98 protein-coding genes, 1 tRNA gene and 3 pseudogenes (2 of these 102 only partly in view) are annotated in these 112,058 nt (G+C 72.1%); 42 read left to right on the top strand and 60 right to left on the bottom strand.

What is annotated here, in order from left to right; all coding sequences use genetic code 11:
- A protein-coding gene (locus ACH427_RS10770) for a helix-turn-helix transcriptional regulator (RefSeq protein WP_398869072.1) crosses the window boundary here: on the bottom strand, nt 1–121 show its 5' end (the start). The gene continues 752 nt to the left of window position 1, outside the view; 121 of the gene's 873 nt are visible here — the first part of the coding sequence; the start codon lies at nt 119–121; its stop codon lies off the left edge, out of view.
- A gap of 205 nt (nt 122–326) precedes the next feature.
- Between ACH427_RS10770 and ACH427_RS10775 the strand changes: the two genes are divergently transcribed.
- Nucleotides 327–1,178, top strand: coding sequence for an oxidoreductase (locus ACH427_RS10775; protein WP_398869073.1), 852 nt, complete (start codon nt 327–329; stop codon nt 1,176–1,178).
- 74 nt (nt 1,179–1,252) lie between these two features.
- Here the strand turns inward: ACH427_RS10775 and ACH427_RS10780 are convergent, their stop codons facing one another.
- The 4 genes from ACH427_RS10780 to ACH427_RS10795 form a co-directional block, all read right to left on the bottom strand.
- Nucleotides 1,253–2,077: an arylamine N-acetyltransferase gene (locus ACH427_RS10780; protein ID WP_398869074.1), complete on the bottom strand. Its 825-nt coding sequence runs from the start codon at nt 2,075–2,077 to the stop codon at nt 1,253–1,255.
- 31 nt (nt 2,078–2,108) lie between these two features.
- Nucleotides 2,109–2,549, bottom strand: coding sequence for a MarR family transcriptional regulator (locus ACH427_RS10785; RefSeq protein WP_398869075.1), 441 nt, complete (start codon nt 2,547–2,549; stop codon nt 2,109–2,111).
- A gap of 171 nt (nt 2,550–2,720) precedes the next feature.
- Complete coding sequence (locus tag ACH427_RS10790; protein WP_398869076.1) at nt 2,721–2,954, bottom strand: hypothetical protein; 234 nt, start codon at nt 2,952–2,954, stop codon at nt 2,721–2,723.
- A 112-nt stretch (nt 2,955–3,066) separates the two neighbouring features.
- A complete protein-coding gene (locus ACH427_RS10795; protein ID WP_398869077.1) occupies nt 3,067–4,536 on the bottom strand; it encodes a CehA/McbA family metallohydrolase in 1,470 nt (489 codons plus the stop codon).
- Nucleotides 4,537–4,820: 284 nt separating this feature from the next.
- Between ACH427_RS10795 and ACH427_RS10800 the strand changes: the two genes are divergently transcribed.
- From ACH427_RS10800 to ACH427_RS10815, 4 genes are all read left to right on the top strand, one after another.
- Nucleotides 4,821–5,678, top strand: a complete 858-nt coding sequence (locus tag ACH427_RS10800; protein ID WP_398869078.1) for an LLM class F420-dependent oxidoreductase — start codon at nt 4,821–4,823, stop codon at nt 5,676–5,678.
- Nucleotides 5,679–5,986: 308 nt separating this feature from the next.
- Entirely contained in the window at nt 5,987–8,581 is a 2,595-nt protein-coding gene (locus ACH427_RS10805; protein ID WP_398869079.1) for a bifunctional FO biosynthesis protein CofGH, read from the top strand.
- An 83-nt stretch (nt 8,582–8,664) separates the two neighbouring features.
- Nucleotides 8,665–9,741 carry a hypothetical protein gene (locus tag ACH427_RS10810; protein WP_398869080.1) on the top strand — a complete coding sequence of 359 codons (1,077 nt, stop codon included), beginning with the start codon at nt 8,665–8,667 and terminating at the stop codon, nt 9,739–9,741.
- Nucleotides 9,742–9,827: 86 nt separating this feature from the next.
- Nucleotides 9,828–10,946, top strand: a complete 1,119-nt coding sequence (locus tag ACH427_RS10815; RefSeq protein ID WP_398869081.1) for an ADP-ribosylglycohydrolase family protein — start codon at nt 9,828–9,830, stop codon at nt 10,944–10,946.
- A gap of 516 nt (nt 10,947–11,462) precedes the next feature.
- On the opposite strand, the gene ACH427_RS10820 is transcribed toward ACH427_RS10815, so the two are convergent.
- The 3 genes from ACH427_RS10820 to ACH427_RS10830 form a co-directional block, all read right to left on the bottom strand.
- Nucleotides 11,463–11,657, bottom strand: coding sequence for a DUF397 domain-containing protein (locus tag ACH427_RS10820; RefSeq protein WP_398869082.1), 195 nt, complete (start codon nt 11,655–11,657; stop codon nt 11,463–11,465).
- Nucleotides 11,658–11,857: 200 nt separating this feature from the next.
- On the bottom strand, nt 11,858–12,718 hold the full coding sequence (locus tag ACH427_RS10825) for a helix-turn-helix domain-containing protein (RefSeq protein WP_398869187.1): 861 nt from the start codon (nt 12,716–12,718) through the stop codon (nt 11,858–11,860).
- A 429-nt stretch (nt 12,719–13,147) separates the two neighbouring features.
- Nucleotides 13,148–13,924, bottom strand: a complete 777-nt coding sequence (locus ACH427_RS10830) for a GPP34 family phosphoprotein (RefSeq protein WP_398869083.1) — start codon at nt 13,922–13,924, stop codon at nt 13,148–13,150.
- A 242-nt stretch (nt 13,925–14,166) separates the two neighbouring features.
- Here ACH427_RS10830 and ACH427_RS10835 point away from each other — a divergent pair, with 242 nt between their 5' ends.
- Nucleotides 14,167–16,671, top strand: a complete 2,505-nt coding sequence (locus ACH427_RS10835; protein ID WP_398869084.1) for a serine hydrolase — start codon at nt 14,167–14,169, stop codon at nt 16,669–16,671.
- Between the two features lie 202 nt (nt 16,672–16,873).
- A complete protein-coding gene (locus ACH427_RS10840) occupies nt 16,874–18,736 on the top strand; it encodes an MFS transporter (RefSeq protein ID WP_398869085.1) in 1,863 nt (620 codons plus the stop codon).
- A 224-nt stretch (nt 18,737–18,960) separates the two neighbouring features.
- Here the strand turns inward: ACH427_RS10840 and ACH427_RS10845 are convergent, their stop codons facing one another.
- From ACH427_RS10845 to ACH427_RS10860, 4 genes are read right to left on the bottom strand one after another with little or no spacing between them, the layout of a single operon-like run.
- Nucleotides 18,961–21,273 (bottom strand): ABC transporter substrate-binding protein, encoded by a 2,313-nt coding sequence (locus ACH427_RS10845; protein WP_398869086.1) that lies wholly within the window; start codon nt 21,271–21,273, stop codon nt 18,961–18,963.
- The gene (locus ACH427_RS10850) at nt 21,228–22,703 is read right to left on the bottom strand and encodes a VWA domain-containing protein (RefSeq protein WP_398869087.1); all 1,476 of its coding nucleotides are present in this window, start codon (nt 22,701–22,703) and stop codon (nt 21,228–21,230) included. Before ACH427_RS10850 ends, ACH427_RS10845 begins: the two co-directional genes overlap by 46 nt.
- 14 nt (nt 22,704–22,717) lie before the next feature.
- Nucleotides 22,718–25,018 (bottom strand): tetratricopeptide repeat protein, encoded by a 2,301-nt coding sequence (locus ACH427_RS10855; RefSeq protein WP_398869088.1) that lies wholly within the window; start codon nt 25,016–25,018, stop codon nt 22,718–22,720.
- Nucleotides 25,015–26,814, bottom strand: a complete 1,800-nt coding sequence (locus ACH427_RS10860; protein ID WP_398869089.1) for a trypsin-like serine peptidase — start codon at nt 26,812–26,814, stop codon at nt 25,015–25,017. Before ACH427_RS10860 ends, ACH427_RS10855 begins: the two co-directional genes overlap by 4 nt.
- Nucleotides 26,815–27,159: 345 nt before the next feature.
- Between ACH427_RS10860 and ACH427_RS10865 the strand changes: the two genes are divergently transcribed.
- Nucleotides 27,160–27,771 (top strand): hypothetical protein, encoded by a 612-nt coding sequence (locus tag ACH427_RS10865; protein WP_398869090.1) that lies wholly within the window; start codon nt 27,160–27,162, stop codon nt 27,769–27,771.
- Nucleotides 27,772–28,484: 713 nt separating this feature from the next.
- On the top strand, nt 28,485–29,195 hold the full coding sequence (locus ACH427_RS10870; protein WP_398869091.1) for a class F sortase: 711 nt from the start codon (nt 28,485–28,487) through the stop codon (nt 29,193–29,195).
- Here ACH427_RS10870 and ACH427_RS10875 read toward each other — a convergent pair.
- Nucleotides 29,113–29,634 carry a MarR family winged helix-turn-helix transcriptional regulator gene (locus ACH427_RS10875; protein WP_398869092.1) on the bottom strand — a complete coding sequence of 174 codons (522 nt, stop codon included), beginning with the start codon at nt 29,632–29,634 and terminating at the stop codon, nt 29,113–29,115. The two genes, ACH427_RS10870 and ACH427_RS10875, sit on opposite strands and share 83 nt — an antisense overlap.
- 70 nt (nt 29,635–29,704) lie before the next feature.
- On the opposite strand from ACH427_RS10875, the gene ACH427_RS10880 reads away from it, so the two are divergent.
- Nucleotides 29,705–30,805 carry a hypothetical protein gene (locus tag ACH427_RS10880; RefSeq protein ID WP_398869093.1) on the top strand — a complete coding sequence of 367 codons (1,101 nt, stop codon included), beginning with the start codon at nt 29,705–29,707 and terminating at the stop codon, nt 30,803–30,805.
- Nucleotides 30,806–31,468: 663 nt separating this feature from the next.
- Here the strand turns inward: ACH427_RS10880 and recQ are convergent.
- Together recQ and ACH427_RS10890 are read right to left on the bottom strand one after the other, a co-directional pair.
- On the bottom strand, nt 31,469–33,346 hold the full coding sequence (gene recQ / locus ACH427_RS10885; RefSeq protein ID WP_398869094.1) for a DNA helicase RecQ: 1,878 nt from the start codon (nt 33,344–33,346) through the stop codon (nt 31,469–31,471).
- Nucleotides 33,347–33,714: 368 nt separating this feature from the next.
- Nucleotides 33,715–35,784, bottom strand: coding sequence for a restriction endonuclease (locus ACH427_RS10890; protein WP_398869095.1), 2,070 nt, complete (start codon nt 35,782–35,784; stop codon nt 33,715–33,717).
- Nucleotides 35,785–35,975: 191 nt separating this feature from the next.
- On the opposite strand from ACH427_RS10890, the gene ACH427_RS10895 reads away from it, so the two are divergent.
- A complete protein-coding gene (locus ACH427_RS10895; protein WP_398869096.1) occupies nt 35,976–36,437 on the top strand; it encodes a hypothetical protein in 462 nt (153 codons plus the stop codon).
- 12 nt (nt 36,438–36,449) lie between these two features.
- On the opposite strand, the gene ACH427_RS10900 is transcribed toward ACH427_RS10895, so the two are convergent.
- Both ACH427_RS10900 and ACH427_RS10905 read right to left on the bottom strand, forming a co-directional pair.
- Nucleotides 36,450–36,707, bottom strand: coding sequence for a hypothetical protein (locus tag ACH427_RS10900; protein ID WP_398869097.1), 258 nt, complete (start codon nt 36,705–36,707; stop codon nt 36,450–36,452).
- A gap of 43 nt (nt 36,708–36,750) precedes the next feature.
- Nucleotides 36,751–36,945: a hypothetical protein gene (locus ACH427_RS10905; protein ID WP_398869098.1), complete on the bottom strand. Its 195-nt coding sequence runs from the start codon at nt 36,943–36,945 to the stop codon at nt 36,751–36,753.
- A gap of 2,096 nt (nt 36,946–39,041) precedes the next feature.
- Between ACH427_RS10905 and metG the strand changes: the two genes are divergently transcribed.
- Nucleotides 39,042–40,658, top strand: a complete 1,617-nt coding sequence (gene metG, locus ACH427_RS10910; RefSeq protein WP_398869188.1) for a methionine--tRNA ligase — start codon at nt 39,042–39,044, stop codon at nt 40,656–40,658.
- A 94-nt stretch (nt 40,659–40,752) separates the two neighbouring features.
- On the opposite strand, the gene ACH427_RS10915 is transcribed toward metG, so the two are convergent.
- Nucleotides 40,753–41,772 (bottom strand): ParB N-terminal domain-containing protein, encoded by a 1,020-nt coding sequence (locus tag ACH427_RS10915; protein WP_398869099.1) that lies wholly within the window; start codon nt 41,770–41,772, stop codon nt 40,753–40,755.
- An 805-nt stretch (nt 41,773–42,577) separates the two neighbouring features.
- On the opposite strand from ACH427_RS10915, the gene ACH427_RS10920 reads away from it, so the two are divergent.
- Nucleotides 42,578–43,570 carry a LuxR C-terminal-related transcriptional regulator gene (locus tag ACH427_RS10920; RefSeq protein WP_398869100.1) on the top strand — a complete coding sequence of 331 codons (993 nt, stop codon included), beginning with the start codon at nt 42,578–42,580 and terminating at the stop codon, nt 43,568–43,570.
- A gap of 80 nt (nt 43,571–43,650) precedes the next feature.
- On the opposite strand, the gene ACH427_RS10925 is transcribed toward ACH427_RS10920, so the two are convergent.
- Together ACH427_RS10925 and ACH427_RS10930 are read right to left on the bottom strand one after the other, a co-directional pair.
- Nucleotides 43,651–44,169 carry an ATP-binding protein gene (locus ACH427_RS10925; protein ID WP_398869101.1) on the bottom strand — a complete coding sequence of 173 codons (519 nt, stop codon included), beginning with the start codon at nt 44,167–44,169 and terminating at the stop codon, nt 43,651–43,653.
- Between the two features lie 300 nt (nt 44,170–44,469).
- Nucleotides 44,470–44,953: pseudogene (locus ACH427_RS10930) on the bottom strand (DUF5753 domain-containing protein); the annotation flags it as partial.
- A 24-nt stretch (nt 44,954–44,977) separates the two neighbouring features.
- Between ACH427_RS10930 and ACH427_RS10935 the strand changes: the two are divergent.
- A pseudogene (locus tag ACH427_RS10935) lies at nt 44,978–45,151 on the top strand (site-specific integrase); the annotation flags it as partial.
- 320 nt (nt 45,152–45,471) lie between these two features.
- Here ACH427_RS10935 and ACH427_RS10940 read toward each other — a convergent pair.
- The 10 genes from ACH427_RS10940 to ACH427_RS10985 all read right to left on the bottom strand — a co-directional run bounded on the left by ACH427_RS10940 (nt 45,472) and on the right by ACH427_RS10985 (nt 52,766).
- A tRNA-Arg gene (locus ACH427_RS10940) sits at nt 45,472–45,547 on the bottom strand.
- A 101-nt stretch (nt 45,548–45,648) separates the two neighbouring features.
- The gene (locus ACH427_RS10945; RefSeq protein WP_398869102.1) at nt 45,649–46,830 is read right to left on the bottom strand and encodes a 3-hydroxybenzoate 6-monooxygenase; all 1,182 of its coding nucleotides are present in this window, start codon (nt 46,828–46,830) and stop codon (nt 45,649–45,651) included.
- A 52-nt stretch (nt 46,831–46,882) separates the two neighbouring features.
- Nucleotides 46,883–48,184, bottom strand: a complete 1,302-nt coding sequence (gene aroA / locus ACH427_RS10950; protein WP_398869103.1) for a 3-phosphoshikimate 1-carboxyvinyltransferase — start codon at nt 48,182–48,184, stop codon at nt 46,883–46,885.
- On the bottom strand, nt 48,181–49,302 hold the full coding sequence (gene tal, locus ACH427_RS10955) for a transaldolase (RefSeq protein ID WP_398869104.1): 1,122 nt from the start codon (nt 49,300–49,302) through the stop codon (nt 48,181–48,183). Before tal ends, aroA begins: the two co-directional genes overlap by 4 nt.
- On the bottom strand, nt 49,299–49,502 hold the full coding sequence (locus ACH427_RS10960; RefSeq protein ID WP_398869105.1) for a hypothetical protein: 204 nt from the start codon (nt 49,500–49,502) through the stop codon (nt 49,299–49,301). The genes tal and ACH427_RS10960 overlap by 4 nt, the downstream gene beginning before the upstream one ends.
- Before the next feature lie 138 nt (nt 49,503–49,640).
- Nucleotides 49,641–50,087, bottom strand: coding sequence for a type II 3-dehydroquinate dehydratase (gene aroQ / locus ACH427_RS10965; RefSeq protein ID WP_398869106.1), 447 nt, complete (start codon nt 50,085–50,087; stop codon nt 49,641–49,643).
- Entirely contained in the window at nt 50,084–50,320 is a 237-nt protein-coding gene (locus ACH427_RS10970) for a helix-turn-helix transcriptional regulator (protein WP_398869107.1), read from the bottom strand. Before ACH427_RS10970 ends, aroQ begins: the two co-directional genes overlap by 4 nt.
- Before the next feature lie 119 nt (nt 50,321–50,439).
- Complete coding sequence (locus ACH427_RS10975; RefSeq protein ID WP_398869108.1) at nt 50,440–51,396, bottom strand: amidohydrolase family protein; 957 nt, start codon at nt 51,394–51,396, stop codon at nt 50,440–50,442.
- A 40-nt stretch (nt 51,397–51,436) separates the two neighbouring features.
- Nucleotides 51,437–52,291 (bottom strand): arylamine N-acetyltransferase, encoded by an 855-nt coding sequence (locus tag ACH427_RS10980; protein WP_398869109.1) that lies wholly within the window; start codon nt 52,289–52,291, stop codon nt 51,437–51,439.
- A complete protein-coding gene (locus tag ACH427_RS10985; protein ID WP_398869110.1) occupies nt 52,284–52,766 on the bottom strand; it encodes a cupin domain-containing protein in 483 nt (160 codons plus the stop codon). The genes ACH427_RS10980 and ACH427_RS10985 overlap by 8 nt, the downstream gene beginning before the upstream one ends.
- Before the next feature lie 192 nt (nt 52,767–52,958).
- Between ACH427_RS10985 and ACH427_RS10990 the strand changes: the two genes are divergently transcribed.
- Nucleotides 52,959–53,720 carry an SDR family NAD(P)-dependent oxidoreductase gene (locus ACH427_RS10990; protein ID WP_398869111.1) on the top strand — a complete coding sequence of 254 codons (762 nt, stop codon included), beginning with the start codon at nt 52,959–52,961 and terminating at the stop codon, nt 53,718–53,720.
- 87 nt (nt 53,721–53,807) lie between these two features.
- Here ACH427_RS10990 and ACH427_RS10995 read toward each other — a convergent pair whose 3' ends face one another.
- Nucleotides 53,808–55,016, bottom strand: coding sequence for a Cmx/CmrA family chloramphenicol efflux MFS transporter (locus ACH427_RS10995; RefSeq protein ID WP_398869189.1), 1,209 nt, complete (start codon nt 55,014–55,016; stop codon nt 53,808–53,810).
- Nucleotides 55,017–55,176: 160 nt separating this feature from the next.
- A complete protein-coding gene (locus ACH427_RS11000; RefSeq protein WP_398869112.1) occupies nt 55,177–56,337 on the bottom strand; it encodes a helix-turn-helix domain-containing protein in 1,161 nt (386 codons plus the stop codon).
- Between the two features lie 147 nt (nt 56,338–56,484).
- Between ACH427_RS11000 and ACH427_RS11005 the strand changes: the two genes are divergently transcribed.
- Together ACH427_RS11005 and ACH427_RS11010 are read left to right on the top strand one after the other, a co-directional pair.
- On the top strand, nt 56,485–57,447 hold the full coding sequence (locus ACH427_RS11005; protein WP_398869113.1) for an alpha/beta hydrolase: 963 nt from the start codon (nt 56,485–56,487) through the stop codon (nt 57,445–57,447).
- Between the two features lie 77 nt (nt 57,448–57,524).
- Nucleotides 57,525–58,109, top strand: a complete 585-nt coding sequence (locus tag ACH427_RS11010) for a TetR/AcrR family transcriptional regulator (RefSeq protein ID WP_398869114.1) — start codon at nt 57,525–57,527, stop codon at nt 58,107–58,109.
- A 69-nt stretch (nt 58,110–58,178) separates the two neighbouring features.
- Here the strand turns inward: ACH427_RS11010 and ACH427_RS11015 are convergent, their stop codons facing one another.
- From ACH427_RS11015 to ACH427_RS11035, 5 genes are read right to left on the bottom strand one after another with little or no spacing between them, the layout of a single operon-like run.
- Nucleotides 58,179–58,514 carry a hypothetical protein gene (locus tag ACH427_RS11015; protein ID WP_398869115.1) on the bottom strand — a complete coding sequence of 112 codons (336 nt, stop codon included), beginning with the start codon at nt 58,512–58,514 and terminating at the stop codon, nt 58,179–58,181.
- Nucleotides 58,484–60,385 (bottom strand): anthranilate synthase family protein, encoded by a 1,902-nt coding sequence (locus ACH427_RS11020; RefSeq protein WP_398869116.1) that lies wholly within the window; start codon nt 60,383–60,385, stop codon nt 58,484–58,486. Before ACH427_RS11020 ends, ACH427_RS11015 begins: the two co-directional genes overlap by 31 nt.
- Nucleotides 60,386–60,402: 17 nt before the next feature.
- The gene (locus ACH427_RS11025; RefSeq protein WP_398869117.1) at nt 60,403–61,059 is read right to left on the bottom strand and encodes an isochorismatase family protein; all 657 of its coding nucleotides are present in this window, start codon (nt 61,057–61,059) and stop codon (nt 60,403–60,405) included.
- A gap of 34 nt (nt 61,060–61,093) precedes the next feature.
- On the bottom strand, nt 61,094–61,864 hold the full coding sequence (locus tag ACH427_RS11030; protein ID WP_398869118.1) for a 2,3-dihydro-2,3-dihydroxybenzoate dehydrogenase: 771 nt from the start codon (nt 61,862–61,864) through the stop codon (nt 61,094–61,096).
- Between the two features lie 52 nt (nt 61,865–61,916).
- Complete coding sequence (locus ACH427_RS11035) at nt 61,917–63,077, bottom strand: 3-deoxy-7-phosphoheptulonate synthase (RefSeq protein ID WP_398869190.1); 1,161 nt, start codon at nt 63,075–63,077, stop codon at nt 61,917–61,919.
- Nucleotides 63,078–63,663: 586 nt separating this feature from the next.
- Here ACH427_RS11035 and ACH427_RS11040 point away from each other — a divergent pair.
- The gene (locus ACH427_RS11040) at nt 63,664–64,623 is read left to right on the top strand and encodes a transaldolase family protein (RefSeq protein ID WP_398869119.1); all 960 of its coding nucleotides are present in this window, start codon (nt 63,664–63,666) and stop codon (nt 64,621–64,623) included.
- On the opposite strand, the gene pabB is transcribed toward ACH427_RS11040, so the two are convergent.
- Both pabB and ACH427_RS11050 read right to left on the bottom strand, forming a co-directional pair.
- Complete coding sequence (gene pabB, locus ACH427_RS11045; protein WP_398869121.1) at nt 64,524–66,701, bottom strand: aminodeoxychorismate synthase component I; 2,178 nt, start codon at nt 66,699–66,701, stop codon at nt 64,524–64,526. The two genes, ACH427_RS11040 and pabB, sit on opposite strands and share 100 nt — an antisense overlap.
- Nucleotides 66,689–67,432: a methyltransferase domain-containing protein gene (locus ACH427_RS11050; RefSeq protein WP_398869122.1), complete on the bottom strand. Its 744-nt coding sequence runs from the start codon at nt 67,430–67,432 to the stop codon at nt 66,689–66,691. The genes pabB and ACH427_RS11050 overlap by 13 nt, the downstream gene beginning before the upstream one ends.
- Nucleotides 67,433–67,711: 279 nt before the next feature.
- Here ACH427_RS11050 and ACH427_RS11055 point away from each other — a divergent pair, with 279 nt between their 5' ends.
- Nucleotides 67,712–69,661, top strand: coding sequence for a helix-turn-helix domain-containing protein (locus ACH427_RS11055; protein WP_398869123.1), 1,950 nt, complete (start codon nt 67,712–67,714; stop codon nt 69,659–69,661).
- Between the two features lie 606 nt (nt 69,662–70,267).
- Here ACH427_RS11055 and ACH427_RS11060 read toward each other — a convergent pair.
- From ACH427_RS11060 to ACH427_RS11070, 3 genes are all read right to left on the bottom strand, one after another.
- The gene (locus tag ACH427_RS11060) at nt 70,268–71,494 is read right to left on the bottom strand and encodes an IS701 family transposase (protein WP_398869124.1); all 1,227 of its coding nucleotides are present in this window, start codon (nt 71,492–71,494) and stop codon (nt 70,268–70,270) included.
- Nucleotides 71,495–71,624: 130 nt separating this feature from the next.
- Nucleotides 71,625–71,951, bottom strand: coding sequence for a hypothetical protein (locus ACH427_RS11065; protein WP_398869125.1), 327 nt, complete (start codon nt 71,949–71,951; stop codon nt 71,625–71,627).
- A 2-nt stretch (nt 71,952–71,953) separates the two neighbouring features.
- The gene (locus ACH427_RS11070; protein WP_398869126.1) at nt 71,954–72,103 is read right to left on the bottom strand and encodes a hypothetical protein; all 150 of its coding nucleotides are present in this window, start codon (nt 72,101–72,103) and stop codon (nt 71,954–71,956) included.
- Nucleotides 72,104–72,216: 113 nt separating this feature from the next.
- On the opposite strand from ACH427_RS11070, the gene ACH427_RS11075 reads away from it, so the two are divergent.
- Nucleotides 72,217–72,840: a TetR family transcriptional regulator gene (locus tag ACH427_RS11075; protein ID WP_398869127.1), complete on the top strand. Its 624-nt coding sequence runs from the start codon at nt 72,217–72,219 to the stop codon at nt 72,838–72,840.
- A gap of 4 nt (nt 72,841–72,844) precedes the next feature.
- Here ACH427_RS11075 and ACH427_RS11080 read toward each other — a convergent pair whose 3' ends face one another.
- Nucleotides 72,845–74,119 (bottom strand): M6 family metalloprotease domain-containing protein, encoded by a 1,275-nt coding sequence (locus tag ACH427_RS11080; RefSeq protein ID WP_398869128.1) that lies wholly within the window; start codon nt 74,117–74,119, stop codon nt 72,845–72,847.
- A gap of 275 nt (nt 74,120–74,394) precedes the next feature.
- On the opposite strand from ACH427_RS11080, the gene ACH427_RS11085 reads away from it, so the two are divergent.
- A complete protein-coding gene (locus ACH427_RS11085) occupies nt 74,395–75,033 on the top strand; it encodes a TetR/AcrR family transcriptional regulator (RefSeq protein WP_398869129.1) in 639 nt (212 codons plus the stop codon).
- A gap of 84 nt (nt 75,034–75,117) precedes the next feature.
- Nucleotides 75,118–76,632 carry an MFS transporter gene (locus ACH427_RS11090; protein ID WP_398869130.1) on the top strand — a complete coding sequence of 505 codons (1,515 nt, stop codon included), beginning with the start codon at nt 75,118–75,120 and terminating at the stop codon, nt 76,630–76,632.
- A 67-nt stretch (nt 76,633–76,699) separates the two neighbouring features.
- On the opposite strand, the gene ACH427_RS11095 is transcribed toward ACH427_RS11090, so the two are convergent.
- Nucleotides 76,700–77,224, bottom strand: a complete 525-nt coding sequence (locus ACH427_RS11095; RefSeq protein ID WP_398869131.1) for a MarR family winged helix-turn-helix transcriptional regulator — start codon at nt 77,222–77,224, stop codon at nt 76,700–76,702.
- Nucleotides 77,225–77,340: 116 nt separating this feature from the next.
- Here ACH427_RS11095 and ACH427_RS11100 point away from each other — a divergent pair, with 116 nt between their 5' ends.
- Entirely contained in the window at nt 77,341–78,123 is a 783-nt protein-coding gene (locus tag ACH427_RS11100; protein ID WP_398869132.1) for a dioxygenase, read from the top strand.
- A 19-nt stretch (nt 78,124–78,142) separates the two neighbouring features.
- Here the strand turns inward: ACH427_RS11100 and ACH427_RS11105 are convergent, their stop codons facing one another.
- Nucleotides 78,143–78,580, bottom strand: coding sequence for a hypothetical protein (locus ACH427_RS11105; RefSeq protein WP_398869133.1), 438 nt, complete (start codon nt 78,578–78,580; stop codon nt 78,143–78,145).
- Nucleotides 78,581–79,087: 507 nt separating this feature from the next.
- On the opposite strand from ACH427_RS11105, the gene ACH427_RS11110 reads away from it, so the two are divergent.
- Nucleotides 79,088–80,095, top strand: coding sequence for an RNA polymerase sigma factor RpoD/SigA (locus ACH427_RS11110; RefSeq protein WP_398869134.1), 1,008 nt, complete (start codon nt 79,088–79,090; stop codon nt 80,093–80,095).
- Nucleotides 80,096–80,743: 648 nt separating this feature from the next.
- Here ACH427_RS11110 and ACH427_RS11115 read toward each other — a convergent pair.
- Nucleotides 80,744–81,706 carry a helix-turn-helix transcriptional regulator gene (locus ACH427_RS11115; RefSeq protein WP_398869135.1) on the bottom strand — a complete coding sequence of 321 codons (963 nt, stop codon included), beginning with the start codon at nt 81,704–81,706 and terminating at the stop codon, nt 80,744–80,746.
- A 96-nt stretch (nt 81,707–81,802) separates the two neighbouring features.
- Here ACH427_RS11115 and ACH427_RS11120 point away from each other — a divergent pair, with 96 nt between their 5' ends.
- Nucleotides 81,803–83,284: an MFS transporter gene (locus ACH427_RS11120; protein WP_398869136.1), complete on the top strand. Its 1,482-nt coding sequence runs from the start codon at nt 81,803–81,805 to the stop codon at nt 83,282–83,284.
- Between the two features lie 76 nt (nt 83,285–83,360).
- Here ACH427_RS11120 and ACH427_RS11125 read toward each other — a convergent pair whose 3' ends face one another.
- Nucleotides 83,361–83,675: a DUF1259 domain-containing protein gene (locus ACH427_RS11125; RefSeq protein WP_398869137.1), complete on the bottom strand. Its 315-nt coding sequence runs from the start codon at nt 83,673–83,675 to the stop codon at nt 83,361–83,363.
- 365 nt (nt 83,676–84,040) lie between these two features.
- Between ACH427_RS11125 and ACH427_RS11130 the strand changes: the two genes are divergently transcribed.
- From ACH427_RS11130 to ACH427_RS11140, 3 genes are read left to right on the top strand one after another with little or no spacing between them, the layout of a single operon-like run.
- Nucleotides 84,041–84,802, top strand: coding sequence for a DeoR/GlpR family DNA-binding transcription regulator (locus ACH427_RS11130; RefSeq protein WP_398869138.1), 762 nt, complete (start codon nt 84,041–84,043; stop codon nt 84,800–84,802).
- Entirely contained in the window at nt 84,799–85,749 is a 951-nt protein-coding gene (pfkB, locus tag ACH427_RS11135) for a 1-phosphofructokinase (RefSeq protein WP_398869139.1), read from the top strand. The genes ACH427_RS11130 and pfkB overlap by 4 nt, the downstream gene beginning before the upstream one ends.
- Before the next feature lie 36 nt (nt 85,750–85,785).
- A complete protein-coding gene (locus tag ACH427_RS11140; RefSeq protein WP_398869140.1) occupies nt 85,786–87,750 on the top strand; it encodes a fructose-specific PTS transporter subunit EIIC in 1,965 nt (654 codons plus the stop codon).
- On the opposite strand, the gene ACH427_RS11145 is transcribed toward ACH427_RS11140, so the two are convergent.
- From ACH427_RS11145 to ACH427_RS11165, 5 genes are all read right to left on the bottom strand, one after another.
- Nucleotides 87,745–88,122 (bottom strand): hypothetical protein, encoded by a 378-nt coding sequence (locus ACH427_RS11145; protein WP_398869141.1) that lies wholly within the window; start codon nt 88,120–88,122, stop codon nt 87,745–87,747. The two genes, ACH427_RS11140 and ACH427_RS11145, sit on opposite strands and share 6 nt — an antisense overlap.
- Nucleotides 88,123–88,548: 426 nt before the next feature.
- Nucleotides 88,549–89,715, bottom strand: a complete 1,167-nt coding sequence (locus ACH427_RS11150; protein ID WP_398869191.1) for a protein-L-isoaspartate O-methyltransferase — start codon at nt 89,713–89,715, stop codon at nt 88,549–88,551.
- On the bottom strand, nt 89,715–89,864 hold the full coding sequence (locus ACH427_RS11155) for a hypothetical protein (protein WP_398869142.1): 150 nt from the start codon (nt 89,862–89,864) through the stop codon (nt 89,715–89,717). The genes ACH427_RS11150 and ACH427_RS11155 overlap by 1 nt, the downstream gene beginning before the upstream one ends.
- A gap of 88 nt (nt 89,865–89,952) precedes the next feature.
- Nucleotides 89,953–90,147: a hypothetical protein gene (locus ACH427_RS11160; RefSeq protein WP_398869143.1), complete on the bottom strand. Its 195-nt coding sequence runs from the start codon at nt 90,145–90,147 to the stop codon at nt 89,953–89,955.
- 404 nt (nt 90,148–90,551) lie between these two features.
- Complete coding sequence (locus ACH427_RS11165; RefSeq protein WP_398869144.1) at nt 90,552–90,809, bottom strand: hypothetical protein; 258 nt, start codon at nt 90,807–90,809, stop codon at nt 90,552–90,554.
- A gap of 281 nt (nt 90,810–91,090) precedes the next feature.
- Between ACH427_RS11165 and ACH427_RS11170 the strand changes: the two genes are divergently transcribed.
- From ACH427_RS11170 to ACH427_RS11200, 7 genes and pseudogenes are all read left to right on the top strand, one after another.
- Nucleotides 91,091–91,936, top strand: coding sequence for a DUF5753 domain-containing protein (locus ACH427_RS11170; protein ID WP_398869145.1), 846 nt, complete (start codon nt 91,091–91,093; stop codon nt 91,934–91,936).
- Entirely contained in the window at nt 91,933–92,148 is a 216-nt protein-coding gene (locus tag ACH427_RS11175; protein ID WP_398869146.1) for a DUF397 domain-containing protein, read from the top strand. Before ACH427_RS11170 ends, ACH427_RS11175 begins: the two co-directional genes overlap by 4 nt.
- 8 nt (nt 92,149–92,156) lie before the next feature.
- Nucleotides 92,157–92,335 (top strand): annotated as a pseudogene (locus tag ACH427_RS11180) (NUDIX hydrolase); the annotation flags it as partial.
- A 133-nt stretch (nt 92,336–92,468) separates the two neighbouring features.
- Nucleotides 92,469–93,362 carry a hypothetical protein gene (locus ACH427_RS11185; protein WP_398869147.1) on the top strand — a complete coding sequence of 298 codons (894 nt, stop codon included), beginning with the start codon at nt 92,469–92,471 and terminating at the stop codon, nt 93,360–93,362.
- 111 nt (nt 93,363–93,473) lie between these two features.
- Complete coding sequence (locus ACH427_RS11190; protein ID WP_398869148.1) at nt 93,474–93,902, top strand: GntR family transcriptional regulator; 429 nt, start codon at nt 93,474–93,476, stop codon at nt 93,900–93,902.
- Nucleotides 93,899–94,855 carry an ATP-binding cassette domain-containing protein gene (locus ACH427_RS11195; RefSeq protein ID WP_398869149.1) on the top strand — a complete coding sequence of 319 codons (957 nt, stop codon included), beginning with the start codon at nt 93,899–93,901 and terminating at the stop codon, nt 94,853–94,855. The genes ACH427_RS11190 and ACH427_RS11195 overlap by 4 nt, the downstream gene beginning before the upstream one ends.
- Nucleotides 94,852–95,820 (top strand): transporter, encoded by a 969-nt coding sequence (locus tag ACH427_RS11200; RefSeq protein ID WP_398869150.1) that lies wholly within the window; start codon nt 94,852–94,854, stop codon nt 95,818–95,820. The genes ACH427_RS11195 and ACH427_RS11200 overlap by 4 nt, the downstream gene beginning before the upstream one ends.
- A 90-nt stretch (nt 95,821–95,910) precedes the next feature.
- Here the strand turns inward: ACH427_RS11200 and ACH427_RS11205 are convergent, their stop codons facing one another.
- Both ACH427_RS11205 and ACH427_RS11210 read right to left on the bottom strand, forming a co-directional pair.
- On the bottom strand, nt 95,911–97,044 hold the full coding sequence (locus ACH427_RS11205; protein ID WP_398869151.1) for a P1 family peptidase: 1,134 nt from the start codon (nt 97,042–97,044) through the stop codon (nt 95,911–95,913).
- A 12-nt stretch (nt 97,045–97,056) separates the two neighbouring features.
- Nucleotides 97,057–98,235, bottom strand: a complete 1,179-nt coding sequence (locus ACH427_RS11210; RefSeq protein WP_398869152.1) for a low temperature requirement protein A — start codon at nt 98,233–98,235, stop codon at nt 97,057–97,059.
- Between the two features lie 424 nt (nt 98,236–98,659).
- Between ACH427_RS11210 and ACH427_RS11215 the strand changes: the two genes are divergently transcribed.
- Nucleotides 98,660–98,857, top strand: coding sequence for a hypothetical protein (locus ACH427_RS11215; RefSeq protein WP_398869154.1), 198 nt, complete (start codon nt 98,660–98,662; stop codon nt 98,855–98,857).
- Nucleotides 98,858–98,879: 22 nt separating this feature from the next.
- On the opposite strand, the gene mscL is transcribed toward ACH427_RS11215, so the two are convergent.
- The 5 genes from mscL to ACH427_RS11240 form a co-directional block, all read right to left on the bottom strand.
- On the bottom strand, nt 98,880–99,353 hold the full coding sequence (gene mscL / locus ACH427_RS11220) for a large conductance mechanosensitive channel protein MscL (RefSeq protein WP_398869155.1): 474 nt from the start codon (nt 99,351–99,353) through the stop codon (nt 98,880–98,882).
- Nucleotides 99,354–100,322: 969 nt separating this feature from the next.
- A complete protein-coding gene (locus tag ACH427_RS11225; RefSeq protein ID WP_398869156.1) occupies nt 100,323–101,171 on the bottom strand; it encodes an S-methyl-5'-thioadenosine phosphorylase in 849 nt (282 codons plus the stop codon).
- Nucleotides 101,172–101,260: 89 nt separating this feature from the next.
- On the bottom strand, nt 101,261–101,596 hold the full coding sequence (locus ACH427_RS11230; protein WP_398869157.1) for an FmdB family zinc ribbon protein: 336 nt from the start codon (nt 101,594–101,596) through the stop codon (nt 101,261–101,263).
- A 66-nt stretch (nt 101,597–101,662) separates the two neighbouring features.
- Nucleotides 101,663–102,940: an MFS transporter gene (locus ACH427_RS11235; protein WP_398869158.1), complete on the bottom strand. Its 1,278-nt coding sequence runs from the start codon at nt 102,938–102,940 to the stop codon at nt 101,663–101,665.
- A 204-nt stretch (nt 102,941–103,144) separates the two neighbouring features.
- The gene (locus ACH427_RS11240) at nt 103,145–104,644 is read right to left on the bottom strand and encodes a potassium/proton antiporter (RefSeq protein ID WP_398869193.1); all 1,500 of its coding nucleotides are present in this window, start codon (nt 104,642–104,644) and stop codon (nt 103,145–103,147) included.
- Between the two features lie 224 nt (nt 104,645–104,868).
- Here ACH427_RS11240 and ACH427_RS11245 point away from each other — a divergent pair, with 224 nt between their 5' ends.
- Entirely contained in the window at nt 104,869–107,778 is a 2,910-nt protein-coding gene (locus tag ACH427_RS11245) for a penicillin acylase family protein (protein ID WP_398869159.1), read from the top strand.
- A gap of 70 nt (nt 107,779–107,848) precedes the next feature.
- On the opposite strand, the gene ACH427_RS11250 is transcribed toward ACH427_RS11245, so the two are convergent.
- A complete protein-coding gene (locus ACH427_RS11250) occupies nt 107,849–108,457 on the bottom strand; it encodes a 5-formyltetrahydrofolate cyclo-ligase (protein ID WP_398869160.1) in 609 nt (202 codons plus the stop codon).
- A 63-nt stretch (nt 108,458–108,520) separates the two neighbouring features.
- Between ACH427_RS11250 and galU the strand changes: the two genes are divergently transcribed.
- From galU to ACH427_RS11275, 5 genes are all read left to right on the top strand, one after another.
- Complete coding sequence (galU, locus tag ACH427_RS11255; RefSeq protein ID WP_398869161.1) at nt 108,521–109,423, top strand: UTP--glucose-1-phosphate uridylyltransferase GalU; 903 nt, start codon at nt 108,521–108,523, stop codon at nt 109,421–109,423.
- A gap of 4 nt (nt 109,424–109,427) precedes the next feature.
- Complete coding sequence (glp, locus tag ACH427_RS11260) at nt 109,428–110,765, top strand: gephyrin-like molybdotransferase Glp (protein ID WP_398869162.1); 1,338 nt, start codon at nt 109,428–109,430, stop codon at nt 110,763–110,765.
- 73 nt (nt 110,766–110,838) lie between these two features.
- The gene (gene moaC / locus ACH427_RS11265) at nt 110,839–111,360 is read left to right on the top strand and encodes a cyclic pyranopterin monophosphate synthase MoaC (protein ID WP_398869163.1); all 522 of its coding nucleotides are present in this window, start codon (nt 110,839–110,841) and stop codon (nt 111,358–111,360) included.
- Nucleotides 111,357–111,926 (top strand): molybdenum cofactor biosynthesis protein B, encoded by a 570-nt coding sequence (locus ACH427_RS11270; protein WP_398869164.1) that lies wholly within the window; start codon nt 111,357–111,359, stop codon nt 111,924–111,926. Before moaC ends, ACH427_RS11270 begins: the two co-directional genes overlap by 4 nt.
- A protein-coding gene (locus ACH427_RS11275) for a GNAT family N-acetyltransferase (RefSeq protein ID WP_398869165.1) crosses the window boundary here: on the top strand, nt 111,923–112,058 show its start. The gene runs 485 nt beyond the window's last position; only the first 136 of its 621 coding nucleotides appear in the window; its start codon is at nt 111,923–111,925; its stop codon lies beyond the right edge, outside the window. The genes ACH427_RS11270 and ACH427_RS11275 overlap by 4 nt, the downstream gene beginning before the upstream one ends.

A 112,058-nucleotide genomic window follows, 5' to 3' on the forward strand; every position in this document is an offset into this window, starting at 1 on the left:
CTTCGCGGCGCAGTCCCGGCACCCGCCGGGAGCCGCCGTCGTCGGGCAGGCCCGCCTGGCGCGGGGTGATCCGTGCCCGCCGGGAGCGGAGGAACTCACCGAGTGCTGTGTTGCGGTCCATGCCGTTCACGATAGGGCCAAAGATCGCCCCGACGCCCGGCGAAGGGGGGACTGGCAGTCCCCCGGTCCGGCTGTCCCCAGGGCGAAGCGGACCCCCTTGAAGCCGGTCGGCGGCCGATTCCGGTGCTGAAGTGGAACGCGTCGAGCCCGGCCGGGGCCCAACCGCCCCGGCCGGCCTCCGTTCGCACCGTACGAAGGGAACTCCTGTGTCGGACACCAAGACATTTCTGATCACCGGCGTCAGCACCGGCCTGGGCCGCGCGTTCGCGTGCGGCGCGCTGGCCGCGGGCCACCGGGTGGTGGGCACGGTGCGCACGCCCGCCGACGCACGGGTCTTCGAGGCGCTCGCCGGCGACGCGCACGCCCGCGTCCTGGACGTGACCGACCATGACGCGGTGGGCACGGTCGTGGCGGAGGCCGAGCGCGACCTGGGCCCGGTCGACGTCCTCGTCGCCAATGCCGGCTACGGCCATGAGGGCCTCTTCGAGGAGTCGTCGATGGACGACCTCCGCCGCCAGTTCGAGGTGAACGTCTATGGAACCGTGGCGGTGATCAAGGCCGTGCTGCCGCACATGCGGAAGCGCCGTTCGGGCCACATCATCGGCGTCACCTCGATGGGCGGGCTGACCACCATGCCGGGCCTCAGCTTCTACCACGGCAGCAAGTTCGCGCTGGAGGGCATACTCGAGACGCTCGGCAAGGAGGTCGCCGCCCTCGGCGTCCATGTCACCGCCCTGGAGCCGGGCAGTTTCCGCACCGACTGGTCCGGCCGCTCGATGGTCCGCGCGCCCCGCGCGATCGCCGACTACGACGAGCTGTTCGAGCCGCTGCGCGCCCGGCGCATCCAGGGCAGGGGGCAGCAGCCGGGCGACCCGGACAAGGCCGCGGCCGCCGTGCTGCGGATCGTGGCGGCCGAGCAGCCGCCGGCGCGCCTGCTGCTCGGCACCGACGCGCTCCGGTACGTCCAGGCCGGACGCGACGCCTTCGAGCGCGACATGCTGGCATGGGCCGAACTGTCGGCCTCCACCGACTTCGACGACGTCAGCCGGTCCGCCTGACGCCACGCGCCGTCGGGCCCCGGCGCGGGGCCTCGGCGGCGGCCGTCGTCACCAGGGTCCGAACCGACCGCGCATCAGCCCAGCTTGCGCAGCAACAGCCCCGCGTCCACCGCCGGCAGCTCGATCCCGAAGACGTCCGCCAGCACCTTCGGCACCTCGCGCGGCTCCAGTTCCCGCCTCTCCGGGCGGGCGCCGGGCCTCGTCGTGGTCAGGGTGAGGTTGTCGAGCATGTGCAGGCGGTCCGGATGGAGGCGCTGTGCCACGAGGCGGTTGCTGAAAGGGGATTGCGGGCTGCTCGCGCCGTAGTGGTTCGTCACCCGGAAGTCGGCCGGATACTGCGGGTCGAGCGTGAACGTGTGCCGGACCAGCCAGCCGTCGCCCTCGCTCGCCGGCTGGTAGAGCGCCCACCCGTCGGCGCCGGGCGTGACCTCCTCGCGGCGCAGCCGGTACGCCCATACGCCGTCCGTCGTGTCCGTCGCGTCGGTCAGTTCGATGGGCTCCAGCGGGCTCGCCCCGAAGCCGATGTCACTGAGCCAGCGCTTGCCTTCCAGTTCCACGATCACCATGGCGTGCGTCGCGGGCCTGATGGTGGTCGCGCCCAGCTGGACCCGGCCCTGGACCGCGAAGAAGCGGAATCCGAGGCGCTCCAGGGCCGCCGCGTAGAGGGTGACGTGCTCGAAGCACGTACCGCCGAGCGGGCTGCCGATCAGCCTGGCCTGGACCGACGCGAGGTCGAGCGGACGGCGCTTGCGCAGCACCGCCTCGACGTTCTCCCAGCGCACCGAGAGGATGTGCGCCCGGTGCAGCGCGCGCAGCGTCGCCAGGGTGGGGGAGCGGTCCCCGTCGTGGCCGAGGCGGGCCAGATAGGCGTCGAGGTCGAGTGCGTCGCCGTTCCACATGCGGAGGGTCTCCCTAGGTCATCGCGTCGTCCTAATGGTGCCAAGCCTTGCCGCCCACGTTGTGGATCATTCGCTGGAGGACCTTGAGGGCGCTGACGTACTCCTCGTCCGTGATGCCGTCGTGGGTGCGCTCATGCGCGTCCTTCTGCCAGGCCGTGCACAGGGCCAGGACCCTTTCGCCCTCGCCGGTCAGGGTGATGCGGTTCTCCGCGCCGAGCGTGATCAGCCCCCGGTCGAGCAGGCCGTCGATCTCGGCGTCGAGGTCGTCGCCCGGCATGACGTAGTGGAGCAGCACGGACGTGGCCTCCTCGCGGGTCTGTCCATTCCGGTTGAGCACCCACCACTGCGGCTGCGATATCCCGTACTGCGCGAGCCCGCCCCGGATGTTCCCCACCACGGCCCGCCCGGCGGCGGTGGCCCAGTAGCCGATCGGCTGGTTGACCAGCTCGGCGTCGCTGTGCGAGTACTCCATGGTCCTGCCCTCACCATCTGTCGATCTTGGCTGGTGAGAAAGAACGTAGAACCTGGATCAAACTTGAGGTCAAGCGCCGGCTGTCGGAAGGCATCAGCGCGGATCACGCGAGAGACCCGGCACCCCGCGAAGGGGCGCCGGGTCTCGTCGCTTCCGGACAGGGCAATACAGCTAGCTCCGCACGCAGCTCGCCGCCGTGTGGAGGAAGGCCGGCCCGTCGAGGCCGGCGTCGCACGCGTGCGGGAGGCCGCTGAGGACCTGGAGGTTCTGGCCCGAGACCATCCCGCTCGCGCCCCAGTCGCGGGCGGGGGAGCCGTCGTGGGCGGCAGCGGCACCTGCGCTCCCGAGCAGCGCCCCGGCGGTCAGGACACCAGCGATGACAGGCTTACGGATGTGAGCACGCATGGAACGCCTTCTTCTCGTCGACGGGTGAGCCACAGGCGGCTCGGCCCATCTTCGGGGGCGCGGGGCGCTCCGGCCGGGGCAACGCCCCGTAAGGGTCCCCCTGCTAGCCGCATCACTCGTGGCCCAGGAAGACGGGGTTCGTCATCGCCGCCATGTCCCCCGACGCGTGCCGGACCTCGGCCCGCGCGTACGCCGCGTACGACGGCGTCGTCCGCCACTCGACGCGGCCGTCGGGCGGGACGGGCGCGGTGAAGAGCTGCCCCTGGTCCGTCACGAAGCTCGCCGTGCAGCCCGGGGCGCCGGTCACCTCCAGCCGCACCACGACCGGCGAACCGGCGTCCACGCGCAGCCGTTCGCCGATGCCCGCGTGCGCGCCCCGGTCGCCCGTCGCCGTGAACGACAGCTTCACCGCCGAGGATTCCGCGATCCAGCTGCGGCCGGAGCGGATGGCCTCCTGGAGCGCGGGGCGGGAGAGGTCGTCGGCGAGCACGACCGTCTGCGGCAGGCCGACGACCTGAGGCTCGCGGTGGGCGTCGCTGTTGCCCATGGCGGGCAGCCAGGGTCCGCCCTGGCGCACGGAGGCGACGAGCGTGTTGTCCCACTCGGCGATCGCGATCTCGTCGTCCGGGGTGAACGGGCCGTTCCACACCTCCACCGCGTCGGCGTCGGCGAAGCCGAACTTCCAGCCGCAGCCGACGCACGTCGCGTGCGGATGGGCGGGGACGACCAGGCCGCCCGCCCGGCGGATGGCACGCGCGAAGCGGCCGAAGGCGTGGTCCCGGGCGCGGTAGCGCCAGTCGAGGAAGACGCCGGGGTCGGTGCCGAGGGCCACCACGTGGCCGTTGCGCGTGGTGATCTCCTCGCCGGTGAGGATCAGCAGGTCGTCACCCCACAGCCCCTCCCACGCGCCGTGCGCGGACGTCGTGTTGTGCTCGGTCGTCGTGATCCAGTCCAGCCCGGCGGCGCGCGCCGCGGCCGCGATCTCGGCGGGGGTGCGCTTGCCGTCGGAGTGGACGCTGTGCAGGTGGTTGTCCCCGCGGTACCACGCACGCCCCCGCCCCTTCGCCCGCTGCGGCGGGTGCACCGGGGCTGGCGTACGGCCCGCCGGGCCGTAGCGGAGGGTCACCGTGACCTCGTACGCCAGGCCCTGTGGCGCGACCGTGTAGGGCCCGAGGACCACATGCCAGGTCCCGGCCCGCACGGGACCCGCGAGATAGCCGGGCGTCGCCCGCTCGGCGCTGATCGCGAACTCCGTACGCGCCCCGCCCGACCAGCCCCGGAAGCCGCGCCCGCCCAGCTCCGTGCCGCGCTCGTCGAAGACGCCGATGTCACAGGCGTTGCCCTGGGTGCCGGACGGGACGGCCGGCCGGTCGTAGGTGTAGGACACGGCCAGCTCCCGGACGCCGTCCGGCACCTCCACCGGGAGGTAGACGTAGTCCGGCGCACCGGTCGGCAGCCGGCCGGTGACCTTGCGGGACTCCTCGCCGCCGGTCCGCGCGTCGGCGTGGGCGAACGTCACGCCTTCGAGCGTGAGCGCGCCCGCGGCGCCCGCGGTGATCCTCAGCAGTTCACGTCTGCGCATCTGTGCCTCCGGCTGGAAGGGAGGGCCGCCAGGGACACCGTTGTACGCCCGGGTGGCGCGCGGGGGAACGGGCGCGGGCGGGTGGATTGCGGTCCGCGGACGGTCCCGGGCGGGCTCGTCGGGCCCCGGGAGGGCCGTACGGGTAAGGCGGGATTACGACAGTCGCATGGCGCGACCGCCCGGTCGGCCCCCCTGACGCTCCGTTGGGCATACGGTGACAGCCGGAACCCGGGGGTGACCCACGTCACCCCGCGCCAGCCACAGCCCCGACGGAGGTGCCCCGGATGCGGATTGCCACCACGGTCTTTCTCACCGACGAGACGATCAGCCCCGTCCGGCTCGCGCGCGAGCTGGAACAGCGCGGCTTCGACGGGCTCTACCTCCCCGAACACACGCACATCCCCGTCAGCCGCGACACCCCCGCGCCGATGGGCGGCCCGCTGCCGCGCGAGTACGGCCGCGCGCTCGACCCGATCGTGGCGCTCGGCCAGGCGGCGGCGGTCACCGAGCGGATCACGCTCGGCACGGGCGTGGCGCTCGTCGCCCAGCACGACCCGGTCCACCTCGCGAAGCAGGCCGCCACCCTCGACCACGTCAGCGGCGGCCGCTTCACGCTCGGCATCGGCTTCGGCTGGAACGTGGAGGAGGCCGCCGACCACGGCGTGCCCTGGGCGCGGCGGCGCGAGCTGGTCCGCGACCGGATGGCGCTGATGCGGGCCCTGTGGGCGGACGAACCGACCGCGTACGAGGGAGAGTTCGGCTCCGTACGCGCGAGCTGGGCCCACCCCAAGCCGGTGCGCCCGCCGCGCGCCCGGAAGGGCGGTGAGCCGCTGGTCGGCCCCCGGATCCTCATCGGCGGCGCGGCCGGCCCGAAGCTTTTCGCGCACATCGCGGAGTACGCGGACGGCTGGCTGCCGGTGGGCGGCAGCGGCCTGCGGGACGCGATCCCGCAGCTGCGGGCGGCGTGGGAGGAGGCCGGGCGGCTGGGCGAGCCGGAGGTCGTGCCGTACGCGGTGCGGCCGTCGGCGGGGAAGCTTTCGCATTTCGCGGAGTTGGGGTTGCGGGAGGTCGTGGTGGGGCTGCCGTCGGCGGGGGAGGGGGAGGTGCTTCGGGCGCTGGACGCGCATGCGGATTTTCTGTGACCGGTCGCTTTTCCCCAGCCCCGCCCCTTCCCGAAACCGGGGAGACCCCGGACCCCAGCGGCCTGCGGCCGCGTCCTCAAACGCCGGACGGGCTGGAAATCCAGCCCGTCCGGCGTTTGAGGACAACGCGGCGAAGCCGTGTTGCTGGGGGTCTGGGGGATCACCCCCAGTTTCGGGAAGGGGCGGGGCTGGGGAAAAAGCCCGCCGCAGGCGCCCAGCGGCGGAGCCGTACCCGCGGACACAGACCCCGTGGGGGTTACTGACGGTGCCCCAGAGCCGCCCGCGACCCCGTCGCATAGGCTCGGACAATGACTTCCCGTGCCCACGAAAACTCGCAGGCAGGACCCACCGCCAACGCCATGCGGCGGGCGCTCAGGCGCGCACGCGACGGGGTGGCGCTGGACGTGAGCGAGGCCGCCGTGCTGTTGCAGGCACGCGGCGCGGATCTCGACGACCTGTGCGCGTCCGCCGCGCGCGTGCGCGACGCCGGGCTGGAAGCCGCCGGGCGGCCCGGTGTCATCACGTACTCCAAGAGCGTCTTCATCCCGCTCACCCGCCTGTGCCGCGACAAGTGCCACTACTGCACCTTCGCCACCGTGCCGGGCAAGCTGCGCCGCGCGGGCCACGGGATGTTCATGTCGCCCGACGAGGTGCTGGCCATCGCCCGGCGCGGCGCCGAGCTCGGCTGCAAGGAAGCGCTGATCACCCTCGGGGACAAGCCCGAGGACCGCTGGCCCGAGGCACGCGAGTGGCTGGAGGCCGAGGGGTACGACGACACCATCGCGTACGTCCGCGCCATGGCGATCCGCATCCTGGAGGAGACCGGGCTGCTGCCCCACCTCAACCCGGGCGTCATGACCTGGACGGACTTCCAGCGGCTCAAGCCGGTCTCCCCCTCGATGGGGATGATGCTGGAGACCACGGCCGAGCGGCTGTGGAGCGAGCCCGGCGGCCCGCACTACGGCTCGCCCGACAAGGAACCGGCCGTCCGGCTGCGCGTCCTGGAGGACGCCGGACGCAGCTCCGTGCCCTTCACCAGCGGGCTGCTGCTGGGCATCGGGGAGACGCCTGAGGAGCGCGCGGAGTCGCTGTTCGCGCTGCGCCGCGTCTCCCGCGCCTACCACGGCATCCAGGAACTCATCATGCAGAACTTCCGCGCCAAGCCGGACACGGCGATGCGCGGCATGCCGGACGCGGAGCTGGACGACCTGGTCGCCACCGTCGCCGTCGCCCGGCACATCATGGGCCCGACCGCCTGCCTCCAGGCGCCGCCCAACCTCGTGGACGACGAATACGCGCGGCTCATCGGCGCGGGCATCGACGACTGGGGCGGCGTCTCGCCGCTCACCCCCGACCACGTCAACCCCGAGCGCCCCTGGCCGCAGATCGAGGAGCTGGCCGAGCGCTCGGCCGCCGCGGGCTTCGAACTGAAGGAACGTCTCGCCGTCTACCCCGAGTTCGTGCGGCGCGGCGAGCCCTGGCTGGACCCCCGGCTGCTGCCGCACGTCCGCGCGCTCGCCGACCCGGAGACGGGCCTGGCCCGCGAGGACGCCGTGGTGGAGGGCCACCCCTGGCAGGAGCCGGAGGACGTCTTCGTCGCCGCGGGCCGTACGGACCTGCACCGCGCCATCGACCAGGAGGGCCGGACCGGCGACCGGCGCGAGGACTTCGACGAGGTGTACGGCGACTGGGAGGCGCTGCGCGAGGCCGCCGCCCCCGGCATGGTGCCCTCCCGCATCGACGGCGACGTGCGCGCCGCCCTGTCCCGGGCCGCCGACGACCCCACCAAGCTCACGGACTCCGAGGCGCTCGCCCTGCTGCACGCCGACGGCCCCGCCCTCGACGCGCTGTGCCGCATCGCCGACGAACTGCGCCGGGCGACGGTCGGTGACGACGTCACGTACATCGTCACGCGCAACATCAACTTCACCAACGTCTGCTACACCGGCTGCCGTTTCTGCGCGTTCGCCCAGCGCCGCACGGACGCCGACGCCTACACCCTGTCCCTGTCGCAGGTCGCCGACCGGGCCCAGCAGGCGTGGGACGTGGGCGCGGTCGAGGTCTGCATGCAGGGCGGCATCCACCCGGACCTGCCGGGCACGGCCTACTTCGACATCGCGCGCGCGGTGAAGGAGCGCGTCCCCGGCATGCACGTCCACGCCTTCTCGCCGATGGAGGTCGTCAACGGCGCGACGCGCACGGGCATGTCCGTCCGCGAGTGGCTGACCGCCGCCAAGGAGGCCGGGCTCGACACCATCCCCGGCACGGCCGCCGAGATCCTCGACGACGAGGTCCGCTGGGTCCTCACCAAGGGCAAGCTGCCCACCGCGACGTGGATCGACGTCGTGAGGACGGCACACGAGGTGGGCATCCGGTCCTCGTCCACGATGATGTACGGGCATGTGGACCAGCCCCGGCACTGGCTCGGCCACTTCCGGACGCTCGCGCGCATCCAGCAGGAGACGGGCGGATTCACGGAGTTCGTGACCCTGCCCTTCATCCACACCAACGCCCCCGTCTACCTCGCGGGCATCGCCCGCCCCGGCCCGACGATGCGCGACAACCGGGCGGTCACGGCGATGGCCCGGGTGCTGCTGCACCCGCACATCACCAACATCCAGACGAGCTGGGTCAAACTGGGTGCCGACGGCGCGGCGGAGATGCTGCGCTCCGGGGCGAACGACCTGGGCGGCACGCTGATGGAGGAGACCATCTCCCGCATGGCGGGCTCTTCTTACGGTTCGTACCGCTCTGTCCAGGACCTGGTCGCGATAGCGGAGGCGGCGGGCCGCCCGGCACGCGCGCGCACGACGCTCTACGGCGAGGTGCCGCGGGAACGGCTGGCGGCGGCGGCGACGTCGGACGGCCACCTGCCGGAATTGCTGCCGGTTCTGGAGGATTAGGGCACCGCGCCCTGTCGCGAACGTTGCTGATCTGTTGATTCGCCTCAATGGATCAGCGACGTCCGCTGCATAAAGTTACGCGCATGTCCTGGCCTCAGAATCCCCAGCAGCCCCACCAATCTCAGCGGTACCCGGAGGCCACGGCCGTCGATCAGCCCGCCGTGGCGCCGCCGCCCGGCGGCGGGCTGCACGCGCAGCCGACCGTCTTCGCGCAGCCGGCCGTGCCCCCGCCGCCTCGACCGGGCACGCAGCCGCCCCCGCCGCCCGGGACGCAGCCGCCGCCTCCGCCGGGCATGCGGCCGCCGTCCCCGTACGGCATGCAGCCGCCCCCGCCCGCGCCCGCGCCGCAGGGGAAGAGCAATAAGACCCTGCTCGCCGTCGTCGGCGGCGTCGTGACGCTGGCCGTCGTCGGCGGTGGCGCGTTCTTCCTGCTGAAGGACGACAAGAAGAGCGACGAGGCCAAGAAGGACGACAAGGGGCGGAGCGTCATCGCCCCCGACCCGGGCGCCAAGAAGGGCGAGAAGCCCACGGGCGGCGACAGCCCGGCCCCCTCGGGCGCGCAGCCGATGGTCGCCGGCTGGCAGACGCAGACCGCCAGGGAGTACCGCTTCCGGTACGACGTGCCGGGCAAGGACGCGCAGTGGAACCTCCTGCCGCGGGACACCATGACGTCGTACGTCGACGCGTCCGGCAAGCCGGAGATCACGATGCGCGACGTGGCCCACTTCCGCGAGGGCGGCTGCTCCTCCAGCGCCAACCCCAAGGCACTCGGCGAGGCGGGCAAGGGCCAGCTCGCCACGGTCGGCACCATGGGCGGCGACCCGTCGCTGAGCATCCAGGAGAACGCCCGGAACTGGGCGGGTAACTGGGGCTTCTTCGCCTACGGCGGCAAGACGAACAAGCCGAGGATCGAGGTGTCCGAGGCCAAGCCGTGGAAGCGCAACGGCATCGACGGCTGGACGGCGACGGCCAGGGTGACCGTGACCAACCGCCCGAGCACCTGCGTTCCGGCCACCGCGATCTCCAAGAGCATCGTGGAGAAGCTGCCGGACGGGAAGTTCCACAGCTGGGTCATCTACGCGGACCAGGGCGTGCCCGACGCGCTTCCGGAGGCCGAGATCGACAAGATCATGGCCACGGTCCGGCCCGCCAAGGGCTGAAGGCCCCGGCGAGGGGCTCGATTAGAGTGCTGTAGCCGCTCCGGGCACCGACCGGACGGGACGAAGCGACGCCAGGAGGCCAGGACGTGACCACGACCGCCGGCGCGACCCCCGCGCTGTGGAGCCGAGCGGAGCAGCAGGACTTCCGCGCCCGGGTGCGCGGCTGCCTGCTCGGCGGGGCGATCGGCGACGCGCTCGGCGCGGGCATCGAGTTCGACTCGCTCGACGCGATCCGCGCCACCCACGGGCCGGAGGGCGTCACCGACTACGTGCCCGCGTACGGGCGGCGCGGGGCGATCACCGACGACACCCAGATGACGCTCTTCACCGTGGACGGGCTGATACGGGCCCACGTGCGGCGGGACACGGGGGCCTGGCACCCGCCCACCGACGTGCACCGCGCCCACCTCCGCTGGGCCGCCACCCAGCGGGCCTGGGGCCCCGACGAGCGCGAGCCGGACGCCGGGTGGCTGGCGCGCGAGGAGTGGCTGTACGCGCGGCGGGCGCCCGGCAACGCGTGCCTGTCCGGCCTCGCCGACACCACCATGGGCACCTTGGAGGCACCCAAGAACCCCGGCTCCAAGGGGTGCGGCGCGGTGATGCGCTCCGCGCCGTTCGGGCTGCTGGTGGGCTGGGAGCCGGAGCTCGTCTTCCAGCTCGCGGCCGAGTGCGCCGTGCAGACGCACGGCCACCCGTCGGGGTATCTGGCGTCGGGTGCCTTCGCTGTCATCGTGCACGGCGCGGCGCGCGGCGACGGCCTGGACGGCGCGGTCCAGCGGGCGCTGGCCGTCCTGGCCACCCACCCCGGCCACGAGGAGACCAGCGGCGCCCTCCAGCAGGCACTCGGCGCGGTGCGGCAGGGGATGCCGTCGCCCGAGCGGGTCGCCTCCCTGGGCGAGGGCTGGGTGGCGGAGGAGGCGCTGGCCATCGGCGTCTACTGCGCGCTGGTCGCGGAGGACGTACGCCACGGCCTCCTGCTCGCCGTCAACCACGGCGGGGACTCCGACTCCACGGGCTCCCTGTGCGGCAATCTCCTCGGTGCTCTGCACGGCGAGACGGCTCTGCCGGCGCCTTGGGTGGCGGAGTTGGAGGGGCGCGCGACGATCCTTGAACTGGCGGACGACTTCGCGATGGAGCTGACGCAGGGGGCGAGCTTGCACGGTCCGGCGGAGTCGTCCGCTTGGCTGGGGCGGTATCCGCGGTAGGGGTGGCGGGGGCTGGGGCGCGTGCCCCGGGCCCCGGTCGCGGGTGGTGGGCGCCTGCGGCGGGCTTCTTCCCCTACCCGCCCCTTCCCGAACTGGGGCGTGTGCCCCAGCCCCCCGGCTGACCCGCCGTTGCCGCCTGCGGCGGGAGCGCCCTGCGGCCGCGTCCTCAAACGCCGGACGGGCCGGATTGTGCGGACCGTAGTCGGCACAACAGCCCGTTGGGGGCACCTCCCAGCGGTAGCTGGGGGAGATTGAGGACAACGCGCGAAGCGTGTTGCGGGGTCTGGGGCGCAGCCCCCCACGCGGCGGAGCCGCATATCACATGCAGCCGGGAAGGGGCGGGGCTGGGGAGAAAGCCCGCCGCAGGCGCCGGCCGGGCCGCACCCGACAGCCGCACCGCCGCAGGCGAACCCCCGAACGCGAAGAACCCGCCCCCAGAAACGGCCGAGCCCCCTCAGCCGCAAGGATGAGAGGGCTCCGCACGGGACTGCGAAGAGAATCGGATCGGCCGAAGGATCAGGCGGCAGAGGTGACGGTCGCCACGAACGCGGACCAAGCGTCCGGCCCGAAGGTCAGCGCCGCACGCTGCGGCTCCTTGGAGTCACGAACCGCGATGGTCCGGGGGAGGGGGGAGGCGACCTCCACGCAGTCGCCGTTGGCCAGCGAGTACGAAGACTTACGCCACGTGGTGTTTCCCTGCTGGATCGCCATGATTGCTCCCATGCCTTGGGTGAGTCGCTGTCGATATCGCCCGGGTGGAAGGCCGGTGGTCCGACCGCTTTCCCGGACGCCGACGACGGTACGCGCCAACATCAGCTGATGAATGGCCCATTCACTCGACCGGATGGCATATCCCGGGAGCCTCTTCCCTCAAACAGGATGTGCGGTGTACCGTGCGGCCCTTTCGAGCCTCAGCCCGCCGCCCACTCCTCGCCGACCCGCTCGATGAACTGCCGTGAGTTCTCGGCGTTGAGTGCCTGCATCCGCAAATGCTCATACATCACGCTGTAGGTCTGGACATCATTCGGCTTCTCCAGATACAGGTCGCTGGTGATGCCCTCCAGATAGACGGTGCTGGCGTCCTGCGGGTCGTTGAATTCGAGGATGCAGAACTTGCCGTACATCCCCGGGTGCGCGCCCACGTCGTACGGCAGCACCTGCACGGTGATGTGGGGCTGCATGCTGAACTCGACCAGTTTGCGCATCTGTTCCTGCATGATGGCGCGGCTGCCCACGATCCGGCGCAGCGCCGACTCGTCGATGACGGCCCACAGCCGCAGCGGGTTGTCGGGGTCGGTGATGCGCTCCTGGCGTCGCATGCGGACCTGCACACGGCGCTCGATGTCGGCCGCCGTGGCCTCAGGCCAGGAGCCTTCCGTCACCGCGCTCGCGTAGTTGGGGGTCTGCAACAGGCCCGGCACCAGCGACGCCTCGTACACCCGCAGCGAGGCGGCGTCGGTCTCCAGGCCGATGTAGACGCTGTAGGGGATGTCGCCGAAGGCGTGCCACCAGCCTTGCTGGCGCGACTCCTTCGCCATCTGCATCAGCGAATCGACGATGCGGTGGTCCTCGACCCCGTACACCCCGCACAGGTCGCGGACGTCACGCTGGCTGATGCTCCGTCGGCCGTTCTCCAGCCTGCTGATCTTCGACTGCGAGACAAGTAGCCGCTCGGCCACTTCCTCGGCGGTCATGCCCTTGAGTTCGCGGAGCTTGCGCAGCTCCTGCCCCAAGCGGCGTCGCCTAACGGTGGGATTGACACTGGACGCCACGGGACGCACCTCCGGCTCCGTCATGCTCTGTCTCCTGACCTCGCAGCCTGCCACCACTGGCCCGGGCGGCGCTGGAAAACGGCCTACACAGGGTCCACCGGCGGTGACCCGCGGCAAGGGCCCGTGACGTGCGGCGGCGCGGCGGGGCGGCAGACGCGTGCGCGGGGCGGCGGACCGTGCCGCCGTCCCGGGCGACAGGCCCACCACCCCGCGCGGTTCCGCGGCTCCCGGACCGGGCCGAAGGACTGCGGTGCGGCCGGTGGAGCTGGTGGAGCTGAGGGTGTGTCACATACGTGCCGGAAAACTGCCGAAGCTGTACTGCGCGTCGTGCTGGGGGTGTTACCGGGGCCGCCGGCGGTGCCGGCCGCGGCATCGCCGCGATGCCGGACTGCCTGGCGGCTTAACGATTCACCGGCTGGGGGACCGGCTTCAGGAAGCGCCCGCGCGGGCCATCACGCCCGCCCCGTGCGCCACCTGCTGAGCGGAGGCCCCGGAGGGCTCCACCGCGGCCCGGACGGACGTCGAGCGGCGTCCTGAGCCGTTGCCGCCGCCGGCCGTGGCCGGCTGTCGCCGTGGCTGTGCGGCGACGCCGTTCTGCACGTCCATGACGGCGTGGGCCACGAGCCCGCCCATCGGGTCGTGCCTGATCAGGTCCCGGAGCCGGGAGCGGGACGACCGCCCCTCGTTACCGGGGTAGAGATGCTTGCCCAGACCCACCGCGTGGGCCAGCGCGGCCAGCGCCGCGGTCCGCGGGTCCGGCGGCACGCCGGTGCGGATCGCGCTGTCCAGCCGGGCCCTGATCTCCCGGCTGATGGCCGTGTCCGTGGCCTGATAACGGGTCGTCGGCAGCACCCCGCACATCTGGCCCGCCACGGCATGCACCATGCCGCACCGCTCCAGGTGCGTGAGATACGTCTGACGCAGCCCCAGCCGGGGCCCGCCGATCCAGTGGACGGCGCGGACCGGGCTGCCGCGGCGACGCAGCAGCTCCAGTGCGGAGTCCAGGGTCGGATCTCCTGTCGGCCGTGGCATCACCACGGCGATACGATCCCCGTCTGGGGCTATCCGTCCGGCCAGAGCCAGCTCGACGAGCTGTGCCCCGGCGAGACCGAGGTCGAGCGACTGCGGCTGCGCCGTGGTACCCGTGGCCGGGTCCAGGGCGAGCAGCAGAAGCTCCTCCGGAATTGTTCTGCGGCTCCTGCCCATCCATGCCTCCCCGCGTGGATGAGTGACAGGGTGACCCCTCTCACATTGGTCTGTCGAGAGCGCGTGGTGGCTTCGGGTGGGAACCGGTAGGTATGTCGTCTCGTCTAGCACGTCGGTGAGGCCAGTCGAAGCCCTTTGACGGTGCGGTTGCGCGGTGGCGAGGCGGCGACGAAGGACACTGGTAAGCGTTGTGAAGGTCCGGGGCGGGGCAGTCGCGCCCCGTGACGGCGTGTATGGCGTGTATGGCGTGGGAATTCGAGGAGGCATCGGTGGCGGGCGAGTCCCCCGACAAGTCGGAGCAGCGGAAGTCGTCGGGGGAGACGACTGAAGGTGGGCGCGACCCGCGGATGGGGGTTTTCCGGGAATCGGAAACCTCCGCCGCGTCCGACGCGCGGCCTTCGAAGTCCGAGGAATCCCCCGGGCGGGCGGCCGCGGATTCCGACGAAAAGCCGCCCGTTTCGCCGGGCGAGGACCCGGGCAAGGCGGCCGTGCGCGGCGGTGACGCGCGCCTGAAGGCCGCCGTCGCGGCGTGGGTGGCCGACGCGGCCGAGACGGACGACGACGCCGGCGCGGACGAGCCCGCGGACGACGACAAGAAGCCCGAGCCCGCCGCCGACCGCGGCACCGCTGTCTTCGGCACCCTGCGCCCGAAGGCCGACGCCGACAAGTCCGCCGGTGACGAGGCCGCCGAGGCCGACGCCGGCAAGCCCGCGAACGGCTCGGGGAAGCCCGCCGACCGCGCCACGGCCGTCTTCGGCACGGTGCGTCCGAAGGGCGCCGGCGACAAGGCTGATGGCGACAAGACCGACGCCGGCAAGCCCGCGAACGGGAACGGCGCCGGTAAGCCCGCCGCCGACCACGCCACCGCCGTCTTCGGCACCCTGCGCCCGAAGGCGGACGGCGAGCAGGCCGACGCCGACAAGCCCGCCGCCGCTTCCGGCAAGTCCGGCGACGGCGCTCAGAAGCCCCGCTGGGTCCGGGCGACCGACACCGAGGACAAGCCCGAGGCCGCCGGCAAGCCCGCGGCCGACCAGGCCACCGCCGTCTTCGGCGCGGTGCGCCCGAAGGCGAAGGACGGCGCGGAGAAGGCCGGCACCGAGAAGGACGGTTCCGCGAAGGCCGAGGGCGACAAGCCCGCCGCCGACCGGCCCACCGCCGTCTTCGGCGCGGTCAAGGCCGCTCCCGCCAAGCGCGGCTCCGACGACCAGCCCACCGCGCTGATGAAGGCGCCGAAGGCGCCCGCGGCCGAGTCGGACTCCGAGCGCACCAGCCAGTTCGTGCCGCTGAAGTCTCTGGACGGCGCGCCCGCGAAATCCGCCGGGAAGCCGGCCATACCCGTCACGGTCACCCCGCCCCCCGCCCCGCCGAAGGCGAATCCGAAGGCGCCGGCGAAGCCGCAGGAGCCGGCCGGCCCGAAGCCCGGGGCGGACGCCCCGCCCGCGCAGCCCGCCGCGCCGCTGGACCTGCTCGCGCAGCTGACGAACACGCCGCCGCCGGAGCCCACCCCGGTCCGCAGCACGCTGCGCCGCGTGAAGATCTACACGCCGATCGTGGCGCTGCTGGCGATCATCTTCTGCGTCGTGCAGGCGTTCCGCCCGCTGCCCGCCCCGAAGCTGACGACGGACTCCGCGAAGGCCACGTACACCTTCCAGGGCCAGAAGTTCGCCATGCCGTGGCCCGACCAGGGCCAGGCCGCGGCCAAGGTCGCCGGGGTCGGCAGCCTGGGCACGTACGGCGACGAGACGCCCACGCCGACCGCGAGCGTCGCCAAGGTGATGACCGCGTACGTGATCCTCAAGGGTCACCCGCTCAAGAAGGGCGACAAGGGTCCCGACATCCCGGTCGACGCGCAGGCCGAGCAGGACTCGCACGCCAAGGACGAGTCCCTGGTGACCCTGAAGCAGGGCGAGAAGGTCTCGGAGTACGACCTGCTCCAGATGCTGCTCATCCCCTCGGGCAACAACGCGGCCCGCCTGCTGGCCCGCTGGGACGCCCAGTCCAAGGAGGCGTTCGTCGCGAAGATGAACGACGCGGCGAAGTCGCTGGGCATGACCAACACGACCTACACCGACCCCAGCGGCCTGGACGAGACGACCAAGAGCACGGCCGTCGACCAGCTGAAGCTGGCCGAGGAGGTCATGAAGGACGACGTCTTCCGGGAGATCGTGGCCAAGCCCAACACCAACGTCGCCGGTGGCCAGCACCTGAACAACAACAACGACGAGCTGCTGATCAAGCCGGGCGGCCTCGGCATCAAGACGGGTTCCTCCACCCCGGCCGGCGGCACGCTGATGTGGGCCGCCAAGCGGACCATCAACGGCAAGGAGAACCTGATCCTCGGCGTCACGATGGCCCAGCACTTCAAGGGCGGTCCCGACGTCAACGCCGAGATGAGCCTGAAGCTGGTCAAGAAGGTCAGCTACAAGATGATCGAGGACGTGCAGAACGCGCTGACCTCGGCGAAGCTCGTCAGCAAGGGCGATGTCGTGGGCTACGTCGACGACGGCCTGGGCGGGAAGACCCCGGTCGTCGCCACCCGCGACCTCACCGGTGTCGGCTGGCCCGGCATGACCGCGAAGCTCGTCGTCGGCAAGGGCGACAAGCCCGTGCCGCACTCCGCGAAGGCGGGCACCGAGGTCGGCGAGCTGACCGTGGGCAGCGGCCCGAACGCGGTGAAGGTGCCGGTGGCCCTCCAGAAGCCGCTGGCCGAGCCCGGCTTCGGCGCGAAGCTGACGCGCCTCGGCTGAGTCGCCGGGCAGAGGGAACGCGAGGCTCCTGGTCCGTACGAGTGCGTACGGACCAGGAGCCCTTTCTCGGTGAAGGCCGCTTCGGCCCGGCGTGCTAGCGTCGCGAGGGTTTGAGTACGGCCGGAACGCCGTGCCGCTACCCGTGGCAACCGGGACAGCGTGAAGATGGGGGAAGACCTCGGGGGAGACGGGGAGAGCAGCAGTGACCACCGTGGGGCCGACGCGCGCCGGGAAACCGGAGGAGCCGTCCGGCAAGAAGGACACCCCCTCCCGGATACGGGTACCCGACCGCCCGCCGCAGGGCGGCGGGAGCGTGCGGGAGCGCCTGCTGCACGCCGCCCGCACCCTCGCCGCGCGGCCGGTGCTCACCACGCTCCTCGTGGCCGCGCTGCTGCACGTGCTGTGGATCCTGGTGTTCGCCAACAGCGGCGGGGACCTGGCCGCCCAGGACGCCTGGGCGGAGTTCGCGCTCCAGCACCCGTCGTCGGCGTACAACCTCTCCTGGTACGGCGGGATGCACCCCGTCTCGTACAGCGCGATCTCGCCGTATCTGATGGCCCAGCTCGGCGTCCGGCCCACCATGATGATCGCGGGCACGGTGTCCGCCGGGCTGATCGCCCTGCTGCTGGTGCGCAGCCGCGCCGTGCGGCGGCCCCTGTGGCCCGCGCTCTACGGCGCGCTCGCGCTGACCGGCAACGCGATCTCCGGGCGGGTGACGTTCGGGCTCGGCATGATGTTCGGGCTGGCGGCCGTGGCCGCGATCTTCGCGTGGCCCGCGCGGTGGCGCGACGAGGGCCGGTACAAGTGGGGGCGGGCCGCGCTCGCCGGGGCGGCGGCCGCGCTGGCCACCGCGGGGAGCCCGGTCGCCGGTCTCTTCGTGGGCATCGTGGCGGCCGCGCTGTGGCTCGGCAAGCGCCGTCCCGCGGCGTACGCGCTGGGGCTGCCGCCGGTCGCGGTGGTCGCCCTGTCGGCCTGGCTGTTCCCCTTCTCCGGCCAGCAGCCGATGTTCTTTCCCTCGGCGATCCTGCCGCTGCTCAGCGGGATCTTCGGGGTCGTCTTCGTGCCCAGGCGGTGGCGCACGGTGCGGATGGTGTCGGCGCTCTACGTCCTCGGTGTGCTGCTGGTCTGGCTGATCCCGTCGCAGATCGGCACGAACATCTCCCGGCTCGGCATGGTCTTCGGCGGGGTCGTGCTCGTCGCCGTCCTCACGGAGCGAAAGGTTCCGCCGCGGGCGGAGCTGCTGCGCTCGGCCCGGGGCTGGACGGCGCTCGTCCTCGCCGTGCTCACCTGCACGATCTGGCAGGCCACCAGCGCGATCGGCGACATCATGCACACCACGCCCGCCGCCTCCTGGGCGCGGGAGCTCGCGCCCCTGGTCGACCGGCTGCACAAGCTGGACGCCGACCGCGGGCGCGTCGAGGTCGTGCCCGCCCGCAGCCACCGCGAGGCGTCGGCCCTCGCGCCGTACGTCAACCTGGCCCGCGGCTGGAACCGGCAGGCGGACCGCGAGCGCAACCCGCTCTTCTACGAGCCCGACCTGCTCAACCCCTCCAGCTACCGCGCCTGGCTCGACCGCTGGGCCGTGCACTACGTCGTGCTGCCCACCGGCGAGCCCGACGACGCCGCCAAGGCGGAGGCCAAGCTCGTCGTCAAGGGCCAGCCGTACCTGCGGCAGGTGTGGTCCGACGACAACTGGCGGGTCTACGCGGTCGACGCGCCGACCCCGCTCGCCGACCCGCCGGCCGTCGTGGACCGCGTCGAGGCCAACGAGGTCACGATCACCGTGAAGTCCGCGGGCCCGGTGCTCATCCGGATCCCGTACTCCCCGTGGCTGAGCGTCGTCGACAAGGACGGCAAGGCCGTCCAGCCGCCGAAGCCGGGGCCGCACGGGGAGCCGGCGGTCAATGTGAACGGGTGCCTGGTGAAGCAGGTGCAGGAGCCGCGGGAGGGGGAGCCCGAGGATGACTGGACGATGCTTTACGCTCCGCGGGCCGGCACGTATCGGATCGCCTCGCCTTACAAACTGCCTCGCGGTACGGGTTGCCCAGAGAACTTGGCGCACTGACCCGTCGGCGGCGGGGCGCTTTTTCTTCCCCAGCCCCGCCCCTTCCCGAAACTGGGGGCAAGCCCCCAGACCCCCGCAACACGCTTCGCGCGTTGTCCTCAAACGCCGGACGGGCTGGAAATCCAGCCCGTCCGGCGTTTGAGGACGCGGCCGCAGGCCGCTGGGGTCCGGGGTCTCCCCGGTTTCGGGAAGGGGCGGGGCTGGGGAAGAAGCTGCCCGCAGGGCTACGTCGTGCCGCACACATGCCCCCCGCGCATCGGGATCCCTCCGCGCACCTTCTCCAAGTCCCGCAGGACTTCGCCGAGCTTCGACGGCCCCGGCGCGCTCAGGTAGTCGAGAACCCCGTGCTGGAAGGCGAACCGCATCCGCGGCGGCATCGAGTCGGACGCGTCGAGGCACAGCGCGCCCGCGCCACGGAGCTCGCGGTCGATGTGGGCGTTCAGCGGCTCGTCGGCGGGGACGGGCACCGGGGGGCGGTTCTTGAAGAAGGGGAAGAAGGGACGGAAGGGGTTGCCCGGGCGGTCCTTGTCCGGTTCGGACCAGACCCGCTGGGCCTCCCGCGTGGTCAGGAAGCGCAGGAGGTCCCGCGCCTGTGGGCTGTCGTGGAAGAGCGCCGCGTAGTCCGCCGAGACCTCGCGCGCGGTGGAGTGCGGGTCCGCGCCGGGCAGCACCCGCGGGCTGGGGACGAAGTCGGGGTGCCGGTCCTTCGGATAGCCGCTGCGGATGAACGTGCCCTGGTGTTCCAGCACGCACGCGCCGGGGCCGGAGGAGTGGAAGAGCCCCTGGGTGTAGTCCTCGGCGAGGGCCGTCCGCGCCGGGCCCGCGGTGAAGACGGAGCCGAAGGTTCCCCAGGCCCTGGCCATGACGTCGGAGTCCCAGGAGAGCTCGCCGTTCGCCAGCTGTTCGTAGACCCGCGTGCCGCTCTGCTGGAGGAGGATGTCCTCGATCCAGTCGGTGCCCGGCCAGCCGGAGGTGTCGTCGCCGCCCATGCCCGCGCACCAGTGGGCGCCGTCGGCGGCGAGGGCGGTGAGGTCCCGGGGCGGGGCGGCGGCGTCGTACCACGCGATGCTCTTCAGGTCGGCCTTGACCGGTACGGCGTAGACCCGGCCGCCGGCCCGGGAGGTCCACTGCGGGCCGTACGCGTCCAGGGTGCTCTTCGGCAGGACGCCGTCGAGGGGCGTGAGCGCGTCGCGCGCGGCGTAGTCGGCGGCCTCGCCGCGGCTGGGCAGGATGGCGATGTCGGGCGGGTCGCCGGTGCGTTCCTGGGAGAGCAGCAGCTCGCGCTGGGCGGTGGTGCCCTGATAGCTGACGCTGACGGCGTGGTGCGTGCGCTCGGCGAAGGCCCTGAGGACCTTCTCGAAGCGCTGCTGCTCCAGGCCGGACCAGGAGGCGAGCACCGTCACCCGGGCCGGGTGCTCGCCCTGCCGGTCGCCGTAGGCCACGGCCCCGATCGCCAGCAGCCAGAAGGCGAGCAGGGCGGCGGTGACCGGCTGCCCGCGGTCCCGCGCGCCCAGCAGCACGCTCATCGGGCTCTCGGCGTGCCGGGCGGGGACCGGGTGCCGGAAGCGGTATTCGTCGATGCGCGGCTGGAGCCCGATCAGGACCAGCGCGGCGATCAGCACGCCCGCGAGCACCACGTAGCCCGTGAGCGCCGCCCGCCACTGGGTGCTCCGCAGGGCGTCTTCGACCTGGTGGAGGGTCTTTGCGCCTGTTCCGCCGTGCGTCCGGTCGTGCTCGATGCGCGCGGCCGCCGTGTGCAGCCGGCCCTGGATCTGGACGGCGAAGACGGCCAGCGTCAGCGCGAGGGCGGTCAGCAGCGCCGTGCCCGCGGCCAGGGCCGGGTTGACGCGGCGGCGGAACCGGCGGCGCAGCGTGCGCTGGGTGTCGGCCAGCAGCCAGCCCAGCCCCGCGCACAGGGCGAGGGCCACGGTCCAGGCCAGGGTCAGCAGCCAGCCGAACGACACCTGCCGGTTCAGCACGTCGAGCTGTTCCCGCTGGACCTCTTCGAGGCGGTCCACGATGCCGCCGCCGGGGCGCGTCAGCGTGGAGTGGGCGCTCGCCAGGTACGCGTCGCGCAGCGCCGCGTCGGTGCCGCTGCGGACGGCCTGCTCGATGAGATAGCCGTACGAGGAGACGAGGCCGGAGGCTGTGCGCAGGGTCTGCCGGCCGTCGTCGCCCGCGACGGTGTCGATGGTCGCCTTCTCCAGCGCCTGGTTGGCGGCGTTGAGCTGGGCCCGGTACTCCTCGCCCGCCCCTTCGACGGGACCGGCCGGGCCGGTCAGGCCGGCCTTCGCGGCGGTGAACGACGCCTTAAGCGAGGTCTCGGCGGCCGCGATCTCCACGATGGCCGGGGTCGTCCGGCCGTTCACCGCGGGGGAGTTGCGGCTGACGCCGTAGTACGCGGTCAGCAGGGCCGCGCAGGCGATCAGGGTGCCGGCGAGGAGGGCGGCCAGGCGCCGTATGAGGTACGGGCGGGTGCCGGAGGCGCCGTTCATGCCGTCGGGCCCGCGGGCGGAGGGGAGAAGCGGTGCCCGCACTCCGCGCAGACGTTGGCCCCGGCCGCCGAGCGGCGGGTGCACCGCGGGCACACCAGGTCCGGGGCTGCCGCCGGGGGCGGTGGCTGCTGGGTCTCCTCGGTCCACTGGGTGCTGTGGTCGGCGGTCACCCAGGCCGCGTTGAGGTCGCCGGTCGACAGGCCGGGCCGCACCCGGACCTCGCCGCGTGCGGCGTCGGTGACGGTCACCAGGCGCCGTAGTCTGCGCAGCGTCTTCTCGTCACCCAGCTCGTGCGCCAGGCGCACCGCCCGCCCCCACGCGGCCTCCGCCGCGTCCGGCTCGCCGCGTTCGTACGCCTCGCACCCGGCGACCACGGACCGGCCCAGCTCCGCGTGCCCGTCGTAGTGCGCGACGCGGGGGTGGACGCGGGTCGACAGGGCGCGGTCGTCGGTCCATACGACCTTCAGCTGGCAGGGGGCCGGCAGCGCGACGGGCGCGGGAGCCGTGTCGGTGCCCGGCGTCACCAACGTGACCAGGGCGAGCTGGAGTTCCTCGCCCGCCGGGTCGCCGTCCGGGTCGGCCGTGACGCACAGGTGGAAATCGCGGGACTCGTCGCCCCACGCCCCGGTCGGGAACTCCCATGTGCGCCCGTCCGTCCGCACGCCCTCGGCGGTGAGGTCGAGCTCGGTGGGGAAGACCTGCTTGACGAAGCGGAGTTCGCTGCCGTCGCGCAGGCTGACCCGGATCCGTACGTCCGGCAGTGCCTTGGCCATGGCGCTGGTCATCATCGTGCGGAACTCCGCCTCCAGGTCGGAGTCGTTCTCGACCGCGTCGGCCACCCCGTGCAGCCGGGCGGCGATCTCGCGGAGCTCGGTGGCCGCCCACGCCTCGCCGATGCCCCGCGCGTCGCACCGGAACCGGCCCGCGCACGCGGACAGGACGCGCTCCAGCTCGCCCGGCCGGTCGTGCTCGTTGCGCCCGTCGGTCAGCAGCAGGGCGTGCCGGATGGGGGTGTCCTCAGCGGCGAGCAGGCCGTGCGCGCAGTCCAGCCAGCTGGCGATCGCGGTGCCCCCGGCGGCCACCAGACCGGCCGCCACATGCGCGGCGTCGGCCCGCGAGTCGGGTCCGGCGACCGCCATCCGCCCGGTGCCCGGATAGACGACACGGGCCTGCGCGGTGCCCTCGACGAGCGCGAACCGGGTGCCGTCGCGCAGCACGCCGACGGCCGCGGCCGCCGCCCGCCGGGCCGCCGCGATCTTCGTGCTCGGCGAGTTCATCGACCCCGAGCAGTCGATGACGATGACCTCGGCGGACTCGGCCCGCCGGGCGAGCGGGCGCGTGCCCGCGGCCTCGACGGTGAGGATCGCGTGGGCCGGTACGGTGCCGGAGTCGGCCGGCAGATAGCAGTTCTGGCCGATCAGCGCGCTCAGCGCGGGCCCGCCCGGTCCGGCGGCACCGCTTGCTCGGTTCATCGGGCTCCCCCTGGTCAGACGCGGGTCGTCGGGCGGACGCGGTTGGCCAGGTCGACCAGGACGCCGAGGCCGTCCGGGGTGCGGGCCTGCTGGGCGAGGCCGCGCAGCTTCTGTTCGAGCCGGGTGCGGAGGGTGAACTCCTCGTCGTCCGTGCCGAAGAGCGTGCCGCCGTGCCGCTCGGCGGCGGGTGCCCCGTCCGCCCGGATCCGGTCCAGCGCCACGTCGAGCAGCTCGGCCTCCAGCCGGTCGCGGGCCGGGCCCGTGGCATGGCCCTCGTCGAGATAGAGGCGCGGCAGCCGCACCAGCGCCTCCCTGAGGTCGGCCGGCTCCGGAAGCCGCCGCGCGCCGTCGGAGCACAGCCGCCCGCCGAGGATCCGGACGCACGCCGTACGCGCCGCGTCGTGGTGCCGGGAGACCTCCGGCACGCCGCCCAGCACCTCCACGGCGCCCCTGCGGTCACCGGCGGCGAGCCGCAGCCGCGCGAGGCCGAACGCGGCGCTGCCCTGCGACCGGTTGCGCTGCCACACCGCCTGGTAGTAGCGCTCGGCGGCGGGCGCGTCACCACGGTGCTCCGCGCAGTAGCCCAGCGCCAGCTTCGGCGCGTACTCACCCGGCAGGTCGGCGTAGACCCGCTCGAACTCACCCTCCGCGCGCGCCGGTTCGCCCCGCGAGAGGTGCAACAGGCCCTGGTGCCAGCTCAGTCGCCAGTCGTAGGGCGCCGGGGCGCCCACCGCCGAGCGGGCCGCCGCCAGCCGCTCCGCCGCCGCCTCCGGCTCGCCCAGCTCCAGATGGGCCCGGCACTGCCGCAGCGGGATCTCCACCGAGCTGCGGTCCGACGCGTACAGCTGCTGGATCAGCCGGCGCGGCCCGCTGGCCGTCGGCTGACCGAGCAGCGCGGCGCCCGGGTCCGCCGGGTCCGGATAGGGCACCGGCAGGACCAGCGGCACCCGGTCCGGCGCGGGCAGCCCGTGGCCGAGGACCGGCCGCCGCGGCCCGCTCAGCCAGCGCTCCAGGGGCGGCACGCGTCCCAGCGACGCGTCCAGCAGGGCGGCCGTCGGCGCGAACAGCGTGGACGGCTCGGGGTGTTCGCGCCCGGTGCGCAGCGCGCGGATCTCCCGCAGCACCCCGCGCAGCTGCTCCGCCATCTCGCGGGCGGAGGCGTAGCGGGCGCGCGGGTCCTCGGCGGTGGCGCGGGCGATGGCGCGTTCGTAGGACTCGCCGCCCAGGCCCGCCGGGCGGTCGGCGGGGGACGCCTCGTCGGACAGCGCCCGCAGTGTCATCCCCACGCTGAAGAGGTCCGAGCGCGGCGAGAGCCCCGCCGCCCGGTGGTGCGCGACCTCGGGCGCGATGAAGCCGCGCGCGCCCAGGATCGTGCCGTCCTGGTCCCCGATCCGGCGGACCGCGCCCAGGTCGATGAGCTTGACCCGGTCCTCGTGGTGCATGACGTTGTTGGGCTTGAGGTCGCAGTAGAGCAGGCCCTCGCGGTGGAGGTGGCCGAGCGCGTCGAGGATGCGGCAGCCGTACGCGAGGACGTGCTCGAAGACGCGCGGCCCGCCGAACGGGCCTTCACCGCGCCCGATCCGGTCCTTGACCTGCGACAGCTGCATGCCGCCGACGAACTCCATGACGATGTAGCCGGTGCGCCCGTCGTCGTCGGCGGTGCCCCGGGCCGGGTGGGTCACGTAGTTGATGATGCGGACGATGCCGGGGTGGTCGAGGCGGGTGAGCGAGCGCCGCTCCTCGCCCGCGAGGTGGAGGGCGACGGGGTCCCCGGTGTGGATGAGGCCCTTGAGGGCGACGGGGTGGTTCTCCAGCCGGGTGTCGTGGGCGAGATAGACCCAGCCCAGGCCGCCGTTGGCGAGGCAGCCGACGACGCGGTACTGCTCTCCCACGAGGTCGCCCGCGGCGAGGCGCGGGGTGAAGTCGAAGGGGTGCCCGCAGTGGGAGCAGTAGCCGGTGGCGAGGGCGGGCTGGCCCGCGTGCGGGCGGCCGACGACTGCCGTGCAGCCTTCGTAGCCGCACGTCTTGCCGCCGAGCGGCACCTGGGGATCGGGCACGACGAGCGCCTCGGGGGAGGGTGTGCGCACGAACGGCAGGTCGAGCAGGCCGTCGCCCGCGGGCTCCACGCTGAAGAGCCGGTCGGCGGCGATCCGCCGCCGGGTGCCCGCGGTGGGCGGGCTCTCCATGGGCGGGCGCTGTGCCGGAGGGCGTATCCGCCGCCCGGTCACCCGGCAGAAGCCCGTGCCGTCGGCGGAGCAGCCCTCGCAGCCGGGGCGGTCGCAGTCGGGCGGCCGGGCTCCCCCTGTCACGGTCACGGCCGCTCGCCCCCTCGCGGGCGGTGGGTGTGCCGCCGTACGGCCTCCGCGAAGCCCTCCACCGCCTCCTCGGCCTCGGTGAGCTCGCAGGGCGCCTGGTAGAGGAGGTTGTGGGCCGTGCGGTAGAGCGGGGCCGCCGCCTGCTCCTCCTCCAGGCTGCGGGCGGCGAGCAGCGCGAAGAACGCCTCCAGCCGGCCGCGCAGTTCGTCGCGGCGCGCGATCGCCGCCTCGGCCCGGCCGATCGCCTCCTCGACCCGCAGCAGCCCCGACTCCACCGCGCTCTCGAACGCCGCGAGCTTCGGCAGGAACCGTCTGCTGCCCAGCTCGGGGTCGTGGCGCAGCCCCGTCAGGTCCAGCCGCAGCCCGGCCGCCTCGCGCGGCGGGCGACGCACGGGCGCGATCAGGGCGGCCCTGTCGTACGCGGTGCGTTCGCGGCGGGCGATGTGCTCGATGCGGTCGCGCACCCGGTCGAGCCGCGCGGCGATCTCGTCCTTGCTCGGGTCGGCCATCCTCAGCGCCAGCTCCAGGCTCTGCGAGTCGGGGTTGCGGAAAACGAGCAACAGGCGGGCACCACGGGCGGCCAGCAGGTCGGTGAACTCGACGAGCGCGACGGGGTCGGCCGCGTAGTCCACTCCTTCCGCGACGATCGTCAGCGGCACGGCACGGATGTCGCCGAACCGCCCCACCACGGAGTCGCCGTTCCCGGTCCGCAGCCCGAGCCGGTCGGCGACCCGCTCGGCGAACTGCGCGACGGTCTCCCCGGACACGTCGAGCGCGAGGTCGACACTGCCGACGGGCGGCGCGGTGTCGTCGAGCGCCCGGGTGACGACGTGCCCGTTGGTACCACCGCCCGGCCGCCCGGGGGAGCGGGGCGCGGGGACACGCGGGTCCCTCGCGGCGCGCGCGGGGACCGGCGGGGGCGGGTCGGCCACCACCTCGCGGTCGGCCAGGGCGACCGCCCGGCTCAGCGTCGCGGCGCGGGCCGTCTCGCCCTTCTTGATGACGATCGCCTCGACGTCGCGCATGCCCTCCGCGGCGCGGAACCAGCGGGCCAGCCAGCGCGCGAACTCCCGGTCGCGGGGCGCCCCCGAGGGCACCGGCGGCAGCGAGTTGCCGGGCCGGCCGGTCACGTGGTCGCCGATGAGCGGGAGATACCGCACGACGGTCTCGATGGGGATCATGTACGACAGGTGCAGCTTGCCGTCCGGCGCGGCCGAACTCCGGTCGTCGTAGCGGCTGACGACCATGCCCAGCACCCGGTGCGTCTCCGCGTCGGTGACGGCCGCGCCGCTGAACCCGGGCCGCACCGTCTCCTCCGGCGTGGCCGGGAAGAGCTGCACCCACTCCCCGCGCGGCCCGCTCGGACCCGCGATCGTGGCCCGGAACCACACCCCGTCGGCCAGCCCCCTCGTCCGCGGGAAGCCGCACATCCGCACGGCCCGGCCGGGCGACGGCGCCACGCGGTGCAGCGGCGCCGCGTGCCGGGCGTCCTGCGGCTCGGCCAGCCGGAGCAGCGCCACGTCACCGCGTGAGTCCGCCAGCTCCGGCACCCAGCACCGCTCGGCGACCCGCGCCCGCACGGCCGGCGCCCCGGCCACCCCGACGAGCTCCGCGACCACCTCGGCGGTGGGCTCCGGCCCGCCGTCCCAGGGAATGACATGGGCACAGGTCAGAACCGTGTCGGCGCTGACCAGGATGCCCGCGCCCAGCATCTCGCCGCCGGGCGTGGAAATACGGACCCGCCAAGTCTCCTCGAACGTATGGCCGTTGACGGGGACCTCGGTCTCCTCCCCCATGGGCGCAGAGCATACGCGCGACCCGGCGCGAAGTGACCCCTCGTGACCCAGGGGTCACCGTTCTGTGTGGTCCCGGTCCGGACCCGCGCCCGCGCGCTCCGGTGGGCGGGCGGCGAGGTTCACCCGTTTGCCAGGCCCCGGGGAGGTTGCTCCGGTAGTCGTACGGTCACCCCCGGTGACCTGCCGTTACGCCTTCCGGGCGGCTCGCCGGAGATGGCCGATCTGATGTGACGTCAAGGTGCGGCGGGCCCGGAACGCGGTTTCGCTCGGCTCATAGGAGCGCGGAAATCCTTAACGCTTCGGTGGCACATCGGTGTGCCGCGTCCGCGTTCTCGGAGGACAGGCATGCGTACTGCACGAATGCTCACCGGGGCCGCTCTGACCATGACGGCCCTCGGGCTGGCGGGCGCCCCCGCGCTCGCCGCGGACTTCGGGAAACTCGAGGTCAGCCCCAGCCCCGCCCAGCCCGGTACCGTGATCACGGTGAACACCACCGCCTGCGGCCCCGACGGCTCGGGCACGGGCGACGCCAGCGCGGTCGGCGGCCCGGCTTCCTTCGCCCTCAAATCGGGTGCCCACGACGCCGTCGTGGGCCAGTTCACGGTCCCTGCCAAGGCGAAGTCCGGCACGTACGGCATCGGCGTCAAGTGCCGCAACGGCAAGGAGGCCACGGGTGACTTGATGGTCGGCGGTGCGGGTGCGGGTGCCGTTGGCGGCGGTGGCGGTGGTGGTGGTGCGGGCAGTGCTCCCAGCATGCGGGCGGGTGCGAGCGCGAGCGCGAGTACGGGCGCGGGCATGATGGCCACGAAGCCGCCCAAGGGTGGTGTGAAGACCGGTGTCGGCTCCACGAGTGAGAACTCGGGCCTGACGGAGATCATGGCGGGGGCGGCGGTGCTGGCGACGGCGGCGGTGGGTGGTACGTGGTTCTTGCGGCGGCGTGGGGGTGGGCGGATCTGAGGCGTGGGGTGGCCTTGCGGGCTCGCCGTTGCCTTGCGGGCTCGCCGTTGTCTGGTGCGGGCCGGTTCGCCGCCTGCGGCGGGAGCGCCCTGCGGGCGCGGCCTCAAGCGCCGGCCGGGCTGGTTTGTGGTGGGTGCCGGGGATGGGTCTTCCGGGCTGAGGACCTGGAACGCGGTGCGGGCACCGTGCTTTGTATTGAGTGCCGTGACGACGCACCGCGTTCCAGAACCCCACCCTCCAGCCCCACCCCCTCCCACCGGAGGGCACGTGCGGGATGTGTCCGCTTCGGGGTTCGCATTCAGCCCGTCCGGCGTTTGAGGACAACGCGCGAAGCGTGTTGCGGGGTCTGGGGCGGCAGCCCCAGTTTCGGGAAGGGGCGGGGCTGGGGAAACGGCGCCGCAGGCCAATGGACCCGCAGTTGGGGTCGGGGGTGTGCCCCAGTAATCGGCCCGCACTCACAACCCCGGTGAAGGCGACGCGCAGCGGAGGCGCCGCAGGCCAACGGCCCCGCAGTTGGGGTCGGGGGCGTGCCCCAGTAATCGGCCCGCACCCACAACCCCGGTAAAAGCAACGCGCAGCGGAGGCTCCGAATGGGCGAGACGCGGAAGACCCGCCACGCCCGCACCCGCACCGCCCGTGCCACCCGAGCCCACGAAGCCCGCGCGGCAAGCGCGAGCACACCCCGTAGGCCCCATGAACCGCAGAGCCCCGCCGTGGAAGCCCGCCGCAAGGCGGTCGTCGCCACCGTGATCGCCATCGCCCTCTGCCTCGGGAGCTGGCTGATCCGGCACGGCGCGGACGCCCAGGGGCCGCCCCCGCAGCCGTCCGCCGCCCAGGCGTTCGCGCCGTACCGCCCCGGCGCGCCCGTACCCCGCATGGGCCCCAGCGTGCCGCCGCTGCCGCCCTCGCCGCCGACGCGGGTCCGGATCCCGGACATCCAGGTGGACGCCCCGACGTGGCCCCTGTCCCTGCTGCCGGACGGCAGTCTCGCCAGCCCGCCGGAGGACGACCGCGACCTCGCCGGCTGGTACGCGGGCGGCACCACGCCCGGGGCGCCCGGCACGGCGATCGTCGCCGGGCACGTCGACACGGCCGCCGGCCCCGCCGTCTTCTACAGCCTGGGCGCCCTGAAGAAGGGGCAGGCCGTGGAGATCGCCCGCGCCGACGGCCGCACCGCGGTCTTCACGATCGACGCGATCGAGGTGTACAGCAACGACGACTTCCCGTCCGAGAAGGTCTACGGGCCTTCCGCGCGGGCCGAGTTGCGGCTGATCACCTGTGGCGGCGGCTTCGACACGGACGCCCACGCGTATCTGGGCAACGTCGTCGTCTACGCGCACCTCACTTCGGTGCGGGAGCCCTTCCCGCGCGCCCGGCCGGCCGGTCCCGCACCTCTCGCGCCCATGCGGTCAGTCCTGCGATGAAGCCCGCGCGGTCGCGCGGCGACAGGCTGTCGAGCGCGCGCAGCAGCGGCTGGGAACGGGTGGCGATGAACGCCTCGACCACGGGCAGGCGGTGCTCCGCGATGGCGACCAGCGTGCGGCGCCGGTTCGCGGGGTCCTCGCGGCGCTCGACCAGACCGGCCCGGTCGAGCGCGCCCACCAGCTCACTGGTGGTCGACAGGGACAGCCGCAGCCGCTGCGCCAGCTCGCTCACGGCCAGCGGCTGTTCGGCGATCAGCTGCGGCAGTACGGCGCCGTGCCGCGCGGTGAGGTTGTGGGTCTCGAAGACCGTGCGCAGCTCGTCGGGCATCTCGGCGGTGGCCTGGCGGATATAGGGCGCCAGCAGGGGGACCAGGCCGATGGCCTCGGTCTCCTCCGGGGTGGGGAGCCGGTGTTTCCCGGGTTCTGCGGCGTGGGGCATACTGCGATTGTAGATGCTTCGTAAATCCAAACCATTCGGGAATCCGAACTTCTGGACAGGGGGCTCCACCATGCCGTCCATCGGCTACCAGGACGCGGTCAACGACGCGCTGGAACGCATGCACGACCTCGGTTACGAACGTGGGGCCCAGGGCGACCTCGCCAACCACGGCCCCATGGGCGCGGAGGCACTCGCCGTGCTCGGCCACGGCGACGAGGTCGCCGCGTGGGTCGAGGGTTACCGCACCGTCATGCCCCACCACGAGGTGCCCGCCCCGCGCTTCGCGCTCGACCCGGCCGACCCCGCCTCCTGGCGCCCGGCCCTCGGGGACTTCTCCCGCGCCGGTGACTGGGAGGTCCTCTTCGCCCGCGAACTCGCCGCCGCCCCCTGGCGCGAGGTGCTCACCCGCTGGTGGCCCCGGCTGCTGCCCGGACTGCTCGCGGGTCTCACCCACGGCGTGATCCGCACCGCCCACGCCGTACGCTCCCTGGCCGCCGCCCCGCGGCCCACCCCGGGCCAGCTCACCGAGCTGGCCCGGGGCCTGGCCTACTGGGCGGCGCGCTTCGCCCACCTGCCCGGCGAGGTCCGGATGCGCGGTACGCGGGACCTCGCGGCGGCCGTGGCCGCCCTGCCCCGCACCCCGCACACCGGCGACTTCGTCCCGGGCGTCGCCGCGCGGCGGCTGGCCGTCGTGGACACCTTCCCCGGCTACGCCGAGGCCCTCGACGCACTCGCCCCCGCGCACACGCAGTGGCTGCTCAGCGAGATGACCACCGAGTTCGCCGGGGTCTACCTGGCCCATCCGGAGCTCCCGGAGGTCCCCCTCGTGCACGGCGTCACCGCACCCGCCGCCGTACGCCTCGTACTGCCCCACCTGCCCGACGAGCTCCACGAGCCCTCACTCGCCGCCCTCTGGCACGTCCACACCGCGCTGCTGCTCGCGTTCACGGGCGACCGCGGCGGCGAGGCGACCGTGGCCCGGGACGCGGCGGTGGCGGATGTCCCGCCCTTCGACGAACTCATCGCCCGGGCGGTGGCGCACGGCGACGAACACGTCCTCAAATTCACGGAGGCGTGCGCGAGGGAGTTCGCGCTGCGGCCGGATGGGCGGTTCGGGGCTGCGACGCTTGCGGCGCAGCGGCGCATTTCCCCTCGGGGGGTGGCGGGGTAGGGGGTTCTGTCCGGGGCGCCCCCGGACCCCTGGTAGGTGCGTGCCCCAGACCCCCGCTGCGGGTTACGTTGCCGCCTGCGGCGGGAGCGGCCTGCGGCCGCGTCCTCAAACGCCGGACAGGCTGGTTTGTTCCCCAGCCCCGCCCCTTCCCGGCTGCACCTGATATGCGGCTCCGCCGCGTGGGGGGCTGCGCCCCAGACCCCGCAACACGCTTCGCGCGTTGTCCTCAAACGCCGGACGGGCTGAAAAGAAAAGACGGGCGCCCCTGACGAGCCGAAAGGGAAGACCGGCGCACCCCACAACCGAATGTTGCCCTCCGGTGGGAGGGGGTGGGGCTGGAGGGTGGGGTTCTGGAACGCGGTGCGACATCACGGCACTCAATACGCATGACCCGCACCGCACCGCGTTCCAGGTCCCCAGCCCGGAAGACCCACCCCCGGCACCCACCACAAACCCAGCCCGGCCGGCGCTTGAGGCCACCCCACCGCAACCACAACACACCCGCACCAGACAACAGCGAGCCCGGCAGGGCGCCCCCGCCGCAGGCGGCGAACCGACCCGCACCAGACAACGGCGAACCCGCAAGGCAACGCCGAGCCCGCAAGGCCACCCCACCGCAAGGCGCAGCCCCCGCACCCGGAAGATCGGCGGAGTAGCCCCGACCTACTCCGCCGCCCGCAAAGACGCCAGCAGGTCCAGGATCGGCTGACCGTACTTCGCCAGCTTGCCCTCGCCCACCCCGCTGATTCCCGAAAGCTCCTCCAGCGACGTGGGCGAAGCCGTCGCGATCTGCCGCAGCGTCGCGTCGTGGAAGATCACATACGCGGGAACGCCCTGCTCACGGGCGGTGGCCGCACGCCAGGCGCGCAGCTCTTCGAAGACCGGGACCAGCTCCGCCGGGAGGTCGACGGGCACGCTCTTCCTGCCCGTACCGGACGAAGAGCGCGAGGCACTCTTCGCGGTGCGGGCAGGCTCGCGGCGCAGTCGCACCTCGCGCTGCCTGCCCAGCACCTCCGCGCTCGCGTCGGTGAGGACCAGCGTGCCGAAGTCGCCCTCGACGGCCAGCAGACCCTGCGCCAGCAGCTGGCGGACCACGCCCCGCCACTCCGCGACGCTCAGCTCGGTGCCGATGCCGAAGACCGTCAGGCCGTCGTGGTCGTGCTGGATGACCTTCGCGGTCTTCTTGCCCAGCAGGATGTCGATGATCTGCCCCGCGCCGAACTTCTGCCGCCGCTCCCGGGCCAGCCGCAGCACCGCGGAGAGGAACTTCTGGGCGGCGATGGTGCCGTCCCACGTCTCGGCGGGCGTCAGGCATGTGTCGCAGTTGCCGCAAGGGCTGCTCTGCTGGCCGAAATACGCCAGCAGTTGGACCCGGCGGCACTCCACCGTCTCGCACAGGGCCAGCATCGCGTCGAGGTGCGCGCCGAGCCGGCGGCGGTGGGCGTCGTCGCCCTCGGAACCGTCGATCATCTTGCGCTGCTGGACGACGTCCTGGAGGCCGTACGCCAGCCAGGCCGTGGACGGCAGGCCGTCACGCCCGGCACGGCCGGTCTCCTGGTAATACCCCTCGACGGACTTCGGCAGGTCGAGGTGGGCGACGAACCGTACGTCCGGCTTGTCGATGCCCATGCCGAACGCGATCGTGGCCACCATGACCACGCCGTCCTCACGGAGGAAGCGCGCCTGGTTCGCGGCGCGGACCCGCGCGTCGAGACCCGCGTGGTACGGCAGGGCGTCGATGCCGCTCTGCACGAGGAAGGCCGCCGTGTCCTCCACGCCCCTGCGGGACAGGCAGTAGACCACGCCCGCGTCGCCCTGGTGCTCGGTGCGCAGCAGCTCCAGCAGCTGGCGCTTGGGGTCGTCCTTCGCGACGATGCGGTACTGGATGTTCGGCCGGTCGAAGCTCGCCACGAAGTGCCGGGCGTCCTGGAGATTCAGCCGCCCCGCGATCTCCGCGTGCGTGGCCTCCGTGGCGGTCGCCGTCAGCGCGATGCGCGGCACGTCCGGCCAGCGCTCGTGGAGCTGGGACAGCGCCAGATAGTCCGGCCGGAAGTCGTGGCCCCACTGCGCCACACAGTGAGCCTCATCGATGGCGAAGAGGGAGATCTTGCCCCGGTCCAGCAGCCGCAGCGTGGCCTCGACCCGCAGCCGCTCCGGCGCCAGATAGAGCAGGTCGATCTCGCCCGCCAGGAACTCCGCCTCGACCGTCCGCCGCTCGTCGAGATCCTGCGTGGAATTCAGGAACCCCGCCCGGACCCCGAGCGCGCGCAGCGCGTCGACCTGGTCCTGCATGAGCGCGATCAGTGGCGAGATCACCACACCCACACCCGGCCGCACGAGCGCCGGGATCTGATAGCAGAGCGACTTGCCGCCACCGGTGGGCATGAGCACGAGACTGTCCCCACCTGCGACGACGTGCTCGATGATCTCTTCCTGGTCGCCTCGGAACGCGTCATAGCCGAAGACGCGCTGAAGGCAGCGCAGGGCGTCGCTGGGGTTGGCGGGGTCGGAGGGACGAGCGGTCTCAGTGGGAGCGGCCATTTTTGAAGTCTACGAGGGTTGGCTTACCCGAATGGGTGACTGTGGATAAGTGGGGTCGCTCGCGATGTCTGGTGCGGATTGTGTGTGTCTTGCGGTTCGGGTGGCCTCAATCGCCGGCCGGGCTGGGTTGGTGGTGGGTGCCGGGGGCGGGTCTTCCGGGCTGGGACCTGGAACGCGGTGCGCTGCGGGTCACGCGCACTGAGCACCCTGAAACGCACCGCGTTCCAGAACCCCACCCTCCAGCCCCACCCCCTCCCACCGGAGGGCAACATTCGGTTGTGGGGCGCGCCGGTCTTCCCTTTCAGCCGGCTCAGGGTGCTCGTTGCCGTTCCGGGCGCGCCAGCCGCGGCATCGCCCCCGCCCAACCCTCAAGCCACCTCGATCCCGAACCCCCGTACAAGCTCCTCCAGCCCGCCCCGGTACCCCTGCCCACCCAGCACGAAATCCCAGTCCCCGTTCGCCCGGCGGCGGAAAGAGCCGAGGACCAGCGCCGTCTCGCCGGGCCGCCCGTCCGAGACCTCCAGCTGACCCAGCTCCGTCCCAGTTGCGTCGGACAGCCGGATCCGCGCGTCCGTGAACCCCGAGAGGTCCGCCTCCGGGTTGGCCTGCGGGTCCACCGCGGCGACCAGCACCAGCCGGTCCGCGTCCCGCGGCAGGGCCTCGAAGGCGACCCGGACCGCCGCCTTGTCCCCGGCGGAGGGGGCCACGGCGCGTACGGAGCCGTCGGGGGTGGCCGGGTTGTTGAAGAAGACGAAGTGGTCGTCGCTGAGCACCCGCGTGCCCTGGCAGACGAGCGCGCACACGTCCAGGGCGACCCGCCCGGACCACGACATCCCCAGGACGTTGTGATCACCCGCGGCCGGCTCCGGCTCCGGTCCCGGCTCGGGCACGGGCTCGCGCGCCGCCGCGGCCGCCGCCGAGGTGCCGGGACCGGAGCCCAGCCGTCCGCGCAGCCCGTGCCGGCCGAGCAGGCCGACGAGCTCCTCCCCGGACACCAAGGTGAGCGGCTTCCCGTTGGCGAAGGTGTACGAACCGGGGCCGAACCCCGAGGTCGTCACCAGCACCCCCTTGTTCGCCCCGGCGCCCTGCACCGTCCCGTAGAGATCACGGACCGCCGTCGGCGGCACCGTCTTGCGGTACCGCTTCACCTGCACGATGATCCGGCCACCGCTGATCGGGTCCGGGTCCAGGGCCTCGACGTCCACGCCGCCGTCGTTGGAGCGCGTCGTCATCACGGCCCGCATGCCGCGGGCGCGGAACAGCTGGGCGACCAGCCCCTCGAACTCGATCGGGTCCATCTCGAAGAGGTCCGGGTCGTCACCGCCGCCGTGCGAGACCACGCCCCGGCCCACCTCGTCGGGCATCCGCCCCGGCCGCACGGCCGCGAGCTGGTCCGGGCGGGCGGACAGCTGGCCGCCCAGCCCGTCCACGAGGCAGTCCACGGCGCTGACCTGCGCCAGGTGCAGCCCCTCGAAGAGCTGCCGCGACACGGTGACCGTGGCCAGCACGATCTGCGCCCGCCGCCCGGTGACCGGGTCGTGGTCGTCGACGAAGCCGTTGAGCGCCACCGATTCCAGCGCCCCGAACCCGTCGGCCGCGAACAGCTCACGAACCGTCAGCAACAGGCACTGCGCCAGTACGTCCCGGTAGAGGGCGCGGCGCTGGGCGACGGGGCGGGCCGTCTCCTTGTCCTGGTCGGCGCTCGGCATGTACCGCACGGCCTTCGCCTCCGGCACGATCTCGTACCCCGGCAGCTCCGACGTCAGCACCAACTGCCGCGCGCCCGGGTCGTACGCGGCGGAGATCTGGTGCGGGAACTCCTGCGGCCAGGCGGAGGAGGCGTAGAGCGCGGCGGAGAAGTAGTCGACGACCGCGTCCGGGTCGCGTTCGCGCAGGGCCTCGGTCATCTCCGCGACGCCCGCGTTGTACCGGCGTATCTCGGCCAGCTGTTCGGCGGCCCACTGGTCGTACTGCTGCCGGTACGCGGCCAGTTGCTGCTGCCGCTGCGCCTCGGCGGCCTGCGCGGCCTGCCGGTCACGCTCGAACTGCTGGCGCGCGAAGCGGTAGTGACCGGGGTCGGGCATCGCCACCGGGTGCGCCAGGTGCCCCGGCTGGAACGGGTCGACCTCCTCGGGTCTGCGGAGCGCCGCCGGAGTGAACGCCGGCGCGGCACACCCGGCCGCGAGCAGCCCGGTCAGCTCCGCGACCCGGCCCTCCAGCTCCTCCGTACGGCGCATGGCCTCGGCCTCGCGCCGCTGGCGGTACGCCGCGCGCTGTTCCCGGTCGAGGCGCGCGGTCTCGCGCTCGTACGCCCGCTGCTGCCGCTCCTGCTCCCGCTGGGCCTGTATCCGTTCCCGGTGCGCGGCCTCACGTTCGCGCTGCTGCTGGCGCTGCGCCTCGGCCCAGATGCCCATCAGTCCATTGGAGCGACGACTCATGCGGAAACATGCCCTCCCCTCGGGACGCCCCGGCGCCCCGGACCGCGCACTGGCCCCACAACCAGCGTAAGGAATCCGACTTTAGTCGACTTCAGATGATCCGATCGGGGGAGGTGATCTTCACGGGGTCCGGCGCGGCTCACTCAAGTGAGTGATGTGAGGATTTATGGGTACGTGCTTGCCTCATGAATATGCCCAACCGTACGAGGCTTTGCACCGCCGCTGCCGTCGCCGCCCTGCTGACCGCCGGCCCGCTCTCCCTCTCCGCACAGGCCGCGGACACCCGGTCCGCCCCTTCCGCCACGGCCGCCCAGCAGTCGCGGGCGGAGGTCCGCGTCAACTCCTTCTTCCGCGACTACCGGCAGGCCGTCCTCCACAAGGGCGGCTCGACCCCCGCCCAGGTCCGCGCCCGCTATCTCACGCCCGACCTGAACAAGCGCCTCGACGCCTGGGCCCTCAAACACGACGCCGACCCCGTCTTCCAGGCCCAGAACGTCCCCGCCTCCTGGAAGACCCGCTACGAGGGCAGCGGCGCGGGCCACGCCACGGTCGTCCTCACCGAACACTGGTCCGGCGGCAGGTCCCAGGACGTCTGGTACGCGGTCCGCCTCTCGGACCTGACCGTCAACGACCTGAAGGCACCGCCGTCCTGACGCGACCGGCCGTCACCCGTCCTGCGGCGTCCGAGTGGCGTCGTCGTGGACGTGCATGTCGCTGTTCATCACGGTGAACACGGTGCCGTGCCCGTCCGCGGTGTTGATCTGCGCCGAGCCGGTGGCGTCGGGCGGCTCGTCCGGCGCGCTCCCGGTGCCGATGGCGGGCGGAGCGTGGTGGATTTCGACGTGGTTGTCGTGACCGGCCACGACGGGGCCGGAAGCGTCGCCCCCGATCCGGATCGTGTTGCGGTCACCCTGTGATGGCATCGCGAAAGCTCCTTTGGCGAGGGGGCTCTTGTGGGCGTGCTGTCTATGACGACTCCACACCAGCGATCACGGCCGGTTCGCAGCGGAGGGCGCAGCTCCGCTCGCCTGGCGGTGATTTCTTGATGACCTGTGCGGTGGTTCCGTCGTCGGCGACGGTGATCGTCATCGAAAGATTCCCCATGACACCTGTTCCGCTGCATGAACCGTCGGGCCGGTATTCGTACAGTTTGAGGTCCACGCGACCGCAATCCGTCGGGACATGCGCGGCGTACGAGCCGGGTCCCGTCTCGCTGAATTCGATGGCGGCCCCCCCTGCCGTCCTTCCACGTCCCGGCGAGGCTGGTGTTCGCTGTCCGGTCGGCCGGGTCGTCGCTCTGACTGATGGCGACCCCGCCCACGACGACGGCGCAGACGACAGTGGCCGCACTGATGCCCAGGGCGGCCGGCGAGGCGCTGAGGCCCGGCACCGTGAAGCCTTTGGCCGTGCCGACCACGGCAGTCGTGGTGGCGTGGGTGGCGCCCGCGGGCCCGGCATGTGCCGCGCTCGCGGCCCCCACGTGCGTTCCGGCATGTGCCACACCGCTGGTGCCTACGTGGGTGGCACCCGTGGCGCCCGCGTGTGTGCCGACCAGGAGTGCACGGATGGCCGCCTCATGGGTGAAGTACGCCTCGGAGCGTCGGTCGCCCGCGTGCCGGGCCGCGGTCCGCCCGCGGCCGAGCAGCCGTCCCCACGCGCCGAACCGCAGCGAGCGGGCGAGCTCCGGTGACGCGGCCCGCGCGACCCGCACCGCGAGGCCCGGCCGTCCGGCCTGCTCGGCCAGGTCGGACGTGATCTCCAAGGCGCGGGTGTACGCGGCGACTTGGGCGGGCGTCGTCGTCGGCTGGGGCGCCCAGCGGGCCAAGTGCCCGCACAGCCGGGCGGCGGGGAACGGCGCGGGGAATCGCCCGCGTACCGCCGACACGGCGTCGGCGGCGCGGCGGTACCCGTGCTCCGTGGCCAGGATCAGTCCGAGGCCGGCCAGGCGCTCGCACGTTCCGGCCGCGTCCGCGACGTCGATCAGCGCGCCGACGTGCACCGGGTCCAGCTCGGCGTCGTCCAGGCGCCAGGGGGTGCAGGACGCCCAGCGTCTGCGCGTAGAGCCGGTCGAGCAGCATCGGGAGCAGCTCGGTGACCTCCCCGGGCCAACGCGGAAGACCAGACTGGTACCTCCCCTGGTCCACGAGCTCACGGTCCGCCTCCGCGCCCACAACCGCACAGCCGGACCCCTGACGCGGATCCGCGTCAGGGCCGCGCTGCACGCCGGCGACGTCTGCCTCGGTCAGGGTAGCGAGGTCACAGGCCGGCCTCTCGAAGTCCTGAAGCGGATGCTCGACCCGCCCCCGGCCCGGGCCGCCCTGGCCGAGGCGCCCGAGACCGTTTCCGCGTCGGTCCTGCTCTCACAGCACTTCTACGACGAGACGGTCCGGCACCGCTACCCGGGAATCGATCCGGACACCTTCCGCAAGGTCGCCTTTACGACGAAGGAGTACACCGCGGACGCCTGGCTCCGCCTGTCCGGGCATCAGGCGGCGGCCACCGCGCTCGGACGGTGCTGTCGGTCAACGGCCCCCGGAGCACTCGACGGTGATCAACAAGGCGTCGGGGCGCGGCGCCGTCTACGCGACGCAGAACGGTACCCAGCACATCCACGTCACCAGGGAACTGTGGAGGAGCGATCGTGGCCGAGGTGACCACGCGGGCGGAAGCGGGAGCCGCGGCACTGGTAGCGGCATGGCCACGGATCTGTCGCAGGAAACGCGAAGCACCCTGGTGGTGAGAAAGATCGGTGCGGGTGGCTTCCTCGGAGGAGATCCTCTGTGGTGCCTGTTTCACCCCGGAGGTGACGAGGTGATCACCACTGAGCAAAGCGCGCTTGCTGCGGCAACCGGAGACCTGTTCCCGCTAGCGGCGGCTTCCCTGCCCGGTTCGTACCTTCCGGGGCTCCTGGGGGAGAGGCGGTACCGGACTGGAAGCCGTTCTTGGCCGCCCTCGAAGAGACGGCACGTGACTGGTCGTGTCCCACGACTGCGGTGCTGAACGTGCCCGATGGCCACCCTGCCGCCGCCTTTCTCGCCGAGCACGGGTTCGTGGCGGTGCCGAGTTTCGCCCAGGCCGTGATGACTGTCGAGGGTGAGAGCCTGGAGGACTACGTTGCGCGATTTCACCGACGGGGTCGGAAGCTCCTACCGAGGGTACTGGCCGTGACCGGGCACCGTTCTCTGTCCAACGGTGGTGCTGCGCAGGCATGTTCCCATGGCCTGGACGGTCAAGTGGTCCGACTAGGCTTGTCTGCCATGAATCCCATGGGACCCGAGTCTGTCCGGGCGAAGGCGTTCTACGTCAGCACGCCCATTTATTACGTCAACGACGCTCCTCACCTGGGCCATGCCTACACCACGTGCGCGGCCGACGTGCTCGCCCGCTGGCACCGACAGCGCGGCGAGCACGTGTGGTTCCTCACAGGGACGGACGAGCATGGCCAGAAGATCATGCGCACGGCTGAGGCGAACAGGGTCTCCCCGCAGGAGTGGTGCGACAGACTCGTGGAGGAGTCGTGGAAGCCGCTCTGGGAGCATCTGGAGATCGCAAATAACGACTTCATCCGCACCACGCAGAAGCGGCACACCGACCGCGTCCAGGAGTTCGTGCAGGACCTGTACGACAAGGGTGAGATCTACAAGGGCGGCTACGAGGGTCCATACTGCGTGGGCTGCGAGGAGTACAAGCTCTCCGGTGAGCTGCTCGAGGGTGACGGCGAGTACGCCGGTCAGAAGCTTTGCCCCATCCACAGGAAGCCGGTGGAGATCCTCAGCGAGGAGAACTACTTCTTCAAGCTGAGCGATTACGGCGACAAGTTGCTCGCCCACTACGAGGCCAACCCGGATTTCATCCAGCCCGAGTCGGCCCGCAACGAAGTCCTGAACTTCGTTCGCCAGGGGCTGCAGGACCTGTCGATCTCCCGCTCGACCTTCGACTGGGGCATCCCGATCCCGTGGGATCCCAACCACGTGATCTACGTGTGGGTCGATGCCCTTCTGAACTACGCGACGGCGGTCGGCTACAACGAAAACCCGGACAAGTTCGAGTCCACCTTCCCATCCGACGTCCATCTGGTTGGCAAAGACATCCTCCGCTTCCACGCGGTCATCTGGCCGGCGATGCTGATGGCGCAGGGCCTACCGCTGCCCCGCAAGATAGCCGCGAACGGTTGGCTGATGGTCGGCGGTGAGAAGATGTCCAAGTCGAACCTGACCGGCATCAAGCCGCAGGATCTGACCTCGCACTTCGGCGTTGACGCCTACCGCTGGTACTTCCTGCGGGCAATCGCCTTCGGTCAAGACGGCTCCTTCTCTTGGGAGGACTTCACCGCCCGCTACACCAGCGAGTTGGCCAACGACTACGGCAACCTCGCCTCTCGTGTGGCGGCGATGGTCGGTAAGTACTTTGATGGCACGCTGCCCGAGGCCACAGCCGAGGACGAAGCCGCGAAGGCGATCCACGACAGCCTGGTCACCGCGGTGGCGGAGGCCGACCGGAGGATCGGCGACGAGTTGGACTTTCAGGGCGGCATCCTGGCTGTCTTCGACTTCATCAAGCAGGTCAACGGTTACCTCACGGAGCAGGAGCCGTGGAAGGTGGCCAAGGATGACTCAGAGGATGCCCGCGCTCGCCTGGCCACGATCCTCTACACGGCGGCGGAGTCGCTACGCGCCGTCGCCGTCCTGCTGAACCCGGTCATGCCGGAGACCTCGCAGAGGCTGTGGAACTCCCTCGGCGCCGAGGCATCCTTGGGTGCGCTGTCGGAACAGAAGGTCCAGGAGGCGGGCGGGTGGGGCAAACTACCCGCGGGCACGACCGTCACCAAGGGCGCCGTCCTCTTCCCGCGCCTGGAGGAGACCGCCCAGGCATGAGGCGGGCTGGGTGTCCGCCATATTCCAGCAGCGGACACCCTTTGGTGCCTTGGATTCATGCGGCCGGCCCGTAGTGCCGAGATCGTCTGTGCCCTCACTGACCTTCGCTGAGAGTCCGTAGCTGATCAGCGAGGAGTTGCCAGTTGCGCGCGTACTCTCGCGCCAGCTTCGCCATGGCATGCATGCAGTGTGGGGGCAGGCTGGCAGCAATGCTCTCTCTGTTCCTGGCGAAAGCGGCGCTGGCATCGAGCAGCCGGAGAATGGACCGCCCGACATCGTTGAGACGCAGGGAAGGATCCCGCCGCAACGGCTCCAAGATCTCGGTTAGTTCCGCGACGGGGACGATGTCGAGCGAAGGGGACGAGGCTATCGGCGCCCGGCGCGGTGGGTGCCGTCGCTCAGAGGCGCTTTGTCGGGGCAATGCTTCGGGCAGAGTCGGGCTCTCTCCGCGTGCCATGCGCTCTCGTACGTCTGCCACGGTGGTAGGAGAAATACCAGCTTCCTTCGCTACCTGCCGCAGGGAGGCGGTGGGGTTCTGCTTCAGCAGCATGGCTGCCACCCTCCGTCCCCGGGAGGGGTCCAGTGGGCGGGCGCGGCCGTCACGGCCCACTCGTTTGCCCCCCGCAGCGATATCGCCGAAGAGGCTGCGGCGGATGTCTGCGGCCTTCTTTGGGGCCAGACCGGCTATGGATGCGACTGATCTGTCGGACCACTCCGGATGAAGCGTCAGGATGCCCTTTGCGGCCGCGGTGCGTTCTTCGAGTGACAACGGCAGGCCATGGGCGACGTTCAAGGCTACTGCCAGAAGCCGGCCATCGGCCGCGCTGCCTTCGAAGTAGCGGACATCGATGTGCGTCTGTCCTTGGAGCTCCGCGGCTCGGAGGCGGTGGATCCCGTCGATGACCGTCATTGATTCGCGGTGCACGATGATGGGCGGCAGAGGCCCGTCGAGTTCGGCGAGCGTGCGCGTGTAGTCAGGGTTTTCGATGGTGCTGCGAGGTGATTCGGCGATCCTCGGTGTCCGCAGTGCGACGGTTGCCACCGGGGCTTCGTGCAGCTGACCCCGGAGCCCGAGCAAGTAGTCGGAGTCGTACATCGTGGATGGTGCTGGCATGGCAGGTCCTCGAATATGCGTCGATGCCGGTTCCCGACCTTCTACTGCCACCCCGAGTCTGCCTGTACCGAAGGTGATGAAGCTGCCACACCGGATACTCCGAGCAGGCTCGCCCCGCTCAGCCCGAGAACCGCCGCGACGGCCACCGCTGCTCCCAGAAGGTTGATGCGAAACATCATCGTCCTCTCCCCAAGGCATGGATTGTCGTCTGACGAGGTCGGCCGGTGACTGAAGTCTTGCTGGCCAGTCAGCGGGGAGAGAAGAGGATCCGGGCTGGGCAAAGCGGCCATGTCCGCCTCAGGACAGCCAGTCCTGCGGCGGGTCCATCTGGTTGAGATGGTCGATCAGAGGCACCTCGGCGCGAATCAACTGCCAGTGTTTCAACCACGGTTGAGTGACAACCGCGTGCTGCCATACGTGTCGTGCGGACGCCTCGGTCTGATCCAGTGTCTCTCTCGGATGTAGAGCCCGACGATTGGCTGCGGCTGGGCCAGGGGATGGGCGACCACGTGCAGAACTCCGGGATGGTTCGCGGCGCAGACGATTGCCGATGCGGTATGCGCGGGCAGAGTCACGCCCGGTCCGCGGGGGGCCAGGTGCATATGGACTAGATAGGTCACTTCGCTCGTCAGGCATGCAAGGGATGATTTGCAGGAGCGCGGCTCATTCAGGTGTGGTTTATATCTGCTCGCGCCTGAATAGTCACTGCTGGGAATGCTCGGTGGGGTTGATCGCGCGCAAGCAGCATCGGATATCGTTTCCTCAGTCACTCAAGGTGCGCGGTAGGGGGTGTCAGGGGGATCTGATGCTGGTCCGGCTTGGGATTGATTCGGCCGCAGAGGCGGTGTACCGGGTCATGTTGGCCCATCCGCAAGAGGATGTCGCCGGTTGGGCGGCACGCTTGAACCTGTCCGAGAATGCGGTGCGCGACGCGCTCGATCGGCTGAGCGAGATCGCGCTCGTTCGTCCTTCGACAGAGGACCAGACTCGGGCGCGCGCAGTCAATCCGCTCTTGGGGCTTGAGTCCCTGCTGGCGCGGCAGCAAGCCGACCTGGCGGCGCAGCAGCAGAAGGTCGAGGCGAGCAGGGCCGCCATCGCGGAAGCCATCGCCAAGTACGGACAGGAATACGCTGCATGTGCTGGCATTCAGTACATCGAGGGCGTCGACGCCATCAGGGAACACCTGGAACTGCTGAGCAGCAAGGTGCAGGACGAGTTCTTGACCTTCGCTCCCGGGGGAGCCCAGACCGCGGCCAACATGGCGGCCTCCCGTCCGCTCAACCGTCGACTGCTTGAGCGAGGGATCAGGATGAGAACCGTCTACCTCGACAGTATCCGAAGTGATCCGCCGACCCTGGCGCATGCGGAGTGGCTCCAAAGCCTCGGTGCGCAGATCCGGACCACACCCACGTTGCCCAACCGGGTCATCCTCATCGACAGGCGGGTTGCCCTTGTCGCAGCCGACAGCCGGAATACGGGAACGGGCGCCGTTTTCATCGAGAATCCTGGAACGGTCACCCTGGTGTGCGCGCTCTTTGAGAGCGTATGGAAGTCGGCCGAACCGTTGGGTGCCCTTGCGAGGCCGGCTCCGGGCGGGTTCACGAAGCAGCAGCGCGAGGTGCTGCGCCTGATGGCTCAGGGAAGCACTGACGAATCCATAGCCAATAGCCTTGGTGTTTCGGCGCGCACAGTGCGCAGGATTGCCGCCGACCTTCTCACTCACCTCCGCGCACGAAGTCGCTTCCAGGCAGGGGCCCACGCCGTGCAACGTGGTTACCTGCCCGCCGAACCCGAGTGACGCGGTCGCCGGTCGCCTGTTCAACTGCTCATCATGCGCGGTCGGTGAACCGCCCGGACCGAATGCGGACGTGGGGCCGGTCAGCGGCTGGCGCGGATCATCACGGTGAGGACCGATGAGGCCGGTGGTGGGTGGCTCTGCCCGATGTCCTCGTACCCCCACGACTTGCAGAGCGCGTGGACCTTTCCGTCATCGGCGGCCGGGTTGTGGTGAAGGCGCGCAGTTCGATGGCGGGCGCCGTGGTCATGCGGCCAGCTCCACGCAACGCTCCGGATCGGCGATGCCCACCAGCTCGTCCTCCGGCAGCAGCCGTAGCGGCAGCACGCCGGGACGGCCAACTCCGCCCAGACGGTCTTGCCCCAGCGCATTTCGTCGTAGGCCCAGCGGTGTGACAGCGCGCCGACCAGCACCAGGCCGTGTCCCGTCTCATCGCCGTCGGCGACCGGATCAATTTTCGGCAGGGCGCGGGATTTGTCGGTGACGCTGTTCCGTACGAGATCGTCGGTGACGCGCCGGACGGATACCCGGACCAGACGGCACGAGATGTGGCGGACCGCGTTGCCCACCAGCTCGGAGGCGATCAACGTGCCCGCATCCACCAAGCCGGCTATGCCCCAGGTTTTCAGCGCGACCGAGACGAGGTGCCGGGCACGGCAAGCCGTCTCGGGCTCGCAGGGGGCGGGTTTCGGTATAGCCGGGCGGTCCGACTGCGGTGGGTCTGGTCATGACGCTCACTGGGTCGTCTCCTCGGGGCTGGGGTGTCCCGTTCTCGATTGGGGGCTACGAGCGGGCTTTCCTCCACTGCCGCCGAGGGAAAGCCTGGGCCTGCCGGTCGACGCCAATGACCGCACGGAGAACCGGAGTTTCGGCTCAACAAAATTGCGGGGAATCGCGCGGCGTCATCCGAGGGCGATGATGGCCGACTCGATCAAGGCACGGGCGGCGTTGCCGTGGGCGGCCATCTTCGTGAGCTCCCCGAACGCCGCGCGGTAGTAGGCGAGTTCGTGCGGCTGCACCACGTTGACCTCGGCGGTGAGGGTTTCCACGACACTGGGTGCGCCGTCATGGAGGGAGAACGCCTCCAGCGGCCACATGGTCCTTTGCGCGGTGAAGGGGATGATGCGCAGCGAGACGGAGGGCAGCGGCATCACGGTCAGCAGGTGCCTGGGCTGTCCGGCCATCGTCTCGGCGTCGCCGACGCGGTGACGCAGGACGCATTCCTCCATGAGCACGACGAACCGGTGTCCGCCCTCGTACAGGACTGGCTGCGGGCAACGCGGGCCGCGACGGCCTCGGAGACGTCGTTGGGGGTGCCCTGGAAGTCGGTGATGGCCTCCAGCAGGGCCGTGGCGTAGGCGGGGGCTGGAAGGAGCCGGGCACGACCGCGAGAAATGGGGAAGCGCCTGGGTGGAGACCGGACGGGCCCTCACACGTGAGAACGGTGAGCTGCTCCACCCCGCCAACGTCACTCGGCGATTTATCGAGCTGTACGAGGAGGTCGGTCTCCCGCCAATCCGACGCCATGATCTTCGTCACGGCACCGCGACCCTGGCCCACGCGGCCGGAACCGACCTGAAGGACATCCAGGAGATGCTCGGGCACTCCTCGATCACGATCACGACGGACACGTACACGAGCCTGCTCCCCGAGGCCGGCCTGGCCATTGCCTGGGCCGCAGCACGGCTCGTACCGCGAGCCCGGACGGCCTCAGAGCGTGCCGCGTCCGAAGAGAGGGCCAAGGTCGACGAGGCGGAGGGCTCCGTGCCGGATGGTGCTGATCCGTCGGGCGGAGAAGCGGGGCCCGGCGGCCCGTCCGCCCACGCAAACGGCCCCGGACGAGGTGTCCGAGGCCGAATAGCGCGCCTCCCTGGAGGAAAACCCCAGGTCAGCGGCCCTTTGCGTGGTGCCCCCGGGCAGATTCGAACTGCCGACACCCGCTTTAGGAGAGCGGTGCTCTATCCCCTGAGCTACGGAGGCGTCGCCACCGCTGAGGGTGGCCCAGAACAGGGTAGCGGATGGGGGTGTGCCGGTGGGTGGGCGGTGGGTTCCCGGTGGCTTGGGGCGGCTGGGGGCCGGGGTCAGGCCGCCACGCGCTCCCCGTGCAGCCACGCCACCTTGTCGTAGAGGTCGTCCGGGGAGAGGGCGGACATCATCGCGTTGCGGGCCTGGGCCTGCGGGCCCGACGGGTGGTAGAGCTGGGTGCCCATTTCCCGGGCGACCAGCTGGGTCCTGGCCGTGCGGGCGTGGCGTTCGGCGTTGTACTTCTCCAGGCGCTGGACGGTGTCCTCCGCCGGGGCGTCGAGGAGGGAGCCGATCACCACGGCGTCCTCCAGCGCCATGCACGCGCCCTGGGCCGCGTACTGGAGCATCGGGTGGGCGGCATCGCCGAGGAGGGCCACGCGGCCGTCCGTCCAGGTGTCGACCGGGTCCCGGTCGCACAGCACCCATTCCTTCCAGTCCGCGCCCAGCTCCAGGAGGCGGCGGGCCGTCTCGCCCAGCTCCGGGAAACGGCCGATGACGTGGGCGCGTTCGGCCGGGCGGCCCACGACCGCGTCGCGGGCGCCGTCGTCGCGGGTGGCCGCCAGGTTCAGGTGCGTGCCGCCCGCGATGGGGTAGTGCACGAAGTGCCACTTGGGGCCGGCCCACAGCGTCACCGTGTTCCAGCGCAGCTCCTCCGGCACCAGCTCCATCGGGATCACGGAGCGGTAGATCGTGTGGCCGGACACCCGCGGCTCCCCGTCGCCGACGAGCTGCCGCCGGATCGCGGAGCGGATGCCGTCGGCGCCGATCAGGGCCGTGCCGGTGAAGCGGCGGCCGGTGTCGGTGACGGCGGTGACGCCGTTCGCGTCCTGCTCGTACGAGGCGACGCCGGCGCCCGCGGTCAGCGTGATGGCCGGGGTGGCGCGGCAGGCGTCGAGGAGGGCCTGGTAGAGGTCGCCGCGGTGGACGACGGCGTAGGGGTTGCCGAAGCGCTCGCGGTAGCCGCCGGTGAGCGGCATGACGGCGATGCGCTCGTCGGTGGTGCCGTCCATCAGACGCAACTCGTCGATGTGCACGGCGCGTTCGCGTACCTCGTCGCCCACGCCGAGGCGGTCCAGGGCGTGGAAGGCGTTCGGGCCCAGCTGGATGCCCGCGCCCAGTTCGCTGAAGACGTCGCGGCGTTCGAGGACGGTGACGTGGTGGCCGCTGTTGTTCCGCGCGGTGCCGAGGGCCGCCGCGAGGCCGCCGATGCCACCGCCGGCGATGAGGATCTCCGCCATCTTTCTTCCTTCGCTGCTCAGAGGTCTCAGGGGTCGGGGGTCGCTCGCGCCCTCAGGCTCCGGGCGCGTCCGTGGCGGGCACGGTGTGGCCGGGGAAGAGGCGGTGGAGCTCGGTGTGGAAGCCGGGGAAGGTCTTGCCCACGCAGGCGGGGTCGTCGAGGGTGATGCCGGGGACGCGCAGGCCGAGCACGGAGAAGGCCATGCCGATGCGGTGGTCGCGGTAGCAGGCGATCCGGGTGCCCACGGCCTCGGCGGGCTCGATGGTGATCCGGTCCTGGCCGACCTCGGTGCGCACGCCCAGGGCGCCCAGGTTGCGGGCGACGGCGGCGATGCGGTCCGACTCCTTGAGGCGGGCGTGGGCGATGCCGCGGATGGTGATGGGGGCGTCGGCGAGCGGCGCGATCGCGGCGAGCGTCATGAAGGTGTCGGAGATCTCGCCCATGTCGACGCAGAAGCCGCCGCGCAGCGTGCCGGTGCCGGTGACCGTGGTCGCCTCCGCGCCGATGTCGACCCGCGCGCCGGTCCTGCGCAGGACGTCCACGAAGCGGAGGTCGCCCTGGAGGCTGTCGCGGCCGAGGCCGGGCACCGTGACGGCGGTGCCGGTCACGGCGGCCGCGGCGAAGACGTACGAGGCGGTGGAGGCGTCCGGCTCGACGGCCATGTCGAGGGCGGTGTAGTCGCCCGGGTCGATCCGGATGGTCCCGGTGGCATCCTCGGTGACCTTCGCGCCGAAGCGGCGCATCAGGGCGAGCGTCATGTCGATGTACGGGCGGCTGACGAGCTCGCGGGCCGAGAGGGTCAGCGGGGTGTGCATCAGGGGCGCCGACATCATCAGGCCGGTCAGATACTGGCTGCTCAGCGAGGAGTCGAGGCTGATCTCGCCGCCGTACAGGCCGTCGGACTCCACGACCAGCGGCAGCCCGCCCTCGGGCGCCGTGCGCACCCGGGCGCCCAGCTCCACCAGGGAGTCGGTCAGCGGCCACAGCGGGCGGGCGCGCAGCTGGTCGGTGCCGTCGAAGGTGAACTCGCCGGAGCCGGTGCCCGCGAAGGGCGGCAGGAAGCGGGCCGCGGTCCCGGCGTCGGCGCACCAGACGCGGGCGCTGCCGACCGGGCCCCTGCCGTTGCCGGTCACCTCCCACACCTCGTCGTCCGGGCCGGCCGTGACGCGGAAGCCGAGCGCGGACAGCGCCGTACGGAAGGCGAGCGTGTCCTCGCTGACGAGCGGGGCCCGCAGCCGGCTGGTGCCGACGGCGGCCGCCGCGAGCAGCAGGGCGCGGTTGGTGATGCTCTTCGAGCCGGGGATGCGGGCCGTCAGGGGAGAGCGCGGTAGGTGAGTCGTGACGCTGGTCGTCATGACCGTCCTTCGTCGAGTGCGGGTGACACCGCGTCGAGCAGCGAGTGCCACGATGCGTGGGACTTCCTCAGGCCCTCTTCTTCGAGTGCCGAGGCGACGTCCGCGAAGCCGATGCCGAACGACTTCAGGTAGTCGAGCTTCTTGCGGGAGGCGTCGTAGGAGTGCCGGGTCCAGGTGCGGGGGACGACCGTGCCGTGCGCGGCCACCGCGGCCAGGGTGGCCTCGGGCATGGTGTGCGCCGTGCCCGGGACGGCCAGTTCCGTGATGTGGCGGGCGGCGCGCGGGCCGGGCTCCGGCACGGTGTCCGAGGCCCACAGCAGCCGCTGCGGACGGGCGCCGTGCGCGGCGAGACGCTGCCAGCGCGGTGTGGTCAGGAGCGCGGTGAAGCGCTCGTGGGCCAGCCGGGCGACGGCGAGGGCGGCGGTGCCACGCAGCGCCTTCGCCTCCGAGGCGCCGACGCCCGCGCGGTCGAGGAGGGTGTCCACGGCCGGGTCGATCCGGCCGAGGGGGAAGGAGGCGGCGGAGGCGATCGGGCCGAGGGCGCGGCCCGCCGCCAGGGCCCGCTCCAGCCCGGCCAGATGGGCCTCCCGCGCCCGGTCGTAGCGCTCGGGTGAGAAGAGCAGGGTGACGTTGACGCCGATGCCTTCGGCCAGGCAGGCGGTGACGGCGGTCAGGCCCTCGTCGGTGGCGGGGATCTCGACCGTCACATTGGCCCGGCCGACCTCCCGGACGATGTCGCGGGCCTGCCGCACGGTGGCTTCCGCGTCGCGGGCGAGCCTGGCGTCGAGCGCGACGGAGACATGCCCCTCGGCGCCGCCGGTCTCCCGGTGGACGTTTTCCAGGGCGTCGCAGGCCGACCGGGCGTCCTCGGCGGTCAGCGCGCGTACGGCCGCGTCGGCGGTGAGTCCGCGGGCGGCCAGGGCCCGCAGCCGCTCGTCGTACGCGCCGCTGTCCGCGAGGGACGCGGCCAGGGCGGCCGGGTCGGAGGTGACGCCGGTGACGTGCTGATCGCGGACGAGCGCGGCCAGGCCGCCGCCCGCCGGGCGGGTGCGGCCGAGGCCGGTGAGCCGGACGGAGACGCCGGACGCGGCCAGGCGGCGCAGATCGCGCCCGCTCACGCCGTGGTCCAGGCGAACGCTGTGACAAGGAACGGGAGTTGACCGCGTGCGATCCGCGGCAGGTTCTCCACAGGGTCGGTGGAGAACCTGCCGTGATCGATGGCGGCCCGCCGGGGGAGTACGGGCCGCCGGTCCAGGTGGCGCGCGCCCCGTTCCCCGTGGGCCGCGCGCCGGTTCGGGTCGCTGCCAATGAACGGCATCGTGCTTCTCCTGGTTCGTCGCGCACGGAATGCGTCGCGCACGGTGGGCGGTCGGTGCTGCCGGAATGTGCTGATGCGACCTTGACCGCCCGAGGGCCCCGGCTTCAACCGCGTGGGTGCGACTTCGTCAGGAACCGTCTACGCGGCCTTGTCGGCGACGGCCTCGGCGATCGCCTGGAGGGCGAGCCGGTAGGAGCCGAAACCCAGTCCCGCGATGGTCGCCGTGACAAGGGGCGAAACCACGGAGACATGCCGGAAGGGCTCCCGGGCATGGGGGTTGGAAAGGTGCACCTCGATGACGGGCGCGGAAAGCATGGCCACGGCATCGCGCACCGCAAAGGAATAGTGCGTGAAAGCCGCCGGATTGAGCACGACCGGTGTGTGCGCGTCGGCGGCCTCGTGCAGCCACCCGATGAGCTCGCCCTCCGAGTCGGTCTGGCGGACCTCGACGCGCAGCCCGAGGCCGCTGCCGGTCCGTACGCACTCGGCCGCCAGCTCGGCGTGCGTGCCCGAGCCGTAGACGTGCGGTTCCCGCGGGCCGAGGCGGCCGAGGTTGGGTCCGTTGAGCACCAGGACGCGGGTCATGCCGATGCCGCCAGGCCGCCCTCGTGGAGCAGGACGAAGCGCGTCAGCGCGACGCGGCCCGATATCTGGAGCTTGGCGAAGATATGCCGCAGGTGGGTGTCGACGGTGTGCGGGGAGATGCTGAGCACGCCCGCGGTGGCCCGGTTGGTCAGACCGTCGGCGACCAGCCGGGCCACGCGCAATTCGGCGGGAGTGAGGCTCGCCCATCCGGAATTCGACACTGCTGCGGGCATGACGAAGTTCTCCTCGGTCGGTCCGCTCGTCGGCGGGGAACGCCGCTTGCGGATCCGACTGTGCAGGGCCGTGAAAAGGGCCCGCAACGCGGAAGGCGCCACTTCGTCAGGTGGTGGCCTCAGCCCTTGGCGAGCCGGGGGAAGAGCGCCAGCGCGTTGTCCCGGCCGATGGCCGTGCGCTGCTGCTCGCTCCAGCCCGCGTACGACTGGAATCCGGTGACGTTCTCGGTGGTGTGCTCGGCCGGCATGAAGGGATAGTCGCTGCCGAAGAGAATCTTGTCCGGCGCGGCGAGTTCCGTGAGCGCGGGCAGCGCGAATTCATTGGCCGACATCGCGATGTCGTAATAGATGCCGCGCAGCGAGGCGATCACATCGGCGGGGGCGCGCTCGGTGAGGTACTTGCCGATGGTGGGCCCGTAGGTGAGCCGCTTGGCGAGGAAGGGCAGGGTGCCGCCCGCGTGCGAGACGATCAGCTTCAGGTGCGGCAGCCGCTCCAGCACGCCGTTGAAGAGCAGGCTGACCACGGTGCGGGTGGTCTCGAAGGTGAAGTCGTAGAGCGACGGCGGCAGGTCGAAGGTGGCCAGGTCCTCGGCCGGCGGGGCGGCCGGGTGCACGTGCAGCGGCAGCCCGCGCTCGGCGATCTCCGCGAGCAGCGGCTCGAACTCGGGGTCGCCGAGGTAGCGGTCGCCGTAGCTGGTGAGCATGCCGACGCCGTCCAGCCCCAGCTCGTCGATCGCGTAGGCCAGCTCGTCCTTGGCGGCGGCGACATCGGGGAGCGGCAGGATCGCGAACGCGCCGAAGCGGGTGGGGTGTTCGGCGATGAGCGTGGCGTAGAACTCGTTGACCTCGCGCGCCATGCGGACGCGGTCCTCGCCCTGGAGGAAGCTGACGCCGGGGGCGGTGACGGACAGCACGGACGCGGCGATGCCGTGCCGGTCCATGACCTCCAGGCTGGCCTCGGGGGTCCAGGTGGGGTAGTCGACGCCCGGGATGGCGACGCTGTCGCCGAGCGCCTCACGGTAGGCCGGCGGGATGGCGTGGTGGTGGACGTCGATCAGACCGGACGGGGTGTTCATGGGGTTTCTCCGTAGGGGTGCGAAGTCTTGGGGCGAGCTGTCACCGCTGGCCGGCGGTGTCGGGCGGCAGGGCGTCGAGGGTCACGCCGAACCAGGTCCGGTACGCGGCGAACACCGCCGCGTCGTCCGCCAGGACCTCCTGGGTGCGGTGTTCGCCCTCGGTGCGGGTGAGAGTGCGGCCGCTGAGCGTGACCCGGCCGCCCGCGGTGGGCAGCGAGCACACCTGCCGGGCGAGGAAGGGGGAGCCGGGGGCGCTGCGGAACCACCACACGGTGGGCGCGAAGTCCGCGAGCGCGCGCGGCCGGGTCTCCAGCCGGTACTGGAGCTCGCCGTCGCGCAGCAGGTCCAGGTCGCCTTGGGGGGTCTGGACGAGCTGGAACTCCCCTTGCGGATCGGGCTGTTCCGTGCGGAGGTCCAGGCGGAGCGGGTGCCGGAAGCCGCGGCCGTAGCCGACGTCGACGAGCCAGGGCTCCGGGGTGTCCTCGGCCGTGACGCGGAGGGTCAGGTGCCCGAGCAGCGGCCCGAGTTCACCGTCCTCCAGCACCCGCCCGGCGAGCAGCTCCACCCCGAAGCCCAGGGCGCGCAGCAATTCGTAGAAGGCGCCGTTGAGTTCGTAGCAGCAGCCGCCCCGCTCGCGGCCGACGATCTTCTCCAGGGCGGGGGACCCGAGCCCGATCGGCGTGCTGGGCCTGCCGAAGGCGAAGTCGATGTTCTCGAAGGGCACGGAGAGGACATGGCGCTCGTGGAGCTCGCGCAGGGCCGCCGAATCGGGGCGCTCGGGGGGCTTGGCGCCGATGCGGCGGAGATAGGAATCCACCTCCCCGGCGGTCAGGTCGCGGGATTCCGTCGGTTCCGTGAGGGTGCTCTGGGGCATGTCGCCTGCGCTCTCAGACATATTCGGCGGCGTACCGGGCGACGATGCGTTCCGCCTTTTCTACGTCCTTGGCGTACTGCTCCGCCTCCGGTGCCGGACGGCCGTCGTCGGCGGAGACGCCCAGCTCCTTGAAGAAGCGCTCGAAGCCGCCGGGAGTGAAGATGATCAGCATCTTGCAAGGGGCGTCGCTGACGTTCTTGAAGGCGTGCACCTTGCCGCGCGGGACGAAGATGAACGCGCCGGCGCCGACGGTCTGCGAGAGCTTCTCGTTGGAGATCTCCAGCTCGCCCTCGATGAGGTAGAACGCCTCGTCGGAGTCGTGGTGGATGTGCAGCGGCGGGCCGCCGCCCGGCGGCACGAGGGCCTCGATCAGACCCAGCGAGCCGTGGGTGTTCTCCTTGTCCGCCTTGATCGTGTAGTGGTCGCCGAAGACCCAGCGCTTCGGCCCCGCCTGCGGCGGGATGTAGACGATGTCCTCGGACTCCTCGAAGCTCACGTGTGTTCCCCTCTCCTTTCCTGCCAGGGCTCCTACTCCACGTCGTGCGCCCGTTTTTGGCATCACGTGATCCCGTGATTTCCGTGTACCGCCCCCGTGAATACGGGATGGCAGCGGCGCGCGGGGCGGTCAGGGTGGTGGGAGCGCGGCGCACGGCGCCGACGTGGCAACGCACGAGGAATGGATGGGAACATGACCGCTCGATTCGCAGGCAAGGTCGCACTCGTCACCGGTGGCGGCTCCGGCATAGGCCGCGCCACCGCCCTGGCCTTCGCGCGGGAGGGCGCCACCGTGGTGGTCGCCGGGCGGACCGCGGGGAACCTCGCGGAGACGGTCCGGCTGATCGAGGAGGCGGGCGGCAGCGGCAGCGCCGTCACGGCCGACATCGCCGTCGCCGCGGATGTGGAGCGCATGGTCGACACCGTCGTCGAGCGGCACGGGGCCCTCGACATCGCGGTGAACAACGCGGGTTACCTCCCCGAGCCCGCGGAGCTGGCCGACCTCGACGAGGAGACGCTGGTGCGGACGCTGGGCATCAACGTCGTCGGCACCTGGCTGTCGATGAAGCACGAGGTGCGCCACATGCGGACCGCGGGCGGCGGGGTCATCGTGAACGTGGGCTCGGTGGTGGGCGCGCACCTGACCATCCCGGGCGCGGGCGCGTACGGGGCGAGCAAGGCCGCCGTCGCCGCGCTGGGCCGCAGCGCGGCCCGGGAGTACGCGGCGGACGGCATCCGCGTCAACACCCTCAGCCCCTCCTCGATGGACACCCCGATGTCCCTGCTGGAGGGCGAGACGGAGGCCGAGCGCACCGAGCGCGCCAAGGGGATGTTCCCGCTCGGCCGCATCGGCAGTGTCGAGGAGGGCGCGGGTGCCGTGCTGTGGCTGGCCTCCGAGGAGTCCGGCTTCGCGCTCGGCCACGACCTCGTCATCGACGGAGGCATCACCGCCTGACGAGCGCTTCCCGTCACGCACGTGTGCCCCGGTCCCGCACGGCGGGGGACCGGGGCACAGTGCGCAGAGGCGGCCTGTTCGGGGGTGTCAGGCGTCGGCCCCTGCGAGCTCCTGCCGCAGTTCCGGTGCGGCGGCCGTGGTGTTCTCCGTGCGGCGCTGGAGCGTGCCCGCCCACAGCGTGCCCAGCAGGCCGAGCACGCCGAGTGCGGCTCCCACCCACGCCACGGACTCGTAGCCCCAGTCGGCGCTGATGGCCAGGCCGCCGAGCAGCGGCGCCAGGGTGTTGCCGACGTTGAAGGCGGAGGTGTTGGTGGCACCGACGAGGGTCGGGGCGCCGGGCGCGACGGTGAAGACGCGGGACTGCAGGATCGGGTTGGTGACGTAGCCGGTCAGGCCCAGGACGAACACCGCCAGGACGGTGACGACCACGTTCTGCGCCGTCAGCGCGAGCACCACGGAGGCGACGATCAGGCCGCCGAGGCCGAGCGCGAGGGTGCGGATCGGGTGCGACTCGGCGACGCGGCCGCCGATCGTCATGCCGATCAGTCCGCCGACGCCGAACAGCGCCAGGATGGCCGGGACCCAGCCCTCGGAGAGGCCGGTCACGTCGGTGAGCACCGAGGCGAGGTAGCTGAAGGTGACGATGACGGCGCCGAAGGCGAAGGCCGTGACGGCGTAGGAGAGCCACAGCTGCGGCCGGGCCATGGCGCGGAGTTCGGCCTTGACCGTACGGGTCTCCTCCGTGGCGCTCTTGCCGCCGGGGATGGCGAACACCGAGCAGAGGAGGCTGGCGAGGGTGAGCACGGCCACGGCCCAGAAGGCGGCGCGCCAGCCGGCGAACTGGCTCAGGACGGTGCCGGCCGGGACGCCCACGATGGTGGCGAGGGTGAGTCCGCTGGCGACGATCGCGACGGCCTTGCCCTTGGCACTCAGCGGCACCATGCTCACGGCCGTGGCCACGGCGACGCCCCAGAATCCGGCGTAGGCGAGCGCGCTGACGATGCGGGTGGCGAACAGCACCCCGTAGCCGGGGGCGAGGGCGCCGACCACGTGGGCGGCGATGAAGACGGCCTGGAGCGCGACCAGCGCGGTGCGGCGCGGCCAGCTCAGCGTGGCGACGGCCAGCAGGGGCGCTCCGACGACCATGCCGATGGCGAAGGCGGAGATGAGCAGGCCGGCGTCGGGGATGGAGACGCCCAGGTCGTCGGCCATGTTGGGCAGCAGGCCGGAGAGCATGAACTCCGAGGTGCCCTGGGTGAAGATGCCGAGTCCGAGGATGTAGACGGCGAGCGGCATCTTCCCGGCCCGCCCTGGATCTGTGGTTTTCGGGTCGAGTGCCATGGGACGGCCCTTCCAGTGCTTCGGGGATCGGTGAATTCGAGTCGGGTCCACAAGCCGGACGTACGGCGCCCTCGACTGCACGGTCAGGACGCTAGCACATTTTGAAGCGGGTGCTTCAAAATGACGGGGGTCCGAGCGGCGAAGTTCCGGGAGCGTTCAACTGTCGCAGCAGCAAAGCCGTCTGCGCGCGCTGCCGCCCGTGCGGGCCGGAGACGCGGAAGCCCAGGCTCCGTTCGATCCGGGTGACGCGCTGCGCGACGGAGCTGTGGTGCAGGTAGAGGAGTTGGGCCGCGGCCCGGACCGACGCGGTGCGGCACACCGCGTCCAGGGTGGCGAGGTCCTCGCTTCCCAGCGTGGCGAGCGCCGCGGTGTCGGGGTGGGCGAGAGCGGCGTCCCTGGGGATGTCCGCGAGCAGGGCGAGCGTGCCGAGACCGGTGGCGTCCACCGCCCTCGGCCAGGTGGGGCCCAGCCCCGCGAACCGTGCCGCGCGCCGCGCCTGGGCCCAGGAGTCCGGCAGTTGGGCCGCCGTGCCCGACGGGCCCGTCCCGACCGCCACCCCCTCCGGCAGGCCGGCCGTCGCCCCCTCCGGCAGCACCGGGTCCCCGGCCCTCGCGTCGGCGGCGGCGGGGAGCAGGATCGCCCCCACGGTGGTCCACAGGGCGCCGAACGGGGCCGGCCGGCCGAGCCGCGGGTGAGCCGCGCTCAGGGCCCGCGCGCAGGAGCCCAGCGTCCTGCGCATGACCGCGGCGTCCGGCGCCACGACGGCGACGGCCCGCAGCGGCTCGTCCGGGTGCAGCCCCAGCAGGTGCAGGGCCCGCGAGCGCTCCGCCTCGGACGCCCGCGCGGAGAGCGCGGCCTGCACCAGCGCCGGATCGCCCCACTGCGGGGAGGGCACCGGGTTGGCGAGCGGCCCGGAGCGCTCGAAGGCCAAGGACGCGGCGAGCGCCAGCCGTTCGAGCACCAGCCCGTCGAGCGACCAGGCGCACCCGGTCCGTTCCAGCCAGACCTCGCCCACCGTCCGCCCGTCCACGACGACCGCGCGGCTGCTCGTCGGCACCGCCTCGCCGGGCGGCAGCGCGCGGGCGTCCGGGTCGTAGCGGTGATCCGCCGCGTGGCGGTGGTCGGCCGTCCCAGCGGGGCACTCCGCGAGCAGGGCGGTGGCCCGGGTCAGGGAGTCGGCGTCCGAGTGGTTCTCCACCAGCCGGTCGAAGTAGGAGATGACACGCAGGGCACCCGCCGCGGCTGGGTCGAGGTGCGACAGGCGCAGACCGTGCATGCCCGGAGACTAGGCAGCCCGCCCGGCCCGTCCCGCACATCGCGGGGGGACTCTGTCAGGTCGGCCCGCCACGTGGCGGGTGGGAGGCCCCCCGCCGCCGACAGGGAGCGGTCGCGGGCTCCCCCCGCCGGGCGGGAAAGTGGACGCATGAGCGAAACTTCTCCGGCCGGGTCGGCACTCCGCCCGGACTTCCACCCCGAACTCGCCCCGCTCGTCGAGGGGATCCCCTACCTCGACGTCGCCGACCCGCCGGCCGCCCGCCGCACCCTGAAGGGGCTCGAAGCGCAGTGGCCCCCGGTCGACACCAGCCGGATCACCGTCACCGAGCGCGCCGTCCCCGGGCCCGCGGGCGCCCCCGACGTCACCGTGCGCGTCTACACCCCCAGGACCCCCGGGCCGCACGGCGGTCTGCTGTGGATCCACGGCGGCGGCTTCGTCATGGGGGACCTGGAGACCGAGCACATGCACTGCGTGCGCTTCGCGGCCGACGCCGGGTGCGTCGTGGTCAGCGTCCAGTACCGCCTCGCGCCCGAACACCCCTTCCCCGCTGCCCCGGAGGACTGCTACGCGGCCCTGGAGTGGATGGCGGCGAACGCCGCCGGCCTCGGCATCGACACGGACCGGCTGGGCGTCGCGGGCTGCAGCGCCGGTGGCGCGCTCGCCGCCGCGGTCTCGCTGATGTCCCGGGACCGCGGCGGCCCGCGGCTCGTGCTCCAGCTGCTCACGTTCCCCGTGATCGACGACCGGATGGACACCCCGTCCGCCCGGCGCTTCCAGGACACCCCGATCTGGTCCACGCCGCACTCCGTGGCGTCGTGGCGGCACTACCTCGGCGAGGGGCACGAGAAGCGCGAGACCTCGCCCTACGCGGCGCCCGGCCGGGCCGAGGACCTGTCGGGGCTGGCCCCGGCGCACATCATCACCGCCGAGTACGACCCGCTGCGCGACGAGGGCCTCCGCTACGGGCTGCGGCTCCTGGAGGCGGGCGTCCCCACCGGGATCCACCAGTGGGCCAGGACCTTCCACATCTTCGACGCCTACGGCACCGGTCTGGCCGACCGCGCGGCCGCGGAGACGACCCTCGTGGTGAAGGAGGCGCTGGGCGCCTGAGGTGGCGCGGCGATGCCCGGCGAGGCCCCTGCCTGGGGTTTTTGGACGATCGCTTCAAAACCTTTAGTGTGCTGATTATGGCGAGGCCGAGGAAGTTCGACGAGACCCGCGTCATCGGCGCGGCGATGGACGCGTTCTGGCGTCGTGGCTACGAGGCGACCTCCACCCGTGACCTCAGCGAGGGCACGGGGCTGGGCCCGTCGAGCCTGTACAACACGTTCGGCGACAAGCGGCAGCTGTATCTGCGCGCCCTGCGCCGCTACTACGAGACGGCCACCAACGCGCAGATCGGGATCCTGGAGCGGCCCGGGCCGGTCAAGGAGCGGCTGCGCGAGCTGATGCTCCACGACGTCGACGTCGAGGTCGACCCCTCCGGCGCACGCCCCGTCGGCTGTTTCGCGATCAACGCGGCCATCGAGATGGCCAGTTCGGACCCCGACGTCAAGGAGCAGGTGCACCGCCACTTCGCCAGGGTGGAGGAGGCGCTCCGTGAGACGGTCGCGCGCGGTCAGCGGGCCGGTGAGATCCGCACCGACCGCGACGCGGCCGGACTGGCCCGGCAGGTGCTGAGCACCTATTACGGCCTGCACGTCCTCAGCAGGGCCCACGACGACCGGCAGGTGCTCGCGGATGTCGTGGAAGGCGCGCTCGCCACGCTCTGAGCGAGGGGAACGACCCGGCGGCCGGTGCCTCGAAGGCACCGGCCGCCGCGCGTTCACCACGCGGTGCCGCTACGCGAACGCCAGGCCCCGCCCCGCGAGCCGCGCGAGGTCGTACAGCCCCTCCGTCGTCGCCTCCACGTCGAAGGACGAGCGGTGCGCCGGCGGATAGCCGATCAGCTCGCCCGCCTTGGTCGGCAGGGGCCGCTCCGCCGCCTCGGCCGACTCCCACACGAAGACGGCGCCCCAGCGCTCGGCCGGGCCCTCGGTGTCGGAGATCCACAGCTTCAGGCGCAGCCCGGGCACCTGGGCCCAGGTGCCCACGGCCTCATCGCGGAGGAAGTCCCGCAGCGAGGCGACGGTCTGCCGCGACTCGTTCAGTTCCCACCAGACGACCACGACGCGCATGTCCGGATCAACTCCTCCAGCAGGTCACCGACGATGCGGACACCGTCCTCGGTCAGTACGGACTCGGCGTGGAACTGCACCGACGCGAAGCCGGGGCCGCGCAGCGCGTGCACCTCGCCCGTCGCGGCGTCCCGGCTGACCTCCACGACAACGCCGTCGGGGGTCTCGGCCTTGTCCTCGTCGCTGCGGGCGGCGAACGTGTTGTAGAAACCCACCCGTTCGCGCCGGCCGAACAGGTCGATCTCCCACTGCACCCCCTGGTTGGGGGTCTCCCTGCGCACCAGGTCGAGGCCGAGCAGGGTGGAGAGCACCTGGTGGCTGAGACAGACGGCGAGGAACGGCCGCTGCCCGGCCAGCAGCCCGCTGATCGTCTCCCGCAGGTGGGCGATCTTGGGGTGCGCGGTGTCGCGCGGGTCGCCGGGGCCGGGGCCCATGACGACCAGGTCGTAGCCGTCGGTGGAGTACGGCTCGTCGAAGCGGCGCACGGTCACCTCCAGCCCCGTGGAGCGGAGCTGGTGCGCGATCATCGATGTGAAGGTGTCCTCGGCGTCGACCACCAGCACCTTACGGCCGGCCAGCGCGGGCACGGGCCGGGACCGGGCCGCGTTCTCCTGGAGCCAGAAGCCCGCGAGGTGCTCGTTGCGCGCTTCGAGCGCGCCGCGCACGCTCGCGTGCCCGCCGAAGCCCTCCGCCCGGTCCGTGCCCAGGGCCGCGAGCAGCCCCGCGGCCTTGGCGCGGGTCTCCACGGCCTCGGATGCCGGGTCGGAGTGGCGCACCAGCGTCGCGCCCACGCCGATCCGCAGCCGGCCGCCGCCGTCGATGTCGGCGGTGCGGATGAGGATCGAGGAGTCCAGGGTGCGCCCGCCGCGCCCGTCCCGGCCGATGAGGGCCAGCACGCCGCTGTAGTAGCCGCGGCCCTCCGGCTCGTAGCGGTTGATCACCCGGCACGCGCTCTCCAGCGGGCTGCCGGTGACCGTGGGGGCGAAGAGCGTCTCGCGCAGGATCTCCCGCACATCGCGGGACGTGTGCCCCTCGATGAAGTATTCGGTGTGCGCGAGGCGGGCCATCTCCTTGAGGTACGGGCCGACCACGCGGCCGCCGTCCTCGCAGATCCGGGCCATCATCTTCAGCTCTTCGTCGACGACCATGTAGAGCTCGTCGGCTTCCTTGCGGTCGGCGAGGAAGTCCATCACGCCCGGCAGGGTCGGACCGGAGTCGGGGTAGCGGTACGTCCCGCTGATCGGGTTCATCACCGCCGTGCCGTCGAAGAGGCTGACGTGCCGCTCGGGGCTGGCGCCCACCAGCGTGCGGCCGCCGGTGTGGACGAGGTGGATCCAGTAGGCGCCCGCCTCCTTCGCCAGCAGGCGGCGGAAGAAGGAGAGCGCGCTGTGCGGGGTGTAGCCGGTGATGTCGGCGACGTAGGAGCGCTTGAGGACGAAGTTGGCGCCCGCGCCCGTGCCGATCTCCTCGGCGATGATCGTGCGCGCGGTGTCCGCGTACTGCTCGTCGTCCAGGTCGAAGTGGCCGCCGGACAGCTCGGTCGGCACGTTCGGCAGGCGGCGCAGCGCCTCGTCGACGGCGACGGTGCCCTGCTCCGTGACGGTCATCGCGATCAGCGGCTCGCCGTCGTCGGGAGCGGCGAAGCCGCGCTCGGCGATCTGCCGGTACGGGACGAGGGCCAGCACCTCATGGCGGGGCGCGCCGGCGGGGCCCGGCTCCTCTGAAACGGGCAGATCGGCGAGCTCGGCCACCGCCACCGCGTCGCCGATGATCACGTCCAGGACCTCCGCGCCCGCGGCCTCGGGGCGGTACAACAGGGCGAAGGAGGGCGGCTGTTCGGCGATGATCCGCGCCAGCAGGTCGGTCTCCATGGGGGCTCCTTGCGTGCTCACAGCGCCGCCCGGGCCTGCTGGAGCTGGGCGAGCACGGTCTCGGTCGTGCCGACCACGGCGCAGCGCCGGGCCGCGTAGTCCAGGGCCAGGCGGTGGTCGGCCGCGCAGAAGTCGGCGACGGCGTCGGCGACCAGGAACGGCTGGATGTCGTGGGTGAACGCGTCGACGGCGGTGCTGAGCACGCCGATGTGTGCGTAGACCCCGCAGATGACGAGCTGATCGCGCCCGTCGAAGCGCATGCGCTCCAGGAGTTCGGACTTGAAGAAAGCGCTGTAGCGCCACTTGGTGAACACCCAGTCGCCGGGCTCCGGGGCCAGCGGGTCGACCACCGCGCGGTGTTCGGGGTCGACGCGCATGCCGGGGCCCCAGAAGTCCTTGAGCAGACCGCGCTCCTGCGGGGTCATGCTGCCCGGCTGCGTGGTGTAGGCGACGGGGACGCCCAGGCGGGCGGCGGTCTCGCGCAGCGCGGTGGCGTTGCGGACCAGTTCCCGGCCGGGCGCCTCGTCCGCCGGGAAGGGCTCCAGGAAGTAGCGCTGCATGTCGTGCAGCAGCAGGACGGCGCGGTCCGGGTCCACGGTCCACGTCGCGGTGTTCTCGGGCAGGTCGCCCTCGGTGGGCATCGGGTACGGCTCGATGGCGGGAATCCCCGGCATGGGCTGCCTCGCGTTTCTGTGGTCGTTGCCGGTGTCAGACACCGAGGGCCGCACCGCCGTCGACGGTGAGGGAGGCCAGGGTGATGTGGGAGGCGTGCTCGGACAGCAGGAAGGCCACGGCCCGCGCGATGTCCTCGGGCTGGGCGACCTTGCCCAGCGGGATGCCCACGCGGTACGCGTCGAGGTCGCCCTGGATCGTGGCCCTGGGACCGCTCTCGTCGTGCCACATCGAGTTGAGCATCGGGGTGTCGGTGGAGCCGGGGCCCACGACGTTGCAGCGGATGCCGTGCCGGGCGACCTCCAGGCCGAGCGACTTGGTGAACATGGCGGCGGCCGCCTTGGACGCCGCGTAGGCCGCCATGTTGGTGCGCGGTGTGCCGGCGGCGTTCGACGCGACGGTCACCAGGGAGCCGTGGCCGCGCGGGACCATGCGGTTGACCACGGCGCGGGAGACGTGGAAGACCCCGGTGACGTTGACCGCGAAGGTGGCCGACCAGTCCGCGTCGGAGAGCTCCCTGGCCGGGCCGTGCCGGAGCACCCCGGCGGCGTTGACCAGCTGGTCGATGGGCCCGAGGCGCCGTTCGACCTCGTCGACGACGGCCTCGACGGCGGCGCTGTCCGTCACGTCGGCGGGGAACGCGGTGATCTCCAGGCCGTCGGCCGCCGCACGGCCGGCCGACGCCCGCAGAGCATCGGCGTCCCGGTCGACAGCGGCCACCGATATGCCCTGTCCCGCGAGGACGCGGGTGATCGCCTCACCGATCCCGCCCGCCGCTCCGGTGACGAGCGCGACTTTTCCGTTCACTGCTGAGCCTTTCGTTTGCGGCGCGGCGTGGGGGACGACGCGCGGGCGTCGTTCATGCCCGCCAGACGGCTGCGACCTGTACGGCCTGCATGGGATTGAGGCGGGGGTCGCAGAAGCTGGTGTACTTGTCGCCGACCCGGTCGAACGTCGTGACATCGCAGACGCATTCGGTGACGTCGTCCGGTGTCGTCTCCAAATGGAGTCCACCGGGGATACCGCCGTGTTCGGAAACCGCGATCTGGAATTCCGTGACCTCGCGCATCACGGTTTCCAGCATGCGGGTCTTCAGGCCGTCGGGGCCGCCGACGGTGTTCCCGTGCATGGGGTCGGTGAGCCAGATGACGGGGTGTCCGGCCGCGCGTACGGCCCGGACCAGGGGCGGCAGTTTCTCCGCCACGTTGTCCGCCCCCATGCGCGCGATGAGCGTGAGGCGGCCGGGCACGCGCTCCGGGTCGAGCTTCTCGCACAGCCGCAGCACCTCGTCGGCGGTCATGCCCGGACCGACCTTGCAGGCCACGGGGTTCACGACCTTGGAGAGCAGGGTGACGTGCGCGCCGTCCACCTGGCGGGTGCGCTCGCCGATCCACGGCCAGTGGGTGGAGGCCAGCAGCAGCCGGCCCTCGTCGTCCCGGCGGACCAGGGGGAGTTCGTAGTCGAGCAGCAGCGTCTCGTGGCTGGTCCACACCGGCGGGCCGATCCGGCGCGGCAGGTCGGAGCCCGTCCACCCCAGGTGCCGCATGACCTCGCTCGCCGAGGTGTAACCCGCGAGCAGCCGGCGCGGGTCGGGCCGCCGCAGCTCGGGGTCGGGGCTGGGGTCGTTGACCATGTGGCCGCGGTAGACCGGCAGCTCACGGCCGTCGACGACCTCGGTCGGCTTGGAGCGCGGCTTGCCGAACTGGCCCGCCATCCGGCCCACGCGCAGCACGGGCTTGTGCGCGTTCATCCGCATCGCCCCGGCCAGCGTGTCGAGCAGCGCGGCCTTGCGGGCGACGTAGCCCGGCGTGCACTCCGCGGGGTCCTCGGCGCAGTCGCCGGACTGCACGACCTGGACCTTCCCGGCCGCCGCCTCCGCGAGCTGGGAGCGCAGATTCCTGACGTCCGCCCCGTTCACGAGGGCGGGTTTCTCTTTGAGCTCCGCGTGCGTGCGGACGAGATCCGGGTGATTCTCCCAGTCCGGCTGTTGCTGCGCCGGAGCAGTTCGCAGGAGTGACATATCGCTGTCCACTGAATTCCTCCATGGCGATCGTGGCGCCGCCCCTGTAAAGGGATTTCAGGGAGCGGCGCCCAAGGAGTCTGTGACAGCCGGAGCGAGGAGGTGAAGGGCGTAATCGCTACTTCGTCAGGTGATGTGGGCGGTTGTTTTTCCCGGCCGGGAAAGACATTTCGCATACGCCTGGTGGTTGTCAACGGGCGCCGGTCCACTTCATCAAGTCGGCGGCGGTTCGGGGGCGATATGACGGAGTGGTCCGCTTCCGCTCGTCGCCGCGACGGGACTCTGGGACGGTGAGGGCCGATACGGCGGCGCTCGGCCAGGTCCGTACCTATACTCGGGCCGGATCGCTTGAAACAGAAACAATCGCAACGGTGTTGGGGCGGCTCCCGCGGCCCGCGCAGCGGGGAGCCGGCCGGCACCGGGGGTAAACTGCTCCACGCTGTCCGACGTGGTGCGCACCCCGTGGCCCACGCCGCCCGCCGCCCGGCCGGCGGACCGCTCACGGCACTCCACCAGGCGTCAGGGCGGGTGGAGTTGTCGGCAGGACGTTCCGCGCAAACGATACGAGCCATGCGGGAGGCGCTGGTTGAACACGGGCCCGTCCTCTGAGGGGAACGACGGCACCGACGGCACCGACGTCCTGGGGCAGCTGACCGCGGAAGGCGTCTCCCTGTGGCTGGACGGCCTGCGCCACGGCCACCTGGCCGACGGCACCCTGGCCCGCGTGGTCGCGGAGGGCGCGGTGCGCGGCGCCGTCGCCGATCCGCTGCCCGCCGACGACATCCGCGGGGCCTGCGACGCCCTGCGCGAGGTGTTCACGGCCACGGGTGGCAGGGACGGCTGGGTGTCGGTGAGCGCCGCCGCCGGCCCGGCCTCCGAGGCCGCACGGTCGCTGGCCGACGCGGTGGACCGGCCCAACGTGCTGATCAGGACCGACGCCACCGACGAGGGCCTGGCCGCCGCCGCCGACTGCCTCGCGCGGGGCATCGGCGTCCACGTCGGCCCGGTCTGCGGCCCGCAGGGGTACGCCGCCGCGGCGGACGCCTGTTTCCACGGCCTCGAACGGGCCTCCGGGCAGGGCTGCGACCTCACCGCCGTCGCCGCGGTGGTCCAGGTGGACGTCGACCGCCTCGGCGACCACGTCGACTCCCTGCTCGCGCGGTCGGCCGCCCCCGGGGCCGGGGCGCTGCGCGGCACGGCGGCCCTGGCCGCGGCCCGGCTCGTCTACCGGACGCACGACGAACTCCTCGGCACCGACCGCTGGCGCGCGCTCGTGGCCCACGGCGCCCGTCCGCCCCGCCCGTTGTGGGCCACCGACGCGCGCGGGGCCGCCGGGCTCGTCGGCTGGGGGACGGTGAGCGCCCTGTCGCCCGCGGCCCTGGAGGACCTGGCCCGGCACGGGAGCGCGCACGGTGACACGCTCACGTGCGGGCACCGGGCGGCCGGTCAGGTGGTGGCGGAGCTGGAGAGGCTCGGCATCCCCTTCGACGAGACCGCGCGCTCCCTGGAGCGGGCCGCCTTCCCGGAGTCGGCCGCCGTCGCCTGACCGGCCCGGCCGGGGAAGCCGCCGCGGGTGAGGGCCAGCAGCGGGGCCGCCTTCACCGCCGTCTCCTCGAACTCCGCCTCCGGGTCGGAGAGGGCGATGACGGCCCCGCCGACGCCGTACCGCACCCGGCCCGGTGTCACCACGGCGGTGCGGATGACGATGCTCAGGTCGGCGGCGCCGGACAGCGAGAGATAGCCGATCGCACCCGAGTAGATGCCGCGCGGGCCCGCTTCGAGCCGGTCGATGATCTCCATGGTGCGGACCTTCGGCGCCCCGGTCATCGAACCGCCGGGGAACGCGGCGCGCACGCACTCCACCGCGCTCGCGCCGGGCCGCAGGCGCGCGCGGACGGTGCTGACGAGCTGGTGGACGGTGGCATAGGTCTCGACGTCGAAGAGCCCGGTCACCTCGACGGAGCCCCACTGCGCGCACCGCCCGAGGTCGTTGCGCACCAGGTCGACGATCATCAGGTTCTCGGCCCGGTCCTTCTCGTCCGCGCGCAGGTCCGCGACGAGCGCGGCGTCCTCCTCCGGCGTGGCGCCGCGCGGCCGGGTGCCCTTGATCGGCTTGGACTCGACGACGCCGTCCCGGGAGATCCGCAGGAAGCGCTCGGGCGAGGTGCTCAGCACCGCGAGGGGCCCGAAGCGCAGCAGCGCCCCGAACGGTGCCGGGCTGACCCGGCGCAGCAGGCGGTAGCCCTGCCAGGGGTCGAGCTCGCCCTCGGCCTCGGCCATGTTCGTCAGGCACACCTCGTAGGTCTCGCCCGCCGCTATCTCCCGCCCGCACTCGGCGATCAGGTCCAGATACGCCTCGCGGTCGTGGCGCAGCCGCACTCCGGAGAGCGGCGCGGTCGCCGGCGGCGGGGGCGGCCCGCTGCCGGCGAGCGCCGCGAGTGCCCTGGCGGTGGCGTCGAGCCAGGCCCGCGCGGCGCCGTCGTCGCCGTCCTCGGCCAGCGCGAGCAGATGGGCGGTGCCCGTCAGATGGTCGAGGACCAGGGCGCGGTCGGCGAAGACCATCGCCGCGTCGGGCTCCTCGGAGCGGTGCGCGCGGGTGCCGCCGCACTCCGCCTTCAGCTCGTACCCGAGATAGCCGACCCAGCCCAGGGCGAAGTCGAAGGGCAGCTCGGGGACGTCGGTGGCGCACTCCCGCAGGTCCGCGTCCAGCCATTCGAGGAACTCGCCGGTGACGACCTGCGTGCCGGTGGCCGACCGCACGGAGACGGTGCGGGTGCCGACGTCGGCCGTGGCCACGCGGGCGAGCGGGCCCGAGGCGTCCCCCATGACGGAGAACCTGCCCAGCGGCTGCTCATGGGTGCTGCTGTCCAGCCAGAAGGCGTGCTCACCGCCGTGGAAGAGCGCCTCGAACGCGGCCTCCTCGTCCCAGCGGACGGGCAGTCGCTCGGCCAGCACCCGCAACGTCCGCTGCCCCGTACGGGCCGAAGGCGCGGCCGGGGGGCCGGAGAGCCGCACGGGCGCGGGCCGTTCCGCCTGGTGCTCGCGCTGGTGCTCACGCGTCAACGCGGCGAAGTTCGCGAGGAGTTCGTGCCCGTACTCGGTGCGGATGGACTCGGGGTGGAACTGCACGCCCCACATCGGCCGCCGCCGGTGCCGGAGCCCCATGAGGACGCCGTCCGGCGTCCAGGCCGTCGCCTCCAGCTCGTCGGGCAGGTCGGTGACCGCGAGCGAGTGGTAGCGCACGACCTCGAACGGCGTGGGCAGCCCCGCGAACAGCCCGGTCCCGTCGTGCAGCACGGGAGAGGTGCGGCCGTGCCGGGGCTCCGGGGCGCGGCCCACCGTGGCGCCGTGCTGGAGGGCGATGCCCTGATGTCCCAGGCACACCCCGAGCAGGGGCAGTCCGCAGCGCTCCACGAGCTCCCGGCAGATGCCGAAGTCGGCCGCGAGCCCGGGGTTCCCGGGGCCGGGCGAGAGCACGACGTTGTCGAACTCCGCGAGCCGGCCGGTCCGCCACGCGGGGTCGTCGTTGCGGACGACCACCGGCTCCCGGCCGTTGACCGCGGCCAGGTAGTGGACGAGGTTGTAGGTGAAGGAGTCGTAGTTGTCGATGATCAGCGTGCGCACGATTGCCCCGTATCTCGCGGTGTCCTGACGACGGACACCTCCAACAGCGTGTGCTCGACCGGGACCGCGCCGTCGCGGACGGTCGTACTGCTCAGCTCCCGTAGCTCCCGGCCGCACTCCCGCGCCGCCCGGCGCAGCGCCTCGGCGTCCCCCCGGCTGGAGAAGTGGAGCAGGGCCCGGCCGCCGGGCGCCAGCCGGAGGGGCGCCTCCGCCAGATACCGCCGGTGGGCGGCGTAGCCGGGATCGACGTACGCCTGCTCGTGGACCGAGCGGTAGCGGTAATCCGGCGGCGCGAGGACGAAGTTGGAGTGCCAGTAGACCGTGTCGAAGCGCTCGTCGTCCGCCAGGGCGGCGAAGAGATCGCTGTGCACGGCCCGGACCCGGTCGGCGACGCCGTGCCGCGCGGCGTTCAGCGCGGTGTTGCGCACCGCGTGCGGGTTGATGTCCGAGGCGGTGACCCGGGGGCTGCCGGCCAGGGCCGCGCTGACGGCGATGACGCCGGTGCCGCAGCCGATCTCCAGCAGCGAGCCCCGCCACGGCCCCGGCCGCGGCCCGGCCAGGCCGAGCAGGCCCATGGCGGCGCCGGTCGACGAGGTGTGCGGTGGTGCGAAGACCTCGTCGAGCAGGTCCCACTCGCGTGCGTTCATGGTGAAGATCCGTGGCCGGTCCTCCCGGGTGAGGGAGTCCTGGCTGCGCTCCAGGGAGCGGAGGTAACTGCGGACTTCGGACATCAGGCCCCTGTGCCCCCTACAGCGGAAACGTCGTCGGCGGGGGCCTGCCACGGCCCCGTTATTGATCATGGCGTGGGTAATGAAAGGGCAAAAGGTGACGCCGTGACACACTCCGCCTCCCGACGTGGTGACCGGGTCACCATCCCCGGTGCTCTCTTTACGGTTTCATGTCGCACCCTCGCCCTGACCTGGGGCTGAAATGACCAAAACTAGTAGCCTTAGGACATGGATTCTTAGATGGATCTTGGGAGGCAGTCTTTGTTACGGGGGGACAAACTGATGGCTGACGCACACCGAACCGGCCCCGACGCGTTGGACGTGCTCGAGCTTCTGGCCCACCGACAAGCACCACGGCAGTTCGAGGAGCTGCTGCAGCGTGCGCGCAAGGACGGCGTGTCCGTCAAGAAACTGGAACGGCTCGAGCGGGCCGTGCGCCTGGGCACGGACATCCATGAGCTGTTCGGCCGCGGGCAGCGGCGCGAGGCGGGGCTGACCGCGCTGGTGGACACCGCGCGCGAGCTCAACCACGCCCGTGACCTGGAGACCCTGCTCAAGGACGTCGCCCGGCGGGCCCAGCGGCTGCTGCGCTTCGACCTGGCCTACATCGGCCTCCACGAGGCGGCCGCGGGCGTGGACTTCGACCTCGGCGCGGACTCCGAGGGCGGCGTGATGACCATCCGCGCCTCGGAGGGCGAGACCACCGCGCTCAACGTCGGGCTGAAGGTGCGCGGCAGATCGGGCCTCGGCACCGCGGTCCTGACCGAGGGCGCCCCCTTCTGGACCCCGGACTATCTCGCCGACGAGCGCATAGCGCACGCCGACGAGATCGACGAGGTGGTCCGCGCCGAGGGCATCCACGCGATCATGGCGGTCCCGCTGTGGTGCTGCGGCACCGTCGTCGGCACGCTCTACGGCGCGGGCCGCGAGGTGCGCCACTTCCTGCCGGACGAGATCAGCCTGATGTGCTCGCTGGCCGACGTCGCGGCCGTCACCATCGAGAAGGCCAGGTCACTGGATGCCGCCCGGGCCGAGGTGCGGGCGCTGGAGCGGGACAGGGACGCCGCCCGCGCCGAACTCGCCAAGCGGCGCCGCCTCGAGACCGTGCACACCGACCTGGTCGGCCGGGTCCTGGACGGCAGCGATCTGCGCGGCATCGTCGGCGCCTCCGCGGAGGCGATGCGCGGCACGCTGGCCGTCCGTGACCCCGGCGGCCGGATCCTGGCCGCGACCGGTGAACTGCCCGCGTTCGCCACGGCGGACCTGACCGAGAGCGTGCTGGACGCGCACGCCGGGGGCGAGCCGGTGCCGCTGGGCGACGGGTCCTGGATCGCCCCCGTCAGCGCGAGCGGCGAGGACCTCGGCACCCTGCTGTTCATCCCGGACGAACCGTACGCGGAGCCCCCCGCGCCGCTCCTCCTCACCGCCCGGACCGTCGCGCTGGCCCTGCTTCTGGAGCGCAGCACGGCCGTGGCCGCGAGCCAGGTCCGCGACGAGTTCCTCGACGAACTGCTGGCGGGCCCGCGCCGCCCGTGGCGGCACGTCGAGGAGCGGGCCCGCGCCCTCGCCGTCGACGTCGACGACCCGCACGTCGTCGTGGTGGCCCGCCCCGAGGGCGGCTCCCAGGGCAGGGCGGTCGTCTGGGCCTCCTCGTACGCCCACCGCAGGCGCGGCCTGAAGAGCGCGCACAACGGCTGCATCACGCTGCTGCTGCCGGGCGGCGACGCGGAGGCCGTCGCCCGGTCCGTGAGCGACGAACTCTCGCCGCTCCTCGGCCATCCGGTCACGGTCGGCGCCTCCGGCCCGACGTCGGGCCTCGACACGGTCCGGCAGGTCTACCGCGAGGCGCAGCACTGCCTCGAAGCGCTCACGGAGCTCGGCAATACGGGGTGTGTCGCCACGCCTCGGCAGATGGGCTTCCTCGGCCTTCTCCTCTGCGACACGTACGACACCGACGACTACATCGGCTCCGTCATCGGCGCCGTGCTCGACTACGACACCCAGCGCTTCACCGAACTCACCCGCACGCTGGAGGCGTACTTCGCCTCGGGCAGCAGCCCACGGCACGCGGCCCGCGCGCTCCACGTCCACCCCAACACGGTCTCGCGCCGCCTGGAGCGGATCACCGAACTGCTGGGCTCGGACTGGCAGAAGCCGGAGCGGTCGCTGGAGATCCAGCTTGCGTTGCGGCTCAATCGGACTCGGCGGATGTTGGCTGAGCGGGGTACGTAGGGTTGTCTGCGGGTCCGTTGTGCTTTCTGTGGGGTGGCCTCAATCGCCGGCCGGGCTGGGTTTGGTGGGGTTCGCCGTTGTCTTCTGCGGGTTCGTTGCGCCTGCGGCGGGCGGCCTCAAGCGCCGGCCGGGCTGGTTTGTGGTGGGTGCCGGGGGTGGGTCTTCCGGGCTGGGGACCTGGAACGCGGTGCGGTTGCCGTTTCGCGTATGGAGTGCCCCGAATTCGCACCGCGTTCCAGAACCCCACCCTCCAGCCCCACCCCCTCCCGCCGGAGGGCGAGTGCGGGATGTGTCCGCTTCAGGGTTCGCATTCAGCCTGTCCGGCGTTTGAGGACAACGCGCGAAGCGTGTTGCGGGGGTCTGGGGGCTCGCCCTCAGTTTCGGGAAGGGGCGGGTAGGGGAAGACGCCCGCCGCAGGCGCCCACCCACCCGCAGCCGGGGCCTGGGGCAGCGCCCCGGTTTCGGGGTGCGCGGCGCTGGGGCCCGGGGCACGCCCCACGCGGCGGAGCCGCAGATCAGATGCAGTGGGTAGGGGCGGGGCCGGGGGGAAAGCCCGCCGCGGGCGGCAGGCGCGCCCGCACCCTCCCGCACAGCCCGCCGCAGGCGCTAGCTCGCCCTGCGCTGCTGCTCCCGCGAAGCGGTTCGCATGGCCAAAGCGTGCGCCGCCGACACCAGCGTCATGTGCCGGTGCCAGCCAGGGAACGACCGCCCCTCGTAGTCACGTTGCCCCACCCGGTCCCCCACCCGCTCCACATCGTGGTCGACCCGGGACGTGAGCTTGCTCAGGCGCAGCAGGGAGCTCAGCGGCACCCCCGGCAGGTCGGCGAGCCAGATGCGGGACGGCTGGCGGCGGCGGTCCGGCCACTCACCGAGCAGGAGGAGGTCGCGCCGGGGGAGCGGCGCCGGGCCGGACGCGGGCTGTGCGATGCGTACCGGGACCGCCGCGGCGAGCGCGGTCAGGCGTACGCCGGGCGCGGTCGGGTGGGTCCAGTCCACCGGCCGGGCCAGCCCCCTGACCGACTCCAGGATCTGCCGGGCCGGGAGGGCCCCGCGGCCGGAGCCGGGCAGGGCGCGGTCGGCGACGGTCAGCTGCGTCCTGTCGTCGATCCGTGCGAGCAAGGGGACTCCGGCCGCCGCGAACGCCCGTACCGCCGTGCCGGGTTCACCCAGCTCGGTGTCCAGGATGACGGGCCGGTTCGGCAGCCCCGAGGAGCGTGCGGCGGCCAGGCCCGTGTCGACGGCGCACTGGGCCGGGGTGGCCTCCTCGATGCCCTCGGGTATCTCCGCCCGGGACCGCCGGCCCTCGTGGTCCAGCCAGTTGGGCGGCAGGAAGAGGCGCCAGTCGACGGGTGCGCTGATGCCCTCGGAGGCGAACCAGGCGCCGTACGCCAGCTGCCCGTTCATCACCTGCCCGAGGTCGGGGACGAACTGGCGGCCCACGCCCACGGAGTGCGTCCCCGCCTTGGGGATCGCCAACGACCGCACCACCCAGGCCCGGTGGGGCGCGGTCCGGCCCAGGAAGCGGGCGAGCTCCGCGCGCATCGGCGCCCAGTCCCAGGTGGAGCTGCAGATGAAGTGGTGCAGGCTCTGCTCCGCGGCGGGTCCGCCGTGGACCGTGGCGATGTTGCGGATCGACTTGCGGCCCTCGGCCCCGAGCAGCCCGCTCAGATAGAGGTCCGCCTTCTTGCGCTGGTCGCTGCGGCGCAGGGTGGAGAAGAGGGAAGTGCGCAGCTCCGCGCCCCCTCTTGCGTCCGGACCGCTCCTTCCGGCGCGGTCCGGCCCCTGGTGCTGCCCCCGGCGGTCATTAAGACTCAGCACTGCTGCTTGGTTCACGACACTCCGTCCTGCGGTTCGGCCGACTGGCGACTGAGCCTTCAACGGTGGTCGTTCGAGCGTGGGGAAGACGAGGTGCGGCGGTCACCCAACCGGGGGGCCGGAGAGGTTCCGGGAGCACAGCGGCGGTTCAGCCGCCGAGCGCCCAGGAGATCGTGTGGTCCGTCGCCATCAGCGCGACGATGACGGCGAGGTCCGCCGCGCCCAGCGCGAGGCCGAGGGCCGCGCGGCCCTTGCGGGTCGTGCCGCGGGTGAGGGCGAGGCCGGCCAGGGTGAGGGCGATGGGGCCCAGCACCAGATTGAAGATCAGCAGCCCCACCAGGCCCAGGACGAAGGACCAGACGGCCATGGCGTCCGGCACGTCGCGACGCACGCGGGGTGCGGGCGCCGGGGCGGGGCCGGAGGGGGCCGGCCGCGGGGTGGTCGCGTTCCGCCGCTCGTTCAGGGTCGTCGTCATCGTCACCGCTCCCTCATCCGTTCACGGACCGCGAAGGCCATCAGCCAGACGGCGATGACACCCGCCGCCGGGATCAGCACGGGCAGCGGGGTGTGTGCCGCGGCGCCCACCAGGACCCCCAGCAGGAGGATGGCCGCCATCAGGAAGATCATTTCCGGGTCCTTCCTCGAGCGCGTTTTGGGTGAACAAGTGGAGTGACAACTGTTCACTGAAAACAGCGTACCCCGTGGTGGCGTCATCAAGCAAACAGTTGTTTACTGAATTCATGAGCAACACCCTCGGCGTCCGCCAGGCCCAGAAGCAGAAGACCCGTCAGGCCCTCCTGGAGGCGGGGCTCGGTCTGCTGGAGGAGCAGAGTCTGAGCAGCCTCGGCCTGCGCGAGGTCACCCGGGTCGTGGGGGTGGCGCCCGCCGCCTTCTACCGGCACTTCCGCGACATGGCCGACCTCGGCGTGGCCCTGGTGGAGGAGTCGCTCGGCAGCCTGCACGTGATGATCCGCGCGGTCCTCGGCGAGCAGACGGACGCCGAGGAGGTCATCGACCGCAGCGTGGCGGCGGTGGCCGCGTACGTAGGGCTGCACCCGGCGCACGTCCGCTTCGTCGCCCGCGAGCGGCACGGCGGCGTACGGGCGGTGCGCGAGGCGATAGCGGCGGAACTGGCGAAGTTCGGCGACGAGGTCGCCGAGGCGCTCGCCGCGCAGGAGGTCTCCGCGGGCTGGAGCGCGGAGGACGTGCGCATGCTCGCCGGGATGTACGTCGACCACCTGGTGATGACGGCGTCCGCCTTCCTGGAGGCGGGTCCCGGGGAGGGGCCCTCGATCGCGGACACGGCGCGGCGCCAGTTGCGGCTGATCAGCGTCGGGCGGCGGCACTGGCGGGACGGCGTCTGAGGGGTCAGCCCCCGCCCACCGTCACCGCCACCCGCCACGTCCCCGCGCCGCGCCCGCCGAGCACCTCGATGTCCACCCCCGCCGTCGAGCACCGCTCCCCGGTGACGTAAGGCGCGTCGCTGAGCGGGGCGTTGACGTTCAGGTCGTTGGTGTAGCAGCCGATGCTGCCGGGGGTGGCGTCGAGGGTGCGTACGGGGCCCGCGCCCGAGGCGATGTCGGTGGCGACCGTGGAGACGAGCACGCCGGCCCGGCAGACCGCGTGGTCCAGCGGCCCCGGCGTGCGGACCTCCAGGGTGATCGCGCGGGTGCGGGAGAGCGGGACGACGGCCAGCTTGGGGCCGCCGGGGACCGAGGACGGGGTCAGGGTCACCACGTGCCGCCCGGGGCCGGTCAGGCAGCGCACCTGGCCGGGGGCCAGCCAGCCCAGCTTCCACTTGTGCCAGGCGAGGAAGTCGTTCGACGGCCCCCAGTCCTCGTCCATCGGGTCCCAGTGGCCCACGGGAGTCTTCACCCGGCCGCCGTCCTCGGTGCTCGTGTAATAGAGGTCCGGCAGGCCGAAGCTGTGGCTGTTCTCGTGGTTGAGGACGCGGAACGGGCTGTCGCCGGTCTGCCGGCTCCAGATGAACGAGACGTTCTCGAAGGGCGTCCCGTCGTCCGTGGTGAGCCCGGTGGGGGCGCCCGCGAAGGTCACCGAGCGGACGTCCTGCGTGGCGGGCGGCCCGGCGCCCGGCGCGACCAGCACGTTGATGAGGTCGAACTGCCGGAAGTCGACGCTCTGGTCGACGGCGGCCAGGATCTCCTTCGCGATCGCGTGGTAGCCGTTCTCCCTGCCGCCGTCGAAGGGCGCCCCGCGCGTGATGCCGTAGGTGGCGTACGGGCGGGACATCCGGATCCAGCGCGGCACCGGCGTCGAGCGGTAGTCCAGCCGTCCGTACGAGCTGGCCCGGAAGAAGTCGGCGACCGCCGGGAAGAACTCGGCGTAGCGCTCCTGGGGGCTGATCGTGGCCCGCGCGTCGGGGAAGTCGACGAAGAGGGTGACCGCGCGCACCGTGCCGAAGGAGCGGGCGAAGCCGTCGGGGGTGTGCGCGGACTCGGAGACGTTGTCGGTGACGCCGGGGAGCGCGCAGGGGCCGGTGGGGCGGCCCGCCCCCGCGGGCGTGGCGGACCGGGCGCCGGGTGCCGCGGCGACGAGGGCGCCGGTCCCGCCCTCCCGGACGGGCAGCGGCACGGTGAGGGCGAGCGTGAGCAGCACCATGACCGCGATGGCCAGGGATCTCATGCCGGTGCACCTCCCGGGCGCGCGGCCCGCCGTCCGGCCGCTCTGTGATCACCCTGTGCCGCCGCGCGCCGGAGCGCTCCCCGGGCTGCGGCAGATGGAGGCTTCGGGAGTGTGACGCGCGTCATGCCCGCGGTGGGAAATATCCGGGGAGCGCGTCCCCGTTTAACCCTGCGTCCGGCCGAAACGGGGAATCGCTCCCCGCTTGTGATCCGGCGCACAGAGCCGGCTCAGGGCGTCACCCGAGCCGGAGAGAAGCCCGAGAGAGGAGTGCCCCCGTGGCCACCGCCCAGCCCCGCCTCCGCGCGGACGCCCTGCGCAACCGCGAGCGGATCATCGCCGCGGCGCGGGAGGCGCTCGTCGAGTACGGCGACGAGACCTCGCTCGATGAAATCGCTCGACGCGCCGGGGTCGGGAATGCCACGCTGTACCGGCACTTCGCGGACCGCTCCGAGCTGATCCGCCATGTCACCCTCCATGTCCTCGGCCGCCTCGCGGAGCAGGCGGAGAGGGCCCGAGCCGAGGAGCCCGATGCTTTCCACGCGCTGAGGCGCTTCGCCCACGCGGCCGCCGACGAGCGGGTCGGGGCGCTGTGCACGCTCTTCGCCGAGAGCATCGACCCGACGCACCCGGACCACATCGCGGCCGGCGGCCGCCTGGACCGGGCGGTCGAGGAGCTGATCGAAGCCGCCCGCGCCTCCGGGCAGTTGCGCACCGACGTCGCCGTCGGGGATCTGATGATCGCGCTCGCCCAGCTGACCAGGCCCCTGCCGGGCAAGGGCTGTGATGTCTTCGACGCCTTCGTGCACCGGCACGTCCAGCTCTTCCTCGACGGCCTGATGAATCCGGCCCGTTCCGAACTGCCCGGCTCCGCAGCCTCGTTGGAGGAGCTGCGCCGCGGCGGCTGCTCCGGCTGAACCCCCAAGACTTCGTGGCGGCTCCCTTCCGTCGTCCCCGCCACGCGCTCGCCGTCCGCACCACGCAACACTGAGGTAGGCACCATGCCCGACACGACCGCCCCCGACCCCAGGCGCTGGAAAGCGCTGATATTCATCGCCCTGGCCCAGCTGATGGTCGTCCTCGACGCGACCATCGTGAACATCGCGCTGCCCTCCGCCCAGACCGACCTGGGGATCTCGGACGGCAACCGGCAGTGGGTCATCACGGCCTACGCGCTCGCCTTCGGCGGCCTCCTGCTCTTCGGCGGGCGGATCGCCGACCTGTGGGGCCGCAAGCGCACCTTCGTCATCGGCCTGATCGGCTTCGCGGTCGCCTCCGCCTTCGGCGGCGCCGCGATGAACACCGGCATGCTGCTGGGCGCCCGCGCCCTCCAGGGTGTCTTCGGCGCGCTGCTCGCGCCGGCCGCGCTGTCGCTGCTCGCCGTCACGTTCACGGACGCGAAGGAGCGCGCCAAGGCGTTCGGCGTCTTCGGTGCCATCGCCGGTGCCGGCGGTGGCGTGGGCCTCATCCTCGGCGGTGTCTTCACCGAGTACCTCAACTGGCGCTGGACGTTCTTCGTGAACATCCCCTTCGCCGTGGTCGCCGCCGCCGGTGCCATCGCCGTGATCCGCGAGCCCGCGGACAGCCGCAACCCCTCGAAGCTGGACATCCCCGGTGTCGTGCTGGCCACCACCGGCCTGGTCTCCCTGGTCTACGGCTTCACCCGCGCCGAGTCCGACGGCTGGACCGCGGGTGCCACCATCGGCCTGTTCATCGCCGCCGCGGTGCTGCTGCTCGCCTTCGTGGCCGTCGAGTCCAAGGTGAAGTCGCCGCTGCTGCCGCTGCGCGTGATCACCGACCGCAACCGCGGTGGCGTCTACGCCTCGCTCGGCCTCGCGGCCATCGCGATGTTCGGCCTGTTCCTCTTCCTGACCTACTACCTCCAGGTCGCCCGCGGCTACAGCCCGGTCAGCACCGGCCTCGCCTTCCTCCCGATGATCTTCATGATGATCATCGGCTCGACGCAGATCGGCGCGCGCCTGATGACCCGGGTCGCCCCGCGCTGGCTGATGGGCCCGGGCTTCCTGCTCGCGGCCCTCGGTCTGCTCTGGCTGACCCGGATCGACCTGGACACCTCCTACGGCGTGGGCATCCTGCCCGGCCTGATGCTGATGGGCCTCGGCATGGGCACCGCCTTCATGCCCGCCATGAGCCTGGCCACGCACGGCATCCAGCCGCGTGACGCCGGTGTCGCCTCCGCGATGGTCAACACCTCGCAGCAGGTCGGCGGCGCCATCGGCACCGCGCTGCTCAACACCATCGCGGCCAGCGCCAGCACCGCGTACGCCAAGTCCCACCTGTCCGAGGCCGCCCGGGGCGCCGCGGGGCAGAAGCTGCTCGTCCTCCAGTCGAGCGTGCACGGCTACTCCGTCGCCATCTGGTGGGCGGTCGGCATCCTCGGCCTGTCCGCGGCGATCGCGTTCCTCGCGATCAACACCGGCCACCAGGGCGGCCCGGCCGCGCGGTCCGGTGACGGCGAGGCGGTCGAGGACGCCATCCCGGTGATGGCGCACTGACGCGGTCCCCATGAAGCCGAAGGGCCCCCCGCTGTTCCCGGCGGGGGGCCCTTCGGCGTACGAGCCCTCAGCGCAGCCAGGGCAGGTCCGCGCCCGAGGCCGGCTGGAGGCCGGTCGCGATGGCGCGGCAGATGTCGCCGAGCTGGACGGCCTGTTCGGGCGTGAGCCGGTCGAAGAGGGCGCCGCGGACCGCGGCCACATGGCCCGGCGCGGACTGCTCCAGCATCGCGAAACCCTCCTCCGTGAGGACGGCCAGCTGACCGCGCTTGTCGGAGGGGCAGTCCTCCCGGCGGACCCACCCGTTCTTCTCCAGGCGGGCGATGGCGTGCGACAGGCGCGAGCGTGTGATCTTCGCGCCCTGCGCCAGCTCGGTCATCCGCATCCGGCGGCGCGGCGCCTCGGAGAGGTGGACCAGCAGCCCGTAATAGACGTGCGGCATCCCCGCGTCACGCTGGAGCTGCCGGTCGAGGTGGTCCTCCAGGAGCATGGTGGCCTGGAGGTACGCCCGCCAGGTGTCCTGCTCCTCGGCGCTGAGCCAGCGCTGTTGCCCGGCGTCCGGGACCTCTCGGTCCGGGGCCTTTCGATTGGTCATGGCATCCACTGTTTCACCCGTCGGCTTCCTCGATGTCGCAATTCTTGAAGTTTAAATAAGGCAGGGCTAAGCTGGCGAATAGCTTGAATGTTCAAACAAACTCCTCGGGAGGCACCATGCAGGCCACCGGCGAGCGCTTGCCCGCGCTCTACCTCTCCCATGGCGCGCCGCCCCTCGCGGACGACGAGCTGTGGACCGCCGAGCTCGCCGCCTGGTCCGCCGGGCTGCCGCGGCCGACCGCGATCCTGATGGTCTCGGCCCACTGGGAAGAGGCCCCGCTCGCCCTCGGCGCCACCACGCGGGTGCCGCTCGTGTACGACTTCCGGGGCTTTCCCGAGCGCTATTACGCGGTGCGGTACGACGCTCCCGGCGCGCCGGAGCTCGCCGACCGGGTGCGCGGGACGCTGCGGGGCGCCGGGACCCCCGTGCAGGACATACCGGACCGCGGGCTGGACCACGGCGCGTACGTCCCGCTGGTCGAGATGTATCCCGAGGCCGACATCCCCGTCCTCCAGATCTCGCTGCCCACGCTCGACCCGGAGCGGCTGCTGGAGATCGGGCGCAAGCTCGCGCCGCTGCGCGACGAGGGCGTGCTGATCGTCGGGAGCGGGTTCTTCACCCACAACCTGGCGGCGCTGCGGCACGCGGGATCCGGGCCGCCCGCCTGGTCGGTGGAGTTCGACGCGTGGGGGCGCGAGGCGCTCGCCGCCGGGGATGTCGACGCGCTGCTGGACTTCGAGCGCAAGTCCCCGGCGGGCCGGCTGGCCCACCCGCGCACCGAGCACTTCGCCCCGCTCTTCGTCACCCTCGGCGCGGCCGGCGGCGACCTGGACCGTCAGCGCACCGCCATCGACGGCTTCTGGATGGGCCTGGCGAAGCGGTCGGTGCAGTTCGGGTAGGAGCGGGGCGGGCGTGGGCTCAGTGCTCGTGCGAGTAGAAGACGTAGTACGACGCGAGGCCCATCCCCAGGCCCAGCAGCAGCCCGATCTCGATGGAGCGCAGCACGGAGTCGCCGCTGAGGCTGTAGAGGAAGCCCATGCTGCAGCCGAGGAGCGCCCCGAACGCGCCCGCGCGGACCTCGGCGATCATCTTCTTCCGCTCGCGGATCAGGACGTACCCCACGCCCCCGGAGACCAGCGCGACGGCGATCCCCATGAGCCAGGAGCCGGCCGTCGTGAAGCCGTTCTGGCCCGAGAGGAGGACGGCGTACAGACCGAGCGCGACGGCGCCGGTGAGCGGGACGGCCCAGGACAGCCGGGACGGGTGCTCCGCGCCGCGCAGCCGCGTGCCGCGCGGGACCGGGCCGGGGCCTTCGTGGCCGGGGTGGTGGCCGGGCATGATCGAGTGCGTCGGCATCGCGGGCTCCTCTCGCCTGTGCGTCACCCCCGCGTCGGCTCCGCCGGCGGTGGCGCGCACCGCTGCCTTGTCCCACCAGGGCACACCCGCGTACGGGCGGCGGCAACTCGATCACTTCCGGCCCCCGGCGCGCCGGGCCGGCCCGGTGGAATCCGACGTTCCGGACGTCCCGGGCGGGGGGCCGGGCAACCGTCGGCGGGTCCGGTTCGTCTTGAAGGGCGAGCGGGGGCCCAAGGCGTCAGCGCCGACGATCGCGGACCCCGCTTCCCGGCCGCCCCGGCGTCACCCTCCGTACCGGCTCTGACCTGCGCTTCCCCGGTTCCTCGGAGCATCCTCCCCGTACTGTGGCCGGACAGGGTACTGCATGATCACAAAAAATAAGACGTTCCATGGGAATTCTGTCCGGATTCCAGTCGTTCTTTCCTTCGGACGGGGCACCCGTGACAGGGTCCGCCCTCAAAGGGAGTCCCATCCGTCCCGCGACCGACTCATCGCAAGGGAGCACGCATGGCAACCCGTGCCGTCGCCCGTCGTCAGACCGCCGCAAAGGGCGCTGCAGGGGCAAGCAGTGTTCGCGCCGCTGGCGGGGAAATCGCCGACCGCGACCTGGTCGGCATGTACCTCGACGAGATCGCGCGTACGCCCCTGCTCGACGCCGCCAAGGAGGTCGAGCTGTCCCAGACCATCGAGGCCGGTGTCTATGCCCAGCAGCTCCTCGACGGAGCCCTCGACTCCGAGGGCGCCGGAGCCGCGGGCGCGGACCGCGCGGAGCTGGAGGCGATAGCCGCCGAGGGCGCCCGCGCGAAGGACGTCTTCATCAAGTCCAACCTCCGCCTCGTCGTCGCCGTCGCCCGCCGCTACCCTCGCAGCGGCCTGCCCCTCCTCGACCTCATCCAGGAGGGCAACGCCGGCCTGGTGCGCGCGGTCGAGAAGTTCGACTACACCAAGGGATTCAAGTTCTCCACGTATGCCACGTGGTGGATCCGCCAGGCGATCACCCGGTCCATCGCCGACCAGTCCCGCACGATCCGGCTGCCCGTCCACCTCGTGGAGGAGCTCGGCCGGATCCGCCGCGTCCAGCGCGAGTTCAACCGGGAGAACGGCCGCGACCCCGAGCCCGCCGAGATCGCCGCCGAGCTGGACACCACCCCCGGCCGCGTCAGCGACGTCCTCGACTGGGCCCGCGACCCGGTCAGCCTGAACATGTCCGTGGACGACGAGGGCGAGACCCAGTTCGGTGACCTCCTGGAGGACACCTCCGCCGTCTCCCCCGAGCAGTCCGTGATCGCCCTGCTCCGCAGCGAGGAGCTCGAGGATCTCATCGGCCGCCTCGACCAGCGCACCGCCTCGATCATCAAGGCGCGCTACGGCATCGAGGACGGGCGCGAGCGCACGCTGACCGAGGTCGGCAAGCAGCATGGGCTTACGCGTGAGCGGATTCGGCAGATCGAGAAGCATGCTCTTCTGGAGCTGAAGAAGATGGCTCACGATACGGGTTTCGACGCGGCGGCGTAAAAGGGCATATCCTCATAGACCGGACCCCGGCGCTTCCCCCCCTGCGTCGGGGTCCTTCTGTGTGGGTTGTTTGTGACTGGGGTTCGGGTGGCCTCAAGCGCCGGCCGGGCTTGGGGTTGGTGGGGTTCGCCGTTGTCTTCTGCGGGTCCGTTGCGCCTGCGGCGGGCGGCCTCAAGCGCCGGCCGGGCTGGGTTGGTGGTGGGTGCCGGGGGTGGGTCTTCCGGGCTGGGGACCTGGAACGCGGTGCGGTGCGGGTCTTGCGCGTTGGGTGCCGTGATGTCGCACCGCGTTCCAGAACCCCACCCTCCAGCCCCACCCCCTCCCGCCGGAGGGCGACATTCGGTTGTGGGGCGCGCCGGTCTTTTCGTTTCAGCCGGCTCAGGGTGCTCGTTGCCGTTCCAGGCGAGCCAGCCTTTTCTTTTCAGCCCGTCCGGCGTTTGAGGACAACGCGCGAAGCGTGTTGCGGGGTCTGGGGCGGCAGCCCCAGTTTCGGGAAGGGGCGGGTAGGGGAAAAGCGCCGCAGGCCAACGGATCCGCAGCCGGGAGGCCGGGGCGCAAGCCCCCACGCGGCGGAGCCGCAAGCGCGCCACCCGACCCGCCCCCGGGGGTCCGGGGCGCGCGCCCCGGGACAGCGGGAAGACCGCCGCCCTACCCCGCCGCCGCCCGGGAAATCCGCGCCCCCAACTCCGCCAAGTGCGAAACCAGCTCCGCCGGCTCCCGCGCGGAGAACTCGCAATCGATCAGCGCCAGCCGGAACGCCACCCACTCCAGCGAATCCGCGGTCGTGAAATCCAGCTCGCACCGGTCGGAGCCGACCGGCACAGGAACCCCCAGCTGCGAAGGAAAGCGCGCCGCCACGAACTCCGCGGGAGCGTGCAGTGTCACCACGACGCGATACGTCGGCTGGAGCCGCGCCATGGAGCGGCTCATGAATTCCGCCGCGTCCGCCGCGGGAAGCTCGCGCGGGGTGAAGCGCGCGCCGGTCGCGAAGGGGTCGCTGACCCGGTCCACCCGGAACGTACGCCAGTCGTCGCGGTCGATGTCGAAGGCCACGAGATACCACCGCCGCCCCGTGCTCACCAGCCGGTGCGGCTCGACCAGCCGCTGGGTCTCGGTGCCGTCGCCCGTGCGGTAGGCGAAGCGCAGCCGTTCGTTGCCGGTGGCCGCCGCGGCCATGACGGTCAGCGTGTGGGGGTCGACGGTTCCGGAGTCGCCCCAGGTCAGCGGCACGGTGGCGGCCTGGAGGGTGGCCACGCGGTGCCGCAGGCGGGACGGCAGCACCTGTTCCAGCTTGGCGAGGGCCCGCACCGACGCCTCCTCGATGCCGTCGACGGCGTGGCCCGCGCCCGCGCGCAGCCCGACCGCGATGGCGACGGCCTCCTCGTCGTCCAGGACGAGCGGCGGCATGGCCGCGCCCGCGGCCAGCCGGTAGCCGCCGACCGCGCCCATCGTGGCCTGCACGGGGTAGCCGAGGTCGCGCAGCCGCTCGATGTCACGCCGGATCGTGCGCGTGGTGACCCCGAGCCGCTCGGCGAGCTCGCTGCCCGGCCATTCGCGCGGGGTCTGGAGCAGCGAGAGCAGATTCAGCAGCCGTACGGGGGTGTCGGTCATGTCACCCAGCCTGCCAGCGATGTGGGACACGGTCTGTCCTAGATGGCCTATAGCGTCGTTTGCGTTCCCCCGCTCCACCGGAAAGGGCTCTTCCTGATGGCCACCGATTCACCGCCCGCGGACCGCCGTCGCTGGCTGGCGCTCGCGGTCGTGATGACCGCGTCCTTCATGGACCTGGTCGATGTCACCATCGTCAATATCGCGATGCCGAGCATCCAGCGGGACATCGATGCCTCGTTCAGCGTGTTGCAGTGGCTCAGCGAGGGGTACGCGCTGGCCTTCGCGATCGGCCTGATCACGGGCGGGCGGCTGGGTGACATCTACGGCCGGAAGAAGATATTCCTGCTGGGCATGGGCGGCTTCACGCTCGCCTCGATGCTGTGCGGCGTCGTCAGCGACCCGCAGCTGCTGGTGGCCGCGCGGGTGCTCCAGGGCCTGATGGGCGCGATGATGGTGCCGCAGGTGCTGTCGATCATCCACGTCACCTTCCCCGCGCACGAGCGCGGCAAGGTCTTCGGCATGTTCGGCGCCGTGGTCGGCCTCGGCGCGGTCTCCGGCCCGCTGCTGGGCGCGCTGCTCACCCAGTGGAACCTCCTCGGCCTGGAGTGGCGCCCGATCTTCCTGATCAACCTCCCGGTCGGCATCGCCGGTCTGCTCCTCGGCCGCCGTTTCATCATCGAGTCCAAGGCCCCGCGGGCCATGAAGCTCGACCTCGTCGGGGTGGCCCTGGCCAGCGCCGGGCTGCTGATGCTGCTCTACCCCCTGACGCAGGGCCGCGAGCACGACTGGCCGGTGTGGGGCTTCGTCTCGATGGCGTGCTCGGTGCCGATGTTCGTCGCCTTCGTGCTGTACGAGCGCCACAAGACCCGCAAGGACGGCTCGCCGCTGGTCGAGCTGTCGCTGTTCAAGGTCAAGAGCTTCGCGGCGGGCATCGGCGTGCAGCTGACCTTCGGTCTGACCTCCGGCATCTTCTTCCTGGTCTGGACGCTCTATATGCAGATCGGCCTCGGCTGGTCGGCGCTGCGGGCGGGCCTGACCGGCGTCCCGTTCTCGCTGGCGGTCTCGGCCGCGGCGGGCATGTCGGTGCAGAAGCTGGTGCCGCGCTTCGGGCGCAAGGTGCTCCAGGCGGGCGCGCTGATCATGGCCGCGGGCGTCCTGACGTACATCTGGGAAGCCGGCCACTACGGCGCGGACATCACGTCCTGGCAGATGGCGCTGCCGCTGATCGTGATGGGCGCGGGCATGGGCCTGATCGTCGCCCCGATCACCGACGCCGTGCTCTCCGAGGTCCCGCGCGAGCACGCGGGCTCCGCGTCCGGCCTGATCAACACCACGCAGCAGCTGGGCAACGCGGTGGGCCTGGGCCTGGTCTCGGTGGCGTTCTTCGGCGTCGTCGACAACGCGGACCCGCGCACGCGGCCGATGGCGGACATCTTCGGCGAGGCGTTCACCCACTCCCTGTGGTGGGTCGCGGGCGGCCTGGTGCTGGTCTTCGGCCTGATGTTCCTGCTGCCGAGGAAGCGGGCCGTCGAGGCGGCCGCGGGGGAGCAGCGGGAGGAGGGGCTGGTGGCGGCGTAGGGCGTACGGCCGCTTCCGAGCGCCGGGTGGGTTGCCGTCAGGGCGGCCTGCCCGGCGCTTCGCGTTCCGGGGCCGGTCAAGTCCGGCCTGGGCGGCTCCAGGCGGCCGGCTCGCTGTTGGTGACGGCCACCGCGGGGCGCGGGGCGCGCGCGAGTCCGACGGCGTCGTCCACTGCCCAGATGTGGCTGAAGAACAGGCGGGGTTCGTCGGTGAGGCCGTGGTTGTGGAGGGAGACGCCGTCGATCCCTCCGCGCCGCAGCGCCTTGAGGGCGTCCTGGACCTCGTCGGCGATCATGACGAAGTCTCCCCTGGGCGCGGCTCTGCCGCCGCCCGGGGGCTGGAAGTTGACAGTGGTGGTCGACGCCAGGCCGGGCGGCAGGACGCGGTCCATGTCGGCCGGTCGTGCTGATCGGCTGTCTGTCCGTGGGTGCCCTTGCGCCGAACAGGAGCACCACGCGGCCCAGGCCCCGCGCGATGCCGCCGGAGTGCGAGTCGGGGGGGGCGGACGACGACGGTCGTGACGCCGCCGCCACAGGCGGGGCGCGTCGGTGATACGGGTGCCGGGTTCGCCGTCGGCTTCGGGACGGGAGGCACGGGCCGCTCCTTTGACGGCGTCTTCTCCTAGGCGAGGGGGAGCGGCGTGCGCCGCGACTATCCGTTTGTGCCCACTTGGCGCCCGAATCCATTTACTTCCCTCCTCTACTCGGGGTAACGTGCCCGACAACCACACACTCGGGCACCGAACGGACACAAAGCATGTACGCACCGGAGCGGCAGCAGGAGATCTTGCGGATCGCCCGTGAGAGCGGGCGCGTGGACGTGCTCTCGCTCGCCGAGGAGTTCCAGGTCACCGCCGAGACCGTGCGGCGCGACCTCAAGGCGCTCGACCGGGCCGGGCTCGTCCGCCGGGTGCACGGGGGTGCCATCCCCGCCGGGCGGCTCGACTTCGAGCCGGACCTCGCCGAGCGCGAGGCCACGGCCGCCGGCGAGAAGGACGCCATCGCCCGCGCCGCGCTCGCCGAACTGCCCGCCGACGGCAGCGTGATCATCGACGCGGGCACGACCGCCGCGCGCCTGGCCGGGCTGCTGCCGCTGGACTCCACGCTCACCGTCGTCACCCACGCCCTGCCGGTCGCGGCGCGCCTCGCCGACCACCCCGGCATCGCGCTGCACCTGATCGGCGGGCGCGTACGGCACCGTACGCGGGCCGCCGTGGACGCCTGGGCCCTGCGCGCGTACGCCGAGGTCCACGCCGACGTGGCGTTCCTCGCGACCAACGGCTTCTCGCCCGACGGCGGGCTCACCACCCCCGACCTCGCCGAGGCCGCCGTCAAGCGGGCCGCCGCCGCTGCCGCCCGCCGGGTCGTGCTCCTCGCGGACTCCGGGAAGTACGGGCAGCGGCACTTCGCCCGCTTCGGCGACCTCTCCGCGGTGGACGTGCTGATCACCGACGCCGGCCTCGCCGACGAGGACGCGCGCGCCGTCGAGGCCGCGGGCCCGGCGGTGGTCCGCGCGTGATCCTCACCGTCACCCCCAACCCCAGCCTGGACCGCACCTACGAGGTGCCCCGGCTGGAGCGCGGCGCCGTCCTGCGCGCCGCCACCGACCGCGTCGACCCCGGCGGCAAGGGCGTCAACGTCTCCCGCGCCGTGGCCGCCGCCGGGCACCGCACCGTCGCGGTCCTGCCCGTGGCCGGGCCCGAGGGCGCGCTGCTGCTGCGGCTGCTCACCGGGCTCGGCATCGAGGCGGCGGGCCTGCCCGTACGGAGCGGCTCCACCCGCGTCAACATCTCCCTCGCCGAGTCCGACGGCACCCTCACCAAGGTCAACGCCCCGGGCCCCGAACTCGCCGCCGACGAGGCCGAGTCCCTGCTCACGGCCGTCCGGGCGCGGTCGGCGGGCGCCGACTGGATCGCCTGCTGCGGCAGCCTCCCGCGGGGCCTCGCGCCCGAGTGGTACGGGCAGTTGGTGGCCCGCGCGCACGCCGCCGGGGCCAGGATCGCCCTCGACACCTCGGGCCCGGCCCTGACCGCCGCGCTGCGCGAGCGCCCCGACGTCGTCAAGCCCAACGCCGAGGAGCTCGCCCTGGCGACCGGCCGGGCGCTGACCACGGTCGGCGACGTCGTCGCGGCGGCGCGGGAGCTGCGGGCCGCGGGCGCGCGGGCCGTCCTCGCCAGCCTCGGCGCGGACGGGCAACTGCTCGTCGACGACTCCGGTACGCACTTCGGCACTGCCCGGGTGCCCGCCGTCCGCAGCAACGTCGGCGCGGGCGATGCCTCCCTCGCGGGCTTCCTCACCGCGGGCGGCTCCGGCCCGGCCGCCCTCGCCTCGGCCCTGGCCCACGGCGCGGCGGCCGTCCAGCTGCCGGGCAGCGCCATGCCGGCGCCGTCGGATCTGGACCCGGCGGCGGTGACGGTGACCTCCGAGGTGCCCCTCGACCGCGCCCTGACGGAGCCGGTGTCGTGACCCCGCTGATTCCCCACGCGCGCAAAGGAGCCCGCGATGAGTGAGCTGATCACCGCGGAACTGGTCGATCTCGGCCTGTCCGCCGAGACCAAGGAGGCGGCGGCGCGGTCGCTCGCGGAGCGGATGGCGGCCCTCGGCCGCGTCACCGACCTCGACGGCTTCCTCGCCGACGTCGCCGCGCGCGAGGCGCAGATGCCGACCGGTCTCGACGGCGGCATCGGCATCCCGCACTGCCGCAGCGCGCATGTCACCGAGCCGACGCTCGCCTTCGGCCGCTCCGCCGCCCGGATCGACTTCGGCGCCCCGGACGGCCCGGCGGACCTGATCTTCCTCATCGCGGCCCCGGACGGCGCGGACAGCGATCACCTGACGATCCTGTCGTCGCTGGCGCGGCAGTTGATGCGGCAGGAGTTCACGGACGCGCTGCGGTCGGCGGGCAGGGCGGACGCGGTGGCGGCGCTGATACGGGGGGACGAGCCCCCTGGGGAGCTTCCTGGGGAGCTTCCCGAGGAGCTTCCCGAGAAGGGGACGAGCCCGGAAGCGGAGGCGCCGGATCCCGAGATGCCGGAACCGGAAGCACCGCAGCCCTTCCGGATCGTCGCCGTCACCTCCTGCCCCACCGGCATCGCCCATACCTATATGGCGGCCGAAGCGCTGGAGCAGGCGGCGAGCGCCGCCGGGGTCGAACTCGCGGTCGAGACACAGGGTTCGGCCGGTTTCACCAGGCTGGACGCGCGGACGATCGCTGCGGCGGACGGCGTGATCTTCGCGCACGACGTCGAGGTACGGGAGCGGGCCCGCTTCGCGGGCAAACCCACCGTCGACGTCGGCGTGAAGGCGGGCGTCAACCGCCCCGCCGAACTGATCGCCGAGGTGCGGGAGATGGCGGCCGCCGCCCCAGCGGCCGTACGGGCCCCGGCCCCCATGGACACCGCGGCCGCCTCCGAGGACGGCTTCGCCACCCGCCTCCGCGCCTGGCTCATGACCGGTGTCAGCTATATGGTCCCGTTCGTCGCCGCGGGCGGCCTCCTCATCGCGCTCGCCTTCGCGATCGGCGGCTACCAGATCGACAAGGCGCCTTCCGTCGCCGGCCACTTCGCCTGGGCGGAGTCGGCGAGCTGGGCGGCGCTGTTCTTCCAGACGGGCGGCGCCGCGTTCGCCTTCCTGGTGCCGGTGCTGGCCGGCTATATCGCGTACGGAATGGCCGACCGGCCCGGTCTCGTACCCGGCTTCGTCGGCGGCTCGATCGCCCTCACCGTCAACGCGGGCTTCCTCGGCGGCCTGATCGCCGGTCTGCTGGCGGGCGGCGCGGTGCTGGCCGTGCGGCGGGTGGGCGTGCCGCCTGTACTGCGCGGGATCATGCCGGTGGTGGTGATCCCGCTGCTCTCGTCGGCGGTGGTCGGCTTCCTGATGTTCCTGGTCGTCGGCAAGCCGGTCGCCTCGCTCCAGAAGGCGCTCACCGACTGGCTGAGCGGCCTTTCCGGCGCCAACGCGGTCGTACTCGGCGTCGTCCTGGGCCTGATGATGTGCTTCGACCTCGGCGGCCCGCTCAACAAGTGCGCGTACGCGTTCGCCGTCGGCGGCCTCGCCGACCCCAACGAAGGCAGCCTCAAGGTGATGGCCGCCGTGATGGCGGCGGGCATGGTCCCGCCGCTCGCGATGGCCCTGGCCACGACCGTACGCGGCCGCCTCTTCACCAAGGCCGAGCGCGAGAACGGCAAGGCGGCGTGGGTGCTGGGCGCGTCCTTCATCACCGAGGGCGCGATCCCCTTCGCGGCGGCGGACCCGCTGCGCGTCATCCCGTCGGCGATGGCGGGCGGCGCGGTGACGGGCGCCCTCTCGATGGCCTTCGACTGCACGCTGCGCGCGCCGCACGGAGGAGTGTTCGTGGTCCCGCTGATCGGGGCCCCGTTCCTCTACCTGCTCGCGATCGCGGCGGGCACGGCGGTGAGCGCGGCGCTGGTGATCGCGCTGAAGGGCCTGCGCGCGGCGCGGCTATAGCTCCAGAAGGGGCTCCACGGCACGCAACTGCCGGCGGATCTCGTCCAGGGACCCGGTCCGGTCGCGTTCCAGGACGAGATAGATGAAGATGCCGCCCTCGCGCAGCCGTGGCAGCGGCCGGATCAGGTGCAATTCCTCGGACAGCGTGATCAGGATGTCCTCCACGCTGTCCGGGGCATAGCCGAGCAGCTCCAGCGTGTAGAGCTTGGCGCGCATGACGTCGCTGTCCCCGTAGGCGACCTTGTCCATGTCCAGCCCGCTGCCGCGGTCCAGCGCCCCCAGGACCCTGCGCTGCTGGAAATCGACTATCGCGACACCGGTGGCCCCGTCGATCGCCAACGCCTTCTCCAGGGCATCCGCAAGGGAACCCATCCGGCCACGACCTCCTTCGAGCAGAATCCGACAGGACGCGACGACGCCCGTGCTTCCCGGCTGCTCAGGACACGCACGCTAGCGGAGATGAGGGAGATCGCGCATTCTCCTTAATTTTACTGCGCATCAGTCCATAGGACATGCCTGCCTGCTGGGGGCCATGTACTGTGGCGATCACCGCTACGTGACTGTCCCCCGGACCCGGATCGCGGGGGCCGTCCCCCCGGGACCAGGTCCGCTACCGCGACTGCTCCGCGTACCTGCGCAAGGCCACGGCCGCGGCGCGCGGCGTCGGCACGATGTATCCGCAGGACAGGGCGCTTGAGATCGCCATCAGCGGGACTCACGACGTCCTGGTCCACCTCCATACGGTCCGGGAGGCGGGCAAGTCGCGGCGCGCCGCTCCGGCGGTGTGATCTTGGCGGGTCATACGGGCCAGGACGCGCGTGGATCGTCCAGCCAGGCGAACTGCCCGTCCGGCGTGACGGTGAGCCCGAACCGGGCGTGCCCTGGCCGGTCCTGGTCCTCCCACCAGCGGTAGGCGGCTTCCACCTCGTCCCAGAGCCGGCGGGGCCCGGACTGCCATACGCGTGTCCTCTCCCCGTCGCGGAAGAGAGCGCAGGCCCATGAGGAGTCGCCCAGTCCGTAGAACCAGACGGGGCGTGTGCCGTCGCGCTTGTCCGCCACGGCCTGGACGCAGTCCCGCACGCGGAGCCCGAGGGTGAACGGGAGCGCGGTGAACCGGCCGGAGACGAGTTCCGGTTCGGTCACCGCCGTGGTGGAGGTATCCGCAGTGTCGAAGGCGTCCGCCGGAATATATTCCTTGTGTTCCCGCGTCGGTGAGCGTTGCGCTCGCATCTTCATGAATTCCACGGGGCGGGTGAACTGCCCGTGCGCGACCGCCCCGTTCACCGTCAATCGGACCACGGCATCCGCGTTGCTGAAGTGCGTGCCCCATGGGGCGACGATGACGCCGCCCCTGCGGGTCTGGGGAATCCAGGCTCCGGGGAACTGCCGTAGCCCCACAGTGGCGAGGACGCGGTCGTACGGCGCGCGGTCGGCGTGCCCCGCGAAACCGTCGCCGACGACCACTTCCGGGTGGAGCCCGGCCGCACACAGCCGTTCACGCGCCCGGTCCGAGACGGAGCGGTCGATCTCGACCGTGGTGACGTGCCCGTGGCGTCCGCAGCGGTGGTACAGGGCGCCCGCGGTCTCACCCGTGCCGGTGGCCACGTCGAGTACGTTCATGCCCTCTTCGGGGGCCAGGTCGTGAAGCATCGCGTAATTCACGGAGGGCGCGGAGGACGAACTCGTCGACAGCCGGCCCGGCGCGGTGCCGGTGTGTCGGCCGTCGTCCCACTGGGTCACGATCGGGGAGTTGACGTCGACGGCGCCGAACCAGGCATCAGGGTCGGTGGCCCGGTCGACGGCGACGCTTGTCCGGGTGTCCATGTCGTAAGGCCAGATGAGCGGCGGCAGGAAGGCGGCGCGGTCCACAGCGTCGAAGGTCGGAACCCAGTCGGGCGACATCGCCTTCATGTCGAGAAGGGAGCGCCCCAGCGCCTCCCGCGCGGGGCGCCCCGATTCGGTCATCACTTGCGATGCGTCCCGTCACCGTCGGGCTGGGACCCGTCGGGGGAGGGCGGATCGGAGGGCGGCGCCCAGGGCTGCCCGGGGTGGCCGTCGCCGTCCCCTTCGTCCTTGCCGTGGGTGCCGCCTTGGGCGAATGCGGTGGGGTGCATGGGGCCTTCTCCTTCTGGAGGTTGGCGCGGGTCGGCTGTGGAGAGCCCCGATCCGAGGCTGTGGCATGGGTCGGACGGGGGCAGCCCTTCAGCGAAGGCGGTTCGCCTCCCGCGCGCACTTGTCGCAGACGTACCGCGAGCGGAGTACGAGCCGCATAGCATGCGGGTCCCGGTGCTCGGGGCACAGCCAGGAAAGCTCGGAATCCTCGGGCAAGTCGTGCTTGAGGAACTGCCGCAGCGTGGCACGCACGCCGTAGCCGTCAGGGGTGTTGCTACTTGTCATCTCCGGTGTCCTCGTCGCCGGTGTCCTCGGGCGGGTCGACGGGGGTGATCGTTTCGTTCGCCCCCAGGTCGTACCCGTTGACTTCGTCCTTGCCCATGCGATGGTTATCCCGACCGGCAGCTGCGGCCGCGTTTCCTCGGCGGAGCGACCGGATGGGCGTCTGGGTTCACTCATCCGTCGGCGACGGTTCGACTACGCCGCTACGAGCTGATGCGCACGGCGTCGGTGATCGGAGAGCAGGCTGTTCATGTCCCTCATCGCAGCCCAGTCGCGGCGTGCTTCGGCATCCCACCGGGTTCGGGCGAGCAGGATGCACGTCGTACAGGTCTCGGTCGCGGCCAGGGTTACGACGTGGAAGCCGGACGTTCCTGCGACGAGCACGAGGGGACGGCTGTGGCTCGCGATCACGAGTGGACCTCTCGCCAGTGGCGGGCCTTCTCCACGTTGACGGCGGCGGCCTCGGCCAGTCGGCCTTCTCGCACGGCGAGGACGTGGGCGAGGGTGAACCCGTGGCATTTCCTGCACGGGCGGGAGGTGGTCGGTGTGCTTGCCGCCGCGCTGGTGCGGCTCATCGCGTTGGCGGCGGCGACGCGGTCGCTGAGGCTTTCGGACATGTTGGGGCGTGGGTCCTCGTCAAGGATGGGGTGTGGTGCTGCGGGCATGGGTGCACCTCTGAGGTCGTCGAGATGGGGCCGGACCGGCTGGTCGCCGTCGGCAGGCATGCGAAATCAGCCTCGATGAGGCCCCGGTTCCTTGCCCGGCGAATCCAGTGCAAGGTTGCACGCGCCCCATGGGTGCGTGCAACCTTGCACGCACAACCCAACTCGTGTGGGTGGCGCTGCACTTCGCGCTGACGCGGCCCCTCGGTGCGCCGACTATGGTGACTTGACTTGGCGATTCAGGGGAGGAACGAGTGCCACGCTCACAGCCGACGGCTCGACAGATGAGGCTGGGGCGTCTCCTCAGGGGCCTGAGGGATGACCGGCCTCAATCCGTGGTCAGCGCCCTCGCGTGGAGTGAAGCCAAGATCAGTCGTATCGAGTCGGGGCGGATCGGGATCAGTGAAAATGACCTGGACCTCCTCCTTGGCCTCTACGGCGTCAAGGATCAGCCCCTGCGTCGACACGCTCATGAGCTGCGCGTGAAGGGCGGGCAGCAGGGCTGGGAGAGCAGTCCTTCCCTCCGGGGAATTCTCTCGCCGGAGTACGCCTCTTTCATCGGGTTCGAAGCCGACGCCTCGGAAATGCTCACCGCTGAGCCGGTGGTGATTCCCGGCCTCCTCCAGACTGAGGAATACACACGCGCCTTGCTCGGCGAGTTGGCGGATGAGCCCAGTGAGGATGAGGTCAAGAAGCTGGCTGCCGTGCGGGCGAAGCGGCAGGAGGTGTTCCGGAAGGACGCCCCGCTGAGGTTTCGTGGAGTGGTCTCCGAGTCTGTGCTCAGGCATGAAATCGGCAGCCCGAATGTCATGTCGGGCCAGCTCAGGTACTTGATCGGCCTGGACCGGCGGTTCGGTGGCCGTGTGCAGCTCCACGTGCTGCCCGAGGCGGCAAGTGCCCATGCCGCCCTGCACGGAGGGCCGTTCGCGATCCTGAGGTTTCCGGAACGGTGGGAGCCCGATGTGGTGTGCCTTGACGGCCTCACTGGCATGCGCTACCTGGAGAAGGAGCCCGAGACCGGCGTCTATCTCAGGGCGTTTCAGAACTTGCTCGCCGAGGCGTTGAGCAAGGAAGAAACCCATCGGCTGATCCGGCGCCGTATTGACGAAATCGAGGCAGGGGAAAAATGACCAGAGCCATACCTGACGCATCCATACTCGCGGTGCAGTGGATGAAGTCGAAGGCGTCAGGCCAGCAGAACAACTGCGTCGAGGTGGCCTTCGGAGGCGGGTCTGTGTACATCCGCGACAGCAAGAGCCCAGCCGGCCCGGCGCTTCCCCTTTCGTTGGCCGGGTTCGTGGAGTTCATCGAGAGCGTCCGCACAGAGGGATCCGGTCACTGAGCGCACCGATGAGGCCCACCCCCAGCGCCCCGGCCGCCTGGAACGCGTACCTCGCCGAGGGCAATGCCACGCAGGCCCGGAAGCGCATTGCCGCTCCCTGCTGGTGAAACCCATCTATAAGCCCGGCTGGGGCCTGCCCGGCGGCATGGCGGAAGCCACGACCCCAACACAAACCCCAGGCGAACGCCCGTCAAGTCACCTGCGCCGTAGCCGGGGCGGGACGCGGCGGACACAGGCCGGCCGGGTTCGGACGCGACCCCGACCGGTGCGCCAACACCGTGCCGGGGTCTGACCAACAAGATCGTAGTAAGGCCGATCTCATGGCTGACGCCGACTTTAGCCCTGCCCCGCGCCCCGCGCACCGACACCCCCTCGCCCGCCCCGGCTACGGCAAGCGCACCGCCCCCGAGCAAGCGCCCCGCCGCCGTGGTGACTTCGCGCATCTGCGGCCCCGTGAGGCGTCGATCGCCGCGTTCATCGACCGGCTGCCCGAGGGTGCGGCCATGGACGCCAAGACGCTCGCCGCCCAGCTGCCCGACTACGGGCAGGCCGCCTGCCTCACCGCGCTGCGGCGGCTCTCCGAGGCGGGGCATCTGCGGCGGGTGACGGAGCGGATCAAAGGTGACGGCGGCAGCTGGCACTGGGTGACCCGCTCGCATTTCTCCCGCACCGCCCGGGACGACGCCTGGTGGACGGCGTTCCTCGCGGGCAACGTCCCGGCGCCGCGCGACCGGTCGCGATCGCAACCCGAGGCCAAGGCCCCGGCCCGTTCGTACGCGTACGACGCCCTCGCCTCCGTCGGCCGTACGGATCCTCGCATGACTCTCTCCGCCGCCGACTGCGCGGCACTCGAAGAGCTCGCCGCCGCGTGGCTGGCGCGCGGTGCGGACGAGGCGGAGCTCGTACGCACGCTGACGGCCGGACTGCCGCCGGAAGTGCACTGCGCGGGCGCCCTCGCACGCCGTCGGCTCATCGACAAAATGCCGCCCGAGCCCGCCCCCGGACCTGCTGAAACACCGCTGCGCATGCTGGAGTGCACGATCTGCCGCGCGCCCGGCCGCCCCGAGGCGCTGCCGGGCGGGATCTGCCGCGACTGCCGGGGCGAACCCCCGCTCCACCCCCTCCACGGCGTGGCGCCGGACGGCGTGCGGGCCCGCGTCGCGGAGGTCCGCGCCGCCGTCGGCGCCCGCCCGTACGTCACTCGTGGCCGCTGACACCCGCCACCGTTCCGCTGGGTGAGCGGAGCGGCGCGCTCCGTGATATTTGACGCCGACGGCGGACGCTCCGCATTATTCCACTAAGACGTTAGTGAAACGAGGGTGCGAATGATCGTGTTCCGGATAGATCGGCGCAGCGGCGTCGCCACCTATCTGCAACTCGCGCACCAGGTCAGGCAGGCCCTCCGGCTCGGTGTGCTGGAGCCGGGGGACCGGCTGCCCACGGCCAGGGAAGTGGTCGCGGCCACCGCGATCAACCCCAACACCGTGCTGCGGGCCTACCGGGAACTGGAGCGCGAGGGGCTCGTCGAGCCCCGCCCGGGGCAGGGGACGTTCGTGCGACGTTCACTGTCCCGGCCCGCGACGGCGGCGGACTCGCCGCTGCGCGCGGAATTCACCGACTGGGTGGACCGGGCCCGCGAGGCGGGCCTGGAACGCGAGGACATCGCGGCCCTCACCGCCGCCGCCCTCGACGAACGCTTCCCGGCGCCACCCCCGTCCCACCGATCACCGCAGTCCATGGAGGAAGACACGTGACCGACCCGATCGCCTCTACGGCCCTGAGGGCGACACGGCTCGGCCGGAGGTTCCGGAGCGGATGGGCGCTGCGCGACTGCGACTTCGCCCTGCCCGCAGGCCGTATCACCGCGCTCGTCGGCCCCAACGGAGCCGGCAAGAGCACGCTGTTCCACCTCGCCACCGGCCTCCTGCGGCCGACCGACGGCGAGATCAGCGTCTTCGGCGCCGACCCGGTCACCGCCGGGGCCCGCGACCGCACGGCCTTCCTCGCCCAGGACAAGCCGCTCTACCCCCGCTTCACCGTGGAGGAGACCCTCCGCTTCGGCCGCGAGCTCAACCAGGACTGGGACCAGGCCGGCGCCGAACGCATCGTCCGCGCCGGGGACATCTCCCCCGCCGCCCGCGTCGGCGCGCTCTCCCCGGGCCAGTGCACGCGCGTCTCGCTCGCCCTCGCCTTCGGCAAGCGGCCCGACCTGCTGCTCCTCGACGAGCCGCTGGCCGACCTCGACCCGCTCGTACGCATCGAGGCCATGGGCCTGGTCATGGCCGAGGTCGCCGAACGCGGCACCACCGTCGTGATGTCCTCGCACGTCCTGTCCGAGCTGGAGAACGTCTGCGACCACGTGCTGCTCCTCAAGCACGGCGGCGTACGGCTCCAGGGCGACGCGCAGCAGCTGTGCGACGACCACGTCCTGCTCACCGGCCGCGCCGAGAGCGCGCGCGAGGACGGCCTGCCGTCCGGCCTCGGCGGCGCGACCGTCGTGGAATCGACCGTCACCGGCCGCCAGGTCACCGCCCTGCTCCGCACGGAACCGCGTACGGAAGGCCGCCCCGCCGACGACTCCGCCGACGTCTTCGCCGACGACCGGTGGGTCACCGAAATACCCTCCCTGGAAGACCTGTTGCTCGCATATCTCCGCTCCGTCCCGGCCGACGCCGCCCCCTCCGGTGACACGGAGGCAGCGGCGTGAAAGGCACCCTCTGGCTGGCCTGGCGCCAGCAGCGCACGCTGATCCTCCTCGGCGCGGCGGTTCTCGTCGTCTGCGCGGTGTGGGTCGCGTTCCAGCGCGCGGACATGCTCGCCTTCATCAGCGACCACCACATCGACACGAAGAACTGCAAGGGCTGGAACGGCGACTGCGCAAGCGAAGCCGCCGCGCAGCTGATCGACGACACCAACGGGCCGCTGCGCGCGCTCGGTTCGCTCAGCACCGCGCTGCCCGTGCTCATCGGCATCTTCTGGGGCGCGCCCCTGCTCGGGCGCGAGCTGGAGAGCGGCACCTGGAAGCTCGCGCTGACCCAGGGCGTCAGCGTCCGCCGCTGGTTCCTCACCCGCTTCTCGCTGGCACTCGGCTGTGCGCTCGCCGGCTCGGCGGTCCTCGCCGCGCTCCTCGCGTGGTGGTGGGAGCCGGTCTCCAACATGCTGAACGGCCTCTACTGGCACGACGGCTACATCTTCAACGCCACCGGCCCCGCAGCCGTGGCCTGCGCCGTCTTCGGCCTCGTCGTCGGCACGGCGGCCGGGCTGCTGCTGCGCCGCACGGTGGCCGCGATGGGCACCGCGCTCGCCGTGATCGTGGGCGTACGGCTGCTCCTCAACACCGTCCGCCACGACTGGATCTCGCCCGCGCTGCGGACCAGCCAGGGAGACGCGCCCCGGCAGTACATCGGCAGCGCGGAATCGGCCGGCGACTTCGGCTTCATCGACCGCGCCGGCCGCCTGGTCCACGAACCGGCCGCCTGCGCCTCGGGCCCCGGACTGCCCGACATGAAGACCTGCATGGCACAGAAGGGCTTCACGGGCCGCTTCTACAAGGTCTACCCCGCGAGCGACTTCTGGGTCCTCCAGTGGATCGAGACCGCGATCCTCATCGGCCTCGCGGCCGCCCTGATGGCCCTGATCTGCGTCGCCCTGCGCCGCCGCGCCGTTCTCTGAGACCCGCCGCCACCCGCACCCGGGCTTGCCCGGGTGCGGGTCTGCTGTCGCCCACGGCGCTCGAAACGCACCGCCGTACGCGACCTCGTCTCAGCCGCCGTACGGATCTCCGTACAGATCGCCGTACAGGTCTCCGTACGACGGGAAGACGCCGCCGGGGCCGTCCACCCCCTCCGCCGCCAGGATGCCCTTCACCACCGCGCGGGTCAGGACGTCCGCCCCCGCCGCCAGGATGTCGTTGAGCGCTCCCGCCGCCGGGAGGACCGTGCTGCCGAACAGCTCCTCCTCGGGCAGCGGACGGTCACCGGTGGCCAGGGCGAAGACCGTGTCGCCGTCGCTCAGCAGGTGTACGGGCCGCACCGCACGGGCCAGACCGTCGTGTGCCGTACCCGCCAGCTTCTGGGCCTGGGCGCGGGTCAGCGCGGCATCGGTCGCGACCACCGCGAGCGTCGTGTTGAGCGGAGGCCGTACGGAGGCGGCCGACCGCCTCGCCGACTCCTGCCGCGCCGCCGCCAGCCTCTCCTGGGCGGCGCGGTGCCGCGAGGGCGCCGGGACGTCGACCACGCCGTGCGCCAACTGCCCGTACAACGCGCCCGTCATGGGCTCGACGGCCGAACCCGCCGCGTTGACCACGGCCAGCGCCGCGACCGTCGTGCCCGACGGCAGCACCACACTCGCCGTGCCGACGCCACCCTTGACACCCCCGGCCACCGCGCCCGTACCCGCGCCGACCGTGCCCTGCTCCACCGGCGCCCCCGCCTCCGTACGCGCCGCCGCCTCGGCCGCCTCCCGCCCGAGCGCCGCGTCGGGACGGGCCCGCCAGTCGCCGCCCCGGCCGAGGTCGAACAGCGCGGCCGCCGGGACCACCGGCACGACCTGCGCCGGATCGGGGCCGACCCGGAAGCCGCGGCCCGCGTCCTCCAGCCAGGCCATCACCCCCGACGCGGCGTCGAGCCCGAAGGCGCTCCCACCGGAGAGCACGATCGCCTCGACGTGCTGCACGAGATTCCGCGGATCCAGGGCGTCGGTCTCCTTGGTGCCCGGACCGCCGCCCCGCACGTCGACGGCGGCGATCGCGCCGCCCGCTCCGGTGAGCACCACGGTGGTGCCGGTCAGGGCGCCGTCCCCGACGCGCCGCGCGTGCCCGACCCGCAGTCCGGGAACGTCGGTCAGCGCGTCGAGAGGGCCGGGGGAGGGCCGCTGTGCGGCGTGGGCATCAGTCATGGCCCATGCGTATCACTTCCCTTCCGCCGTGTCTGCGGTGCCCGCGGCCATCGCCTCCCTCGCCGGTCGCCGGGTGGTCAGGAAGACCCCCACCGCCACCGTGCCCGCCGCGACCACCCCGGCCAGCAGCACCGCGGCGTGCCCCGCGAACGTGCAGGCCAGCACCAGCACGGCCGACACCGGCAGCACCAACTGCTGTGCCAGGCCCCGCTTGTGGTGCCGGGAGTGGATCAGCCAGACCGAGAACATGAACAGCGCCGTCGCCGCCGTGACCGCCCCCGACGCCGCGAACGCCGAGATGTGCGCCTTGCCCACGGCCTCCTCGATCGCCACCTCGATCCCCGCCCCGACGGCCGCCGCCGAGCCGAAGACGAGGTAGTGGCCGTAACCCCACAGGAACGCCTGGCTGTTGGAGACCAGGTGCAGATGGATGGGCACCGCGAAATAGATCCAGTACGCGGCGAAGATGATCAGCAGCCCGCCGCCCGCGATCGGCAGCAGCGTGCCCAGCGCCTCGTGCTCGTCCACCGCCGACTGGACGGCGACCGTGGCCGCCGACACCGTCTCGCCCAGCACGATGATGGTGAACAGGCCGTACCGCTCCGCAATGTGGTGCGGATGCCACCCCGTCTGATACCGGTGCTCGGCGATCGCGGGCACCGACATCTCCGCGACCGCCATGACCACGAAGAGCCACGGCTTGGCGTGCTGCGGCAGCAACAGCAGCCCCAGCCAGCCCACCTGGCACAGGCACACGCCGACCGCGTAGCGCAGCGCTGTCCGCCGCTCCTCGCCCGTGCTGGCGTGCGCGGCCCGCAGCCACTGCGCCACCATCGCCAGCCGCATCACCAGATAGCCGAACCAGACCACGCTGAAGTCGCTGCCGTCGAAGGCCCGGGGAACACCCGCCGCCAGGATCAGGACCCCGGCCATCTGCACCAGCGTCACCACGCGGTAGAGCACGTCGTCCGTGTCGTAAGCGGAGGAGAACCAGCTGAAGTTGACCCACGCCCACCAGACGGCGAAGAACACCATCAGATAGCCGGGGAGACCGCTGGCCGGATGGCCTTCCGCGAGGGCGTGCACCAGCTGCCTGCCGGCCTGCGCCACCGCGACGACGAAGCACAGGTCGAAGAACAGCTCCAGTGGCGTGGCGGTGCGATGCGCCTCGTCGCGGCCGCGCTCGGTCATGCGGCGCACGACTCCGCCCGATGCGGGGGTCAAGGCCGCGCACCGCTTCCGGGGCTTTGCCCCGGACCCCCGGCGGGGGAGCCCTTGGGGGTGCCCCCGGACGACGTGTGGGGGAGTGTCCTCAAGCTGCCCCGGCTACGGCTGGGAGGTGCGCCCACGGGCTGATCGGGCACCCCCGAAGCGGGGCTCCGCACCGGATCCCGCAGCCTCTTCCGCGCGGTGGCCTCCGGCACCGGGCCGGCCGTGGTCCGGCGCTCGGGGCGCGTGTCCCGGGCTCGCCCGGCCGCCGGGTGCCCCGGGGAGCGCGGGCCCGTGACCGGCAGGGCGTATGTGGGCAGCATCACCTCGCTCATGCGGCGATTCTCGCCGCTGCCACCGCCGGGCGCGCGCCGAGCCTCTGGCGGCCCGACCGTACCCTGGAGGCATGAGCAACGCCCCCGAACCCGCCGCCGAACCCACTGTGCCGCCGCGCCGGCCCGCCGCCGCGCTGATCTTCGACGACCCGCTGTCGCAGCAGTCCTCGGACGACACGGACAGCGGCTGGGGCGAGCGCCCGGCAGGCGGCGGCAGCGCCGCCGACCTGGCCCGCTTCCTGGACGAGAAGCCGCCCCACCACATCTGAGCACTGCGGCGGGCCCGCGGCCTCAGCGCTGGGCCGGGACCGGCTCCGGGCCGCGACGCTGCTCGACCAGCGCGTCCCGGATCTGCTCCAGCAGCTCGATCTCGGTGACCTGGGCCGGCGTGGGCTCCGCCGGGTTCTTCGCGGCCTGGCGGTCCTGCCAGCGCTTCATCGGCAGCAGCATCAGGAAATAGACGACCGCGGCCGTGATCAGGAACGTCAGCGTCGCGCTGAGCACCGTGCCCCACTGGATATAGACACCCTCGGTCACCTCGCCCGCGGCGTTCCTGGCGCAGGGGCCCTTCAGACAGGCCGCGTAGTGGTCGAGGTCCTTGGTGCCGAAGGCGCCCACGACCGGGTTGATCACACCCTTGACCACCGAGTTGACGATGTTGGTGAACGCCGCACCGATGACAACGGCGACCGCGAGGTCTATGACGTTGCCCCGCATCAGGAACGCCTTGAAGCCACCAAGGACGCCTGTTTTCTTCTCGCTCACCGAGCGGCCTCTCTCTTTCTGTACCGGAATGGCATGGTCCATGCCTTCTGGAAGAGTTTGCCAGGTCTGGGTGGGTGGTTGGGGTGATCATGCGAGGGCGTAGTGCGTGAGGGCGGGCAGGCAGGGGGTCACTGTCGCCGCCGCGGCGGCGGACGCGATCGCGATCGTCAGTCGGCGTTTGCGTGGTCCGGCCCTTCTCCTGCCCACTCGGACCGGTTCGAATGGGGGGAGGGTGTGGGTGGGCGGGGGCGTGTGGTTGCTTCGGGGTGCGCTTGTCATCGGGGCCGCCTCGGTTTGGCTTGCGGGCTTGGGCGGTTCCCACGATTCCGTGTTCTTGGCGGTTTCGCTTGGGCCTGTGGATTACCGGGCGGTTGTGGATAACGGGGCCATCCGCCGGGGGGATCTGGGGTTTTCGTTGCCGCCTGCGGCGGGAGCGGCCTGCGGCCGCGTCCTCAATCGCCGGACGGGCTGTTTGTTCCCCAGCCCCGCCCCTTCCCGAAACTGGGGGCAAGCCCCCAAACCCCCGCAACACGCTTCGCGCGTTGCCTCAAACGCCGGACGGGCTGAAATGAGCACCCCGGACGGGCTGAAAAGAAAAAGACCGGCGCACCCCACGACCGAATGTTGCCCTCCGGTGGGAGGGGGTGGGGCTGGAGGGTGGGGTTCTGGAACGCGGTGCGTTTTCAGGGCACTCAATCCGCATGACCCGCACCGCACCGCGTTCCAGGTCCCCAGCCCGGAAGACCCACCCCCGGCACCCACCACAAACCAGCCCGGCCGGCGATTGAGGCCACCCCACCGCAACCACAACACACCCGCACCCGACAACAGCGAGCCCGGCAGGGCGCTCCCGCCGCAGGCGGCGAACCGGCCCGCACAAGGCAACGGCGAGCCCGCAAGCCACCCCGCCGCAAAGCGCAAGCAACCCGCACCAGACAACGCCGAGCCCGCAAACAACCCCGCCCAGACCTACGGCAGCGAAATCCCCAAATCCCACCCCTCATGAACCCCCGCGCACAAACAAGCCCGGTCCCCCGTCTCCGGCAACGCGCAAACCGCCGCGAACAAAACCTCCCGCAAACGCCCCACGTTCTCCCCGAAGACCCGCATCACCTCGTCATGCGAGACCCCGTCACCCGTCTCCGCCCCCGCGTCGAGGTCGGTGACCAGCGACATGGACGTGTAGCAGAGGCCCAGCTCGCGGGCGAGCACCGCTTCCGGGTGGCCGGTCATGCCGACGACCGACCAGCCCTGCGCTGCGTGCCAGCGGGATTCGGCGCGGGTCGAGAAGCGGGGGCCCTCGATGACGACCATGGTGCCGCCGTCGACGGGGTTCCAGCCGTGGCCGCGGGCGACGGCCACCGCGACGGCGCGGCCGTCGGGGCAGTAGGGGTCGGCGAAGGTGGTGTGGACGACGTTGGGCACCGAGCCGTCGGGCAGGGGCTCGCCGTCGAAGAAGGTCTGGACGCGGTTCTTGGTGCGGTCCACGAGCTGGTCGGGCACGAGCAGGGTGCCCGGCCCGTACTCCGGCCGCAGCCCGCCGACCGCGCAGGGACCGAGCACCTGGCGCACGCCGACGGAGCGCAGGGCCCACAGGTTGGCCCGGTAGTTGATGCGGTGCGGAGGCAGATGGTGGCCGCGTCCGTGGCGGGGCAGGAAGGCGACCTTGCGCCCGGCCAGTTCACCGATGAAGAGCGAGTCGCTGGGCGACCCGTAGGGCGTCTCGACCGTGACCTCGGTCACTTCCTCCAGGAAGGAGTAGAACCCCGACCCGCCGATCACGCCTATGTCCGCCTGTGCGGTACCGATCTCGACCATGCGGCCACCCTAACGGCGCGCCCCGGAACGGCAGGAGCCCGCGAGCCCTCGGGGAGGGTTCGCGGGCTCCGGTGCGCCGTGGTGATGCCTCAGGCGGCGGACGTGCTGCTCGACGCGGCGGTGCTCGACGACGAGGTCGAGGACGCCGAAGAGGAGGACGTCGAGGAAGAGGCCGACGAGGAGTCCGAGCCGCTCTTCGAGGTGGACGAGGACGTGGACGTCTTCGCCGGGCTGCTGCTGGACGACGAGCCGCGGCTGTCGTTCCGGTAGAAGCCGGAGCCCTTGAAGACGATGCCGACCGCGGAGAACACCTTCTTCAGGCGTCCGTCACAGCTCGGGCAGACGGTCAGGGCGTCATCGGTGAACTTCTGCACCGCCTCGAGGCCCTCGCCGCACTCGGTGCACTGGTACTGGTAAGTCGGCACTTGATCCTCCTGGCACTCTCACTCAATGAGTGCTAACGACGCTCCATAGTGCAGTATTCCGGCGCGTCAGTCCACCGATACGGCCTCGCGGTGACCCACCCCACGTGCGGCGATGAGCGATTCGCTCTTCGGGGTGAGCGCCTTGCGCAGCGTGAGGAGGACCGCCAGGGCCAGGACGGTGCCGACCAGCGGGATCAGGAAGCCGGAGCTGGCGGTGTGCGAGTCGATGACCCGGCCGCCGATGCTGGCCCCGGCCGCCTGGCCGAGACCGACGGCTCCGGTGAGCCAGGTGAAGGCTTCCGTACGGGCGGTCGGCGGGACCAGCGACTCCACCAGCGTGTAGCCGGTGATGAGCGCCGGGGCGATGCACAGGCCGACGAGCAGGCCGAGCCCGCCCAGCAGCGGCAGCGCGTGCGCGGCCCACAGCGGGGTGGTGGCCAGTGCCAGCAGCGGGTAGGCGAGCAGCAGGCGGCGCTGCGGGCTGACCTTCCAGGCGATGGCGCCGCAGACGAGGCCCGCGATCATGTTTCCGGCCGCGAACGTGCCGTACATCAGGCCGTTGAGCCCCGGCTCGCCGAGCTCCTTGGTGAAGGCCGTCATCGACACCTGCATGCCGCCGAAGACGGACCCGATGCCCAGGAAGGCGATCGCGAGGACGCGGACGCCGGGCACGGACAGCGCCGAGGCGGCCTTCTGGCGGCTCCCGGAGCCCGCGCGGCTCGGCTGGGGCTCGGTGCGCCGCTGGGAGGCGAAGAGAAGGCCGCCGACGAGCGTCAGGACCGCCTCGGTGATCAGACCCGCGGCCGGGTGCACGCCGGTGCACAGCGCGGTGGCCAGCACCGGGCCGATCACGAAGGTGAACTCGTCGGTGACCGACTCGAAGGCCGCCGCCGTGGACATCAGCGGCGAGCCGTCCAGCTTGGCCGCCCAGCGGGCCCGGACCATCGGGCCGATCTGCGGGGTGGACGCGCCGGCGGGCACCGCCGCGGCGAACAGCGCCCACAGCGGTGCGTCCGCCAGCGCCAGGGTGATCAGCAGGGAGATCGCCGCGGCGTGCACGACCACGCCGGGCAGCAGCACCCTGCCCTGTCCGAAGCGGTCCGCCAGCTTGCCGCTCTGCGGGGCGAACAGTGCCATCGCGACACCGGCGGTCGCCGAGACGGCGCCCGCCGTGCCGTACGAGCCGGTGGTGTGCTCGACCAGCAGCAGGATGCCGATGGTCAGCATCGCGAAGGGCTGCCGGGCCAGAAAGCCGGGAAGCAGGAACGTCCAGGCGCCGCGCGTGCGCAGCAGCTGGCCGTATCCGGGTCGCGCCTCGGCGTGGTCGTTGACCGTGGATGCCACGGCCGGGCCTTTCCGCCGCCTGGTAGCGCCCACCGCACGGGACACCGCACGGAGCGCGCCGAGAGCTGTCCTCTCGCGCAGGACCGTGGTAGATGCCGTGCCGGCCGCCTTGTGTCGCGCGACCGCGGCCGCCGTGCGGTCGCGCCAGCCCTGCATCAGGCAGAGTTGGTTCGAAAATGGGGAAATAACGTGGAAATAACGAGGTTACTTCCCCTTCAGCGTACCGGGTGTCCCCAGCCAGCCCGCAAGCTTGCCTCCCTCGCTCACGGCCCGCAAGCGTTTCTCCGCCGCGTCGCGCACCGGGTCGGTGGCTACCACCAGCAGCTCGTCGCCCAGGCGCAGCACGGTCGTGGGCCCCGGTACGGAGCTCTTGCCGTCGCGTACGACGAGGGTGACCGCGGCCCCGGCGGGCAGCCGCAGCTCCCCGACCTCCACGCCGTGCATCTTCGACCCCTCGGGGACGGAGACGGACAGCAGGTGGCCGCGCAGCCGCTCCAGGGGCGCCGATTCGATGCCCAGGTCCTCCGGCTCCGTCTCGCCCAGCCGCAGCCGCCTGGCGAGCCAGGGCAGCGTCGGGCCCTGCACCAGGGTGTAGACGATCACGAGCACGAAGACGATGTTGAAGATCGTCCGGGAGTCGTTCACCCCGGCCACCATGGGGATGGTGGCCAGGACGATCGGTACCGCGCCGCGCAGCCCCGCCCAGGACAGCAGGGCCTTCTCCTGCCAGGGCGTGCGGAAGGGCGCGGTGCTCAGGAACACCGACACCGGCCGGGCGACCATGGTCAGCACCAGGCCGACGATGAGCGCGGGCAGGATGTCGTCCCCCAGTTCGTGCGGGGTGACGAGCAGGCCGAGCAGGACGAACATGCCGATCTGGGCGATCCAGCCGAGCCCCTCGGCGAAACCGCGGGTGGCCGGCCAGTGCGGGAGCCTGGCGTTGCCCAGTATCAGCGCGGCCAGATAGACGGCCAGGAAGCCGGAGCCGTGGGCGAGCGCGCCGCCCGCGTAGGCCGCGGTCGCGATGGCCATCACGGCGATCGGGTAGAGGCCGGAGGCGGGCAGGGCCACGTGCCGCAGGCCGTACGCGCCGAGGAAGCCGATCGCGAGGCCGATGGCCGCGCCGATGGCCAGCTCCAGCGCGATCTTGCCGACCAGGACGTACCAGTGGTCGACCGGTCCGGCCGCCGAGAAGGCGACGACCAGGATGACGACGGGGGCGTCGTTGAAGCCCGATTCGGCCTCCAGGACACCCGTCAGCCGGGCGGGCAGCGGGACGTTGCGCAGCACGGAGAAGACGGCCGCCGCGTCCGTCGAGGACACCACGGCGCCGATGATCAGGGCCTGCCGCCATTCCATGCCGGCCAGATAGTGCGCGGCCGACGCGGTGATGCCCACGCTGAGGGCGACGCCGATGGTGGAGAGCACGGCGGCCGACGGCAGCGCCGGTCTGACCTCGTGCCACTTCGTGCCGAGGCCGCCCTCGGCGAGGATCACGACCAGTGCCGCGTAGCCGATCACCTGGGTCAGGCCGACGTCGTTGAAGTGGACGCCGATGCCGTCCTGGCCTATGGCGACGCCTATGCCCAGATAGATGAGCAGGCTGGGGAGCCCGCTGCGCGAAGAGATCCGTACCGCCGCCACCGCGACGAGCAGCACCAGAGAGCAGATCAGCAGGAGTTCGTTGAGGTGGTGGACAGTCAGGGGCCGGTCCCTTCACGAGTCTTTCCACGGATATCGGCCGAAACGTTCCTCCGGCCGACCGGAACTTCATTTCCTAACCTAATATTTTACGGGTTCTTGACGCGTGATAGCGGCCACAGCGACGCATGTCACTGTCCCGCCGGACTCCGCGTCCGGCTGTCCGGAGCGCTGCGCCTATGGTTGCTACAGCACTCCAGGACCACCCTGCCCCTCTAAGGACAGCGATGCCCGCCAACAAGACCGGCCCTTCCGGCAAGAAGTCCGGTAAGAAGAAAGGCCGCCGCGCCCGCCTGCTCGTGATCACTCTCGTGCTGCTGCTCGTGGCGGGCGTCGGCTTCGGCGCGTACTGGAGCGTCAGTACGGTCCGCGCCTCCTTCCCGGAGACCAGCGGCACGCTCCAGCTCAAGGGGCTTTCCGGGCAGGTGCGGGTCGCGCGCGACGGGAACGGCATCCCGCAGATCTACGCGGACTCCGCCGAGGACCTCTTCCGCGCCCAGGGCTTCGTCCAGGCGCAGGACCGGTTCTGGGAGATGGACGTCCGCAGGCATCTGACGGCGGGCCGCCTGTCCGAGATGTTCGGCGAGGGGCAGGTGGAGACCGACGCCTTCATCCGCACCATGGGCTGGCGGAAGGTCGCGCAGGAGGAGTACGACACCAAGCTGTCGGCGGGCACCAAGAAGGCACTCCAGGCGTACTCCGACGGAGTCAACGCCTACCTCAAGGACCACCAGGGCAAGGCGCTGTCCGTCGAGTACGCGGCCCTGTCGTTCAAGAACGACTACAAGCCCGAGGCGTGGACGCCGGTCGACTCCGTCGCCTGGCTGAAGGCCATGGCCTGGGACCTGCGCGGCAACATGCAGGACGAGATCGACCGCTCGCTCGCCGCGACCCGGCTGAGCCCCAAGCAGATCGACCAGCTCTACCCCGCGTACCCGTACGACCGGAACAAGCCGATCGTCGACGGCGGCGGGGTCGACCCGCTCACCAAGGCGTTCGACCCCAAGGCCACGCCGTCCGAGAGCACGCAGGCCGGCGGCACGGCCGGTGCGAACGGCACGGGCGGCACCAACGGCAAGCCGGGCGGCACGGCCACGGGCGGCGCGAACGGTGCCACCGGAGGCACGACCGGCGGGGCGAACGGCGCCACCGGCGGGACCACCGGCGGCGCGGGCGCGGCCAACCCCACCACCGGCGGCAGCGCCGGCGGCGGGCTGCGCAGCGGCCTGTCCTCGCTCTCCAGCACCCTCGACAAGATCCCGGCGCTGCTCGGCCCCTCCGGCAACGGCATCGGGTCCAACTCCTGGGTCGTCTCCGGGAAGTACACGACCACCGGCAAGCCGCTGCTGGCCAACGACCCGCACCTGGCGCCCCAGATGCCCTCGCTCTGGTACCAGATGGGCCTGCACTGCACGAAGGTCAGCGCCGCCTGCCCGTACGACGTGGCCGGCTACACCTTCTCCGGCATGCCGGGCGTGGTCATCGGTCACAACCAGAACATCGCCTGGGGCATGACCAACCTCGGCGCCGACGTCTCCGATCTCTATCTGGAGAAGGTCACCGCCGGCACCTACCTCTACGACGGCAAGCAGGTCCCCTTCACCACCCGCAAGGAGACCATCAAGGTCGCGGGCGGCAAGAGCCGTGAGTTCACCGTCCGCTCCACCAACAGCGGACCGGTGGTCTCCGACCGCAACGACGAACTGGGCAAGGTCGGCCAGGACGCGCCCGTGCAGGACCCCGCGCCCGACCGCGCCGAGGGCTACGCCGTGTCGCTGCGCTGGACGGCGCTCGACGCCGGCAAGAGCATGGACGCCCTGCTGGACCTGAACCGCGCCAAGGACTTCAAGGAGTTCCGCGCGGCCGCCGCCGAGTTCGAGGTGCCTTCGCAGAACCTCATCTACGCCGACACCGAGGGCAACATCGGCTACCAGGCGCCCGGCCGCATCCCCGTCCGCAAGGGCGACGGCCGCTACCCCGCGCCCGGCTGGGACCCGGCCTACAAGTGGACCGACACCATTCCGCAGGCCGAGCTGCCCTGGGACTACAACCCCAAGCGCGGCTACATCGTCACCGCCAACCAGGCCGTCGCCGACAAGAAGTACCCCTACCAGCTGACCTCGGACTGGGGCTACGGCGCCCGCAGCCAGCGCATAAACGAGCTCATCCAGTCGAAGATCAAGGACGGGGGGAAGATCTCGACGGACGACATGCAGAAGATGCAGATGGACAACACCAGCGAGATCGCCAAGCTGCTGACCCCCTACCTGCTGAAGATCGATCTCAAGGGCGACAACGAGCGCGAGACGAGTTACGTCCGCGAGGCGCAGAAGCTCCTGGAGGGCTGGGACTACACCCAGGAGGCCGACTCCGCGGCCGCCGCATACTTCAACGCCGTGTGGCGCAACACCCTCAAGCTCGCCTTCGGCAACAAGCTGCCCAAGGAGCTGCGGGTCAAGGGCCAGTGCCTGCGGGTCCGCCCGGCCAACGACTCCGGGCCGCAGGAGGACCTCGACGGCAACACCCGGCTCGTCACCGAGTGCGGCGAGCGCGACCCCGACTCCGCGCAGCCGGACGGCGGCGACCGCTGGTTCGAGGTCGTCCGCAACATCCTCGACAAGCCGGACGACGCGTGGTGGAAGACCAACGGCACCCGTGCCAACCCCGACGCCGGCGCGCACAACCGTGACGAGCTGCTGGCCCAGGCGATGAAGGACGCCCGCATGGAGCTCACCTCCAAGCTGGGCAAGGACGTCAACTCCTGGAGCTGGGGCCGCCTCCACCAGCTGAACCTCAAGAACCAGACGCTCGGCAAGGACGGCCCCGCCCTCGTGCGCTGGCTGCTCAACCGCGGCCCCTGGAACCTCGCCGGCGGCGAGGCCGCGGTCAACGCGGCCGGCTGGAACGCGGCGGGCGGCTACGACGTCATCTGGGTGCCGTCGATGCGCATGGTGGTCAACCTCGGCGATCTCGACAAGTCGCGGTGGATCAACCTCACGGGGGCGTCCGGGCACGCGTACAACGCGCACTATTACGACCAGACGGACAAGTGGGCGAAGGGTGAGCTTCTTCCTTGGGCGTTCGGTGCGGACGCGGTGAAGAAGGGGACCGACGCGGAGCTTGTTCTGAAGCCGTAGCTTCGGCTGGGGGCGGTGCGTGGCGCCTGCGACCGCCCCTTGCCGGCCGCAGGCCGCTCCGCCGCAGGCGTCACCCGAAGCGGCGCACGCCGGACGGTGTCACCGCCGCGTCCACCGGCTGATCGTGCGGCTCCGCGGGGACCTCCGCGACCACCTCGCTGTCGTACAGCAGCACCACCCGCGCGGGAGCCCGCCCGGCGAGGGCCAGGCGGGCCAGGACGCGGTCGTACGACCCCCCGCCCCGCCCCAGCCGCAGGCCGTGCTCGTCGACCGCCAGGCCCGGCAGGAGGACCGCGCCGGCGGAGGTCACGGACTCCGGGCCGAGGCGGGCGCCGTCGGGCTCCAGGAGGCCGCGGGCGGCGCGTACGAGGTGGCCGGGGCCGTCGTAGCGGGCCCAGTCGAGATCGTTGTCGGGCAGCAGGACCGGCAGGAGGACGCGGACCCCCCGCTCGCGCAGGGCGTCGATCAGGACACGGGTCCCCGGCTCGCTGCCCACGGAGACATAGGCGGCCACCGTGCCCGCCTCCGCGAGTTCCGGGAGACCGAGCGCGCGGCGGGCCAGAGCGGCCTCCGCGGCCGCGCGGTCATCTATGGTCAACCCTGCTCTCACCGCAAGGAAAGAACGCCGCAACTCGGCCTTCGTACCCTCATTTTTGATCACTGTTCGTACAAACTCCATGTCTCGGGTCATACTCGGTGGAGCCTCATCTTCCGCACAATCTCAACCGTTAGTGTTCGGCCCATGACTCATTCGCGTCCTCGGATCAGCAAGGCTGTCATCCCTGCCGCCGGTCTCGGCACCCGCTTCCTGCCGGCGACCAAGGCCACGCCCAAGGAGATGCTGCCGGTCGTCGACAAGCCGGCGATCCAGTACGTGGTGGAGGAGGCCGTCCTCGCCGGCCTGTCGGACGTCCTCATGATCACGGGGCGCAACAAGCGCCCGCTGGAAGACCACTTCGACCGCAATTACGAGCTGGAGGAGGCCCTGCGGCGCAAGGGCGACGAGTCCCGGCTCGCGCGGGTGCAGGAGTCCAGCGACCTGGCCACGATGCACTACGTCCGCCAGGGCGACCCCCGGGGCCTCGGGCACGCCGTGCTGTGCGCCGCTCCGCACGTGGGCAACGAGCCCTTCGCCGTCCTCCTGGGCGACGACCTCATCGACGCCCGCGACCCCCTGCTGTCGCGCATGGTCGACATCCAGCGCAAGCACGGCGGCAGCGTGATCGCCCTCATGGAGGTCGACCCCTCGCAGGTCCACCTCTATGGCTGCGCGGCCGTCAAGCCCACCGACGTGCAGGACGTCGTGGAGGTCACCGGCCTGGTGGAGAAGCCCGAGCCCGCCGAGGCGCCCAGCAACTACGCCGTCATCGGCCGCTACGTCCTCGACCCGGCCGTCTTCGACGTCCTGCGCGAGACCGAGCCCGGCCGCGGCGGCGAGATCCAGCTCACCGACGCCCTCCAGGCCCTCGCGGCCGAGCCGGGGCTCGGCGGCCCCGTGCACGGCGTGGTCTTCAAGGGCCGCCGCTACGACACCGGTGACCGCGGTGACTATCTGCGCGCCATTGTCAGACTGGCATGCGAGCGTGAAGATCTAGGACCGGACTTCCGGGCCTGGCTCCGCCGTTACGTCACCGAGGAGATGTAGCACCTTGAGCAGAACCGCCGACACATCCGCGGCCGGCACGTCCCCTGACACCGCCGCGGCCGAGGAGCGCCTCTGGTCGGTGGACGAGCATCTCGACGACGTCCTGGGCCGGATCCGGCCGCTGGAGCCGATCGAGCTGCAACTGCTGGACGCCCAGGGCTGCGTGCTCGTCGAGGACGTCACCGTGCCCGCCGCCCTGCCGCCCTTCGACAACAGCTCCATGGACGGCTACGCGGTCCGCACCGCGGATGTCGAGGGCGCGAGCGCGGAGTTCCCCGCGGTGCTCACCGTGATCGGCGACGTGGCCGCGGGAAGCGGCGAACTGCCCACCGTGGGGCCCGGCGAGGCCGCCCGCATCATGACCGGCGCCCCGCTGCCGCCGGGCGCCGAGGCCGTCGTGCCCGTGGAGTGGACCGACGGCGGCACCGGTGGCGGGCCCGCCACCACCATGGCCGCGCACAGCGCCGCGCCCGACGGCGCCACCGGCGAGGTCCGCGTCCACCGTCCCGTCGCCGACCGCGCCCATGTGCGCGCCCGCGGCAGCGACGTCGCCGCCGGATCCCTGGCCCTGCGCGCCGGTGCGGTCCTCGGCCCGCCCCAGATCGGCCTGCTCGCCGCGATCGGCCGGGCCACCGTGCGGGTGCGGCCCCGTCCCCGCGTCGTCGTCATGTCGACCGGCAGCGAGCTCGTCCAGCCGGGCGCGGAGCTGGGCCCCGGCCGGATCCACGACTCCAACAGCTTCGTCCTCACCGCCTGCGCCCGTGACGCCGGTGCCATCGCCTATCGCGTCGGCGCCGTCGCCGACGACGCCGAGACGCTGCGCTCCGCCCTGGAGGACCAGCTCATCCGCGCCGACATGGTCGTCACCAGCGGCGGCGTCAGCGTCGGCGCCTACGACGTGGTCAAGGAGACCCTCTCCGGGCTCGCCGGCGACGAGGGCAGCGTCTCCTTCCGCAGGCTGGCCATGCAGCCGGGCAAGCCGCAGGGCTTCGGCCGCATCGGCCCCGACCGCGTCCCGCTGCTGGCCCTGCCGGGCAACCCCGTCAGCTCGTACGTTTCCTTCGAGCTCTTCGCCCGGCCCGCGATCCGCGCCCTGATGGGACTCGAACCCCATGACCGCGCGACCGTGCGCGCCGTGTGCGCCGAGCGGATCGCCTCTTCCCCGGCGGGCCGCCGCCAGTTCCTGCGCGCCCGGCACGAGGACGGCACGGTCGAGCTCGTCGGCGGCGCCGGATCCCATCTGGTGAAGGCCCTCGCGGACGCCAACGCCCTCATAGTCGTCCCGGAGGACACCACCTCCGTGGAGGCGGGCACCGAGCTCGACGTGATCCTGCTCGACTGACCGCACCTGCACTGCTCCGCCACCCTCGCTGCCCGATACGGTGTCTGCCCGAACGGACCGGACCAGGAGAACGATGAGCAGCGCCCAGGACCCCCTTCCGCGGCCGACCGGCCTCACCCACCTCGACAGCGCGGGCGCGGCCCGGATGGTCGACGTCTCCGCCAAGGACGTCACCACCCGCACCGCGCGGGCGAGCGGCCGGGTGCTCGTCTCGCCCCGCGTCGTGGAACTGCTGCGGGGTGAGGGCGTCCCCAAGGGCGACGCGCTCGCCACCGCCCGCATCGCGGGCATCATGGGGGCCAAGCGCACCCCCGAGCTGATCCCGCTCTGCCACCCCCTGGCCGTCTCGGGCGTCAAGGTCGACCTGAGCGTCGACGACGACTCCGTCCGGATCCTCGCCACCGTGAGGACCACCGACCGCACGGGCGTGGAGATGGAGGCCCTGACGGCCGTCACGGTGGCCGCCCTCACGCTCGTCGACATGGTCAAGGCGGTCGACAAGGGCGCCGTGATCACGGATGTCCGGGTGGAGGAGAAGACCGGCGGCAAGTCGGGCCCGTGGACCCGGCCGGAGCGGGAAGGGGCGGGGGAGTGACGGACGCGCACGCGGGCGGACGCGCCCGCAGGGCCCTCGTCGTGACGGCCTCCAACCGCGCCGCCGCCGGGGTCTACGCCGACCGCGGCGGCCCGCTGCTGGTCGCCGGTCTCGAAGCCCTCGGGTTCGCCGTGGACGGCCCGCGGGTGGTCCCGGACGGCGAGCCCGTCGAGGCCGCGCTGCGCGACGCCGTGCGGGAGGCGTACGACGTGGTGCTCACCACGGGCGGCACCGGCATCTCGCCCACCGACCGCACCCCCGAGGCTACCCGCCGCGTCCTCGACCGCGAGATCCCCGGCATCCCCGAGGCGATCCGGGCGGAGGGGCTGGCGAAGGTCGCCACGGCCGCGCTCTCCCGGGGCCTCGCCGGGGTCGCGGGCCACACGCTGATCGTGAACCTGCCCGGATCGACCGGCGGTGTCCGCGACGGCCTGGCCGTCCTGGAGCGGATCCTCCACCACGCCGTGGACCAGCTCCACGGCGGCGATCACCCCGGCGGGACGGACGCTGACGGCACACCCCGCCCGCCGCGCCCGCCCGCGGACGGCCCCCGGACGCCCGCATGAGCGCCTGGCCCGCCGAGCTGCGGGACGGCGATGTCCTCTTGCGGCCCATCAAGCTGCGCGATCAGCACGCCTGGCGCGAGGTCAACCGCCGCAACCGCGACTGGCTGCGCCCCTGGGAGGCCACCATCCCGC

The sequence above is a fragment of the Streptomyces sp. NPDC020379 genome, from assembly GCF_044387105.1.
Classification (GTDB): domain Bacteria; phylum Actinomycetota; class Actinomycetes; order Streptomycetales; family Streptomycetaceae; genus Streptomyces.

What these genes read in the sequence shown, in the direction of transcription:
- ACH427_RS10780 (WP_398869074.1), bottom strand. Translation starts at nt 2,077, where the DNA reads ATGTGGAACGGCGACGCACTCGACCTCGACGCCTATCTGGCCCGCCTC.
- ACH427_RS10785 (WP_398869075.1), bottom strand. Translation starts at nt 2,549, where the DNA reads ATGGAGTACTCGCACAGCGACGCCGAGCTGGTCAACCAGCCGATCGGC.
- ACH427_RS10790 (WP_398869076.1), bottom strand. Translation starts at nt 2,954, where the DNA reads ATGCGTGCTCACATCCGTAAGCCTGTCATCGCTGGTGTCCTGACCGCC.
- ACH427_RS10795 (WP_398869077.1), bottom strand. Translation starts at nt 4,536, where the DNA reads ATGCGCAGACGTGAACTGCTGAGGATCACCGCGGGCGCCGCGGGCGCG.
- ACH427_RS10800 (WP_398869078.1), top strand. Translation starts at nt 4,821, where the DNA reads ATGCGGATTGCCACCACGGTCTTTCTCACCGACGAGACGATCAGCCCC.
- ACH427_RS10805 (WP_398869079.1), top strand. Translation starts at nt 5,987, where the DNA reads ATGACTTCCCGTGCCCACGAAAACTCGCAGGCAGGACCCACCGCCAAC.
- ACH427_RS10810 (WP_398869080.1), top strand. Translation starts at nt 8,665, where the DNA reads ATGTCCTGGCCTCAGAATCCCCAGCAGCCCCACCAATCTCAGCGGTAC.
- ACH427_RS10820 (WP_398869082.1), bottom strand. Translation starts at nt 11,657, where the DNA reads ATGGCGATCCAGCAGGGAAACACCACGTGGCGTAAGTCTTCGTACTCG.
- ACH427_RS10830 (WP_398869083.1), bottom strand. Translation starts at nt 13,924, where the DNA reads ATGGGCAGGAGCCGCAGAACAATTCCGGAGGAGCTTCTGCTGCTCGCC.
- ACH427_RS10835 (WP_398869084.1), top strand. Translation starts at nt 14,167, where the DNA reads ATGGCGTGGGAATTCGAGGAGGCATCGGTGGCGGGCGAGTCCCCCGAC.
- ACH427_RS10850 (WP_398869087.1), bottom strand. Translation starts at nt 22,703, where the DNA reads ATGAACCGAGCAAGCGGTGCCGCCGGACCGGGCGGGCCCGCGCTGAGC.
- ACH427_RS10860 (WP_398869089.1), bottom strand. Translation starts at nt 26,814, where the DNA reads ATGGGGGAGGAGACCGAGGTCCCCGTCAACGGCCATACGTTCGAGGAG.
- ACH427_RS10865 (WP_398869090.1), top strand. Translation starts at nt 27,160, where the DNA reads ATGCGTACTGCACGAATGCTCACCGGGGCCGCTCTGACCATGACGGCC.
- ACH427_RS10875 (WP_398869092.1), bottom strand. Translation starts at nt 29,634, where the DNA reads ATGCCCCACGCCGCAGAACCCGGGAAACACCGGCTCCCCACCCCGGAG.
- ACH427_RS10880 (WP_398869093.1), top strand. Translation starts at nt 29,705, where the DNA reads ATGCCGTCCATCGGCTACCAGGACGCGGTCAACGACGCGCTGGAACGC.
- recQ (WP_398869094.1), bottom strand. Translation starts at nt 33,346, where the DNA reads ATGGCCGCTCCCACTGAGACCGCTCGTCCCTCCGACCCCGCCAACCCC.
- ACH427_RS10890 (WP_398869095.1), bottom strand. Translation starts at nt 35,784, where the DNA reads ATGAGTCGTCGCTCCAATGGACTGATGGGCATCTGGGCCGAGGCGCAG.
- ACH427_RS10895 (WP_398869096.1), top strand. Translation starts at nt 35,976, where the DNA reads ATGCCCAACCGTACGAGGCTTTGCACCGCCGCTGCCGTCGCCGCCCTG.
- ACH427_RS10900 (WP_398869097.1), bottom strand. Translation starts at nt 36,707, where the DNA reads ATGCCATCACAGGGTGACCGCAACACGATCCGGATCGGGGGCGACGCT.
- metG (WP_398869188.1), top strand. Translation starts at nt 39,042, where the DNA reads ATGAATCCCATGGGACCCGAGTCTGTCCGGGCGAAGGCGTTCTACGTC.
- ACH427_RS10915 (WP_398869099.1), bottom strand. Translation starts at nt 41,772, where the DNA reads ATGCCAGCACCATCCACGATGTACGACTCCGACTACTTGCTCGGGCTC.
- ACH427_RS10920 (WP_398869100.1), top strand. Translation starts at nt 42,578, where the DNA reads ATGCTGGTCCGGCTTGGGATTGATTCGGCCGCAGAGGCGGTGTACCGG.
- ACH427_RS10945 (WP_398869102.1), bottom strand. Translation starts at nt 46,830, where the DNA reads ATGGCGGAGATCCTCATCGCCGGCGGTGGCATCGGCGGCCTCGCGGCG.
- aroA (WP_398869103.1), bottom strand. Translation starts at nt 48,184, where the DNA reads ATGACGACCAGCGTCACGACTCACCTACCGCGCTCTCCCCTGACGGCC.
- ACH427_RS10960 (WP_398869105.1), bottom strand. Translation starts at nt 49,502, where the DNA reads ATGCCGTTCATTGGCAGCGACCCGAACCGGCGCGCGGCCCACGGGGAA.
- aroQ (WP_398869106.1), bottom strand. Translation starts at nt 50,087, where the DNA reads ATGACCCGCGTCCTGGTGCTCAACGGACCCAACCTCGGCCGCCTCGGC.
- ACH427_RS10970 (WP_398869107.1), bottom strand. Translation starts at nt 50,320, where the DNA reads ATGCCCGCAGCAGTGTCGAATTCCGGATGGGCGAGCCTCACTCCCGCC.
- ACH427_RS10975 (WP_398869108.1), bottom strand. Translation starts at nt 51,396, where the DNA reads ATGAACACCCCGTCCGGTCTGATCGACGTCCACCACCACGCCATCCCG.
- ACH427_RS10980 (WP_398869109.1), bottom strand. Translation starts at nt 52,291, where the DNA reads ATGTCTGAGAGCGCAGGCGACATGCCCCAGAGCACCCTCACGGAACCG.
- ACH427_RS10990 (WP_398869111.1), top strand. Translation starts at nt 52,959, where the DNA reads ATGACCGCTCGATTCGCAGGCAAGGTCGCACTCGTCACCGGTGGCGGC.
- ACH427_RS10995 (WP_398869189.1), bottom strand. Translation starts at nt 55,016, where the DNA reads ATGCCGCTCGCCGTCTACATCCTCGGACTCGGCATCTTCACCCAGGGC.
- ACH427_RS11000 (WP_398869112.1), bottom strand. Translation starts at nt 56,337, where the DNA reads ATGCACGGTCTGCGCCTGTCGCACCTCGACCCAGCCGCGGCGGGTGCC.
- ACH427_RS11005 (WP_398869113.1), top strand. Translation starts at nt 56,485, where the DNA reads ATGAGCGAAACTTCTCCGGCCGGGTCGGCACTCCGCCCGGACTTCCAC.
- ACH427_RS11010 (WP_398869114.1), top strand. Translation starts at nt 57,525, where the DNA reads ATGGCGAGGCCGAGGAAGTTCGACGAGACCCGCGTCATCGGCGCGGCG.
- ACH427_RS11015 (WP_398869115.1), bottom strand. Translation starts at nt 58,514, where the DNA reads ATGCGCGTCGTGGTCGTCTGGTGGGAACTGAACGAGTCGCGGCAGACC.
- ACH427_RS11020 (WP_398869116.1), bottom strand. Translation starts at nt 60,385, where the DNA reads ATGGAGACCGACCTGCTGGCGCGGATCATCGCCGAACAGCCGCCCTCC.
- ACH427_RS11025 (WP_398869117.1), bottom strand. Translation starts at nt 61,059, where the DNA reads ATGCCGGGGATTCCCGCCATCGAGCCGTACCCGATGCCCACCGAGGGC.
- ACH427_RS11035 (WP_398869190.1), bottom strand. Translation starts at nt 63,077, where the DNA reads ATGTCACTCCTGCGAACTGCTCCGGCGCAGCAACAGCCGGACTGGGAG.
- ACH427_RS11050 (WP_398869122.1), bottom strand. Translation starts at nt 67,432, where the DNA reads ATGTCCGAAGTCCGCAGTTACCTCCGCTCCCTGGAGCGCAGCCAGGAC.
- ACH427_RS11055 (WP_398869123.1), top strand. Translation starts at nt 67,712, where the DNA reads ATGGCTGACGCACACCGAACCGGCCCCGACGCGTTGGACGTGCTCGAG.
- ACH427_RS11065 (WP_398869125.1), bottom strand. Translation starts at nt 71,951, where the DNA reads ATGACGACGACCCTGAACGAGCGGCGGAACGCGACCACCCCGCGGCCG.
- ACH427_RS11070 (WP_398869126.1), bottom strand. Translation starts at nt 72,103, where the DNA reads ATGATCTTCCTGATGGCGGCCATCCTCCTGCTGGGGGTCCTGGTGGGC.
- ACH427_RS11075 (WP_398869127.1), top strand. Translation starts at nt 72,217, where the DNA reads ATGAGCAACACCCTCGGCGTCCGCCAGGCCCAGAAGCAGAAGACCCGT.
- ACH427_RS11080 (WP_398869128.1), bottom strand. Translation starts at nt 74,119, where the DNA reads ATGAGATCCCTGGCCATCGCGGTCATGGTGCTGCTCACGCTCGCCCTC.
- ACH427_RS11090 (WP_398869130.1), top strand. Translation starts at nt 75,118, where the DNA reads ATGCCCGACACGACCGCCCCCGACCCCAGGCGCTGGAAAGCGCTGATA.
- ACH427_RS11095 (WP_398869131.1), bottom strand. Translation starts at nt 77,224, where the DNA reads ATGACCAATCGAAAGGCCCCGGACCGAGAGGTCCCGGACGCCGGGCAA.
- ACH427_RS11100 (WP_398869132.1), top strand. Translation starts at nt 77,341, where the DNA reads ATGCAGGCCACCGGCGAGCGCTTGCCCGCGCTCTACCTCTCCCATGGC.
- ACH427_RS11105 (WP_398869133.1), bottom strand. Translation starts at nt 78,580, where the DNA reads ATGCCGACGCACTCGATCATGCCCGGCCACCACCCCGGCCACGAAGGC.
- ACH427_RS11110 (WP_398869134.1), top strand. Translation starts at nt 79,088, where the DNA reads ATGGCAACCCGTGCCGTCGCCCGTCGTCAGACCGCCGCAAAGGGCGCT.
- ACH427_RS11115 (WP_398869135.1), bottom strand. Translation starts at nt 81,706, where the DNA reads ATGACCGACACCCCCGTACGGCTGCTGAATCTGCTCTCGCTGCTCCAG.
- ACH427_RS11120 (WP_398869136.1), top strand. Translation starts at nt 81,803, where the DNA reads ATGGCCACCGATTCACCGCCCGCGGACCGCCGTCGCTGGCTGGCGCTC.
- ACH427_RS11125 (WP_398869137.1), bottom strand. Translation starts at nt 83,675, where the DNA reads ATGGACCGCGTCCTGCCGCCCGGCCTGGCGTCGACCACCACTGTCAAC.
- ACH427_RS11130 (WP_398869138.1), top strand. Translation starts at nt 84,041, where the DNA reads ATGTACGCACCGGAGCGGCAGCAGGAGATCTTGCGGATCGCCCGTGAG.
- ACH427_RS11140 (WP_398869140.1), top strand. Translation starts at nt 85,786, where the DNA reads ATGAGTGAGCTGATCACCGCGGAACTGGTCGATCTCGGCCTGTCCGCC.
- ACH427_RS11145 (WP_398869141.1), bottom strand. Translation starts at nt 88,122, where the DNA reads ATGGGTTCCCTTGCGGATGCCCTGGAGAAGGCGTTGGCGATCGACGGG.
- ACH427_RS11150 (WP_398869191.1), bottom strand. Translation starts at nt 89,715, where the DNA reads ATGACCGAATCGGGGCGCCCCGCGCGGGAGGCGCTGGGGCGCTCCCTT.
- ACH427_RS11155 (WP_398869142.1), bottom strand. Translation starts at nt 89,864, where the DNA reads ATGCACCCCACCGCATTCGCCCAAGGCGGCACCCACGGCAAGGACGAA.
- ACH427_RS11160 (WP_398869143.1), bottom strand. Translation starts at nt 90,147, where the DNA reads ATGACAAGTAGCAACACCCCTGACGGCTACGGCGTGCGTGCCACGCTG.
- ACH427_RS11165 (WP_398869144.1), bottom strand. Translation starts at nt 90,809, where the DNA reads ATGCCCGCAGCACCACACCCCATCCTTGACGAGGACCCACGCCCCAAC.
- ACH427_RS11170 (WP_398869145.1), top strand. Translation starts at nt 91,091, where the DNA reads ATGAGGCTGGGGCGTCTCCTCAGGGGCCTGAGGGATGACCGGCCTCAA.
- ACH427_RS11175 (WP_398869146.1), top strand. Translation starts at nt 91,933, where the DNA reads ATGACCAGAGCCATACCTGACGCATCCATACTCGCGGTGCAGTGGATG.
- ACH427_RS11185 (WP_398869147.1), top strand. Translation starts at nt 92,469, where the DNA reads ATGGCTGACGCCGACTTTAGCCCTGCCCCGCGCCCCGCGCACCGACAC.
- ACH427_RS11190 (WP_398869148.1), top strand. Translation starts at nt 93,474, where the DNA reads ATGATCGTGTTCCGGATAGATCGGCGCAGCGGCGTCGCCACCTATCTG.
- ACH427_RS11205 (WP_398869151.1), bottom strand. Translation starts at nt 97,044, where the DNA reads ATGACTGATGCCCACGCCGCACAGCGGCCCTCCCCCGGCCCTCTCGAC.
- ACH427_RS11210 (WP_398869152.1), bottom strand. Translation starts at nt 98,235, where the DNA reads ATGACCGAGCGCGGCCGCGACGAGGCGCATCGCACCGCCACGCCACTG.
- ACH427_RS11215 (WP_398869154.1), top strand. Translation starts at nt 98,660, where the DNA reads ATGAGCAACGCCCCCGAACCCGCCGCCGAACCCACTGTGCCGCCGCGC.
- ACH427_RS11225 (WP_398869156.1), bottom strand. Translation starts at nt 101,171, where the DNA reads ATGGTCGAGATCGGTACCGCACAGGCGGACATAGGCGTGATCGGCGGG.
- ACH427_RS11245 (WP_398869159.1), top strand. Translation starts at nt 104,869, where the DNA reads ATGCCCGCCAACAAGACCGGCCCTTCCGGCAAGAAGTCCGGTAAGAAG.
- ACH427_RS11250 (WP_398869160.1), bottom strand. Translation starts at nt 108,457, where the DNA reads ATGGAGTTTGTACGAACAGTGATCAAAAATGAGGGTACGAAGGCCGAG.
- galU (WP_398869161.1), top strand. Translation starts at nt 108,521, where the DNA reads ATGACTCATTCGCGTCCTCGGATCAGCAAGGCTGTCATCCCTGCCGCC.
- moaC (WP_398869163.1), top strand. Translation starts at nt 110,839, where the DNA reads ATGAGCAGCGCCCAGGACCCCCTTCCGCGGCCGACCGGCCTCACCCAC.